This window comes from Flavobacterium aquatile LMG 4008 = ATCC 11947 (assembly GCF_000757385.1).
In the GTDB taxonomy this organism is placed as follows: domain Bacteria; phylum Bacteroidota; class Bacteroidia; order Flavobacteriales; family Flavobacteriaceae; genus Flavobacterium; species Flavobacterium aquatile.
In genome coordinates, this window is sequence record NZ_JRHH01000002.1 from 115,343 (window position 1) to 230,685 (window position 115,343).

116 protein-coding genes and 1 tRNA gene (2 of these 117 running past the window's edge) are annotated in these 115,343 nt (G+C 31.1%); 71 read left to right on the top strand and 46 right to left on the bottom strand.

The window, feature by feature from the left end:
* From LG45_RS03420 to LG45_RS16445, 3 genes are all read right to left on the bottom strand, one after another.
* Window positions 1-1,347: the 5' portion of a LysM peptidoglycan-binding domain-containing protein gene (locus LG45_RS03420; protein ID WP_035124439.1), read on the bottom strand. Its footprint begins 993 nt before the window's first position; 1,347 of the gene's 2,340 nt are visible here — the first part of the coding sequence; its start codon is at window positions 1,345-1,347; its stop codon lies beyond the left edge, outside the window.
* A gap of 101 nt (window positions 1,348-1,448) precedes the next feature.
* Window positions 1,449-2,636: a phosphoglycerate kinase gene (locus LG45_RS03425; RefSeq protein WP_035124447.1), complete on the bottom strand. Its 1,188-nt coding sequence runs from the start codon at window positions 2,634-2,636 to the stop codon at window positions 1,449-1,451.
* A 70-nt stretch (window positions 2,637-2,706) separates the two neighbouring features.
* Complete coding sequence (locus LG45_RS16445) at window positions 2,707-2,880, bottom strand: hypothetical protein (protein ID WP_165570788.1); 174 nt, start codon at window positions 2,878-2,880, stop codon at window positions 2,707-2,709.
* A 211-nt stretch (window positions 2,881-3,091) separates the two neighbouring features.
* Here LG45_RS16445 and LG45_RS03430 point away from each other — a divergent pair, with 211 nt between their 5' ends.
* The 4 genes from LG45_RS03430 to LG45_RS03445 all read left to right on the top strand — a co-directional run bounded on the left by LG45_RS03430 (window position 3,092) and on the right by LG45_RS03445 (window position 5,300).
* Window positions 3,092-4,240, top strand: coding sequence for a DNA polymerase III subunit (locus tag LG45_RS03430; RefSeq protein WP_035124450.1), 1,149 nt, complete (start codon window positions 3,092-3,094; stop codon window positions 4,238-4,240).
* 83 nt (window positions 4,241-4,323) lie between these two features.
* On the top strand, window positions 4,324-4,707 hold the full coding sequence (locus LG45_RS03435; RefSeq protein ID WP_035124451.1) for a hypothetical protein: 384 nt from the start codon (window positions 4,324-4,326) through the stop codon (window positions 4,705-4,707).
* A 63-nt stretch (window positions 4,708-4,770) separates the two neighbouring features.
* Window positions 4,771-5,010: a hypothetical protein gene (locus LG45_RS03440; RefSeq protein ID WP_035124452.1), complete on the top strand. Its 240-nt coding sequence runs from the start codon at window positions 4,771-4,773 to the stop codon at window positions 5,008-5,010.
* Complete coding sequence (locus tag LG45_RS03445) at window positions 5,007-5,300, top strand: type II toxin-antitoxin system RelE/ParE family toxin (RefSeq protein ID WP_035124455.1); 294 nt, start codon at window positions 5,007-5,009, stop codon at window positions 5,298-5,300. The genes LG45_RS03440 and LG45_RS03445 overlap by 4 nt, the downstream gene beginning before the upstream one ends.
* Here the strand turns inward: LG45_RS03445 and LG45_RS03450 are convergent.
* The 6 genes from LG45_RS03450 to LG45_RS03480 form a co-directional block, all read right to left on the bottom strand.
* Window positions 5,297-7,570, bottom strand: coding sequence for a helix-turn-helix domain-containing protein (locus LG45_RS03450; protein WP_035124458.1), 2,274 nt, complete (start codon window positions 7,568-7,570; stop codon window positions 5,297-5,299). The two genes, LG45_RS03445 and LG45_RS03450, sit on opposite strands and share 4 nt — an antisense overlap.
* Window positions 7,571-7,692: 122 nt before the next feature.
* Window positions 7,693-8,271 carry an OmpH/Skp family outer membrane protein gene (locus LG45_RS03455; RefSeq protein ID WP_035124460.1) on the bottom strand — a complete coding sequence of 193 codons (579 nt, stop codon included), beginning with the start codon at window positions 8,269-8,271 and terminating at the stop codon, window positions 7,693-7,695.
* A 236-nt stretch (window positions 8,272-8,507) separates the two neighbouring features.
* Window positions 8,508-9,359, bottom strand: a complete 852-nt coding sequence (locus tag LG45_RS03460; protein WP_035124463.1) for a class I SAM-dependent methyltransferase — start codon at window positions 9,357-9,359, stop codon at window positions 8,508-8,510.
* A gap of 130 nt (window positions 9,360-9,489) precedes the next feature.
* Window positions 9,490-11,358, bottom strand: coding sequence for a tRNA uridine-5-carboxymethylaminomethyl(34) synthesis enzyme MnmG (mnmG, locus tag LG45_RS03465; protein ID WP_035124464.1), 1,869 nt, complete (start codon window positions 11,356-11,358; stop codon window positions 9,490-9,492).
* A 207-nt stretch (window positions 11,359-11,565) separates the two neighbouring features.
* On the bottom strand, window positions 11,566-11,985 hold the full coding sequence (gene ybeY, locus LG45_RS03475; protein WP_035124468.1) for an rRNA maturation RNase YbeY: 420 nt from the start codon (window positions 11,983-11,985) through the stop codon (window positions 11,566-11,568).
* Complete coding sequence (locus tag LG45_RS03480; protein WP_035124470.1) at window positions 11,978-15,373, bottom strand: DUF4175 family protein; 3,396 nt, start codon at window positions 15,371-15,373, stop codon at window positions 11,978-11,980. Before LG45_RS03480 ends, ybeY begins: the two co-directional genes overlap by 8 nt.
* Window positions 15,374-15,635: 262 nt before the next feature.
* On the opposite strand from LG45_RS03480, the gene gltX reads away from it, so the two are divergent.
* Complete coding sequence (gltX, locus tag LG45_RS03485) at window positions 15,636-17,141, top strand: glutamate--tRNA ligase (protein WP_035124472.1); 1,506 nt, start codon at window positions 15,636-15,638, stop codon at window positions 17,139-17,141.
* Window positions 17,142-17,202: 61 nt separating this feature from the next.
* On the opposite strand, the gene LG45_RS03490 is transcribed toward gltX, so the two are convergent.
* Window positions 17,203-17,862 carry a hypothetical protein gene (locus tag LG45_RS03490; protein WP_035124474.1) on the bottom strand — a complete coding sequence of 220 codons (660 nt, stop codon included), beginning with the start codon at window positions 17,860-17,862 and terminating at the stop codon, window positions 17,203-17,205.
* Between the two features lie 72 nt (window positions 17,863-17,934).
* Between LG45_RS03490 and LG45_RS03495 the strand changes: the two genes are divergently transcribed.
* Window positions 17,935-18,921 carry an SPFH domain-containing protein gene (locus LG45_RS03495; RefSeq protein WP_035124477.1) on the top strand — a complete coding sequence of 329 codons (987 nt, stop codon included), beginning with the start codon at window positions 17,935-17,937 and terminating at the stop codon, window positions 18,919-18,921.
* A gap of 28 nt (window positions 18,922-18,949) precedes the next feature.
* Here the strand turns inward: LG45_RS03495 and LG45_RS03500 are convergent, their stop codons facing one another.
* From LG45_RS03500 to LG45_RS03530, 6 genes are all read right to left on the bottom strand, one after another.
* Window positions 18,950-19,204, bottom strand: coding sequence for a DUF6327 family protein (locus LG45_RS03500; RefSeq protein ID WP_035124479.1), 255 nt, complete (start codon window positions 19,202-19,204; stop codon window positions 18,950-18,952).
* Between the two features lie 3 nt (window positions 19,205-19,207).
* The gene (locus tag LG45_RS03505; protein ID WP_035124481.1) at window positions 19,208-19,558 is read right to left on the bottom strand and encodes a hypothetical protein; all 351 of its coding nucleotides are present in this window, start codon (window positions 19,556-19,558) and stop codon (window positions 19,208-19,210) included.
* Entirely contained in the window at window positions 19,558-19,887 is a 330-nt protein-coding gene (locus LG45_RS03510; RefSeq protein WP_035124482.1) for a YtxH domain-containing protein, read from the bottom strand. The genes LG45_RS03505 and LG45_RS03510 overlap by 1 nt, the downstream gene beginning before the upstream one ends.
* 286 nt (window positions 19,888-20,173) lie before the next feature.
* Complete coding sequence (locus tag LG45_RS03515) at window positions 20,174-20,812, bottom strand: hypothetical protein (RefSeq protein ID WP_035124484.1); 639 nt, start codon at window positions 20,810-20,812, stop codon at window positions 20,174-20,176.
* Window positions 20,813-20,831: 19 nt separating this feature from the next.
* Window positions 20,832-21,422 carry a hypothetical protein gene (locus tag LG45_RS03520; RefSeq protein WP_035124486.1) on the bottom strand — a complete coding sequence of 197 codons (591 nt, stop codon included), beginning with the start codon at window positions 21,420-21,422 and terminating at the stop codon, window positions 20,832-20,834.
* 223 nt (window positions 21,423-21,645) lie between these two features.
* Window positions 21,646-23,331, bottom strand: coding sequence for a glutamine--tRNA ligase/YqeY domain fusion protein (locus LG45_RS03530; RefSeq protein ID WP_035124490.1), 1,686 nt, complete (start codon window positions 23,329-23,331; stop codon window positions 21,646-21,648).
* 116 nt (window positions 23,332-23,447) lie between these two features.
* Between LG45_RS03530 and folB the strand changes: the two genes are divergently transcribed.
* Together folB and LG45_RS16450 are read left to right on the top strand one after the other, a co-directional pair.
* Window positions 23,448-23,807, top strand: a complete 360-nt coding sequence (gene folB, locus LG45_RS03535) for a dihydroneopterin aldolase (RefSeq protein ID WP_035124492.1) — start codon at window positions 23,448-23,450, stop codon at window positions 23,805-23,807.
* 105 nt (window positions 23,808-23,912) lie between these two features.
* A tRNA-Cys gene (locus tag LG45_RS16450) sits at window positions 23,913-23,983 on the top strand.
* Between the two features lie 256 nt (window positions 23,984-24,239).
* On the opposite strand, the gene LG45_RS03540 is transcribed toward LG45_RS16450, so the two are convergent.
* The 4 genes from LG45_RS03540 to rnr form a co-directional block, all read right to left on the bottom strand.
* On the bottom strand, window positions 24,240-24,893 hold the full coding sequence (locus LG45_RS03540; protein ID WP_081932028.1) for a GldM family protein: 654 nt from the start codon (window positions 24,891-24,893) through the stop codon (window positions 24,240-24,242).
* A 6-nt stretch (window positions 24,894-24,899) separates the two neighbouring features.
* The gene (locus tag LG45_RS03545; RefSeq protein ID WP_035124495.1) at window positions 24,900-25,586 is read right to left on the bottom strand and encodes a LysE family translocator; all 687 of its coding nucleotides are present in this window, start codon (window positions 25,584-25,586) and stop codon (window positions 24,900-24,902) included.
* Between the two features lie 89 nt (window positions 25,587-25,675).
* Window positions 25,676-26,344 carry a head GIN domain-containing protein gene (locus LG45_RS03550; protein WP_035124496.1) on the bottom strand — a complete coding sequence of 223 codons (669 nt, stop codon included), beginning with the start codon at window positions 26,342-26,344 and terminating at the stop codon, window positions 25,676-25,678.
* A 2-nt stretch (window positions 26,345-26,346) separates the two neighbouring features.
* Window positions 26,347-28,527 (bottom strand): ribonuclease R, encoded by a 2,181-nt coding sequence (gene rnr / locus LG45_RS03555; protein ID WP_035124498.1) that lies wholly within the window; start codon window positions 28,525-28,527, stop codon window positions 26,347-26,349.
* A gap of 109 nt (window positions 28,528-28,636) precedes the next feature.
* Here rnr and LG45_RS03560 point away from each other — a divergent pair, with 109 nt between their 5' ends.
* The 4 genes from LG45_RS03560 (at window position 28,637) to LG45_RS03575 (ending at window position 32,800) form a co-directional block, all read left to right on the top strand.
* Window positions 28,637-28,870, top strand: a complete 234-nt coding sequence (locus LG45_RS03560) for a hypothetical protein (protein ID WP_035124501.1) — start codon at window positions 28,637-28,639, stop codon at window positions 28,868-28,870.
* A 691-nt stretch (window positions 28,871-29,561) separates the two neighbouring features.
* Complete coding sequence (gene rpiB, locus LG45_RS03565; protein WP_035124502.1) at window positions 29,562-29,993, top strand: ribose 5-phosphate isomerase B; 432 nt, start codon at window positions 29,562-29,564, stop codon at window positions 29,991-29,993.
* Window positions 29,994-30,338 carry a hypothetical protein gene (locus LG45_RS03570; protein ID WP_035124504.1) on the top strand — a complete coding sequence of 115 codons (345 nt, stop codon included), beginning with the start codon at window positions 29,994-29,996 and terminating at the stop codon, window positions 30,336-30,338.
* Window positions 30,339-30,673: 335 nt separating this feature from the next.
* Window positions 30,674-32,800, top strand: coding sequence for a Tex family protein (locus LG45_RS03575; RefSeq protein ID WP_035124506.1), 2,127 nt, complete (start codon window positions 30,674-30,676; stop codon window positions 32,798-32,800).
* 84 nt (window positions 32,801-32,884) lie between these two features.
* Here LG45_RS03575 and LG45_RS03580 read toward each other — a convergent pair whose 3' ends face one another.
* Window positions 32,885-33,064, bottom strand: a complete 180-nt coding sequence (locus tag LG45_RS03580) for a Sec-independent protein translocase subunit TatA/TatB (protein ID WP_035124507.1) — start codon at window positions 33,062-33,064, stop codon at window positions 32,885-32,887.
* Window positions 33,065-33,234: 170 nt separating this feature from the next.
* On the opposite strand from LG45_RS03580, the gene LG45_RS03585 reads away from it, so the two are divergent.
* The 23 genes from LG45_RS03585 (at window position 33,235) to LG45_RS03695 (ending at window position 57,359) form a co-directional block, all read left to right on the top strand.
* Window positions 33,235-33,738: a hypothetical protein gene (locus LG45_RS03585; protein WP_035124510.1), complete on the top strand. Its 504-nt coding sequence runs from the start codon at window positions 33,235-33,237 to the stop codon at window positions 33,736-33,738.
* 47 nt (window positions 33,739-33,785) lie between these two features.
* Complete coding sequence (locus LG45_RS03590; protein WP_035124512.1) at window positions 33,786-35,264, top strand: GH3 auxin-responsive promoter family protein; 1,479 nt, start codon at window positions 33,786-33,788, stop codon at window positions 35,262-35,264.
* Window positions 35,265-35,387: 123 nt separating this feature from the next.
* Window positions 35,388-36,263, top strand: coding sequence for a carboxypeptidase-like regulatory domain-containing protein (locus LG45_RS03595; protein WP_035124513.1), 876 nt, complete (start codon window positions 35,388-35,390; stop codon window positions 36,261-36,263).
* Between the two features lie 42 nt (window positions 36,264-36,305).
* Complete coding sequence (locus LG45_RS03600) at window positions 36,306-37,997, top strand: DUF6909 family protein (protein ID WP_035124515.1); 1,692 nt, start codon at window positions 36,306-36,308, stop codon at window positions 37,995-37,997.
* Window positions 37,998-38,006: 9 nt separating this feature from the next.
* Window positions 38,007-38,993, top strand: a complete 987-nt coding sequence (locus LG45_RS03605) for a hypothetical protein (RefSeq protein WP_035124517.1) — start codon at window positions 38,007-38,009, stop codon at window positions 38,991-38,993.
* Window positions 38,993-39,856, top strand: coding sequence for a glucose-1-phosphate thymidylyltransferase RfbA (gene rfbA / locus LG45_RS03610; protein ID WP_035124519.1), 864 nt, complete (start codon window positions 38,993-38,995; stop codon window positions 39,854-39,856). The genes LG45_RS03605 and rfbA overlap by 1 nt, the downstream gene beginning before the upstream one ends.
* A gap of 64 nt (window positions 39,857-39,920) precedes the next feature.
* A complete protein-coding gene (rfbC, locus tag LG45_RS03615; RefSeq protein ID WP_035124520.1) occupies window positions 39,921-40,472 on the top strand; it encodes a dTDP-4-dehydrorhamnose 3,5-epimerase in 552 nt (183 codons plus the stop codon).
* Window positions 40,466-41,320: a dTDP-4-dehydrorhamnose reductase gene (rfbD, locus tag LG45_RS03620; RefSeq protein ID WP_035124522.1), complete on the top strand. Its 855-nt coding sequence runs from the start codon at window positions 40,466-40,468 to the stop codon at window positions 41,318-41,320. Before rfbC ends, rfbD begins: the two co-directional genes overlap by 7 nt.
* Complete coding sequence (locus LG45_RS03625; RefSeq protein WP_035124524.1) at window positions 41,321-42,253, top strand: glycosyltransferase family 2 protein; 933 nt, start codon at window positions 41,321-41,323, stop codon at window positions 42,251-42,253.
* Complete coding sequence (locus LG45_RS15990) at window positions 42,243-42,926, top strand: GNAT family N-acetyltransferase (RefSeq protein ID WP_165570789.1); 684 nt, start codon at window positions 42,243-42,245, stop codon at window positions 42,924-42,926. Before LG45_RS03625 ends, LG45_RS15990 begins: the two co-directional genes overlap by 11 nt.
* Before the next feature lie 11 nt (window positions 42,927-42,937).
* Window positions 42,938-44,092 carry a hypothetical protein gene (locus LG45_RS03635; protein ID WP_035124526.1) on the top strand — a complete coding sequence of 385 codons (1,155 nt, stop codon included), beginning with the start codon at window positions 42,938-42,940 and terminating at the stop codon, window positions 44,090-44,092.
* Complete coding sequence (gene rffA / locus LG45_RS03640; protein WP_035124527.1) at window positions 44,092-45,213, top strand: dTDP-4-amino-4,6-dideoxygalactose transaminase; 1,122 nt, start codon at window positions 44,092-44,094, stop codon at window positions 45,211-45,213. The genes LG45_RS03635 and rffA overlap by 1 nt, the downstream gene beginning before the upstream one ends.
* Window positions 45,213-47,066, top strand: coding sequence for a glycosyltransferase family 39 protein (locus LG45_RS03645; RefSeq protein WP_035124528.1), 1,854 nt, complete (start codon window positions 45,213-45,215; stop codon window positions 47,064-47,066). Before rffA ends, LG45_RS03645 begins: the two co-directional genes overlap by 1 nt.
* 49 nt (window positions 47,067-47,115) lie before the next feature.
* A complete protein-coding gene (locus LG45_RS03650; RefSeq protein ID WP_035124529.1) occupies window positions 47,116-47,682 on the top strand; it encodes a hypothetical protein in 567 nt (188 codons plus the stop codon).
* A gap of 70 nt (window positions 47,683-47,752) precedes the next feature.
* Window positions 47,753-48,277, top strand: coding sequence for a hypothetical protein (locus LG45_RS03655; RefSeq protein WP_035124531.1), 525 nt, complete (start codon window positions 47,753-47,755; stop codon window positions 48,275-48,277).
* 9 nt (window positions 48,278-48,286) lie between these two features.
* Complete coding sequence (locus tag LG45_RS03660) at window positions 48,287-49,534, top strand: oligosaccharide flippase family protein (protein WP_165570790.1); 1,248 nt, start codon at window positions 48,287-48,289, stop codon at window positions 49,532-49,534.
* A complete protein-coding gene (locus LG45_RS03665; RefSeq protein WP_035124534.1) occupies window positions 49,531-50,211 on the top strand; it encodes an acyltransferase in 681 nt (226 codons plus the stop codon). Before LG45_RS03660 ends, LG45_RS03665 begins: the two co-directional genes overlap by 4 nt.
* Window positions 50,208-51,437 (top strand): O-antigen ligase family protein, encoded by a 1,230-nt coding sequence (locus LG45_RS03670; protein WP_081932029.1) that lies wholly within the window; start codon window positions 50,208-50,210, stop codon window positions 51,435-51,437. Before LG45_RS03665 ends, LG45_RS03670 begins: the two co-directional genes overlap by 4 nt.
* Window positions 51,434-52,573 (top strand): glycosyltransferase family 4 protein, encoded by a 1,140-nt coding sequence (locus LG45_RS03675; protein WP_035124540.1) that lies wholly within the window; start codon window positions 51,434-51,436, stop codon window positions 52,571-52,573. The genes LG45_RS03670 and LG45_RS03675 overlap by 4 nt, the downstream gene beginning before the upstream one ends.
* Before the next feature lie 75 nt (window positions 52,574-52,648).
* On the top strand, window positions 52,649-53,752 hold the full coding sequence (locus LG45_RS03680) for a DUF1972 domain-containing protein (protein ID WP_035124542.1): 1,104 nt from the start codon (window positions 52,649-52,651) through the stop codon (window positions 53,750-53,752).
* Window positions 53,697-54,998: an O-antigen ligase family protein gene (locus LG45_RS03685; protein WP_081932030.1), complete on the top strand. Its 1,302-nt coding sequence runs from the start codon at window positions 53,697-53,699 to the stop codon at window positions 54,996-54,998. Before LG45_RS03680 ends, LG45_RS03685 begins: the two co-directional genes overlap by 56 nt.
* 6 nt (window positions 54,999-55,004) lie before the next feature.
* The gene (locus tag LG45_RS03690; RefSeq protein WP_035124544.1) at window positions 55,005-55,988 is read left to right on the top strand and encodes a UDP-glucuronic acid decarboxylase family protein; all 984 of its coding nucleotides are present in this window, start codon (window positions 55,005-55,007) and stop codon (window positions 55,986-55,988) included.
* Between the two features lie 3 nt (window positions 55,989-55,991).
* Window positions 55,992-57,359 (top strand): undecaprenyl-phosphate glucose phosphotransferase, encoded by a 1,368-nt coding sequence (locus tag LG45_RS03695; RefSeq protein WP_035124545.1) that lies wholly within the window; start codon window positions 55,992-55,994, stop codon window positions 57,357-57,359.
* Here the strand turns inward: LG45_RS03695 and LG45_RS03700 are convergent.
* From LG45_RS03700 to LG45_RS03710, 3 genes are read right to left on the bottom strand one after another with little or no spacing between them, the layout of a single operon-like run.
* The gene (locus LG45_RS03700; RefSeq protein ID WP_035124546.1) at window positions 57,356-58,540 is read right to left on the bottom strand and encodes a glycosyltransferase family 4 protein; all 1,185 of its coding nucleotides are present in this window, start codon (window positions 58,538-58,540) and stop codon (window positions 57,356-57,358) included. The two genes, LG45_RS03695 and LG45_RS03700, sit on opposite strands and share 4 nt — an antisense overlap.
* Entirely contained in the window at window positions 58,540-59,625 is a 1,086-nt protein-coding gene (gene wecB / locus LG45_RS03705) for a non-hydrolyzing UDP-N-acetylglucosamine 2-epimerase (RefSeq protein ID WP_035124547.1), read from the bottom strand. Before wecB ends, LG45_RS03700 begins: the two co-directional genes overlap by 1 nt.
* Window position 59,626: 1 nt before the next feature.
* Window positions 59,627-60,940 carry a phenylacetate--CoA ligase family protein gene (locus LG45_RS03710; protein WP_035125343.1) on the bottom strand — a complete coding sequence of 438 codons (1,314 nt, stop codon included), beginning with the start codon at window positions 60,938-60,940 and terminating at the stop codon, window positions 59,627-59,629.
* Between the two features lie 110 nt (window positions 60,941-61,050).
* On the opposite strand from LG45_RS03710, the gene purD reads away from it, so the two are divergent.
* Window positions 61,051-62,325, top strand: coding sequence for a phosphoribosylamine--glycine ligase (gene purD, locus LG45_RS03715; RefSeq protein ID WP_035124550.1), 1,275 nt, complete (start codon window positions 61,051-61,053; stop codon window positions 62,323-62,325).
* Here the strand turns inward: purD and LG45_RS03720 are convergent.
* Window positions 62,317-62,547 (bottom strand): DUF6341 family protein, encoded by a 231-nt coding sequence (locus tag LG45_RS03720; RefSeq protein WP_035124553.1) that lies wholly within the window; start codon window positions 62,545-62,547, stop codon window positions 62,317-62,319. The two genes, purD and LG45_RS03720, sit on opposite strands and share 9 nt — an antisense overlap.
* A 48-nt stretch (window positions 62,548-62,595) precedes the next feature.
* Between LG45_RS03720 and LG45_RS03725 the strand changes: the two genes are divergently transcribed.
* Window positions 62,596-63,525, top strand: coding sequence for a DUF6427 family protein (locus LG45_RS03725; protein WP_035124554.1), 930 nt, complete (start codon window positions 62,596-62,598; stop codon window positions 63,523-63,525).
* Here the strand turns inward: LG45_RS03725 and upp are convergent.
* Window positions 63,520-64,173 carry a uracil phosphoribosyltransferase gene (gene upp / locus LG45_RS03730; RefSeq protein ID WP_035124556.1) on the bottom strand — a complete coding sequence of 218 codons (654 nt, stop codon included), beginning with the start codon at window positions 64,171-64,173 and terminating at the stop codon, window positions 63,520-63,522. The genes LG45_RS03725 and upp overlap by 6 nt on opposite strands.
* Window positions 64,174-64,284: 111 nt before the next feature.
* Here upp and LG45_RS03735 point away from each other — a divergent pair, with 111 nt between their 5' ends.
* Complete coding sequence (locus LG45_RS03735; protein WP_035124558.1) at window positions 64,285-64,890, top strand: DUF4254 domain-containing protein; 606 nt, start codon at window positions 64,285-64,287, stop codon at window positions 64,888-64,890.
* Window positions 64,891-65,024: 134 nt separating this feature from the next.
* Window positions 65,025-66,023 (top strand): glycosyltransferase family 9 protein, encoded by a 999-nt coding sequence (locus tag LG45_RS03740; protein ID WP_052087507.1) that lies wholly within the window; start codon window positions 65,025-65,027, stop codon window positions 66,021-66,023.
* Between the two features lie 8 nt (window positions 66,024-66,031).
* Here the strand turns inward: LG45_RS03740 and LG45_RS03745 are convergent, their stop codons facing one another.
* Window positions 66,032-66,478 (bottom strand): hypothetical protein, encoded by a 447-nt coding sequence (locus LG45_RS03745; RefSeq protein WP_035124560.1) that lies wholly within the window; start codon window positions 66,476-66,478, stop codon window positions 66,032-66,034.
* A 180-nt stretch (window positions 66,479-66,658) separates the two neighbouring features.
* A complete protein-coding gene (locus LG45_RS03750; protein ID WP_035124562.1) occupies window positions 66,659-67,714 on the bottom strand; it encodes a ferredoxin--NADP reductase in 1,056 nt (351 codons plus the stop codon).
* 121 nt (window positions 67,715-67,835) lie between these two features.
* Here LG45_RS03750 and LG45_RS03755 point away from each other — a divergent pair, with 121 nt between their 5' ends.
* The 14 genes from LG45_RS03755 to LG45_RS03820 all read left to right on the top strand — a co-directional run bounded on the left by LG45_RS03755 (window position 67,836) and on the right by LG45_RS03820 (window position 80,287).
* Window positions 67,836-69,305 (top strand): DUF5687 family protein, encoded by a 1,470-nt coding sequence (locus LG45_RS03755; RefSeq protein WP_035124564.1) that lies wholly within the window; start codon window positions 67,836-67,838, stop codon window positions 69,303-69,305.
* A gap of 43 nt (window positions 69,306-69,348) precedes the next feature.
* Window positions 69,349-70,047, top strand: a complete 699-nt coding sequence (locus LG45_RS03760; RefSeq protein ID WP_035124566.1) for an ABC transporter ATP-binding protein — start codon at window positions 69,349-69,351, stop codon at window positions 70,045-70,047.
* 164 nt (window positions 70,048-70,211) lie between these two features.
* Window positions 70,212-73,043, top strand: coding sequence for a type IX secretion system periplasmic lipoprotein PorW/SprE (gene porW / locus LG45_RS03765; protein ID WP_131494637.1), 2,832 nt, complete (start codon window positions 70,212-70,214; stop codon window positions 73,041-73,043).
* Window positions 73,044-73,047: 4 nt separating this feature from the next.
* Window positions 73,048-73,455 carry a bactofilin family protein gene (locus LG45_RS03770; RefSeq protein ID WP_035124567.1) on the top strand — a complete coding sequence of 136 codons (408 nt, stop codon included), beginning with the start codon at window positions 73,048-73,050 and terminating at the stop codon, window positions 73,453-73,455.
* The gene (locus tag LG45_RS03775; protein ID WP_035124568.1) at window positions 73,421-73,651 is read left to right on the top strand and encodes an AtpZ/AtpI family protein; all 231 of its coding nucleotides are present in this window, start codon (window positions 73,421-73,423) and stop codon (window positions 73,649-73,651) included. The genes LG45_RS03770 and LG45_RS03775 overlap by 35 nt, the downstream gene beginning before the upstream one ends.
* Before the next feature lie 6 nt (window positions 73,652-73,657).
* A complete protein-coding gene (locus tag LG45_RS16720; protein ID WP_133063002.1) occupies window positions 73,658-74,053 on the top strand; it encodes a DUF6168 family protein in 396 nt (131 codons plus the stop codon).
* A gap of 118 nt (window positions 74,054-74,171) precedes the next feature.
* Window positions 74,172-75,317, top strand: a complete 1,146-nt coding sequence (gene atpB / locus LG45_RS03785; RefSeq protein WP_035124572.1) for a F0F1 ATP synthase subunit A — start codon at window positions 74,172-74,174, stop codon at window positions 75,315-75,317.
* 60 nt (window positions 75,318-75,377) lie between these two features.
* A complete protein-coding gene (gene atpE / locus LG45_RS03790; protein WP_035124574.1) occupies window positions 75,378-75,566 on the top strand; it encodes an ATP synthase F0 subunit C in 189 nt (62 codons plus the stop codon).
* Window positions 75,567-75,649: 83 nt separating this feature from the next.
* A complete protein-coding gene (locus LG45_RS03795) occupies window positions 75,650-76,150 on the top strand; it encodes a F0F1 ATP synthase subunit B (protein WP_035124575.1) in 501 nt (166 codons plus the stop codon).
* The gene (atpH, locus tag LG45_RS03800) at window positions 76,150-76,683 is read left to right on the top strand and encodes an ATP synthase F1 subunit delta (RefSeq protein ID WP_089046907.1); all 534 of its coding nucleotides are present in this window, start codon (window positions 76,150-76,152) and stop codon (window positions 76,681-76,683) included. Before LG45_RS03795 ends, atpH begins: the two co-directional genes overlap by 1 nt.
* 23 nt (window positions 76,684-76,706) lie before the next feature.
* Window positions 76,707-78,284 (top strand): F0F1 ATP synthase subunit alpha, encoded by a 1,578-nt coding sequence (atpA, locus tag LG45_RS03805; RefSeq protein WP_035124578.1) that lies wholly within the window; start codon window positions 76,707-76,709, stop codon window positions 78,282-78,284.
* Between the two features lie 72 nt (window positions 78,285-78,356).
* Window positions 78,357-79,217, top strand: coding sequence for an ATP synthase F1 subunit gamma (gene atpG, locus LG45_RS03810; RefSeq protein ID WP_035124579.1), 861 nt, complete (start codon window positions 78,357-78,359; stop codon window positions 79,215-79,217).
* Between the two features lie 134 nt (window positions 79,218-79,351).
* A complete protein-coding gene (locus tag LG45_RS03815; RefSeq protein WP_035124580.1) occupies window positions 79,352-79,789 on the top strand; it encodes a GNAT family N-acetyltransferase in 438 nt (145 codons plus the stop codon).
* A 9-nt stretch (window positions 79,790-79,798) separates the two neighbouring features.
* On the top strand, window positions 79,799-80,287 hold the full coding sequence (locus tag LG45_RS03820) for a hypothetical protein (RefSeq protein WP_035124582.1): 489 nt from the start codon (window positions 79,799-79,801) through the stop codon (window positions 80,285-80,287).
* 4 nt (window positions 80,288-80,291) lie between these two features.
* Here LG45_RS03820 and LG45_RS03825 read toward each other — a convergent pair whose 3' ends face one another.
* Window positions 80,292-82,373 (bottom strand): prolyl oligopeptidase family serine peptidase, encoded by a 2,082-nt coding sequence (locus LG45_RS03825; RefSeq protein WP_035124583.1) that lies wholly within the window; start codon window positions 82,371-82,373, stop codon window positions 80,292-80,294.
* 130 nt (window positions 82,374-82,503) lie between these two features.
* Here LG45_RS03825 and LG45_RS03830 point away from each other — a divergent pair, with 130 nt between their 5' ends.
* The 6 genes from LG45_RS03830 to LG45_RS03855 all read left to right on the top strand — a co-directional run bounded on the left by LG45_RS03830 (window position 82,504) and on the right by LG45_RS03855 (window position 88,893).
* The gene (locus LG45_RS03830) at window positions 82,504-83,967 is read left to right on the top strand and encodes a lipopolysaccharide biosynthesis protein (RefSeq protein WP_035124586.1); all 1,464 of its coding nucleotides are present in this window, start codon (window positions 82,504-82,506) and stop codon (window positions 83,965-83,967) included.
* A gap of 3 nt (window positions 83,968-83,970) precedes the next feature.
* A complete protein-coding gene (dut, locus tag LG45_RS03835; protein ID WP_035124587.1) occupies window positions 83,971-84,405 on the top strand; it encodes a dUTP diphosphatase in 435 nt (144 codons plus the stop codon).
* A gap of 96 nt (window positions 84,406-84,501) precedes the next feature.
* Window positions 84,502-85,512 carry a sugar nucleotidyltransferase gene (locus tag LG45_RS03840; RefSeq protein WP_035124588.1) on the top strand — a complete coding sequence of 337 codons (1,011 nt, stop codon included), beginning with the start codon at window positions 84,502-84,504 and terminating at the stop codon, window positions 85,510-85,512.
* Window positions 85,513-85,518: 6 nt separating this feature from the next.
* Window positions 85,519-86,868 carry a tetratricopeptide repeat protein gene (locus tag LG45_RS03845; protein ID WP_035124589.1) on the top strand — a complete coding sequence of 450 codons (1,350 nt, stop codon included), beginning with the start codon at window positions 85,519-85,521 and terminating at the stop codon, window positions 86,866-86,868.
* A gap of 1 nt (window position 86,869) precedes the next feature.
* Window positions 86,870-87,637, top strand: a complete 768-nt coding sequence (gene lolB1, locus LG45_RS03850; protein ID WP_035124590.1) for a lipoprotein insertase outer membrane protein LolB1 — start codon at window positions 86,870-86,872, stop codon at window positions 87,635-87,637.
* Between the two features lie 5 nt (window positions 87,638-87,642).
* On the top strand, window positions 87,643-88,893 hold the full coding sequence (locus LG45_RS03855; protein ID WP_035124592.1) for a murein hydrolase activator EnvC family protein: 1,251 nt from the start codon (window positions 87,643-87,645) through the stop codon (window positions 88,891-88,893).
* Between the two features lie 37 nt (window positions 88,894-88,930).
* Here LG45_RS03855 and LG45_RS03860 read toward each other — a convergent pair whose 3' ends face one another.
* Together LG45_RS03860 and LG45_RS03865 are read right to left on the bottom strand one after the other, a co-directional pair.
* Window positions 88,931-89,440: an acyl-CoA thioesterase gene (locus LG45_RS03860; protein ID WP_035124593.1), complete on the bottom strand. Its 510-nt coding sequence runs from the start codon at window positions 89,438-89,440 to the stop codon at window positions 88,931-88,933.
* Window positions 89,441-89,606: 166 nt separating this feature from the next.
* Complete coding sequence (locus tag LG45_RS03865; RefSeq protein WP_035124594.1) at window positions 89,607-90,560, bottom strand: HU domain-containing protein; 954 nt, start codon at window positions 90,558-90,560, stop codon at window positions 89,607-89,609.
* A 102-nt stretch (window positions 90,561-90,662) separates the two neighbouring features.
* Here LG45_RS03865 and dprA point away from each other — a divergent pair, with 102 nt between their 5' ends.
* Window positions 90,663-91,766 (top strand): DNA-processing protein DprA, encoded by a 1,104-nt coding sequence (dprA, locus tag LG45_RS03870; RefSeq protein WP_035125347.1) that lies wholly within the window; start codon window positions 90,663-90,665, stop codon window positions 91,764-91,766.
* Here dprA and trpS read toward each other — a convergent pair.
* Window positions 91,763-92,734 carry a tryptophan--tRNA ligase gene (gene trpS, locus LG45_RS03875; protein WP_035124596.1) on the bottom strand — a complete coding sequence of 324 codons (972 nt, stop codon included), beginning with the start codon at window positions 92,732-92,734 and terminating at the stop codon, window positions 91,763-91,765. The two genes, dprA and trpS, sit on opposite strands and share 4 nt — an antisense overlap.
* 70 nt (window positions 92,735-92,804) lie before the next feature.
* On the opposite strand from trpS, the gene LG45_RS03880 reads away from it, so the two are divergent.
* Entirely contained in the window at window positions 92,805-93,542 is a 738-nt protein-coding gene (locus LG45_RS03880; protein WP_035124598.1) for a lysophospholipid acyltransferase family protein, read from the top strand.
* Window positions 93,543-93,636: 94 nt separating this feature from the next.
* Here LG45_RS03880 and LG45_RS03885 read toward each other — a convergent pair whose 3' ends face one another.
* The 7 genes from LG45_RS03885 to LG45_RS16455 all read right to left on the bottom strand — a co-directional run bounded on the left by LG45_RS03885 (window position 93,637) and on the right by LG45_RS16455 (window position 98,937).
* Window positions 93,637-95,163: an outer membrane beta-barrel protein gene (locus LG45_RS03885; RefSeq protein WP_035124600.1), complete on the bottom strand. Its 1,527-nt coding sequence runs from the start codon at window positions 95,161-95,163 to the stop codon at window positions 93,637-93,639.
* Complete coding sequence (locus tag LG45_RS03890; RefSeq protein ID WP_035124603.1) at window positions 95,160-95,708, bottom strand: RNA polymerase sigma factor; 549 nt, start codon at window positions 95,706-95,708, stop codon at window positions 95,160-95,162. The genes LG45_RS03885 and LG45_RS03890 overlap by 4 nt, the downstream gene beginning before the upstream one ends.
* Before the next feature lie 20 nt (window positions 95,709-95,728).
* Window positions 95,729-96,142: a hypothetical protein gene (locus tag LG45_RS03895; protein WP_131494638.1), complete on the bottom strand. Its 414-nt coding sequence runs from the start codon at window positions 96,140-96,142 to the stop codon at window positions 95,729-95,731.
* A 92-nt stretch (window positions 96,143-96,234) separates the two neighbouring features.
* Entirely contained in the window at window positions 96,235-97,239 is a 1,005-nt protein-coding gene (recA, locus tag LG45_RS03900; RefSeq protein WP_035125349.1) for a recombinase RecA, read from the bottom strand.
* Window positions 97,240-97,380: 141 nt separating this feature from the next.
* Window positions 97,381-97,941: a DUF6705 family protein gene (locus LG45_RS03905; protein ID WP_035124606.1), complete on the bottom strand. Its 561-nt coding sequence runs from the start codon at window positions 97,939-97,941 to the stop codon at window positions 97,381-97,383.
* 10 nt (window positions 97,942-97,951) lie between these two features.
* Entirely contained in the window at window positions 97,952-98,800 is an 849-nt protein-coding gene (locus LG45_RS03910; RefSeq protein ID WP_035124608.1) for a hypothetical protein, read from the bottom strand.
* A complete protein-coding gene (locus LG45_RS16455; protein WP_165570791.1) occupies window positions 98,782-98,937 on the bottom strand; it encodes a hypothetical protein in 156 nt (51 codons plus the stop codon). Before LG45_RS16455 ends, LG45_RS03910 begins: the two co-directional genes overlap by 19 nt.
* A gap of 371 nt (window positions 98,938-99,308) precedes the next feature.
* Between LG45_RS16455 and LG45_RS03920 the strand changes: the two genes are divergently transcribed.
* From LG45_RS03920 to LG45_RS03930, 3 genes are all read left to right on the top strand, one after another.
* The gene (locus tag LG45_RS03920; protein WP_035124612.1) at window positions 99,309-100,040 is read left to right on the top strand and encodes a lysophospholipid acyltransferase family protein; all 732 of its coding nucleotides are present in this window, start codon (window positions 99,309-99,311) and stop codon (window positions 100,038-100,040) included.
* 50 nt (window positions 100,041-100,090) lie between these two features.
* On the top strand, window positions 100,091-101,080 hold the full coding sequence (locus LG45_RS03925; protein WP_035124614.1) for an acyl-ACP desaturase: 990 nt from the start codon (window positions 100,091-100,093) through the stop codon (window positions 101,078-101,080).
* A gap of 94 nt (window positions 101,081-101,174) precedes the next feature.
* Complete coding sequence (locus LG45_RS03930) at window positions 101,175-101,822, top strand: HD domain-containing protein (RefSeq protein WP_035124617.1); 648 nt, start codon at window positions 101,175-101,177, stop codon at window positions 101,820-101,822.
* 32 nt (window positions 101,823-101,854) lie between these two features.
* Here LG45_RS03930 and LG45_RS03935 read toward each other — a convergent pair whose 3' ends face one another.
* The 7 genes from LG45_RS03935 to LG45_RS03965 form a co-directional block, all read right to left on the bottom strand.
* Window positions 101,855-103,435, bottom strand: a complete 1,581-nt coding sequence (locus LG45_RS03935; protein ID WP_035124619.1) for a hypothetical protein — start codon at window positions 103,433-103,435, stop codon at window positions 101,855-101,857.
* Between the two features lie 32 nt (window positions 103,436-103,467).
* Entirely contained in the window at window positions 103,468-104,250 is a 783-nt protein-coding gene (locus LG45_RS03940) for an enoyl-CoA hydratase/isomerase family protein (RefSeq protein ID WP_035124622.1), read from the bottom strand.
* 129 nt (window positions 104,251-104,379) lie between these two features.
* Window positions 104,380-105,795: a sensor histidine kinase gene (locus LG45_RS03945; RefSeq protein WP_052087474.1), complete on the bottom strand. Its 1,416-nt coding sequence runs from the start codon at window positions 105,793-105,795 to the stop codon at window positions 104,380-104,382.
* A gap of 121 nt (window positions 105,796-105,916) precedes the next feature.
* Window positions 105,917-106,459, bottom strand: a complete 543-nt coding sequence (locus LG45_RS03950; protein ID WP_035124624.1) for a CopD family protein — start codon at window positions 106,457-106,459, stop codon at window positions 105,917-105,919.
* Window positions 106,460-106,488: 29 nt separating this feature from the next.
* The gene (gene hemH / locus LG45_RS03955; protein WP_035124626.1) at window positions 106,489-107,508 is read right to left on the bottom strand and encodes a ferrochelatase; all 1,020 of its coding nucleotides are present in this window, start codon (window positions 107,506-107,508) and stop codon (window positions 106,489-106,491) included.
* A gap of 112 nt (window positions 107,509-107,620) precedes the next feature.
* A complete protein-coding gene (locus LG45_RS03960) occupies window positions 107,621-108,646 on the bottom strand; it encodes a DUF4932 domain-containing protein (RefSeq protein WP_035124628.1) in 1,026 nt (341 codons plus the stop codon).
* Window positions 108,647-108,649: 3 nt separating this feature from the next.
* Entirely contained in the window at window positions 108,650-109,522 is an 873-nt protein-coding gene (locus LG45_RS03965; protein ID WP_035124630.1) for a helix-turn-helix transcriptional regulator, read from the bottom strand.
* 227 nt (window positions 109,523-109,749) lie between these two features.
* Between LG45_RS03965 and hemA the strand changes: the two genes are divergently transcribed.
* From hemA to LG45_RS04000, 7 genes are all read left to right on the top strand, one after another.
* Window positions 109,750-111,009, top strand: a complete 1,260-nt coding sequence (gene hemA / locus LG45_RS03970; RefSeq protein ID WP_035124632.1) for a glutamyl-tRNA reductase — start codon at window positions 109,750-109,752, stop codon at window positions 111,007-111,009.
* 61 nt (window positions 111,010-111,070) lie between these two features.
* Window positions 111,071-111,994, top strand: a complete 924-nt coding sequence (gene hemC / locus LG45_RS03975; RefSeq protein WP_035124635.1) for a hydroxymethylbilane synthase — start codon at window positions 111,071-111,073, stop codon at window positions 111,992-111,994.
* A 49-nt stretch (window positions 111,995-112,043) separates the two neighbouring features.
* A complete protein-coding gene (locus tag LG45_RS03980) occupies window positions 112,044-112,673 on the top strand; it encodes a putative polyvalent protein kinase domain-containing protein (protein ID WP_035124638.1) in 630 nt (209 codons plus the stop codon).
* A complete protein-coding gene (locus tag LG45_RS03985) occupies window positions 112,670-113,341 on the top strand; it encodes a uroporphyrinogen-III synthase (protein ID WP_035124640.1) in 672 nt (223 codons plus the stop codon). The genes LG45_RS03980 and LG45_RS03985 overlap by 4 nt, the downstream gene beginning before the upstream one ends.
* 41 nt (window positions 113,342-113,382) lie before the next feature.
* Entirely contained in the window at window positions 113,383-114,411 is a 1,029-nt protein-coding gene (hemE, locus tag LG45_RS03990; protein WP_035124643.1) for a uroporphyrinogen decarboxylase, read from the top strand.
* Between the two features lie 6 nt (window positions 114,412-114,417).
* The gene (locus LG45_RS03995; RefSeq protein ID WP_035125354.1) at window positions 114,418-114,975 is read left to right on the top strand and encodes a DUF3575 domain-containing protein; all 558 of its coding nucleotides are present in this window, start codon (window positions 114,418-114,420) and stop codon (window positions 114,973-114,975) included.
* Between the two features lie 15 nt (window positions 114,976-114,990).
* On the top strand, window positions 114,991-115,343 hold the 5' portion of the coding sequence (locus tag LG45_RS04000; protein ID WP_035124644.1) for a GNAT family N-acetyltransferase. The gene runs 181 nt beyond the window's last position; only the first 353 of its 534 coding nucleotides appear in the window; it begins with the start codon at window positions 114,991-114,993; its stop codon lies off the right edge, out of view.

Sequence of the window (115,343 nt, forward strand, 5' to 3'; positions counted from 1 at the left end):
TGATATAATTTTTAAATTTCTGCCTAACGGAGCCGAGTTACTTCGCAATCCATTCCAGTTTTTAATATCAGAAACTGATACGTTATACTTATTTGCAATTTTAGATAAATTATCACCTTTCCTTACTTTGTAATATTTAGTTCTTGTAGTTAAATCGCCATCTGATTGCGATGGATTAGAAGGATCGTTTTGTTTTACTGTAGCCAATCTTTCATAAGGACGTTCTCTTTTATTGGCTTCATAATTTACATAAGCGTAGATCTTGTCTTCGTTGGAAGTAAATATTGCGATTTTATCTTTTGGCAATCTCAAGAAGTTTCTTTCTCCAGAAATTGCTGGAATTTCATTTCGTTTGTACGACGGATTGAAGAACTTTAATTCGGCCACTGGAACATCCAACAAATCGGATATTTGTTTGAAAGTCATGTGGTTTTTTACCATTACGGTATCCGTTGCAAAATGATTTGCGATGGCTTTATTTGGTACAATTCCGTGTTCTTTATGGTATTCGAAAATATACATTGTAGCCAAAAATGCTGGTAAATATCCTTGTGTTTCTTTAGGAAGATTTTTTCTAATGTTCCAATAATTTTGTTGTCCGCCCGAACGACGAATGGCTTTGGCAACATTTCCTGGTCCAGAATTATAAGATGCTAAAACCAAATCCCAATCGCCAAAAATTTTGTACATGTTTTCCATATACTGCGATGCTGCTTGACTTGCTTTTAATGGATCGCTTCGTTCATCAACATATGATGAAATATTTAAACCATATTGTTTTCCTGTTTGATACATAAATTGCCACAAACCAGTCGCACCAACCCTCGAAACCGCTAACGGATTTAAAGCTGACTCAACTACTGCAAGATATTTAATTTCTAACGGAATGTTTTTCTTGGCTAATTCTTCTTCAAATATTGGAAAGTAGAATTGAGAAATTCCCATTAAACGTTCGAATCCTTTTTTTCTATTCTTCAAGAAAGATTTGATAACATTCTCTAAACCAATATTGTATTCAATATTAAAAGGCGATTTTTCATCAAGTCTTTTCAGTCGTTCTTTTAATAATTCTGTAGGCAATTCATAATCTACCGTTTTGTCAATATCTACAGTCTTAATGTCTTGAAGCATTGAAGAGTAAATGTCTAGCGATGTCATTTCTTTCATCCAAAGACTATCAATGCACATGGCCATATCGTCATTGACAAAAGTGGCTTTTATAGAATCTAAGTACGAAACTTTTACAACGTTTTTAAGAATTGTATCTTGCTGTGTAGTGGTTTCTTGAGCGAAAAAAGAAGCCGAAGCAAGAATAAGAATCGATGTCAGTTTGTTTTTGATATTCATATTATTTTATTCAACATTTTATTAATCAGCATATTATGCTATTTGCAAACTTACCTATTAATAACGTAAAATTTTGTTTAATTATTGTTAAAGTCTGATTTTTAGTCTAAAATCGCTTGAATTCCAGGTAAAACTTTTCCTTCTAACATTTCTAGCATTGCACCGCCACCAGTAGAAACATAGCTCATTTTATCTTCTAAACCAAATTGTTTTACTGCCGAAACTGAGTCGCCGCCACCAACAAGAGAAAATGCTCCATTTGCTGTTGATTCTGCAATATATTCTCCTAAAGTTATGGTTCCATGAGCAAATTTTTCCATTTCAAAAACGCCTAATGGTCCGTTCCAAAGAATCGTTTTAGAAGCCATAATTACCTCTTTAAAATTTTCTAACGATTTTGGTCCAGCATCCAGTCCTTGCCATCCGTCTGGAATTTCACGAACATCAACGATTTGCGTATCTGCATCATTTGAAAAAGCATTTGCAGCAACAACATCTACTGGAATATGAATGTGAACGCCTTTTTCTTTTGCTTTATGCAAAATTTCGATAGCCAAATCTAGTTTATCGTCTTCACAAATAGAATTTCCAACTTTTCCGCCTAAAGCTTTTATGAAGGTAAAAGTCATTCCGCCACCAATAATCATGTGATCTACTTTGTCTAAAATATTTTCGATTACGGTAATTTTAGAAGAAACTTTAGAACCACCAAGAACGGCAGTTACAGGTTTTACCGAATTATTAAGAACACGATTTAAACTTTCAATTTCTTTAGCTAATAAAGATCCGAAACATTTATTATCTGGAAAAAATTGCGCAATTATTGTTGTAGAAGCATGTGCTCTGTGTGCGGTTCCAAAAGCATCGTTCACGTAAATATCACCTAACGAAGCCAAATCTTTAGAAAATGAAACATCACCGGCTTCTTCTTCTTCATAAAAACGAAGGTTTTCAAGCAGTAAAACTTCTCCTGGTTTCAAGTTGGAAGCTGCATTTTGAGCAATAGTTCCGCGGCAATCTGAAGCAAAAATAACAGGCACTTCAAGTACTTGAGCAACGGTATCAACAATATGTTTTAATGAATATTTATCTTCTTTTCCTTTTGGTCTTCCTAGATGTGACATTAAAATAACGCTTCCACCATCGGCAAGAATTTTATCAATTGTTGGCTTTGCTGCTTCAATTCTGTTGGCATCGGTTACCTTAAAATTTTCATCTAATGGAACATTAAAATCTACTCGTACTAAAGCTTTTTTTGAATTGAAATTGAAGTCGTTTAAAGTTTTCATTAATTTACAGTGTTAATTGATAGTATTCTGCAAATATAACCATTTTGTTTTTCTTAGAAAATGATAAACATCAGGGTTGCTTTTTAGACTTTTGTTGTTCCCTTTCTTCAATTGTTAGTGTTCTAAATCCGTTTTGAGTTGTAATAATTCCGCCAATTTCTATTCCGTGAAATAAACTTGAAAACATATTTTTTCTATGTTTTAAAGATTTAATCGTTCCGTGAAGTAAGACACTTATCAACATTAATATACTGGTTTTTAGTTGGTTTTAAAATTTATCTGAAATTCAAAAATAAAAAAAATATCGATTAAACACTCTTTTCATCGATTAACTGCAAAATAAAATCTAAAAATCAATAATTCCTATAAAAACCACAACTTTATGATAGAATAATCTTACATAAAAATCATGTCGTTTTAAAGGAATAACTACTAAATTCTTATATATTTGTGCTATGCAGTTTTCAGAAATATTAGGACACGAACACATTAAAAATCACTTGGTTAAAAGCGCGAGCCAAGGTAGAATTCCTCATGCACAATTATTTGTTGGTCCAGAAGGAAGCGGTACATTGGCTATGGCAATAGCTTATGCGCAATATATTGTTTGCCAAAATTCTGGAAGTAATAATGAAAACGGAAATGAATCTTGCAATATAAAATTCAACCATTTAGCGCATCCCGATTTGCATTTTGTGTATCCGACTGTAACTACAGAAGATGTAAAATCGAAACCAAAAAGTATTGATTTTCTTCAAGATTGGCGTCAATTTATTACAGAAACTCCATATGGCGGATTATTCGATTGGTTTAAAACACTTGGTGTTAGTAACAAACAAGGCGAAATTCGGGTTGATGATGCACAGGAAATTTTAAAAGCCTTAGCCTTAAAATCATTAGAAGGAAGTTATAAAATTATGATTATTTGGATGGCCGATAAAATGAATATTGCTGCTTCAAATAAACTTTTAAAACTGCTAGAAGAACCAACAGACAAAACGGTTTTTATATTAATTTCTGAAAACGAAGAAGATATAATTCAAACTATTCGTTCGCGATGCCAAGTATTGCATTTCAATGGTTTACCTGAAAATGTAATTACAGAGGCATTGGTTTCACGTGAAAAAATTGATGAAAAATTAGCTTATAAAATTGCCCATCAAGCACAAGGAAATTACAATAAAGCTTTGCATATTTTACATGAAGATAACGACGAATTACCATTTGAAAAATGGTTTGTAGATTGGGTTCGTGCTGCTTTTAGAGCCAAAGGAAACGCTACTGCAATTTTGGATTTAATTTCTTGGAGTGATCAAGTGGCAGGTTTGGGAAGAGAAACGCAAAAGAAGTTTTTGAATTATTGTATAGACATGTTTCGTCAAGCTTTATTGCTTAATTATCAAGCCGAAAAGTTGGTTTATATTGAACCAACAGTTGATAAATTTAAATTAGAAAACTTCGCACCATTTGTAACTGGAAATAATATTACTGAAATTTTCAAAGAAATATCTGACGCTTCTTACCATATTGAACGCAACGGAAATGCGAAAATTATTTTAACCGATTTATCTATTAAACTAACTCGATTAATTCATAAAAAATAAGTTTAATAAGTAATAAAAGAATCATTTTTAATCGCTATCTTTAAGTAACAAACAAAATTTTGTTAATCTAAAAAAACAATGTCATGAACAATACCGCTTCTGTTTTAGTTTTAGTTTTTCTTGCCGTAACTTTTATTATGTCTGCCCACGATAAAATTTTTCATTGGAAGGATAATATGGCTTGGTTGAAACCCCATTTTGAGAAAACTATTTTGAAAAATAGTGTTGCTGTAACTACTGGAATTTTGCTTGTTTTCGAATTAATTGCAGGTATTTTTAGCATTGTTGGAATTCTAGAACTTTACATAAATGGCGGACGAATGTTTGGGTTTTATGGAGCCGTTTTTTCTTGTATTTCTTTACTGCTTATGCTTTTTGGACAACGATTGGCTAAAGATTATGATGGTGCAAGAACGATTGCTATTTATTTTGTGGTTGCAATTTTAGGGGTTTATTGGTTGAGTTAAAATCAATTTCTTTTCAAATTTTATTAAATTATTTTATTAATTTTATAATTATATATTTTAGTTATGAATGTAGAATCGCAACGTAAAAACATAGTTCACAGAATATTAGAGATTGAAAATTCTAAATTACTTTCTCAAATAGAAGAACTTTTAGATAATGATGTTTATACTTATACGACATCTGGCAAAGCTTTGTCTGTGAAAGAATATAGAGAACATTTGGATCACATTATTGTAGCATCCGATTCTGGTGAAAAAGGATATTCTACAAATGAAGCACGAAATAAAATCTCTCGAAAATGAAACCAATTTTTTGGTCAAAAGAATCGATTGTTTCAATTCAAAATATTTATGATTATATAGTTGAAAAAAGCCCTCAAAATGCAGATTTAGTTGTAGATACATTATTTGATTTAGGCGATAAATTAAACATTTTTCCAGAAAAAAATCCAAAAGAACCACTTTATAATCAAGATTCCATCAAATTTTTTCCAAAGTGGAATTTCAAAATTGTTTATAGAATTGAGAAAGATAGAATTTATATTCTTGATGTATTTTCAACATTAAAAAATCCTAAGAATTTTAGAATTTAAACATTCAAACTCGCCTTAAACATTCGTAATTCTTCCCACGAAAAAGCATCTCCAACTTGCTCTTTTAATGGAGTTAATGACTCTTCTTTGTAACCATAAAATAATTTCTGCAACTCTTCAATTTTATCTTCTGGAAGAATCTCATTAATGGTAACCGCTTTATCTTGAATAAGTTTGGTGAAATGAGTCAAAATTGTTGCTTCAGTAAGTTTTCGAATAGTGGCAATTTCTGCTATCGAATTTTTTTCAACCCAAAGTTCATACGTGATTTGTGCTGTTGGTTTTTTGGGTGTTTTTTCCGATTTCTTTTTCTTTGGTTCGTACAAACTTAGGTTTTCTTTGTCTTCAATCAAACTCGCATTATTGCGTTTGTAATCTTCGAAAACGCGTTCAATTTTTCTAGTTTTATAAGATTTTATTTCATCAGAATTTAAGTTTTGCTTGCTGATGGTTTTGTCATCAATTACGATTTCAATTAGCTTTTTGGCTTTCATTAATCGCAAAATGGCGTTTACTTGTAAATCTTCTAAAACCAATAGTTCTTCGTAAAACTGTTTCACCAATTTGATTCGTTTTACTTCTTCAATTTTATATAAAATTTCATAAACAAGAGTATCTAATTTATCGTAAAAATAGTTGTAAGCTGCTTGAATTCTTTCGTTTATAAAATTAAAATCTACCGTTTCATCACGAAATAATTTGTCTAATTGCGACATAAATTTGGATGCTGGGTCAATTAAATTTTCGCAAAAATCCATTTGTTTTGCTGCCCAATTGCTGTGTTTGGATTTGGCAGAAGTGTCCGAATCTAGATAACTGAATTTATGATTGCACCATTCTTGAGCCAATTCTAGCCAATTGAAACTGTTTCTAAGATAATTATGAATATAGTTTTTGGTGTCTTGCTGTAAATAATTGTGTAAAATTTCTGTCGATGCTTTATTGTTGGCATATTCCATAACATCATCGTCGTTAGAAATACCATTCATTTGCAGCGGAGAAAGTAAAATTAAGCCGTTTAACGAGCGTAAACGCGATAAAGCAACATAGGCTTGTCCAGGAAGAAAAACTTGCGAAACATCAAGTGCTGCTTTGTCAAAAGTTAATCCTTGGCTTTTATGAACGGTGATTGCCCAAGCCAATTTTACTGGATAATGTGTGAAAGTTCCTAAAACTTCTTCCTCAATTTCCTTCGTCATCGGATTTACAAAATAGCGGATATTCTGCCATTCGTAACGTTCTACTTCGATTGTTTTATTTTCTTCAGGGAAATGAACTCGAATTTCATCATCTGATAAGGAATGAATTACGCCCATTTTTCCGTTGAAATAATTTTTATCAAATGACAAATCGTTTTTAATAAACATTACTTGTGCACCAATTTTCAACTCCAAATATTCTTCGAGAGGAAAAATTTTATCTGGAAAATCGTCAACAATTCTTGCTTTATATCTCCTTGAATTGCCTTCTAGATCGGCTAGTGATTGAACGTTAATTGTATCGGCTTTATTGTTGTGCGTGGTTAAAGTAATGTAACCTTTATTTTCTTTCAAATCGAAATTTGGTTTAACAAATTGATTCAAAAAAGTAACATTACTTTGAGTTATCTTATTGTTTCTTAGATTATTAAGTATGTCGATGAAACTTTCATCCGTTTGACGGAAAATCTTAGACAATTCAATATATAAAGGTGGATTTTGTAAAATTGCATGCGAATGAAAAAAGAATTTTCCTTTATAATACTTGCGTAAGGTTCTCCATTCTTCGTCACGAATTACTGGTGGAAGTTGCAACAAATCACCAATAAAAAGCACTTGAACACCGCCAAAAGGTAGTTTTTTCTTTCTTACACTTTGCAGCATAAACTCGATGGCATCCAACAAATCAGATCGTAACATACTGACTTCGTCAATGATAAGCAACTCCATGTTTTGGATAACCGCTTTTTTTAAGGCACTCATTCTAAAATGGCGACGAAGCGTATCTTTCGATTCAAATTTTACGCTATCGGTAAACTGTACGTCAACATTATTATCTGGAATAAATCCACCAAAAGGAAGTTGAAACATCGAATGAATAGTAACTCCGCCAGCGTTTAAAGCGGCAATTCCAGTTGGCGCAACCACAACACAATTTTTGTGTGTAGTTTGGATAATTTCTTTAAGTAAAGTTGTTTTTCCAGTTCCTGCCTTTCCAGTTAGAAAAACAGATCGGTTGGTTTGGTTAATGAATTGAAGTACGTATTTTGCTTCGGCAGATATGAATTCCATTGGCTTGTATTTTTAGAAAAACAAAAGTAACTATTTGATTTTAAATTCCAAATAAAAAAAATTCCAAATTCCAAAAGTTGAACTACTTGGAATTTGGAATTTATTTATTGAAGATTAAAAAATTATTTTTTTGCTTCTTCTTTTGTGTCAGCAGGTTTTTCTTCTTTTTTACCTTCAGATTTGTATTTGTCGTTAACTAATTTAATAACATCTTTAGTAACATCATAACTGTCTTTTGCATACAAAATTGTTGCAGCTTCACCAGTTCCTAAAAGGTAATCGTACCCTTTTTCTTTACCGTAATCTTTAAATAATTTTTTGTATTTTTTTACTAACGAATCCATTTCTGTTCCGCTTTCACCTTGCAATTGTTGCATCATTCCTTGTTGAGCATATTGTAATTGTTGCTCTCTTTGTTGCAATTCAGCTCCTTTTTGTTGTGCCCATGCTTGACCATTTGCCATTGCATTTTTCTTGAAATTGGCTGCTTCAGCTTCAAATTTTGCAGCTTCTGCTTTTAATTCTGCGCCCATTTCTTCGGCTTTAGCTTTGTATTTAGCCTCAATGTCTTTAGCTTCTGTACTTTCTTCCATTAATTTTGAAGTATCGATGTAAGCTGTTTTTAATGCTGTTGAAGTTCCTGATTGATTACAAGAAATTAATGATGCTGAAAGTGCAAGTACTGCGATTATTTTTTTCATTCTGTTTTTAGTTTCTATTTATTATTTTGCCAAAAGTATAAAATTTTAATTTGAAATGATAAAAAGTTATAAAATTGGCTTTATTTTAATGGTATAAATGATTGTTATTGGATTAGGATTCGATATAATTAATCTCTATTAAAACCAGCTTCAATAAATGCGGTTTAAGAAACGTTCTTGTTTTTGACAGCTTCTGCTATATTTTGAATGATTTTCATCAAAATTTTGCTTTTATTTTAATTTTTAGCATTTTTTATCACATAAATATGCGAAGAATATTCAGAATTACTAGTTGCTTTTAAATTTGACTTCAATCCGATAAAAAAAGCTTTGATGAAATTCATTTTTCCAGTTTTATATTTTTCAGATAAAAGTGACACATAAAAACTATCAAATTTCATTGGAAGCACTTTCATCAATTCTAATTTTTCTTTAGCAAATAATTTTTGAATCGCGGTTTTAGAAAAATGCCACAAGTGAATTGGAACATCAAATGCTGCCCAGAATTGTCCGTAATGTTTTGCATCAAATGATTTAAAATTTGGAACTGCAATTATTATGGTTCCGTTTGGTTTAATCAATCGTTTCAATTCAGCAATTTGTTCTTCTAGATTTGGAACGTGTTCAAGAACATGCCACATTGTAATAATATCAAACGAATGATTTTCTAATTCTGAAAGGTTTTCTACAAAAGATACACCTTTAGATTTTGCAATATTCTTAGCTTTATCACTTGGTTCAATTCCAATAGTTTGCCATCCATCATTTTTACAAACCGATAAAAAATCGCCAACACCAGCTCCAATATCTAAAATTCTACCTTTTGGTGATTGGGAATTAATTAATTTTAATTTGTTTTTTAAAGCGATTGATTTTACAAATTGATACATTTTTTCGAACAACGATTTGTTTCCATCGGTGTGCGAAATATAATCTACACTTTCGTAATAACTTGGTAATTTATCTAACGATGGTTGAGGATATGTAATTAGCATATCTAAATCTTCATCATAAAGCAACTCAAAAGTTTCTTGAGAAACCGAATAATCTTTTACTTTTAAAAAAGGTTTCGTGTTTTTAATATCCATTATTCTTTTTTTAATTCTGAAACAATTATTTTAAAATTGTCCAGAAATCTCTTTATTTATAGGCGTTAACAAAGTAAGTTTCACGTGGAACAAAACTGATATTAGATGTTAGATTTCAAATAACATATATCTATCTTCCTAAATGAATTAATAATACTGAAACGTCACTTGGTGAAACTCCACTAATTCTTGATGCTTGTGAAATTGTAACTGGTCTAATTTTAGAAAGTTTTTGCTTTGCTTCAATCGACATTGATTTTATTTGTTCGTAATCAAAATCAACTGGAATTTTAAAATTTTCTAAACGAGTTAGTTTTTCAGCGTTGTTTCTTTCTTTGTCAATGTAACCAGAATATTTGACTTGAATTTCTGCTTGTTCTAGAATTTCTCTATCTAAATTATTAGTTTCAGCATATTCTTTTACTTTATCAAACTTCATGAAATCGTCTAATTCTAATTGCGGACGAGAGAAAATCTTAAACATTTTATCTGATTGAACAATTGCAGAACTTCCTTTTTCTTCTAAAACAGGATTTGCTTCTGCCATTGTTAAACTTGTTTCTTTGAAGAAATTCACCATTTTATCGCTTGCTTCAAATTTTTCTTCCATTCTACGAAGACGCTTTTCTGAAGCTAAACCGACAGCAAAACCTTTTGGCGTTAATCTAAAATCGGCATTATCTTGGCGTAAAAGCGTTCTATATTCAGCTCGAGAAGTAAACATTCTGTATGGTTCTTCAGTTCCTTTTGTGATTAAATCATCAATTAAAACACCAATATAAGCTTCATCTCTTTTTAAAATTAATGGTTCTTTTTCATGCACTTTTAAATGTGCATTAATTCCAGCCATTAAACCTTGAGAAGCAGCTTCTTCATAACCTGTTGTTCCATTTATTTGTCCAGCGAAATACAAACCTTCAACTAATTTAGTTTCTAATGTATGTTTTAATTGCGTTGGTGGAAAATAATCGTATTCTATTGCATAACCTGGACGAAAGAATTTCACTTTTTCAAAACCTGCAACCGAACTCAAAGCTTTAAACTGAATGTCTTCTGGAAGTGATGTCGAAAATCCGTTTACATACACTTCACAAGTATCCCAACCTTCAGGCTCAATAAACAATTGATGTCTTTCTTTGTCTGCAAAACGGTTAATTTTATCTTCAATCGATGGACAATATCTTGGTCCGAGTGATTTAATTCTTCCGTTAAACATTGGAGAACGATCAAATCCTTCTCTTAAAATATCGTGTACGTGTAACGACGTGTACGTCATGTGACACAGTTTTTGATGAGATAAAGCCTTAGTTTCGTCAGAATAAGAAAATTTATCTGGACGGATATCACCTGGTTCTTCAATCATTTTAGAATAATCTAACGAACGTCCATCAACTCGTGGTGGCGTTCCAGTTTTCATTCTACCCGATTCGAAACCCGCTTTTACTAAATCTTCTGTAATTCCATAAGCAGCACTTTCGCCTGCTCTTCCTCCGCCAAATTGTTTGTCGCCAATATGAATCAATCCGTTTAGAAAAGTACCATTAGTTAAAACTACAGACTTAGCTTTAATTTCTATTCCTAATGAAGTTCTAATTCCTTCAACTTTTCCATTATTGATAATTAAACCAGAAACCATTTCTTGGTAGAAATCTAGGTTTGGTGTTCGCTCAAGCATTAAACGCCATTCTTCTGCGAAACGCATTCTATCTGATTGAACTCTCGGCGACCACATTGCTGGACCTTTTGATTTGTTGAGCATTTTGAATTGAATGGCTGTTTTATCGGAAACAATTCCCGAATAACCACCAAGCGCATCAATCTCACGGACGATTTGTCCTTTGGCTATTCCGCCCATTGCTGGATTACATGACATTTGTGCTATGTTCTGCAAGCTCATTGTCACCAATAAAGTTTTAGAACCTAGATTTGCCGCAGAAGCTGCTGCTTCGCAACCTGCGTGTCCTGCTCCAACTACTATTACATCGTATGTGTTAAACATTTTTTTAATTGTGAATGGTGAATGGTGAATGGTTAATTTTTCACGCTTCTTATTGTTTGTTCCACGTGGAACGTTTACAAAAATTCAACCAAGATTGTCTTCTAGCCCTGATTGAAGTGGAAAGCTCCCGATTTTTCATCGGGACTTGGAACGGAAAGCAGGAATTACCATTACTGAAAACTCCTAAGCGATTCGCTCCTAAAACTGTTAATGTTCCACGTGAAACATCTTGATTTTCTCGTCTTCTTTTTGGCGCATTAATTGCTCATCTTCCTCCGACTTGTCTTTGAAACCACAGTAATGCAAAATGCCATGAACAAGGACACGTTTTAATTCCTCATCGAATGTTACATTGAAATCTTGAGCGTTTTCACGAACTCTTTCGATAGAAATGAAAATATCGCCGTGTAATTCGTTTCCTACAGAGTAATCGAACGAAATAATGTCGGTTAATGTGTCATGATCGAGATATTGTTCGTTTAAATTGAGCAGATATTCATCGTCACAAAAGATGTAATTGATATCACCTTCCTTTTTATTTTCGGATAAAATTACTTTCGAAAGCCAATTGGATAATTGGTCTTCGTTGGATAATTCAAATTCGGTTTCGTAATTAAAACTAATCATTTTTCTTGAAATATTCTTGAACCTTTTGGTTGAAATTTTGGTGCAAAGGTAAGGTTTGTCTATTTAAAATTTCTACACTATTCAAATATTCTTGAAGACGACTTGGCAAAGCATTAGTTGAATTAATGAAATCCTTCTTGTTGGTTTCGGCTTGACGCTTTTTCTCTTGACCTTGTTGCTGAATCGCTTTGTCTAATTTTAGCATTTCATATTTAAGATTTAGCATCTTTTGAAGAACGTCGTTGTTGAAGCCTTTATTGAGTAATTGCTTCTCGATTTGCTTCATTTGCTCAAGTGCATTTTGACCTTGACCACCCAAACCTTGTTTGTTTAATTCGTTTTGTAACGCTTCACGCAATTGTTGTTGCTCTTTGTAAATCTCCATTATTTTTTCGGCATTGCCTTCACCGTCTTCACCATTTTGTCCTTCTTTATTTCCTTGCGAATTTCCGTTACCACCAGAACCTTGTCCGCCTTTTCCATCCTTTCCTTTTCCGTCCTTGCCTTGCTTTTGCCCTTCTTTTCCGCCTTCCTTTTCACCGTCTTTTCCGCTACTTCCTTCTCCAGGTTTTTCACCAGGTTTCATTCCTTTCTTCATTTTTTCACCAAGACCTTCTTGCTTTTTAATAATGTCTGGCAGTTGCATTCCCGAACCCTGACCAGGCGATGGCTTGCCTTTTCCTGAACCAGGCATTGACATTGACATTGCCATTTGCATATTGTTAAGCTTAGTTTCTAGCATGTCTGCCAATTTATTCGTAGAACTTGTAGCAAATTGTTGGTGTGATGTTCCTTTAGATACATTTGCATCGGCTAAAGTTTCAAGAGCTTTATCTACATTGTATTGCACATTCCCAACTTCTCCAGTAACGTCTTCGGCAATCTTAGGATTACGTAATGACATTGCAAAAAGACTATCGTCAACATGCTTGAATTGTTGTTTTAGATTTTGTTGAATTTTAAGGTTTTTATTGAATGATGGCGAACCACGTTTTAAACCTTTAAACTGCTTCATAACGTCTTCTTGAGAAAACGAATATGCTAAAAGATTATCAAGAATTTGACGTAACATCGCAATGTCTTCTTCCATTTGTTCTTGCTCACCAGCCTCCATGCTTTCTTGCATTTCTTGACTCATTTGCTTCATTTTTTTGGAAGCACTTTTCTGTTTAGGTTTAGCTCCAGCTTTAGATTGTTTCTTCAATTCATCGGAAGCTTTCTTTAAATCTTCATCGATGCTTTTTTCCTTTGGAGCAGTTTCTGGTAATTCAACTGGTGATTTTAATTCTTCGTTGTCTTTCTTTAACTCGTCCAATTCTTTTTGAATATCATCAAATTCTTTATTGATTTCTTCTTGTTTTTCTGAACTATTTTCTTTTTCGTTTTCAGATAGTTTGTCTTGCTTTTCTGAAAGTTTGTCTAGTTTATCCGCAATTTGTTCGGCCTTTTTTTCGACATAATATTTCTTAGTAAGTTCAACAAGTTGTTCCAAACTTTTGGTTTGATTTTTACTTTGCTGTTTTAACTTATCCATTTTTTCGAACAATTCTTCTTTCTGGATTTTATCATTTAGTTCTTTTAATTCATCTAAAAGCTTTTTGTTCTTTTCGAAATCTTTATCTACTTTTTCAAGACGTTCTTTTAAAAGTTCTTTGACTTCATCTTTTTTATCGGTCTTGAACTTCTCTAAATTGTCTTTCATTTTCTCAGCAAATTCTTTCATCATTTCGTCTTGCTTTTTTTGACGATTGATAAAATCATTTACTTTTTGCTGTTCTTTAAATTCTAGGTTGTCTTTTTCTTTACCCATCTTTTGCAATTTCTCCATTTCATTAAATTGCTTTTCTTGAGTTTTTAAAGATTTTTCTAATGAATTAATGTTGTCGTTTTGTTGCAACATCATTTGATCTTCTTTCTCAACATCGGTTGCTTCACGATGTGAAAAAACAGATGATTTTGTGCTTTTATAATTGTGCAATGCATCATTATCAAAAACTTCGAAATAATAATCGTAGGAAACTCCAACTTGAATTGGCAAATTACTCGGGAAAGCAAAAACGAATTGATCATAAACATCTCTCTTTACGTTAATTGTTCCACGTTTAGCATTGTTAGGATTGTCTTTCGGATAATAAACAATTTGAAGCTTAGAAAGTCCGTAATCGTCTGAAACTTGGCCTAAAACATAATTTTTAGCAATTTTTAAGCTATCTGGTGCATTTCCTACAGAGATTGTTGGAAATTGATCTTTGATAACTGAGATTTGATAGTTTAGTTTTTCGTAATTCTGAACTTTACTATTTGAAGTAAGAATTTGATAATCTGTATTTTGACTGATATTCTTGGTCAATAAAAACTGATTGTCTTGCTTAGTGAATGAATATTTTGCCGCATCGCTTGCCCAATCAACTTTTTGAGTTGCTAGCGTATTCATTTTCCACGTTATTCTTGTTCCTTCTGGAATAACGGCGTTTCCTGTTCCTTTAATTATTTCAGATTTTTTGTTCAAATAACCCGGAAAACTCAAAATCATTTCGAAATTAGCAATTGATGGAACTGTAATTACTGAAAGTTCAAAATCATTAGACGAAACTTCGTTGGCTTCAAAATGAAATTCAAGATTTTCTTTTGGTTTCGGAATAACAAATTGAAATTCTCCAGCTTTGTTGCTTTCCATAAAATAACTTTCATCACCAATAAAAATCATCGCATTTTCAGGTACAATTTTTCCGACGGTTTTCACTTTTAGAAGAAAGTCTTTGTTTTGTTCGGTTTGTAAATTGGAATTCAAAATTTGAAATTCAAATGGCGCTGGTGGCAAAAATTGGTCTTTATAATTTACAACACGATTAAAACTTTGAGATATAATATCACTTTGACCTGATATCATAAAAAACAAAAAGAACAAAATTGGGATAATTGCTAATGGCAAATATTTTTTATTGCTTCCGAAATTTATGGCGTTCCCAAAAGGAATTGGTTGCAATGTATTTGCTTTTTGATCAATTGATGCCAAAAGTAATTCTGATTTATTTTGGTCTTGTGATAACTGAAGAAAATTAGTAAGCTTGTCGCCTACTTCGCTAAAATGACTTCCGATGATTTTTGAGGCATCGTCAAAATTAATTCCTTTTTGAAGTTTGAATAATTTGAATAACGGAAACAAAATAAATCGTAGCAACAAGAAAAGTTCCACGGCGATGAACGTCCAAAATAGAACTGTTCTGGCTGTTGGTTTTAACCAAAGAAAATATTCTACAAAAAGTGTAAAAAGAAAATACAGTAATCCCAATCCTACAAAGAAAATTGTTCCACGTAGTAATTCGTTGGTGTAAAACTTCTTAATAAACTGTTCGAGTTTACTGTAAATTATGTTTTGATTGTCCAAAATTGTTGATACTTTGTTTATAACCGATAAAAATACAAATTTATACTTACGATAAAAGTTAAATCTTTACTAAAGACAAAGTCAACTTCAAAAGTCAACTTCAAAAGTCAACTTCAAAAGTCAATTATTAAAGATTCGAATAACTTTAAAAAATGATAAAATTTAAGAGACAACTATTTACGTTTTTGAAATTGATTTTTGAAATTGAAATTGATTTTTGAAATTGTATCTTTGCACATTGAATTAATTTTATACAAAAAAAATGTCTAAACAAGTTCGTGTGCGTTTTGCACCAAGTCCGACCGGACCTTTACATATTGGCGGTGTTCGTACTGCTTTATTTAATTATTTATTTGCTAAAAAACATGGCGGCGTTTTCTATTTAAGAATTGAAGACACCGATCAAAATAGATTTGTTCCTGGTGCAGAAGAATACATCATGGAAGCATTGGAATGGTTAGGAATTGCACCAAGTGAAACAGTTGGAAGGAACGAAAAATTTGGACCTTATCGACAATCTGAAAGAAAAGATTTGTACAAACAATATGCCGATCAATTGATTACTTATGGAAATGCGTATTATGCATTTGATACACCGGAAGCTTTGGATAATTTAAGAAAAGAATATGAAGCCGAAGGTAAAACATTTATTTACAACTGGAGTAATCGTGAAAAATTGGATACTTCATTAGTAATTTCTAAAGAAGAAACCGATAAAAGAATTGCTGCTGGTGAACATTATGTAGTCCGATTTAAAACTCCGGTTGATGAAACTTTACATTTGCAGGATATTATTCGTGGCGATATAAAATTTGAAACCAATTTATTAGACGATAAAGTTTTATTCAAATCGGACGGAATGCCAACTTATCATTTAGCGAATATTGTTGATGATCATTTAATGGAAACTTCGCATGTAATTCGCGGTGAAGAATGGTTGCCAAGTATGCCGTTACACGTTTTGCTCTACAGAAGTTTTGGTTGGGATGCACCAGAATTTGCACATTTACCATTAATTTTGAAACCAATTGGAAACGGAAAATTATCGAAACGTGATGGCGATAAAATGGGATTTCCAGTATTTCCTTTAGAATGGAAAACCGAAGAAGGAATTTCATCAGGCTACAGAGAAAACGGATTTTTTCCAGAAGCTGTAGTTAACTTTTTGGCATTATTAGGATGGAATGACGGAACAGATCAAGAATTATTTTCGTTAGAAGAATTGGCAGAAAAATTTGATTTAAATAGAGTTCACAAAGCTGGAGCAAAATTTGATCCTGAGAAAAATAAATGGTTTAATCATCAATATTTACAAAAGCAAAGTGATGAAGATTTAGCGAAAGCCTTTGCTCCTATTGTTTATGAAAAAGGAATTGATGTAGATTATACAACGTTAGTTAGAATAGTTTCTTCCATAAAAGAACGCGCTAATTTTGTATCCGATTTCTGGGAATTAGCAGATTATTTCTTTGTTGCTCCAACTTCTTATGATGAAAAAGCTGCTAAGAATTGGAAAGAAGAAACGCCAAATTTAATGCAACAATTAATCTCAGTGTTAGAAAATGTGGGTGAATTTACATCATTAAACATCGAAACAATTGTAAAAGATTGGATGACTAAAAACGAAATTGGTATGGGAAAAGTGATGCAACCTTTTCGATTGAGTTTGGTTGGTGCTTTAAAAGGACCACATCTTTTTGATATTGTAGAATTGATTGGAAAAGAAGAAACCATCAAGCGATTGGAAAAAGCGATTGCTAGTTTATAGAAAAAGAATGATTTTACCGCAAATTAACAATTTATAATAATTTGCGAATTTGCGGTTATTTTTACAAATTAAACAATACTTGAGCGCTTACCGTTCCTAAGTTTCCTTTAAAATCATCGCCGCCGTTTAATGTTTTTAAACTGCTTTCTTTGTTTAAATTATTTAAAATATTGTTCACTCCATATTGGTAAAAAACAACTGCTCTTACTATTCTATTACCAGCAGAAACCCCAAAATATAAGTTCCCGTTGATCTTTGTTACATCAACAATTTGCTTTGCCTGTAAAAGTGTTCCGTTGATGATATTGGTTTCGTCTGATTCTTGTACACTCATTTTTCCGTTTACTTGTAAAACTGGTCCGAAATCTAAAGAAACATGATCTTTTACTACATTATAACTTAGTAATAATCGCACTTGAGCTCCAGAAACACTGAATTCGGTATCTTTTTTAGCCAAAGAAGTAGAAGTCGTTTCCAATGAAAACGTGTTGTAGAAAAATTGCATTCCGAAAATCATACTAAAATCATTGTAGTAATTTCCTCTTACAGAAAGTCCGCCAGCAAAACCAATTCCAGGTTTAGAATCGAAATTGGATGTAAATAAATTAGATTGTGAAATTCCGCCAGAGATACCAATTCTATTTCCGTCTCTATTACCATATTGTGCAAAAATTGCATTGGTGAAAACGGAAAAAACGGCCACTAAAAAATATTTATTCATTATGTAAATTAATTTGTAACAAACATAAGTTATTCTCGTATAATTACCGTATTAACAACTTAATTATTCCACATGAACCCATTTATTATTGTTTTGATAGTCTTCGGATTATTTATTTTATTTGCTTCGTTCTTTACTGTTAAGCAACAAACGGCTGTTGTAATAGAACGATTTGGTAAATTTACAAGTATTAGAAATTCGGGATTGCAACTTAAAATTCCTATCATTGATAGAGTTGCAGGAAGAGTAAATCTGCGTATTCAACAACTTGATGTATTGATTGAAACCAAAACTAAAGATAACGTGTTTATCAAAATGAAAGTTTCGGTTCAGTTTAAAGTGATTCAAGACAAGGTTTATGAAGCGTTTTATAAATTAGAATACCCGCATGATCAAATTACAGCCTATGTATTTGACGTTGTTCGTGCTGAAGTTCCTAAATTAATTTTAGATGATGTATTTGTTAGAAAAGACGATATTGCAATTGCGGTAAAACGTGAATTGAACGAAGCAATGACCACTTATGGATATGATATTATCAATACTTTAGTTACCGATATCGATCCAGATATTCAAGTGAAAAATGCGATGAATAGAATTAATGCTGCCGATAGAGAGAAAACGGCTGCAGAATTTGAAAGTGAAGCACAAAGAATTAGAATTGTTGCTAAAGCAAAAGCTGAAGCTGAAAGTAAAAAACTTCAAGGTCAAGGTATTGCAGATCAACGTAGAGAAATTGCTCGTGGATTGGTTGAAAGTGTTGAAGTATTAAATTCGGTTGGAATTAACTCACAAGAAGCATCAGCTTTAATTGTAGTTACGCAACATTATGATACTTTACAGGCGATTGGTGCCGATACTAATTCGAATTTAATTTTGTTACCAAATTCGCCACAAGCCGGAAGCGACATGTTGAATAATATGGTGGCAAGTTTTTCTGCAAGTAACCAAATTGGAGAAACGATGAAAAATCAACCAAAACGTCCAAAGAAAAAAATTGATAACACTTCTGCCGATTATAATCCATCGGATACAAGTAATCCGACAGACGAAGTATAAATGTATTTTTATTACAAAAAAAAGAGGCTTAATCGCCTCTTTTTCTGTTTATATACCAATTGAAAACATACGGAATAAGTAGCTTTAAAATCGTTCCATACGTTCCAGAAAATACTTTTTGATACAAATTTCCGAGCAAAGAAACCGACTTTGAAGGAAGAATGCTTTCTTTAGTTTTATCGATACTTAAAAGCATTTTTTGGTAATAGATTTCTTTTTCTAATTTTAGAATTTCTAAATCTTGCTCAATTTCAGCATAGGATGAATATTTTTTGGTCTCCATAAATTAGTCGTTAAAAAATATTTCTGAGAATTTTTCTAAAATTGGTCCTTCTACTATTTTATCTTTCACTAAAAATAATAGTAAGGCTAGAACTAAATAAATTCCGGCCACGGCAAGAAATCCCAATGGATAACTATCGAACAAATTACCCAATGCAAATGCTCCGGCTATTGATACAAAAAGCAACACAATAGAAAGACAAATGGTGATAAGTAAAAACTTAAGCATTAATGTGGTTGACTTCATTGCAACTTTAAAACCCCAAAGTTTATAGTAAGCAATACTACTATCTAAATAGGCTTTAGCATTTTCTTGAACTGCGTCAGTGTGTTCTTTTAAATCTTCAAATGCCATTATTTTTGAAGTTTAGCGTTTTGTTTTTTTAATTCGGCCAATTTTTCTTCTAGAAACGTAATTGCTTCTTCGGCTTTATAGCTCGAATTAGAAAGTAAGTCTTCCACAGTTTCTTTAAAATCTGCTTTAGATTTAGAAAATTTGTCTTTCGCTTCTTCTTCTATCGAACTCCATTTATCTTTTGCTTGATCTTTTAAATCATCAAAACCATCTTTTAGTTTTTCTCTAGTTTTTTCACCTTTATCTGGAGCAAATAAAATTCCGATTCCAACTCCAATTGCTGCACCAACTAAAAGTGCCAATGCGCCATTTCCATTTTTACTTGACATAACTTTTGATTTAATTATTTTAAAAGTACAAAAAATATTTCTTTTTAGTGTTAATAAGCCGTTAAAGCAACAAAACTTATTTTAAAGCGATTTATTAAATGATTTTTTTAAAGATGATAAAAGACATTCAGGATTTCTGAAAATGTATAAAAATCAATTTATGAAGGTCAATTTTAATAGTAAAAAATAATGGTAATTCTGATTTTAATAATCAATTACAATAATAGAAAAAACCAACATTTCTGCTGGTTTTTATATGTAAAATCTATTTTGTATAATCAGAAAATTATCTAACCAATTTTCCTCTTTTCAATTGTTCTCCATATTTAGCTTGAAATTCTCTTGCATCGATTTGGAGTTGTGAAACAAGTTCCGAAACATTTGTAGCTTCACTTACACTTCTTCCGTTGTAACTTGTGTAACATTTGTCATCCGAAATATAAAGAACCGCATCAAGATTAGGAACATGAACAATTCGTAAACCTTTAAAATCACTTGCTTTTACCGTTCTTGGAAGCTGATTTAATTCGGATGTATATTGTTGATTTACAAATTCAACGGCCTTGGTTTCTCTACCATTTGAAGCGACAGAAACAGTTGTAACAACAGTACTTCCTTTAGTTAACGGAACCACAAATCGTTCGTTTCTAGTAGAAATAGATCCTAAATTTTGAGCTTGACTACTCAATAAACTATTGAAATTTGCAGTGAATTCTTCAATTGGATTTCCAGTTTCTGTTCCGTCAAGATCGCTAGCGTTTAAGCCAAAATTAAAATCTTTATTATCGGATAATATTCGTAAAAAGTCAGCCTTTCCCTTAGTTGCTGCTTCTCTAATGCTTCCGTTTGAAGTGGTTGGCTGTGCAAAAACTGACACTGAAATCATCACTAAAAACAAACTTACGTATTTTGATAAATTTTTCATTTTTATGTATTTTTAAAAGTTATTTTTTACTTATTTTATGCCATGTTGCCCAGTGTGTGCTTGTTCCTGAAGGATTTACATACTCTTCGTAAGTAATTAATCGTTCTTGACCGTTACATGGTGACCATGGATCATTTAGTACTACATAATTTGTGCCATTTACTGATACATAACCTTTTACAACTACAACATGACCAACAACGCCTTCGGTTCCATAAGCATAACCAAGTACATCTTTGCTACAGTAAATGCTTTTTTTCAATTCGTCCCAACTTAAAGCCGAAGTAGTTTCTGTGAATTTTAATCCAGCGAAATCTAATTCTAACCAACCTGGCGAATTACAATCGTTTGTCTTTCTACAGCTAGAATCGGTTGGTTCGTCGTCACAACAATTTGTTTTTCCAAATCTATGATTGGCTAAATCACATTGCGATACAATTATGCCTTCGTTTTGTGCTATCATTTGCGTGGTCGCAGCCCAACACCACTTGTCGGTTTGCTGCGGATGAAGTGTGTTGTTTACGCTTCCAATAAGTCCTGGTTTGCAACAACTTTGTGTTAAAAAAAGTACTGCAATGACACCAAGGATACTACATAATCTTGTTTTCATAATGGTTTTGTTTTTAAGTTTTCCTTACTCTTTTGGGGCTTTTCAGGTTTCGCCTTGAACAAAGCAAAATTCAGTCATTTAGAAAAACTGAGGTAGAGGAAAAACCCTATTTTATCATAAGGGTAAAAACCCTATTTTTTGGGGTAACTTATTTAAAAATAAGACATTATGAAATAAAAAAACCTGCAATAATGCAGGTTTTAAAAGTATTGTGAGTATAAAATTATTCTTTATTTTCCACTTTTGCCCACGTATCTCTTAGTCCAACGGTTTTGTTAAAAACCAATTTTTCGGCAGATGAATCTTTATCAACACAATAATAACCTAAACGTTGAAATTGAAATCTGTCACCATCTTTTGCAGAAGCTAAACTTGGTTCAAGATAACCTGTAATTACTTCTAATGAATTTGGATTGATGTATTCTTTAAAATCTACTTCTTTATCTCCATCAGGATTTTCGTGAGTAAAAAGGCGGTCATACAAACGAACTTCAGCTTCAATAGCGTGTTTAATTGAAACCCAATGAATCGTTCCTTTTACTTTTCTTTGTGACGCTTCTGTTCCGCTTCCGCTTCTAGAATCTTCGTCATAAGTACAATGAATTTCTGTAATAGTTCCATCAGGATCTTTTACAACACTTTCACCTTTAATTATATATCCATTTTTAAGACGAACTTCTGTTCCTAATGTTAATCTGAAGAATTTCTTATTGGCTTCTTCTTGAAAATCTTCTCTTTCTATATATAATTCTCTAGAAAAAGGCACTTCTCTAAATCCTAAACTTGCGTCTTCCTGACTATTTTCTGCTTCTAATAATTCCTCTTTCCCTTCTGGATAATTGGTAATTATTAATTTCACAGGATTTAAAACTGCCATAACTCTTGGCGCAGATTTGTTTAAATCTTCACGAACACAAAATTCTAAAAGCGAAACATCAATTAAATTAGTACGTTTTGCAATTCCTATTGTGTTAGCAAAATTTCTTATTGATGCTGGCGTATAACCACGTCTTCTCATTCCAGAAATCGTACTCATTCTAGGATCATCCCAAGAACTAACATGTTTATCTTGAACCAATTGCAGTAATTTTCTTTTAGAAACTACAGTATGCGAAAGGTTTCTACGAGCAAATTCCCTTTGTTTAGGACGCGTTTTATTAGTGTCATAAATTTGATCTAAAAACCAATCGTATAATTCTCTGTGAGGTAAAAATTCGAGTGTACAAAACGAATGCGAAATTTGTTCTAAATAATCGCTTTCACCGTGAGCCCAATCATACATTGGATAAATACACCATTTATCACCAGTTCTATGATGATGTGAGTGCAAAATTCGATACATAATCGGATCACGCATCAACATATTATTGGCACCCATACTTATTTTAGCACGAAGAATATGAGTTCCGTTTGGAAATTCTCCGTTTTTCATTCGTTCAAATAAATCTAAATTCTCTTCAACCGATCTATTTCTGAACGGTGAATCAGTTCCTGGAGTTGTTGGAGTACCTTTTTGAATAGCCATTTCTTCAGACGATTGACTGTCAACATAGGCTTTCCCTTTTTTAATAAATTCAACAGCCCAATCGTATAATTGTTGAAAATAATCAGAAGCATAACATTCTGTATCCCATTTATAACCAAGCCATTGTACATCTTTTTTAATTGCATCAACAAATTCCTGTTCTTCCTTTGCCGGATTGGTATCATCAAAACGCAAATTCACTGGCGCTTGATAATCAATTCCTAATCCAAAATTTAAACAAATTGCACTAGCATGACCAACGTGTAAATACCCATTAGGTTCTGGCGGAAAACGAAAACGAAGCTTATCTTGTGATAATCCGTTTTTTAAATCTTCTTCTATGATTTGCTCAATAAAATTTAAAGACTTCTCTTCTGTTGACATAATTATTTTGTAATTTTAGCAAAGATAAAAAAGTTTACAGTTTTCGGTTTACAGTTTACAGTTTTCTTTTAGAAACTTGTTACTGAGACTGAAAACTGAGACTGAAAACTATAAAAATGGGAACCATCAAATTACAAAATATCAGGACTTTTTCGTTTCACGGATGTCTTGAAGAAGAAGCCAAAATAGGATCTGATTATCGTGTTGATCTAGAAATTAAAACTGATTTACGAAAATCTGCAGTGTCAGATGACTTGAAAGATACGGTTGATTACGTGCTTTTAAACAGAGTTGTTGAAGAAGAAATGGCTATTCGCTCTAAATTATTGGAACATGTAGCACAAAGAATCATAACAAGAATCTTTAAAGAAGTTCCTTCTGTGTCTAGAATTTTACTTGGTGTTTCTAAACTAAATCCTCCTATTGGAGGTGATGTTGAAGCGGTTACCATTGAAATGGAAGAGTACAGGAATTGAAAATAATTACGAATTAAAAATTACGAATTACGAATTTTTAAAAATTGTTAATTATCAATTGCTAATTATCAATTGTTTTATATATTTGCAGTCCAATAAATAATTGGCGTCGTGGCCGAGCGGCTAGGCTGGGCTCTGCAAAAGCTCCTACTCCGGTTCGAATCCGGACGATGCCTCAGAAACCTTCAAGGAAACTTGGAGGTTTTTTTGTTTTAAATTTTTAGAAAAAATTAATTAAAATTATGTTCGAATCTGGACGATGCCTCAGAAACCTTCAAGGAAACTTGGAGGTTTTTTTAATTTTTAAATTTTTAGAAAAAATTAATTAAAGTGATGTTCGAATCCGGATGATGACTTCATAAAAACACATACAATCGAGAGGATTTTTTTGTTTTAAATTTTTAGAAAAAATTAATTAAAGTTGTATTTGCATTATAAAATTTTAATAACGATTGGCTTCAATTTTAATGCTGAAATTCCACAGTGAATTTGAGTTTCGATATCATAAATAGTGATTTCATCATTTATTCTAGAATATTGATTTATTATTTTAAATGCGTTGCTGTCTATTCTATTTCCTAAAACTTCTATTTCCTTTCTATCAGCAATTTTTATTTTGAATTTTCTAATACTTATAAAATCTTGCTGTAAATTTTTATCTTCAAATTTTACTCGCAAAACAGCTTGATCAAGTTTACTCTTTTGTAATCTAATGTAACTATCATCATTATAGTTTAACGTAGCAACCAAATTTCCAAGACTTTTAATTTTAAAAAGATGCTTTTCTATTTTCTTTTTATTGTTTTTTAAAACAATATCAACAGTAATAATTGCTTCTAAACCACTTCCAGCATTGAGATTGTATATGTTTTTAGACATCAAAGATAATCCTTCTCCAGATGCCTTAAAAGATTTGCAATTTGGTACTTCTATTGATAAACTATTTGGTATTCCTCTGTAAACTATTTTTGAATCTTTATCTACAATAATGTCTTTATCAGTATGTTTTATAACCGAAATAGTGTCATTTTGTCCATAAAATGACATCGAAATAATAAGGAAAAATATACTTATTAAATATTTCATTTGAAATCAATTCTTAAACTGCTCAAACTTCTCTTTAAGCATTTCTTTTTCTTTTGGGAAGAAACCTTGAGCGATTAAAAAGCTACCAAAAATCATTAAGATGATACTGATAACTCGTTTAATTTTATAAATATTGTGCTGCGTCATTCTAGATTTTAACTGTTTGGCAACTAGAATTTTAATAATATCAACAGCGAAATAAGTTATGATTATAGAAGCAATAAAAAGGATAATTCTATTGGTTTCCATGTTTAATTTCGGACCAAAAACAATGATGATTCCCATCCAAAAAGCCAAAACTCCAATGTTGATAAAATTTAGAAAAAAACCTTTGAAAAATAATCCTAAATAATTGTTTTTCTGAATGTTATCATCTTCAAGTTCTTCTTCTAATTGTTTTCTATAACTCTTTTTTTCTTTTACATAAGAAACTGCTCCGTAAACTAACATGATTGCACCACCAAAGATGAATAATCCTGGATCGTCTTTGAGTTTTTCAAGTATTTGATTGGTAGAAAAATAAGCAATTAAGATAAAGACAAAATCGGCAAAAACTACTCCGAAATCAAATACCATTGCCGCTCGAAATCCTTTAGTAATACTGGTTTCAAGTAATACAAAAAACACTGGACCAACAGTAAAAGCTAGTAAAATTCCCCAAGGTAAGGCAGATAGAATGTCGTTAAAAAACAAGTGATTAGTAATTAGTGATTAGTAAATAGAAATTTGAATATATAACAAAAATAAAAAAACTAATCACTAATCACTAATTACTTTTCACTTTAATCATTTCCTTCTTTAATTGTTCCGCCAGCTACAATTTTTTGATTGATTTGTTTTGGTTTACCAAAGATTCTAATATCACCACCAGCACGAACTTTAGCATCTACTAAATCGGTTGCGTAAATATCGGCATCGCCACCAGCATTTGCAGTAATAACGGTTTGATTTGTAATAAGTTTCTCGGCTTCATAAATTCCGCCAGAGTTTACAATAACTTCTTGGTTTTTAGCTTTACCAGAAATTTTAACTGTTGAACCATTTGCAGTTCTAAGCGTTAATCTATCCACATTTACTTTGATTTTTATTTCCGATCCTTCTTTGGCAATTATATCAAAAGTCGTTGCTTCAAAAGTTTCATCTGATGCAATTCTTGAACCTTCATTGGCTTCTACAGCATCAATATTTTTGTAATATACTGTAGCCGAAACATTATCTCCAGAAAGCATTTTTGTTAATCGCATTCTGATTTTTAATTCGCCATTTTTATTTACAATTTCAACATCATCCGATCCTGAACCATCAACAACTACTTTATTTTCATCTGAAGCAATTAAAATCACATCAATTTTATCAAATGACGTAACTTTATTAAAATCACCAACTTCTTTTTCTTTTTGTGCAAAGGTTAATGAACTGATAAATAATAAACTATAAACTAACTTTTTCATAACTATTCGTTTTTTCTAATAAATGTAAAATCCAATTGTTTTTTCACTAAATCGGCGTTCTTTACTTTAACGTAAACTTCGTCGCCTAATTGTAATAAACTCTTAGAAATTTCACCTACAAGTGCATATTGTTTTTCGTCAAAGGTGTAATAATCGTCTTTTATTTCACGAATTCTACACATTCCTTCGCATTTATTAGAAACAATTTCTACATAAATTCCCCATTCTGTAACTCCAGAAATTACGCCCAAAAACTCTTCGTCTTTGTGATCTTGCATGTATTTAATTTGCATGTATTTTATAGAATCACGCTCGGCATTTGTCGCAAGACTTTCCATGTTAGACGAATGTTCGCACTTTTCTTCATACACTTCTGCAGAAACCGATTTTCCGCCATCCAAATAATATTGAAGTAAACGATGTACCATAACATCAGGATAACGTCTAATTGGTGATGTAAAATGGCTGTAATAATCGAATGCTAATCCGTAGTGACCAATATTCTCTGTAGAATATTTGGCCTTACTCATAGTTCGAATTGCTAACGTATCAATTAAATTTTGTTCTTTCTTTCCGTTAACGTCTGACATTAATTGGTTTAACGATTTAGAAATGTCTTTTTTATCACGTAAATCGATTTTGTAACCAAATTTAGAAATCAACGCTTGCATTGCAAAAAGTTTGTCTTCATTCGGTTCATCGTGAATTCTATACACGAATGTTTTCTTTTGTTTTCCGATGTATTCTGCAACTTTTCTATTAGCAAGAAGCATGAATTCTTCTATCAAATGATTGGCATCTTTGGACACTTTGAAATAAACACCTTCTGGTTCGCCATCTTCTGTTAGATTGAATTTTACTTCTACTTTATCAAATGATATTGCGCCTTCACTCATTCTTTTTCTACGAAGAATTTTAGCTAATTCGTCTAATTTTAAAGTTGCTTCTGTAATTTCATCTGATGCTTTATATTCTTTTCCAGAAAGTGAAATTTCTGCTGGAATTGTAGCCGCTTTAGTTTCAATAATTACTTGCGCTTCTTCATACGAAAATCGTTGATCAGAATTGATAACTGTTCTTCCAAACCACTGATTGATTACTGTTGCTTTATGATCTATTTCGAAAATCGCAGAAAACGTATATTTTTCTTCATTCGGACGCAATGAACAAGCAAAATTCGATAAAACTTCGGGCAACATTGGTACAACTCTATCTACCAAATAAACCGAAGTTCCACGATTGTAAGCTTCTTCATCTAGAATGGTTCCTTCTTGCAAATAATGCGAAACATCGGCAATGTGAATTCCAATTTCGTAATTTCCATTTTCTAATTTTTTGAACGATAAAGCATCATCAAAATCTTTAGCATCTTTTGGATCAATCGTGTATGTCAAAGTATCGCGCATGTCACGACGTTTTGCAATTTCTTCAGGATGAATTGCGGTATCTAGTTTTTGAGCAAAAACTTCAACTTCAACTGGGAAATCATATGGCAAACCATATTCTGCTAAAATCGCATGAATTTCAGTATCATGTTCACCAGGTTTTCCTAAAACATTGATTACCGAACCAAATGGTGAATCGGCTTTCTTAGGCCAATCTTCAATTCGAACTACAACAACATCACCTTGTTCAGCTCCATTGTATTTGTCTTTTGGAATAAAAATATCGGTATACATTTTAGCATTGGCAGTAGTAACAAAAGCAAAATTCTTTTGAATGTCTATAACTCCAACGAATTCTGTTTTACTTCTTTCTAAAACTTCAATTACTTCACCTTCAGGTTTTTTACCTTTTCTACGGTTGTAAACATAAACCTTAACTTTATCTTTATCTAAAGCGTGGTTCAAGTTATTGGTAGGAATAAAAACGTCGTCTTCAAATTCGGGACAAATGAAATAAGCAGTTCTTCTTGAAGTCATATCAATCGTTCCTTCGTAGTAATCTTGCGAAATGGCTTTCACTAAATAACTTCCAGGTTCGTTTTCAATAATTACTTTTTGTGCAGCAAGAATTTTTAAATCTTTAATAATTTCGTTTCTACTTTTGGTATCGTTCAATTCAAGAATAGCACATATTTGCTTGTAATTGAATGGTTTATTTGCATTTTGTGATAGTATTTTTAAAATCTTTTCAGAGAATGTTTTCTCTTTTTTTCCAAACTTTTTTGGGAATTTACTCATAATCTTTTTTCTTATAAAGTATAAAATTAGTGAATAGTAATTAGTAAATAGTGATTAGTAATGCTATTTATCTAAAATATAACTTTTGTATCTTTATAAAAAAATTAAAATGACTGAATTTGTAACGATTACAACCTTTAATTTTGCTCATGAAATTATAGTTTTAAAATCGATTTTAGACAATAGAGAAATTGAATATTTCTTTCAAAATGAAAATTTAATTTCAGTTGATCCATTAGCGAGTTTTGCATACGGCGGAATTCATTTAAAAGTTCATCCAAACGATATCGAAGTTGTAAAAGAAATTTTAAACGACTTAAATACTAATCTAGATATTGTATAAAATCCAACTTTGTCATTCCATAGGAATCTTAAATCTATTTTTAAATTTTGAAAGTTGTCAACATATATTAAATACAACAAAAAAATATTTTAAATTTAATTAAATTTTTGATGGTTATTATAGCGTGTTAATTACTACAATAACTTTATTTTTTAAAAGGTATTTTTTTAGTTATACTTTTTTATACCGATTTATTAACATACTTTTAAGAAAGTAAATCGTTCATTTTGAAGTGATTTTTAGAAACAATCAACAGTTGTTAACAAGTGAAAAATTATACTTTTTGTAGATAAGTTTGATTGTTGATTTCTGTTGAAAAAGTAAATTTTTTTATTGATAACTTTTATAAAAATTCATCAAACTAAATTAGGATTTTTAATCTCAATTTTTGATTACAATTAATTTACATACAAGCAAGAAAAACTTCTAAAAAACTATATAAAGTTGTTAACATTCTATGTTAATTTAAGGTTAACTGATTTTCAACACATTACAAAATGCTATTAACAATACAAAAAATTAACATTTAGATTACATAATTACTACTAATTTTCAGGTAATTATAGAAATAATGAAATTTGTGGTTTTTGTTATAATTTGAATATCAAGCACTTAAAATACTTTGAAATAAATAAGATAAAATAGAATGTTTACTTAAATTTGTAACCACAAAACAACACACAAAACAACTATGAAAATATCTATCGGAAATGACCACGCTGGTCCAGATTATAAAAAAGCAATTGTGGATTATTTAGTTTCAAAAGGACATGAAATTTTAAACCACGGAACCAATACTTTTGATAGTGTTGATTATCCCGATTTTGGTCATCCAGTTGCAACCGATGTAACTTCTGGAAAAGCAGAACTAGGAATCGTAATTTGCGGAAGCGGAAACGGAATTGCAATGACAGCTAACAAACATCAAGGTATTAGAGCTGCACTTTGCTGGACGAAAGAAATTTCGGCGCTAGCGCGCCAACATAATAATGCAAATGTGGTAAGTATTCCGGCGCGATTTACGTCTATTCAACAAGCGGTAGAAATTGTAGATACCTTTTTAACTACCGATTTTGAAGGCGGAAGACATGCAACTAGAGTAGATAAAATTGCTTGTAAATAAGTGAATAATATTGAAAAACTAACTGATGATCAGCTTATAAGTTTATTTAGAAATCAAAATATTGATACTGAATTAAAAAAAGCGATTATTCATGAAATTGATAAACGCGATTTAGAACAACTTTCTTTAAATCAGAATGAAATTGATTTAAAGGAAAAGATTACTATTTTGTTTACCAGTTATTTTTTATTTAAAAGACATATAGAAAAATCATCACAATTATTGAGTAAAGGAAATAAAAAAGCATACAAACAGTATTGGAGGTTTTTTATTTATGGAATTGTTTTTTATACAATTTCTTTATTTTTGGTTGCCAAATATATAATTAAACCTCATTTATTTTAAAATTGCTAGACAACTTAAGCCACATCGATCAAACCATTTCTCTTTCAAGAAAAATTACTTTTCTAACTTTTGGAATAGCCACTATTTTAGTATTAATATTCTATCTTTCAGAATTTAATGGGATGATTTATTTTAGCTTGCTATTTACTGTCTTGGCGTTTTTTATAAATACCTATTTTTTCATAAAGTTACTTTTTGCAATCAAAGAAAAATATAAAGTAAAGCAGATTTATCAAACACTTCTGGTAATGTTATTGAACATTCCTGTGGGTTTGTTATATCTTGAAATAGGTTTAAAAATATATTCACATTCCAATCCAATATAAACAATTAAAATGACGAACATTAATTTCATTCAAAGCCAAGTAAACACTACGCCTAAAAACATTGAAGCAACACTAAAACTGCTTTCAGAAGATTGTACTATTCCGTTTATTTCTCGCTATAGAAAAGACCAAACAGGCAATCTTGATGAGGTTCAAATAGAAGCTATTGCCAAACTTTCGAAGCAATTCGATGAAATTGTAAAACGAAAAGAAAGTATCCTAAAAACGATTGAAGAACAAGGACAATTATCTCCTGAATTGAAATCGAAAATTGAAAAAAGTTTCGATTTACAAGAAATTGAAGACTTGTATTTGCCTTACAAAAAGAAGAAAAAAACCAAAGCCGATGTAGCTCGTGAAAACGGATTGGAACCTTTGGCGAAAATAATTATGTCGCAAGGAAATGAAGATATCGATTTTATTTCTTCTAAATATCTTAATAAAAATGTTGCCAACGAAGATGATGCTTTGCAAGGTGCACGAGACATTATCGCCGAATGGATTAATGAAAACATCTACATCAGAAAAAATCTCCGTCGAATTTTTCAACGAAAAGCGGTTGTAACTACCAAAGTTTCAAAAGCCAAAAAAGACGACGAAAACGCTCAAAAATTTTCACAATATTTTGATTGGTCAGAACCAATTTCTAAAGCACCATCGCATAGATTATTAGCCATGTTGCGTGCCGAAGCGGAAGGTTTTGTAAAATTAAATGTAGAAATCGAAAAAGAAGAAGCTATAGATTTTATAGAAGAAAATGTTATAAAAAACAGTCGTTCCGAAGCCAAACCTCATTTGGAATTGGCCATAAAAGACAGTTACAAACGATTATTAGAACCAGCAATTTCCAACGAAACGTTACAAGAAGCTAAAGCCAAAGCAGATAAAACTGCGATTGATGTTTTTGCAAACAATTTAGGTCAGTTATTGCTCGCGCCACCATTAGGTGAAAAAAGAATTTTAGCTATAGATCCAGGTTTTCGAAGTGGTTGCAAAATAGTTTGTTTGGACGAAAAAGGCGATTTATTGTACAACGAAACCATTTATCCACATCAGCCACAGAATGAAAGTGCGATGGCGATGAAAAAAATCCGTTCCATGGTAAATGCTTACAATATTGAAGCAATTTCTATAGGAAATGGAACAGCAAGTAGAGAAACAGAATTCTTCATTAAGAAAATAGCTTTTGACAAACCGATTCAAGTTTTTGTAGTTTCAGAAGCTGGTGCGTCGGTTTATTCGGCTAGTAAAATTGCTCGTGACGAATTTCCAAATTACGATGTAACCGTTCGTGGTTCGGTTTCTATAGGAAGACGACTTTCAGATCCATTGGCAGAATTGGTAAAAATTGACGCAAAATCTATTGGAGTTGGACAATACCAACACGATGTGGATCAAACAAAATTGAAGGAAGAATTGGATTCGGTTGTAGTTCGTTGTGTGAATTCGGTCGGAATTAATATCAATACAGCAAGTAAATCGTTGTTGAGTTATGTGTCTGGAATTGGAGAAAAAATGGCCGAAAATATCGTGGCATTCCGTCAAGAAAATGGCGCATTTGAAGACAGAAAACAATTAAAAAAAGTACCACGTTTAGGCGAAAAAGCCTATCAACAAGCAGCAGCTTTTATCAGAATTAAAGACGGGAAAAATCCGTTAGATAATTCGGCAGTTCATCCAGAAGCTTACGGAATTGTTGAAAAAATGGCAAAAGATTTAGGATTAAAAACCAACGATTTAATTGCCAATAAAGAAAAGATTTCGAAAATAAAATTAGAAGATTACGTTACCAAAGAAATCGGAATATTAACACTGAAAGATATTGTGAAAGAGTTAGAAAAACCAGGATTAGATCCAAGAAAATCGGCTAAGGTTTTCGAATTTGATCCAACAGTAACTTCTATAAAAAATGTTCGAACTGGAATGGTTTTACCCGGCATTGTCAACAACATTACAGCATTTGGTTGCTTTGTTGATATCGGAATTAAAGAAAGTGGTTTAGTTCACATTTCGCAACTCAAAGAAGGATTTGTATCTGATGTAAATGAAGTTGTAAAACTACACCAACACGTTCAAGTAAAAGTGGTGGAAGTGGATGAAGAGCGAAAGCGCATTCAGTTGACGATGATATTGTGATATAAAAAATCCCAAACCATTTGTCATTCTGAACTTGTTTCAGAATCTAGTGGTTTGGGATTTTCAATATTGTGATTTAAAAAACTATTTAGTTTCTTCTTCTTTTTTAGAATCAGCAGGTTGGTCTTCGCCTTTTGCTGCATTTTTGAATTCTTTAACTCCAGAACCTAATCCTTTCATTAATTCAGGAATTTTTTTCCCTCCAAAAAGTAGTAAAATAACAACACCAATAACAATCCATTCAGTTGCTCCCATTCTTCCCATGATATATAGAATTTATGCTTTCGCAGATTTTTAATAAAATTATACTGCAAATGTAAAAATAAAAAACTTCACAATTTATTTTCATCAATTTATTTATAGTTAAACTTCGTTAATTCTTTCGCAAGCAATACAGCAACAAATTTTCTATATTTGTATGATAATAAAAAAAAATGGCACAAAAGCGTCTTAAAAAGCAATTGCTAAAGAAAAAACTCTTCACTAAAAACCGATTGGTAATTCTAAACGAAGACACCTTTGAAGAAGTATTTTCATTAAAACTTACCTTGATGAATGTCTTTGTCTTTGCTACAATTGGAGCGATTTTAATCATTTTTGTCACCACTTTTATCATCGCTTTTACGCCTTTACGCGAATACATTCCGGGTTATACATCAACAAAACTTAAGAAAGATGCTACTGAGTTAGCTCTAAAATCAGATTCGCTAGAATTTGCAATTAAGAAAAATGAAGCCTATCTCGAATCGATTAAAAAGGTATTGAACGGCGATTTACAATATGCCAAAGTCAATAAAGATTCTATTCTAGCCATTTCTGTCGATACTTTACCCGATTTGCAATTAACAGCCACTGAAGCCGAATTGAAATTAAGAAAAGAAGTAGCTGAGGAAGATAAAGAATTGAAAAAAGCTAAAGAATCTAAAAAATCAAAATAAAAACCTTTGCGACTTAGTGTCTTTGTGGCAAAAAAGTGTCTTTTAATATGTCAATAAAATCAATAGCAGCCAAAATATTTGCTAAGAAAATCCACAAAAAAACTTTGCAATGGGCTTCAAAACCTGTTGAAACACAACAAAAAGTTTTTGAAGATTTAATCCGTTTAGCCAAAAATACTCAATTCGGAAAAGACCATAAATTTGATGAAATAAAATCGTTTCAAGATTTTGCAAAGCAAGTTCCCATTCGAGATTATGAAGAACTAAAACCTTATGTTGACAAAGTTGTTAAAGGCGAATCAGATGTTCTTTGGAAAGGAAAACCACTTTATTTTGCTAAAACATCCGGAACAACTTCGGGCGCCAAATATATTCCGCTTACTAAAGAATCCATGCCATTTCACATTCTTGCCGCACGAAATGCCATCTTAAGTTACATTCACGAAACAGGAAACGCCCATTTTGTTGATGGAAAAATGATTTTCTTGCAAGGAAGTCCGATTTTAGAAGAAAAAAACGGAATAAAACTCGGACGATTATCCGGAATTGTAGCGCATTTTGTTCCGAGCTATTTGCAAAAAAACAGAATGCCCAGTTGGGAAACCAATTGTATAGAAGATTGGGAAACCAAAGTAGACGCGATTGTAGAAGAAACCATCAACGAAAATATGTCGGTTATTTCGGGAATTCCGTCATGGGTGCAAATGTATTTCGAAAAACTTCAAGAAAAAGCAAATAAACCTGTTGGCGAACTCTTTAAAAACTTCAATTTATTCATTTACGGCGGTGTTAATTTTGAACCCTACAGAGCCAAATTCGAAAATCTTATTGGTCGAAAAGTAGATTCAATAGAACTTTTCCCAGCTTCCGAAGGATTTTTTGCCTACCAAGATTCGCAGAAAGAAAAAGGAATGTTATTGCTTCTAAACGCTGGAATTTTCTATGAATTTATAAAATCCGAAGAGTTTTTCACTGACAATCCTAAACGTTACACTATTGGCGAAGTCGAGCTAAATGTAAACTACGTTTTAATAATTTCTACCAACGCCGGACTCTGGGCTTACAACATTGGCGATACCATTCAGTTCACCAGTTTACAACCTTATCGCGTCATCGTTTCGGGTAGAATTAAACACTATATTTCGGCTTTTGGCGAGCACGTAATTGGCAAAGAAGTTGAGCACGCCTTGAAAGAAGCAATGGAAAATACTGACATTCGAGTAAACGAATTTACGGTTGCACCACAAATTGCTCCAGAAACCGGTTTGCCGTATCACGAATGGTTCATTGAATTTGAAAACGAACCCAATAATCTCGAAGAATTTGCGTTAACAATCGACGCCGCAATGCGCAAACAAAATGTGTATTACGATGATTTAATCGTTGGAAAAGTATTGCGAACACTAGTAATAACAAAGGTTTCTAAAAACGGATTCCAAGAATACATGAAATCTATTGGGAAATTGGGTGGCCAAAACAAGTTACCAAGATTGTCTAACGATAGAAAAATAGCCGATCAATTATAAAAAGTAGGAGCGAATCGCTTGGGCATTTTCAATAATGGTAATTCCTGCTGCCTTTCCAAAGTCCCAATAAAATTGGGAGCTTTTCCCTTGCATCAGGGCTAAATAGCAAACTATAAACAAGAAATGAGACTAACAATTACTTTTTTACTACTATTCACCAATATACTTTCGGCTCAAATAAAAGGTGTTGTTAAAGACAGCATTTCGGGAAAACCAATTCCGTATGTGAACATTCTTGTTGAGGATGAGAACATTAGAACAACATCAGAAGAAAACGGAGAATTCACCATAAATCCAGCCAATAAAAAGGCTAATTTAATTTTCTCTGCTTTAGGTTTTGAAAAGAAAAAAGTTTCGGTTTCCAATGCTAAAGTTGTTCTTTTAAAAGAGATGAGTTATGAACTTGATGATGTTTTTATATCGAATAGAAAAGACGAAAAACAAATAGAAATTGGTAAAATAGATAAAAGCGAAATCTATCAAGCCTTTGAAAACGGACCAACAATTGACGTGAAATTTTTCCCATATCAAGTTTCCTATAAGAAAACGCAATACTTAAAAAACGTAACCATTTTTGCCGACAGTAGAATAGAAGATGCCACCATAAAACTACATTTTTACAAAGTTGATTCGGATGGTTTTCCAGGTGAAGAACTCATGAATAAAGACATTATTCTCACACTTAAAAATGGAGTTATTAAAAACAAATACAATTTATCTAAATACAATTTAACGTTCCCAAAAACTGGACTTTTCGTTGGATTTGAAAAATTATTAATCCAGAAAAACACGGTTGAGAAAACACAAACTAATGCCAGTTTGAATACCACAAAGAAGTACAATACTTATCTTCCGTATGTGCTTTATGGTCGAGCCGAAAAAGATTTTCTATTCACTTTCACCAAAGGAAAATGGATAAAACAAGATAAAAGAAGTGCAAATTCATCAGAAAAAGCAACAATTGACGAACCTGCAATTAACCTTATCCTAACCAACTAAACTATAAAATCCCTATATTTGCGGGTTAGAAAACAAAATTTAATGAAGGAAATTAAAAACATTTCGCGCTCACGAGCGCAAGAATCGTCGGCAGCTATCGAACGATTGTACATTACCATGAGACATTTATTTAACAGAGGTTTTTATAAACCAATGGGTGTTTCGGGAGAAACTTTAAGAGAAGCATTACTAGAGCTTCGACCAGAAATTTACGGCTCAATAGCCGATGAAAAAGTAGAATTAAACGGATTGCTTTATGTAATAGAAAGGCTTCCGGTTGGCATTGAAGAATGTCGTTACATCAATTTAACTTCCGACGAAGGTTATTCAAAATCACATTTTAAAGCTATTGTTCCGCCAAAACGTAGAAGAAATTGCTACCGAATTGACGAAGAACAAATGAATGTTGAAATCACTCGTGGACGATCAGACATTTACGATATTTTAACGCATTTGACCTTTATTTTTATTGAATCACATAAAATTAAAGACAAGGTTTTAATTGATGAAAACAACAATGAAGTAGTTCGTGATTGGTTAAAAATTGAACAAGCAGCTTTACAACCAAAGAAACTTACCCAAATAGAGAAAGAGCAAGCAATATCTCATGCAGCTAATGTTTTAGGAAGAACATTTGTCGAAATTTTAGATATTTACGACGCTTTTGGAACCACAGAAAAACCCGATCGTTTTCTTCACGTAATTTATTGGTTAGGAAAACTGGCAATAGAAGAAGTGGTTGATAATAATAAAAGAACAATTACGTTTTCTCCTATTTTAAGAGAACGTCTTGGACATCACATTCATGGTGAAATTTGGGCAAATAATATTAAGGAAGTTTTAAAAAACAACGATTTATTAGTTAGACCAATTCATATTATTAGTGCCAACATGCACAGTGTTATGAATTCGATTTTTGCTACTCATGTTTTAAAAACTAAATTCAAAGACAAGTCAGATTTCTTTATATTTGAAGAATTAAGTAAGCAAGGTGCTCATGATGTGAGAGATAAAGTAGAGGAATTTGCCTTGAAACACGGAATGATTTCGTTACCTGACACATCGGGAACCAATATTGACGTTCAAATATTTGATACAGCAAAAATTGATTGGGTAAAATCGGCGTTTCCAAATGCTAAAATTGGCAAAGACAATCCGGTGATTATTGTAATGGATTATGCTTTTGGCGAGCAAGCTTATGAAACCATCGACGAATTATTAAAACCTTATAAAAACGGAAAAGAGAAAACATTAATCAATGTTGAATCGGTTTCTATTATGGGAAAAGCCGGAATTCTAGAAGGAGGAAAAGGCGACATTATGATTCCGAACGCACACATAAATGAAGGAACAGCAGACAATTATTTTTTCGAAAATCAATTAACTGCCGACATGTTTGAAGGAAACGACATACCAGTTTTTGCTGGACCAATGATTACCGTTTTGGGAACATCGCTTCAAAATAAAGATTTATTAAAGTTTTTTCATGAATCTACTTGGAGTGTAATTGGTTTGGAGATGGAAGGTGCTTATTATCAAAAAGCGATACAATCGGCATCGAAAATTAGAAAAAGCATCAATCCAAATGTAAAAGTAAGATACGCTTATTATGCTTCAGATAATCCATTAGAAACAGGAAGTACTTTAGCTTCTGGCGGATTAGGAACAACAGGAGTAAAGCCTACTTACTTGATTACGATTAAAATATTAGAACAAATTTTCAACACAAAATAATACAATTTTATGAGTACAGAATCTCAAAACAATTCAGATAACCAAGAAATTGATTTGTCTCAAATTTCAAAAAAAATAGGAGGATTTTTCGAAGATATTTCGACTTCTATATTTAAAGGAATTTTGTTTCTTAAAAGAAACATTTTAATAATTGGAGGTTTATTTGTTCTTGGTGTAGTTCTTGGTATTTATCTTGATAAGACTTCTAAAAGTTATGATCATCAAGTAATAGTTACACCAAATTTTGGTTCTACTGACTATTTATATTCTAAAATTGAACTTATTAATTCTAAAATTGGAGAGCAAGATACTTTGTTCTTAAAAAATGTTTTAGGATTGAAAGAGCCAAAAAAGTTTAAAAGAATAGCGATTGAGCCAATTAATGATGTCTATAAGTTTATTGAAAATAGAGAACAAAATTTTGAATTCATTAAATTGTTGGCCGAAGATGGCGATATTAAAAAAATTATAACAGAAAAAGTTACCAGTAAGAATTATCCTTTTCATGCTATATCTTTTTCAACTTCTAAATTAGCATCTGAAAAAAATACTGTTGAGCCAATTTTAAAATATTTAAATGATTCTGATTATTATTCAAAAATTCAAAAAGAATATATAAACAATATTAAAGTTAAAATTGTAGAAAACGATTCAATAATTTCTCAAATTAACGGGTTTTTAAATACCCTCTCAAACGAAGGAAATAAATCACAATCCAATGACAATCTTGTGTACATTAATGAAAACACACAACTTAATGATGTAATAAAAACCAAAGAGGAGTTAGTTTCAGAACAAGGTAATCGCAGAATTGAATTAATTAACACGGATAAGATTATTAAACAAATTAGCGTAACCTTAAATGTTAAAAATATTAAATCGATTAATGGAAAACTTAAATTGGTACTTCCTTTTTTATTTTTATTTATATTTATTGGTATAACAATTTTTAGATCTTTCTACAGAAGACAATTAGCTAAATCTAAACTACAATAATGAAAGGAATTATTTTAGCTGGAGGTTCTGGCACTAGATTGCACCCATTAACTTTAGCAGTTAGTAAGCAATTGATGCCTATTTATGATAAACCAATGATTTATTATCCGTTATCTACATTGATGTGGGCAGGAATTAGCGAAATATTAATCATATCAACTCCTCACGATTTACCTTTGTTTAAACAACTTTTGGGTGATGGAAAAAGTTTAGGCTGTAAATTTGAGTATGCTGTTCAGGAAAACCCTAACGGATTGGCTGAAGCATTTATTATTGGTAAAGAATTTGTAGGAAACGATAAAGTAGCTTTAATTCTTGGGGATAACATTTTTTACGGAACAGGTTTAGCCGAGCTTCTACAAACAAATAATAATCCTGATGGTGGAATCATCTATGCCTATCATGTTCATGATCCAGAACGGTATGGAGTAGTTGATTTTGACAAAGAAGGAAAAGTACTTTCCATTGAAGAAAAACCAGAAAATCCAAAATCGAATTATGCGGTACCAGGCATCTATTTTTATGACAACTCAGTTATAGAAATTGCCGCCAATATAAAACCAAGCCATCGAGGTGAACTAGAAATCACCGATGTTAATAAAGAATATCTCAACCGAGGAAATCTTAAAGTTAGTATTTTAGATAGAGGAACAGCTTGGTTAGATACCGGTACTTTTCAGTCTTTAATGCAAGCCGGACAATTTGTTCAAGTTATAGAAGAACGCCAAGGTTTAAAAATTGGTGCTATTGAAGAAGCCGCTTACAAAATGGGTTTCATTAATGAAGAGCAATTAAAATCTTTAGCGACTCCTTTATTAAAAAGCGGTTACGGAGTTCATTTAATGAGTTTGTTAGAAAAGTAAGAAGAAATAACATTGAATAAAGAGCGTAGAATAAAGATTTTTGCTTTAGAAACTGAAACTGAACATGAAATTTATAGAAACCAAACTTAAAGGTTGCTTTATTTTAGAACCAAACATCATAAAAGACGAACGTGGTTATTTTATGGAAAGCTTTAACGAGCAAACTTTTGAAAAAGGTACCAAGCAAAAAATTCATTTTGTTCAAGACAATCAATCCTATTCGTCAATGGGTGTTTTAAGAGGATTACATTATCAAACTGGCAATCATGCTCAAGCCAAATTGGTGCGAGTTTTAAGCGGAGAAGTTCTTGATGTTGCTGTTGATATTCGGCCAGAATCGGATACTTATGGGCAACATATTACTGTTTTACTTTCTGGAGAGAATCAAAAACAATTTTTTGTTCCAAGAGGATTTGCACATGGATTTTTAGTATTAAGTGAAAAAGCAACTTTCTTCTACAAATGCGATAATTTTTATAATAAAGAAAGTGAAGGCGGAATAAAATATGACGATTTAGACTTAAATATTGATTGGCAATTTGATACTGATAAATTGATAATTTCCGAAAAAGATCAATCACTGCCTAATTTTAAATCAGCTAGAAAAGCATGGTAGTTTTAGTCACTGGAGCCAACGGACAATTAGGTCAAGCAATTCAATCTATATCAGATAAGCATCCGAAGATAGATTTTAAATTTTGCACGTCATCTGATTTAGATATTACTTCTAAAGAAAATTGTCAATTGGTTTTTACTAAATTTAAACCTAACTATTGTATAAATGCCGCAGCTTACACAGCTGTTGACAAAGCCGAAAGCGAACCAGATAAAGCACAACTTATAAATATAATTGGTGCTAAAAATTTAGCTGAGGTTTGTAAAGAATTTTCAGCAACATTGCTTCATGTTTCAACCGATTTTGTATTTGACGGAAGTAAAACAACGCCATACCTTGAAACCGATATTCCAAATCCGATAGGCGTTTACGGAAAAACAAAATTAGACGGAGAAAAAGCCATTCAAGAAACATTTGACAATTATTTCATTATAAGAACATCTTGGGTTTATTCGCAATTTGGAAATAACTTCATGAAAACTATGTTACGATTAGCATCAGAAAGAGATAGTTTGTCTGTAGTTTCGGACCAAATAGGAACGCCAACACACGCAGTTGATTTAGCTGAGGTTTTAATTAAGATAATTTCCTCTTGTCATTCTGAACTTGTTTCAGAATCTCACTTCGGAATATACAACTACAGCAACAAAGGACAATGTTCTTGGTATGATTTTGCAAAAAAAATATTTGAAGTAAACAATATTAGTATAAATTTACAACCTATACCAACCACAAGTTTTCCAACTCCAGCTAAAAGACCAGCTTACAGTGTTTTGGATAAATCAAAAATTAAGAATGTTTTTGGATTGGAAATTAATAATTGGGAAGAAAGTTTAAAAAAGAAATAAGTGAATACTAATCCTAAAATATCAATTGTAAGTCCGATTTACAAAGCAGAACACTTTGTAGAAAAGTTGGTTTTTGAAATTCAAAAAGCTATGAATATTCTTGATGTTGACTTTGAAATAATTCTGGTTGACGACAGAAGTAAAGACAATTCTTGGCAAAAAATGAAAGAACAATCTTTAAAAAACCCTTATGTTAAGAGTGTTAGATTGAGCCGAAATTTTGGACAGCATCCAGCAATTATGGCAGGATTAAGCCAAGCCAAAGGCGAATGGATTGTTGTAATGGATTGCGATTTACAAGATCAGCCTAAAGAAATAGTAAAATTATACAACAAAGCTTTAGAAGGTTTTGAAATAGTTCAGGCACGAAGAAAAAATAGAGAAGACAAGTTTTTAAAGAAATTATCGTCTAAAGTTTTTTCAAAAGTATATAGCTATTTTACTGATACAAAGTATGATAATGAAATTGCAAACTTTGGAATTTATCACAAAAAAGTTATTCATTCTATTTTAGACATTTCAGATTCTATTAAATTCTTTCCGCTTTTTGTAGAATTTGTTGGCTATAAATCTACATCAATTATAGTTGAACATGCGCCAAGAGATTCGGGAACAACAAGTTATAGTTTTTCTAAACTAGTTAGCTTAGCGTTTAATACCATTATTTCATTTTCTAACAAACCATTAAAACTGTTTGTAAAGTTTGGAATGATAATTTCTTTTTTATCATTTTGTGTTGGAATCTATTATATTTATCAAGCTATGCATCACGAAATTGAGGTCATAGGATATACTTCTATAATTGTGTCAATATGGTTTTTGTCTGGAGTAATTATCACAACAATTGGAGTTGCCGGAATTTATATTGGTAAAATATTTGATCAGACAAAAAATCGTCCTGTTTATATAATTGATGAAATTCATGGAAATTAAAAAACTAGATTGGGATAGTGACTTTTTTAATATTAAAGTTGGCGAAATTATAAATCCTGATATAGATTTAATAGTTTTGAATGAAGATTTTGATTTAATTTACTCAAAAAGTGATGTTAATAATGAAGTTAGAATAGATGGATTTATAAATTCATTTTTTGAAACTAAAGTTTTATTTACTAAGGAAATTGTTCAAAAAAAAGAGATAAGTAAAAATATATTTTCAATTTCAAAAGTAAATATCGACATAAATTTTCTGTATGATTTAGCTTTTGAAAGCGGAAAAATGAGTCGATTTAATTTAGATAAAAAATTTGGACGAACAAAATTTGAAGAGCTTTATAAAAAATGGATTGACAACTCATTAAATAAACAATTTGCAGACGAAGTATTGGTTTATCAAGAAGATGGTAAAACACTTGGATTTGTCACGTATAAAATATATCATGATTTTGGGACAATTGGTCTAATTGCGGTAGATTCGCTTGTTCAAGGAAAAGGAATTGGAAGTAAATTAATTGATGCAGTAGAGAATCACCTATTAAAAGCATCAATTTATAAACTAAATATTCCAACACAGTTAGAAAATAAGAATGCTTGCAGTTTTTATGAAAAAAAAGATTATAAGATAATAGAAACCACAACAATTAAACATTTTTGGAAAAACATTTAAAAATTTAAAACATGAAATTATTTAATGATAAAATTGGCTATTTTGATGTCATTGTTTTTATAATATTGATTTATTTGTTTTATAATTTCACATTTACAATCCAAACGGATATTCAGCTACATGCTCAATTTATTAAAGATTATGCATACGGAAATAAACCTTTTCAGGTAAATTTTTTGTATTATTTTGCAGTTTATTTTTTAACCTTTTTTTCTTCTAAATCATCTGCATTATTGGTAATGTCTGTTTATGTGCTAACAAGTGCAACCTTTGCTAAATATTATATTGTTAAAAGAATATTTCTGAAAAACATACCCAATGTATCAATTAAAACAGCAACAATTTCATCATTTTTATTGCTTTTTTGTTTTAGTTTACCCGTCTTGTATTTCGTTTTAGATTATTTTTATTTATTAAATTTTCCTCCAAACGTTTGGCACAATTCTACTACAATTTTTGTAATGCCTTTTGTATTATTACTTTTTTGGATTTCAAATAAGCAGCTTGATTCTCCTAGTAAAAATAACCTCTATATCATTTGTTTATTAATTATTCTGAACGCACTTATTAAGCCAAGTTTTTTATTCGTTTACTTGCCTATTTATCCATTGTTATTATTAAAAACATATACTTTTTTCAAAAAAGTTTTTTGGATAAACTTAATTCCAATTTTCATTGCTTGTTTATTAATCTTTGGTGAATATTATTTAATATATTTAGGAAAAAATAATACTCAAGAAAGCTCAGTTACTGTTGATTTCTTTTACTTTTATAAAAACTGGTCTAAAGGATTTAATGTTATTCTAGCCTTATTTATTGCGCTGCTGTCGAGTTTGTTATTTCCAATAATAACAATTATAAAAAACAAACAGTTATTACATAATAAAATGATTCAATTTTCAGCTTTAGCTGTTCTACTTAGCATTATAATTAGTATTTCAGTTAGAGAAACTGGAGTTAGAGAAAATGATGGAAATTTTTTATGGCAAACTTTTATGTGCGTCTTTTTATTGTTCTTTTCATGTCTTTATCAATTAATGATTTTAATAAATAAGTCGAATAATAATTGGAAAAAGTATTTACCCGAATTAATAATTTTTGGAATTCATTTTATTTCTGGTATCGCTTATTTACTAAATATTTTTATAACAAATAATTATTTCTAATGATTCCATTTAATAAACCCTATTTAACAGGAAAAGAAACCGATTATATTACTGATGCTGTAGCATCGGGAAAAATTTCTGGAAACGGAAAGTACACAAAAATGTGTCAAGATTTTTTTGAAAAAAAGTTTGGTTTCAAAAAAACATTACTTACAACATCTTGCACGGATGCGTTGGAAATGGCAGCAATACTGATTAACTTAGAAGAAGGTGATGAGGTAATTATGCCATCATATACTTTTGTTTCAACATCAAATGCCTTTGTTTTACGTGGTGCAAAAATAGTTTTTGCCGATAGTTTGCCCAATCATCCAAACATGGATTGCAGTAAGTTGGAGTCTTTAATTACACCAAATACAAAAGCAATCGTTCCAGTTCATTACGCAGGCGTATCGTGTGATATGGATGTAATTATGGAATTAGCAAAAGCACACAATTTATTTGTAGTAGAAGATGCCGCGCAAGCCATAGATAGTTATTATACAGGAAAAGACGGAATTAAAAAAGCATTAGGTTCAATAGGTCATTTAGCCGCATTTTCTTTTCATGAAACCAAAAATATTATTTCTGGCGAAGGAGGAATGTTAGCTATAAACGACGAACAATTTATAGATCGTGCCGAAATTATTTGGGAAAAAGGAACGAATCGTTCTGCTTTTTTTAGAGGTGAAGTTGATAAATATGGTTGGGTTGATATTGGAAGTTCTTTTTTACCATCAGAAATAATAGCTGCTTTTTTATGGGCACAATTGGAAAACTTAGAAAAAATACAATCAGTTAGAAAATCACATTGGGAAAACTATAAAATACAATTAGAAAATTGGGCTAAATCAAATGAAATTGAACTACCTCTAATTCCAAACTATGCAACCAATAATGGTCACATGTTTTTTATAAAATGTAAAAATGTAGAACAACGCACTCAAATAATTAATAAATTAAAAGAGAAAAATACACATCCTGTTTTTCATTACATAAGTTTACATTCAAGTCCATATTACAGCGATAAGCATGACGGTAGAATATTGCCAAACACAGATAATTTTACAGATACATTGTTAAGACTTCCATTGTTTTATGAGTTAGATGTACAAACAGTAATTAATCAAATTGTAGAATAATGGATAAAGTTTTAAATTTTATTAAAGAAAACAAATTTTTAGTAGTTATACTTTTAGTTGCAACAATTTTAAGGTTTTACAAAATAAATCTTCAAAGTCTGTGGATGGATGAAATCTACACCATGAATGTTTCAAATCCTGCTAATTCATACGGAACAATTATAACAGAGGTTAATAATAGAGAAGGATTTCCTTATTTTTATTTTCTACTTTTAAAAACTTTGTATACGGTTTTTGGTTATTCACCAATTGTTTCCAGAGGATTATCGGCAGTTTTAGGCGTTTTAAGTGTTTATATAATTGCTAGGCTGGGCGAAAAAATGTTTAGTAAACAAGCAGGAATTTTTGCAGCATTAATTCTGGCATTTAGTGAATACGCAATATATATATCCCAAGATGCAAGGCCTTACACGTTTTATCTTTTTTGTATATTGTTAACGTATTATTATTTAATAAAATACTTAAAAGATGTAAGCAAGACAAATGCAATTAAATATGGACTCTCATTAGGTTTACTATTAAATGTGAATTTTTTTGCTGCAATAAACGTAGTTTCTCAAGGGTTTTTGTTAGTATTATTTTGTTTTATTTTAGATGCAGAAAAAAGAAAAACATTTATAAAATATACACTCTTAACCATCATCATCACATTTATACTTTTTACGCCCAACATTTATAAATTAGTGTTATTATCAAGAATTGAATCTTTTTGGATACCAGCGCCAACAACAGAAACAATTTCTTTAATTTTAAAAGAATTTTTAGGAAATTCAGAAATTACTCTCTTTCTGTTTTTATCAATTTTTATATTTTTCATGATTACAATTTTTAATACTAATAAATTAGAAAAAACTAAAGATATATTTAATGATAAAAAAACGTTTAGCTTTTTAATATTAGCAAGCTGGACTTTCTTGTATTTTATTGTTATTTTTTTAAAATCGTACACACAAACCTCCTTGTTTTTAGCAAGATATTTAACAAGTTTATTTCCAGCCATAATTTTAATATTTGGAATTGGATTGGCGATGATAAAAAACAATGCTATTAAAACTACTTTTGCTTCAATTTTAGTAATATTTATTTTTTTCAATCATACTATTGTAAGAGGTTATTATAGAGGACCAAATAAAACTCAATTCAGAGAAGCGTCTCAATTAATAATTGATAAGAATAAAAACAATGAAACAGTTTATACAAGTCTAAAATATTGGTTTGATTATTACTTAAACAATAACAATGTTAAATTTAATGTTGTTGAAAAACCAAATTTAGAAACCATAATAAATGAAATGATTGCCAATCCTTCAACAACTAAACCTTTTTGGTACACGGATGCGCACGGAAGACCATTTCAATTATCAGAAAACGCACAGCAATTTGTAAATAGTAATTTCTACATAGACGAAAATTTTGATGGTTTCGACGCATGGACCAAACATTTTATTCTTTTAAAAGATGTAAAAAAAGATGTAGATGTATCTAAATTTGGAACATTAAAAGATTTTAACGGAACACCATTTAAATTTAATTTAGAAGTTTTTGAAAACACAAATTACGTTTTGACTGCTTCTGGATGGGCATATTTTGATGAACAAGATGCAACAGAAAGTAAAATAGATTTAGTTTTAATAAAAGATGGCGTTGCAATTAAAATACCTTCTCAAAAAGTTAATAGACCTGACGTAACCAGTTATTTTAAAAGTTCATTTAACTTATCAAATTCAGGGTTTACAGCGTCCTTTAATTTAAAGGACTTGCCTAGTGGAAACTATAGACTAGGTATTTTGATAGTGGATAAAACAACTAATAAATCAGGTCTAAATTTGACAGATAAAACAATTATAAAATAATTAACAAAATATAATAAAAATATTATAGATTTGCAAAAAAAACAAAAAAATGAAATTTAAAATAGCAACAATTATAGTACTTGCATTATGTCTATTTTCATGTAAAAAAGAAATAGATGGTCAAGAGAAGAAAAGTGAAGAAGTAACAAATGTAGCTAAAGACGACCTTTTCCGAGTTGGTTTTAACTTAATAGTTAAAAAAGACGATAATATGCATTTATACTACACTATTGATGGAAGTATTAATTTTGAAGAAGAAAATTCTGTTTGGATGCCTGTAAAAGGAAGTGATAAACCACAAGATGTAGTTTTTGTTTTACCAGAAGGAATTATTCCTTCTTTGGTAAGAATTGATTTAGGTTTTGGTAAAAATGAAACTCAATCAGACATAGATTTAAAATCTTTTGAATTATCTTATATGGGTAAAAACGAAGTTGTATCTGGACAAGAAATGTTCAAGTATTTTACACCTTTTGAAGGATATACCGATATTGAACCAGGAACTACAATTCTTAAAAGACATAAAAAAGATCAAGCTTCTGGACCAATATTATATCCACAAACTATTTTATCAGAAAAAATCAATAAAGTTACTTCTGGAGGAAGTCCTGAATAGTAATAATTAAGTTTAAAATTTAAAACTACAAATAAAGATTTATCTTTGTTTGTAGTTTTTATTTTTATACATGAAAAAGTTTATAACAACTCTATATTTATCTGCATCATTTTTTTTAATTAGTTGCAATAAAGACCCCAAAACCAATGTGTTAGTAGTAGATATAGATGCTGTAATCCAAACAACAGATTCTATAAATACGTATTATACAACCAATAATTCAATCGAATTTAATGATCCGCAATCTTTTTGGACAAAAGTAAAAGGAAGTAAAAAAAACCAAAAAATTCAAATTACTTTTCCAGATTCAATCCAACCCAATCAAATTCGTCTCGATTTTGGTAGAAATATAAAACAACCAGAAATTATTGTTAATGAGATGAAATTCTCATACAAGAAAAAAAGCTTTGATGCTAAAGGCGAAGAAGTTTATTTTTTATTTAGAGTTGATGAATCAAACACTACAGTCAATAAACTAACAGGGAGTTTAAAAAGGAAAGAAAAAACCCAAATTGTTGGACCTTCACTATATCCAAATGGTGATAAATTATATAAAAAATTAAATCAGTTATATTCTGAAAAACTTCACAAATAAATGGTGCAATTGCTTAAGAAAATAGTATTCCACCAGCAATTCCAAAAACTAGGTATCTATGGTTTTGGACAAGCTTTTAATTTAGTAACGCCTTTGCTAGTTGTTCCATACATTGTATCGGTTTGCGGCGAAGAAAATTTTGGTAAAACCGCTGTTGGAATGGCGATTGCTTTCTTCTTAATTGTATTTGTAGATTTTGGATCTGATATAATTGGTGTTAGAGAAGTTGCTGTAAATAGAGATAATCCCAAAGCTCTAAATAAAATTTTCACAACAACTTACGCAGTAAAAGCCATTATTTTAATCGTTGTTTTAGTGGTTACAAGCATTATTTTTCTGTCTTTTTCCTATTTTCTTTCAGAATACAAAATGTTCTTTCTAGGACTATTAGTATTACTCGGACAATTCATAAATCCAACTTGGTTTTTGCAAGGAATTGAAAACGTAAAGTGGATAACGATTTTAAATGTAATTTCAAAAACCATTTATCTTGCCGGAATTTTCTTTACTGTAAAACACGAACACGATTATATTTACATCAATATGTGGTGGGGAATTGGCATGATAATTTCAAACTTTGTAATGTTTATTTTAGTAGTAAAGAAACATCAGTTTTCCTTTCTAACGGTAAATAAATCTGAAGTTGTAAATCATATAAAAAATGATTTTTCTATGTTTTCTTCACAAATATTTGTTTCATTACAATTGTACGCTCCAGTAGTTTTAATAAGTTATTTTGGAAGCAATTTAATGGCAGGACAGTATAGAATTGTTGAACAAATTATAGTAATTTTTAAAACTTATATCTTTTTATTTTTTAATTATGTTTTCCCAAAAGTGTGCTTTTTAGTAGAATTTGATTATGAAAAAGGGATTAAAAATTGGATTATTTATAACGGTGCTAATTTGTTTTTTATAACAATTGCAATGATTGTTTTACACATTTTCTCCTATGAAACAGTCTCCTTTTTTAATCCAACCAACAGATATATATTAAGTAACTTATTGCAAGTTGCAGTTTTTATACCATTAATTTTAGCCGTTTCAATTCCGTTAAAGCAATTAATTTTAGCTTTAAATCATAAACTTTATTATGTAAGATTAACTTCGATTATGGTGATTTTGAATTTAGTTTCAATAATTATTTTACTGCCACAACTTCAAGTATATGGCGTTTTTTATTCTTTAATAGCAACAGATTTAATTATTATTATTTTTTATCTTTACAAACTAAAGAAAACCAAAAAGCTTTTATGATTAAGAATTTATTTCAAAAGTTATTAAATAAGTCTGGAAAAAGCTATGTTGTAGATTCTAGGATCCCTCAAAAACTTATAATTTATATTCTCATAAGAAGAATGATAATGGTTGTAAGAGGTTTTCTTAAAACAGGTAAAAAAGTCTTTATTGGAAATAACACAAGAATTCTAAATTCAGGAAATATCCATTTTGGAAAAAGCGTTACTATTGATAAACATTGTTTAATTGACGGATTCTCTTCAGAAAAAATAATCTTTGGTGATTGTGTAAAAATAGGTGCTTTTTCAACTTTAAGTTCTACAAGTCATATGTCAAAATATGGAAGAGGTCTTAAGATGGGAGACAACTCTGCGGTAGGTCAATTTACTGAGTTTGGCGCTGCTGGAGGAATAGAAATTGGTAATGATGTAATCATGGGTTCTTACATAAGTTTTCATTCAGAAAACCATAATTTTACTGACTTGTCCAAACTTATAAGAGAGCAAGGCGTTACTTCTAAAGGAATAAAATTAGGAAATAACATTTGGGTTGGTGCTAAAGTCACCTTTCTTGACGGCTGCGTTGTTGGCGACAATTCTGTAGTTGCTGCTGGTGCAGTTGTTAATGGTATCTATCCAGAAAATTCAATAATTGGTGGCGTTCCTGCCAAAGTATTAAAATCTACATTAGAATGAAAATACGAATTAATAAAGCTAACATAAATCAACTACTTTTTATTATTTGTGTAATTGTTCCCTTTTTTAATATATATGAACTTTCGTTTGTGGTATGGATGACAGCTGTTGTATTAACAATAAAAAACAACTATTCACTAGAATTTGTAAAGTACATTAGTATTTTTATTGTAATTTTTTTACTGGCAGTCATCGTTGGTCTGAGTTATGATTATAGTTTGTATTTCACAATAAGAGACATAACTTATCTATTAAAACCCATCTCAGGATTACTTTTAGGATATCAATTGTTTCATAAAAGTATAAAAAATCCCTTCCAATTTGTTGTTTATGCAGGAATTTCAATTGCTCTTTATCACTTAATATTGGTTGGTTATGGATTTGTGTTTCAAAATATTAGAAACATGAGAGATATTAGGTTTTATGGAGGTTACTTTAATGATTTTGAAATATATACTTTGGTTTTATTAGTGTTTAGAGATAAATTCAATTTAGAATTTTCTAGAAGAAAAAGTATAGTTTTTCTAACCATTCTTGCCGTTTCGAGCTTCTTTTATTTAGCAAGAACCAATTTCCTTCAATTTATTATTTTGATAATGGCCATTAAAGGAGTTTTTGTTTTAACTAAAAAATCACTTACCATAATTACAATTGTAATTGCGTTAACAATTGCCGGATATGCCTCAATTTATTATTACAATCCAGTTAGAAATGGAAAAGGGATTGACGAATTTTTATATAAAATTAAAATGGCTCCTGCCGAAGCATTTAGTACTAAAATAAACAGAAACGATTGGAAACAATTTAACGATAACTATAGATCTTATGAAAACATAAGAACCGTCCAGCAATTATCATACAACTCAACTTTGCTTTTTGGAGAAGGAATAGGATCTCAAGTAGATTTAAAACAAAAAGTTTATCTTGGTGATATGGAATTAAGACATATTTCAATACTACATAATGGTTTTATGACTGTACTATTAAAAACAGGATTGTTAGGATTGTTTATCTATTTGTATTCTATAATTTTCTTTTTTAAACGAAATACTTATTCTAATCCTAATCTTGTAAACATTCATTATCTTTTTATTGGAACTGGAGTTTTTCTTATCTTATCAAATTGGGTTTTTATGGGTTTTTATAATCTAATTGATACAAAATCGTTGTTAATAGGATTTTTATTTGCCTACAAATACAATTTAATAAAATCGGCTCAACAATGAAAAACATTCTTTTCATACATCAATCTGCAGAACTTTATGGGTCAGATAAAACCTTGCTGTTATTATTAAAACATCTAGACAAAGCAAATTTTAATTCAGTAGTAATTTTACCTAATGACGGACCATTAAAAACCGAATTAGAAAAAGAAAATATTAAAGTTGTCATTGCTCCAGTATTGAAATTGTACCGAAAAATGTTTTCACCAGGAAACATTTTAAAGTTTTTTGTAGATATAAAAGAGGCATTCAAAGCTTTGGATATATTGAATAAAGAATATAAATTCGATTTAATATATTCTAATACTTTAGCTGTTTTATTAGGAATGATTTATTCCCGAAAAAGACAAATTAAACATATTTGGCATGTTCACGAAATTATTGTTCATCCTAAAATTATAGCGTCAACGTTTCCAAAATTGTTGAATAAGTATGCTGATTTGATTATTTGTAATTCCTACTCAACTATGAAAAATCTAACAGATAGAACTAAAATGTTAGAGCATAAATCAGTTGTAATTTACAATGGGATTGAATCAACTATGTATAATGAAATTGAATCTAAAGAGGATTTTGGTTTTGCCTCTCAAGATTTACTTCTCACTTTAGTAGGACGAATTAGCAGATTAAAAGGGCATAAATGGTTGTTATCTACTTTCATAAATGAATTATCAAAAAATTTAGAGGTGCAGCTATTGTTTGTAGGTTCGCCTGTAGAAAACCAAGAATATTATTTAGAAGAAATAGAAGAAATAATTTTAGATAATAAATTAAGTAATAGAGTAAAAATCATTCCTTTTACTAAAGATTTATCAAAAATTTGGTCAATAACAGATATTGCCATAATGCCATCAACAGAAGCAGAATCTTTTGGTCTAGTTGCTGTAGAAGCTATGCTTGCAAAAAAACCGGTTATCGGTTCTAATCATGGCGGATTAACAGAAATTATTGTAAATAATGAAACGGGCTTTTTAGTAGAACCAAATAATGAAACCAAATTAGCCGAAGCCATTTCTAAACTAATTGAAAATCCAGAGTTGAGAAAACAATTTGGAGAAAACGGATATCAACGTGCAATAAACGAATTTTCTGTTGCTACTTATGTCAATAAATTTGAAAAGCTTCTTTTAGAGTTATAATTACTCTCACTTTTTTAAATTCATTTGTTAAATTATTTATAAAAAATGTACTTTTGCAATCGATAACACCATTGCATGAAAATAGCCATATTAGGAACAAGAGGAATACCCAATTATTACGGAGGTTTTGAGCAATTTGCAGAGTTTTTCTCGGTTTATCTTGTAGAAAAAGGGCATGAAGTTTATTGCTACAATTCACACAATCATAAGTTTCAAGAAAAGACATTTCATGGTGTAAATATAATTCATCAGCATGATCCCGAATATAAATACGGCACTTTTGGACAGTTTATTTATGACTATAATTGCATAATGGATTCTCGCAAAAGAGATTTTGATATCATTCTTCAATTAGGTTATACTAGTAATTCGGTTTGGTATTTTCTTTTACCTAAAAAATCAATTATTGTAACCAATATGGACGGCTTAGAGTGGAAGCGAACAAAGTATTCTAAGCCAGTACAACAGTTTCTAAAATTTGCCGAGAGATTAGCAGCAATTTCAAGTGACTATTTAATTTCTGATTCATTAGGAATTGAAAAATTTCTAAAAGAAAAATACAATAAAGAATCAACCTATATAGCTTACGGCGCGCATCCATTTAATAATCCAACTGAAGAAATTCTAAAACAGTACGGCGTTCAAAAAGAAAACTTCAACATGATTATGGCTCGTTTCGAACCAGAAAATAATTTAGACATGGTTCTTGAAGGGGTAAGTATTTCTAGTGATAAAACTCCCATTCTTGTAATAGGAAAACACGATACAAAGTATGGTGAATACTTAAAAAATAAATATAAGAACTTCAATAATATTAACTTCTTAGGCGGAATTTATAATTTAGAACATCTTAACAATTTGCGCTATTTTTCTAAACTCTATTTTCACGGTCATTCTGTTGGTGGAACTAATCCTTCACTATTAGAAGCCATGGCATCACAAGCGTTAGTTATAGCACACAACAACGATTTTAACAAGGGAATTCTAAAAGAAAACAGCTATTACTTTTGTAATCCAGAAGAAGTAAAGAATATTTTAGAAACTATAAAAAAAAGTGATAACTTGCCAATGGTTCAAAACAACTATCAAGCAATAATTAAAGATTTCAATTGGGATAAAATTAATGGGCAATATTTACAATTACTTGATGACTGCTTGGCAAGAGGAAAGAAAAAATAATCTATTTATTTTACTCGCAGCTTTAGTTTTAGTTACCATACCGTTACCATATATTTTCAATAGTATTGCAGTTGGAGTATTTGTATTATCAACAATTTTCAGTTCTAGAAATTATAAATTCAGCTTTCAAAAAATCTTAATTTATCCTATTGCACTCTATTTTTTAATGGCATTATCTATTGTTTGGACAATAGATTTTAAAATAACTTTTGAAGCACTTTCTAAAGAATTACCTCTCTTATTAATTCCATTTTGCTTTTTTATAATTCAATTTAGCAATTCAGAAAAACTTAAAATTCTTAGTTATTTTAGTCATGCCATTTTCGGATTCTGTATTTTTTATCTCATTAAAGCAATTGTAAGATATTTTCTTACAAATGATGTATCCGTTTTTTTCTATCATGAATTAGTAACATTAGACCTAAATGCAATTCACGTTTCAGTTTATTGTGTGGTAAGCCTTTTTTATTTTTTAGTAAAAATCAATAAGAGCACATTTGATAAAGTTGCTATTGTTATTTTAACTTCGGTTACAATCTTACTTTCTTCCAAAAATATTATTATAACTTTTATTATATTGTTGTTGATTTATGCATTTTTCAATAGAAAAAACACTATTAAAAAAAATTATATTTATCTATTTTTAATACTTTTTATTGCCACTTCAATATTTTTTTTCAGTAAAATTAAAGAGCGCTTTGAAATTGAAATTCAATCTACTGCAACAGAAAAAACTATCAACAATTCCATGTCAGATAAGGGACCAGTTTATAATGTCACCATAAATGATGCTTGGAATAAAGATAGATTTCGCCACAACGATTATTTTTCGGGGACAGCTTTACGAGTATATCAAATTAGAATTTTTAAAGAGTTACTACACGAGGAGAATATTTTTTTTACAGGTTTCGGATTAAATGCATCTCGGGAAAAAATAAAAGAAAAAAGAATTGAACATAATTTGTATCCTGGTTATGAAAGATTTAATTTTCACAATCAATACGTACAAAATTTTGCCGATTTAGGAGTGTTTGGATTTATACTTTTGATAATAATTGTCCTCTTAACATTAAAAACAGCAATTAAAAACAAAGATTTTATACATTTTTCTTTTGCAGTTCTAATGATAAGTTTATTTTTGACAGAGTCATTTTTATGGAGACAACGAGGTGTAGTATTTTTCACCATGTTATATTGTCTTTTAAACACCAACATGATAGCTTCAAAATTTAAAAAAGAAATTTAAAAACATATGAAAAGAATTTTAATTACCGGTGCTGCTGGTTTTTTAGGATCGCATCTTTGTGATCGTTTCATTGCCGAAGGATATTATGTTATTGGAATGGACAACCTTATTACCGGAGATTTAAAAAACATTGAACATCTTTTCAAACATAAAGATTTTGAATTCTATCATCACGATGTTACTAAATTTGTTCACGTTCCCGGAAATCTAGATTATATTCTTCACTTTGCCTCGCCTGCAAGTCCAATAGATTATTTAAAAATTCCAATTCAAACACTTAAAGTTGGTTCATTAGGAACGCATAATCTTTTAGGTTTGGCACGTGTAAAAAAAGCTAGAATTCTAATAGCATCAACATCTGAAGTTTATGGAGATCCATTAGTTCATCCTCAAACCGAAGATTATTATGGAAACGTAAACACCATCGGACCACGAGGTGTTTATGATGAGGCAAAACGCTTTCAAGAATCAATAACAATGGCATATCATACCTTTCATGGTGTTGAAACAAGAATTGTTAGAATTTTCAATACTTATGGTCCAAGAATGCGACTAAACGATGGTCGTGTAATTCCTGCATTTATTGGGCAAGCACTTCGCGGAGAAGATTTAACTATTTTCGGAGATGGAATGCAAACACGCTCTTTTTGTTATGTGACCGATCAAGTGGAAGGAATTTTTAGATTATTACATTCTGATTACGCATATCCTGTAAATATTGGAAATCCAGACGAAATTACCATCAAAGATTTTGCAGAAGAAATAATTAAACTAACCGGTACAAACCAAAAAGTAGTTTATCATCCGCTACCTATAAATGATCCTTTACAACGTCAACCAGATACTACAAAAGCAAAAGAATTGTTAGGTTGGGAAGCAAAAGTGAAACGAGATGAAGGCATGAAATTAACTTATGCTTATTTTAAATCATTGTCTTTAGAAGAACTTTTAAAAGAGGAGCATAAAGATTTTAAAGGTTATATTCATTAATTTATGGTTGCTCAACAAACAGGTAGATATTCTAAATATATAAGGCCAATAAGCGTCTCTCTTGATGTTTTGGTTATAACTATTTTGAGTTTATTTTTCTTTAGAGAATTAAATTTGAATATGGTTTATTATATTTTATATCAAACGTTTGTGTGGTTTTTTATTGCTTTCATAGTACGGTTCTACGACGTATATAGGTTTACAACTCCAGTAGAAATCATTTCCAAATTGGTTCGTCAAGCTGCTTTGTTTTTATTAGTAGTGATCGCTTTCTTTCCTTTTGCAAAAACGGCAATTTTTAGTGGAAAAGCTATTGCAATATTCATGTCTTGTAGTTTTGTGATTATTATTTTATTCAAATATTTTTTATTTTACTATTTAAAAAGATATAGAATTATCACTCAAAATAATTTTAGAAGCGCTATAATTATTGGTTATACTCCAGAAGCATTAAGACTTAAAGAAGTGTTCGAAAGTAGAAAAGATTATGGATATAGGTTTGAAGGTTATTTTTCGGATAAAAAACAAAATGCTGAAATTAAAGGTAAAGTAGATGACCTAAAAGAATTTGTTTTAGAAAAGAATATCGATGAAATTTATTGTTCATTAAATGAAATATCTAACGAGAAACTAAAAGAATTAGTAGAATTTGCTGACGATAATAAAAAACAAATTAAATTCATTCCCGATTCTAAAGAGATTTTTTCCAAGAATTTAAAAATTGATTATTATGAGTTATTTCCAGTATTATCACTCCAAAAAACCCAACTTCATAATCCAACCATAAAAGGAATTAAACGAGGTTTTGATATTTTATTTTCATTATTAGTCATCATTTTTATTCTTTCATGGATGATGCCATTAATTGCTATTTTAATTAAACTTGAATCCAAAGGTCCAATTTTCTTTAAACAAGGAAGACCAGGTTTGGATGAAAACGAATTTTATTGTTACAAGTTTCGTTCCATGCATGTTAACGGAACTACAGAAAAAGAAGCTTCTAGAAACGACCCAAGAGTTACCAAAATGGGACGTTTTATGCGCAAAACAAGCCTTGACGAATTACCACAATTCTTCAATGTTTTAATCGGTGATATGTCTGTAGTTGGTCCAAGACCACATTTATGGTCGCAAAATAAATCGTATGCTAGTAAAATTAAAAAATACATGGTGCGTCACTATGTAAAACCCGGTATAACTGGATTGGCGCAAGTAAAAGGTTATCGTGGCGAGATTGAAACCGATGATGATATGATAAACCGCGTAAAATTTGACGTTTTTTATATAGAAAATTGGTCAATAATTATGGATATTAAAATTATAATTCAAACGGTTATTAATATTTTTAAAGGTGAAGAAAAGGCCTATTAAAAAACATCTTTTTTCATTAAATACTGAATTTGATTATCTAAGCTGAACCTATTTTTACTTTCGTCAAATATTCTTTTTTTCATTTCAAATAAATCTGATTTACTCAATTTTGAAATTAATTGTAATTGAAAATTCAAATCAGAATAGCTTTCAACAGAAGCAACCCAGCCCAGATAATTTTCTAAAACGATAGTTTCTCCTTCACCACCGCCAAAATACAATATTGGAAATCCAAGCGAACCATATTCAAAAATTTTAGAAGGAACCGAACCATAAATTCGAACTTTTAGCGGAACTATTGCAATATCAAAAGTTTTCAATTTTTCGTGTAAATCATTTCGTTCCATCATACCATGGAAGAAAATATTTTTGCCCTTTTCTGATGAAAATAAAGTTTCTATTTGATTTTTTTCGGCACCATCACCAAAGAGATGTAGTTCAATATTTAAGTTATCTAAAGTTATTTTTTCACACAATTCTAAAACTCCTTGAGCAATTCCTAAAAGCCCAGCATAAAATATTTTTATAGGCTGATTCTCTTCAAATATTAAATCAAAATTTTCAACTTTATGATCTGGAAAATTCCGATATAAAAAACATTTTTTTTCAGGAAAGAACGATTTTACATGTGATATAATTTCATTCGATTGGCCAATAATTAAAGTGGCATTTTTATAGTTAAATCGTTCTAAAAATAAGGAGAATTTATGAGAAAGAGAGTTTTTCTTCAAAGCTTTTAATTCAATTGCAGCCATCGGCCAAAGATCTGAAATGTTGAGAATTATTTTTTTATTTTTCAGCGAAAGCACAAAAACCGAAATAAACGAAAGTAATAATGGTGGCGATTGAACGACCACTTTTTCAGGAGTTTTTTTAAACAATAAATAAAAAAACAAGCTCAACGAAAATGACAAAACCGAAATAATTCTAACAACCAAATTTTTACTTACGCTTGGGTAAATCCAAAGTCGTTTTACCGTAATATTATCCCGATTTTCAGTAACCGAAAATTTTCCTTTATACTCAGGAAACAATTCACCTTTAGGATAATTTCCTAACGGACAAATTACAGAAACCTTATAATTATTTTGATGTAATTTCAATGCCAACTGCTCAATTCTATTGGCAGCAGCTCCTTTTTCTGGCGGATAGTAATTCGATATGATTAAAATTTCTTTCATTATTTTGAAAGTAAAATATCAACAATTCGTTCGGATGCTTTTCCATCCCAAAGTTCAGGAACTCCTCTTTTAGATAAACCATTTTCTAGAAATTTTGTAAACTCTAAAGTCAAATTTTCTATGGAAATTCCAACTAAATTATTAGTGCCAATTTCAATAGTTTCTGGTCTTTCAGTTGTGGTTCGCATTGTAAAACACGGAATTCCTAAAACTGTTGTTTCTTCAGAAATCCCACCAGAATCGGTAATCACTGCAAAGCTATTTTTTATCAAATACATAAAATTCAAGTAACCTTGTGGCTCAACAAACAAAATGTTTTTCAAATGTAAATTAGTTTCTCCTAAAATAGCTTTAGTTCTTGGATGAATTGGAAAAATTATCTTTTTATCGCCAACCATTTTATCGATGCCTTCCAACAATCTGATTAACGATTTTTCTTCGTCAACATTCGATGGTCGATGTAAAGTTAAAATGATATAATTTCCAGTTTCTAATTCAAATTCATCCCAAAAACTTGGAGCAGAAATTCGATTCAAGTTTTGATATAAGGTATCAATCATCACATTTCCAACAAAATGAACATTTGCTGAATCAACACCATTTTTCAATAAATTTTCTGATGCTGATGTTGATGTTGTAAAGAAATAATCGGTAATACTATCGGTTACAATTCTATTAATTTCTTCAGGCATGGTCATATCGCCTGAGCGAATCCCGGCTTCAACGTGAGCCACTTTAATATTCATTTTCTTGGTTACAATCGCACAAGCCATAGTCGAATTGACATCGCCAACAACCAATACCAAATCACACGGATTTTGAGTTAATTCTTTTTCAAAAGCAACCATAATGGCACCAGTTTGCTCAGCTTGCGAACCACTTTTTACTTCTAAATTTGCATTTGGATGCGGAATATTCAACTCCTCAAAAAAAGTATCGCTGAGGTTTTTATCATAATGCTGACCTGTGTGAACTAATCTAAAAGATAGATTTTCCTCTTCAATTTGTCGCTTTTCAATCGCCTTAATGATTGGTGCGATTTTTATGAAATTAGGTCTTGCGCCTGCAATTATGGTTATTTTCATTTTATTTTATTAATGAAACAAACTGCTTCAATTTTCCGCTTTTACTTCGTTGTAATTTTTCTTTTCTAGTGAATGTAAACGTCAAACCACTTTCTAAATAAGTTGTAATTGCTTTTTCAATAGTTAGAATTTGACTTTCGGTTAATGCTTTTTCACTTACGTATTCTACTTCAAAAGTATCGATTTTTGTTTGTTTAATCACAAATTCTTTTACATTTCCGTCGTCTTCAATAATGCTTTTGGTTACGTAGTAAAAAGTCAATCCAGGTGCTTTTTTTCCGCTTGGAAGAATGGCAATATCGTTAGTTCGTCCAATTAACTTTTTCAGAATTGGTTTTTTGAACGTGCTTTTTTCATCAAGAATTCCTACATCACCAATGTCATATCTAATAAACGGATGTGCTTTGTTATACAACGACGTAATCACAATTCGACCTTCTTTCCCATAAGGTAAAACAGTATTATTTTCGTCTAAAATTTCTACAAATAACGTTTCCGAATTTACTTGCCATTCATCATCTGGATTTTGAAAAGCTATTAAATCTAATTCGGAAGCGCCGTATTCATTGATAATTGGAACTCCAAATTGTTTTTCCATCAACATTTTATCTTCTTCAAATAGCATTTCAGATGTGACAACGCAACATTTTAACGTTGGACAAACCGAGTTTAAAATAATGTTTTTCTTTTGAAGAAATTTAGCAAATAAAACGATAGAAGAAGTATAACCATTTATGTAATCGAATTTTTTATCTTGAAATTTCAGCAACACTTTTTCAAGAACTTCATCCGATAAATCAAAAATGGTGAAGCGATAACTGTTCTTAAAAAAATCTTTTAATCGTTCTTTTTTATTTCCAATAAAATCAAGAGGAATTCCGTAAAAACGTGCTTGAAAAGACGAATTAAAATCAATTCCAAACCATCCAAATCGATTGATAATATTTGCCCAAGTTAAGGCATGACAAAACTTATCTTTCGCAAAAATAAAAGGATCACCACTCGAACCTGAAGTTTTATTTACGTAAACACTTTTAATTGTATATCCTTTTGAAAGTCTTTCTGATAAAGGTTTCTGAAAATCTTTTTTGGTCATTATTGGAAGTTCAATCCAATTTTCTATTTCAGATTTTCCAACAAATTCTTGATATGATTTAGTGTTTTTTAAATGATAATCAACAATTTCCTTTCGTTTTAATTGAACATATTCTTCATAATCAGCATCAGAAATGGCTTGAATTTTCTCAAATTCGGACGTTGCTTCCTTCATTGGAAAACCATTTAGTTTGAGCGATAAATTGAAAAGGTGGAGCACAAAAAATCTATTTTGTTCAAAAATACTAAAAACAAAAACTTTTCTACCAATTAGCTTTAAATTCTTTTGAAAACAAACTATTTTTGCAAAACAACATAACAACACACAAAATGACAATTTTACTACTTGGTTCTGGAGGAAGAGAACATGCTCTTGCATGGAAAATGTTACAATCTAACAAATGTTCTAAACTTTTTGTAGCTCCAGGAAACGCTGGAACATCACAAATTGCAACAAATGTTTCTTTAGATATTTTAGATTTTGATGCCATAAAAACATTTGCTTTATCTGAGAAAGTTGACATGGTTGTTGTTGGCCCAGAAGATCCATTGGTTCACGGGATTTATAATTTTTTCAAAAATGACTCAGTTTTGAATCATATTCCTGTTATTGGTCCGTCAAAAGTTGGAGCGCAATTGGAAGGAAGCAAAGAATTTGCTAAAGAGTTTCTTATCAAACATAAAATTCCAACTGCAGCTTACGATAGTTTTACAAAAGAGACAGTCGAGAAAGGATGTTATTTTCTGGAAACTTTACAACCGCCATACGTTTTAAAAGCGGATGGTTTGGCTGCTGGAAAAGGGGTTTTGATTATTCAAGATTTAGAAGAAGCCAAAACTGAATTGCGAAATATGTTGGTTCATGAAAAGTTTGGATCGGCAAGTGCAAAAGTGGTAATTGAGGAATTCCTTGACGGAATTGAATTAAGTTGTTTTGTATTAACCGACGGAAAAAATTACAAAATTCTTCCAACAGCGAAAGATTATAAACGAATTGGCGAAGGCGATACTGGTTTAAACACCGGTGGAATGGGAGCAGTTTCTCCGGTTCCATTTGCAGATGCCGTTTTGTTGGAAAAAATTGAAACTCGAATTGTTAAACCAACAATCGCTGGTTTGCAAAGTGACGGTATTGAATATAAAGGATTCGTTTTCATAGGATTGATAAACGTAAAAGGTGAACCAATTGTTATTGAATATAATGTGAGGATGGGCGATCCAGAAACCGAAGTTGTTATTCCGAGATTAAAATCGGATTTGGTGGAACTTTTTCAAGCCGTTGGAAATCAAACTTTGGATCAAGTTTCATTAGAAATTGACGAAAGAAGCGCCACAACAATAATGGTAGTTTCTGGCGGATATCCTGAAGATTACGGAAAAGGTTTTGAAATTACAGGATTAGAAAACATTGAAGATTCTATTGCTTTTCATGCAGGAACTACATTAAAAGACGGAAAAATTGTAACCAATGGTGGCCGAGTTATAGCAGTTACGTCATTTGGCGAAAGCTTTCAAGAAGCCATAAAAAAATCTTACCAAAACATAGATAAACTAAATTTTGATAAGATGTATTTTAGAAAAGATATCGGTTTCGACTTATTTTAAGAACGAATGTGCCGTTGTATCTTGGTTTTCTGTTCCAGCTTCGTCAAATTTACGTAGTTGTTTAATCCAGTAAATCATGTAGTAAGCGCAAATTCCCATTAGAATCCAACTTACAATATTGGCAAGAAACCAACTGTCTAACTCTAATGCACGTAACCAATCTAGTGGTTTAAAAAGAAAATCAACAAAAAGTGATTGTATTGCTTCAAAAAATGCTTTCATCTTTAAATAGATATTATATTTACATCCACAAAAGTATAAAATATCCGCATGATAACAAGTGTTTTTAAAAAATCTACACCAATTAATTATTCTTTCATTGGAATAATGATGATTTTATTCTTTTTTGTGTATCAATTTCAGGACACAAAATGGACAAATTCACTATGGCAAATAGGAGAAAAAGTAGGATTGTTGTTGATTTTATTTGCTTCTGTTTTTTTATCGAATTTTATTGTAAAAAAGAACGGATTGACTAAAGACAGTGCCTTCACAATACTTTTTTACTTTTTATTTTTATTGTTTTTTCCAAAAGTTTTAGACAATTATAATTTGATTTTAGCCAATTTTTTTATTCTATTGTCTATGCGAAGATTGGTTTCTTTGCAAACATTAAAAGCACCAAAAGAAAAAATATTTGATGCTGCCTTATGGATTTTTGTAGCAAGTTTATTTCACTTTTGGGCAATTCTGTTTATTTTTTTGGTTTATATTTCTATAATTTTTCACGTTTCAAGAGATTACAGAAACTGGTTAATTCCTTTTGTATCGCTTTTTTTAGCATCAATTGTTTTTGTTCTTTATGCTTTACTATTTGATAAATCGGCAATAAACACCTATTTATCATCTGATGGAATTGACTATGCAATTGATTATTTTACAAATGATTATCAAAATATTGCCTTCTCAATTTATGTGGTTTTTTTATTGTTTTTTACCTTACCTTCGGTTTTTTCATTAACAAATAAGCCATTAAATCTTCAAGCTTCTTACAAAAAAATTCTATTTGCAGTAGTAATTTCAGTTGCAATTTTTGTCCTATCTACCAATAAAAGCAATGAGGTTTTAGTATTTACTTTTCTACCAATGTCAATTATGGCTACCAATATGATTGAGTATTTACAAAATAAAATTCAGCAAGAAATTATTTTGTTTGTATCAATTGCTGCTGCATTATTTTGCTTTTTTACGCAGTTATAATTTACTTCCGTAAGCTAAATCTCCAGCATCACCAAGACCTGGAATAATGTAGTTTTTTTCGTTTAGTTTTTCGTCAAGTGCAGCAACCCAAAGATGACAGTTATTAGGAAGATGTTTTTCTAAATAAGCAATTCCTTCTGGTGCAGCAATTACAACTGCAATATGAATTTCTTTTGGCGTTTCTTCTGTCATTAACTTGTTAAACACAGCAACAATCGATTGACCAGTTGCCAACATCGGATCAATTAAAATTAAATTTTTATTTTCAAATGATGGAGCAGCTTGATATTCAACCAAAATATCAAAATAATCATCGTTGTTTGGATGATGACGATAAGCAGAAACAAATCCATTTTCGGCATTGTCAAAAATAGTCATAAATCCTGTATGCAATGCTAAGCCAGCGCGAAGAATGGAGCATAAAACCACATTGTCTGCAACTGTTGTTGTATGTTTTATTCCAAGAGGAGTTTGTACTTCAATAGATTTATATTCTAAAGTTTTACTCAATTCGTAAGCCATAATTTCACCAATACGCTCAATATTTTTTCTAAAACGCATGCTGTCTTTTTGAATAATCACATCGCGAATTTCAGCCAAAAAATGATTGAGTATACTATTATTTTCAGAGATATAATGAATATGCATTTTTAGTAAATTTTGAATTAAAGGCAAGTGATTTAAAGCTTTAAACTTTTTTAAAGCTTTAAACTATTTTCAAAAGTATAAAAACTATATTTGTAAAAAAATTATAATAGTATGTTTTCAAAATTTGCCTATTCTATATTTGAACAAAGCATTAAGGATTATCACGTTTACAACAATGTAAACCAACCAATTAATAATCCATATCCGAAAGACAAAATTGAACATTTATTGTATTTTAAAAATTGGATAGATACCATTCAATGGCATTACGAAGACATTATTCGTGATCCAAATATTGATCCTGTTGCAGCATTAACTTTGAAAAGAAAAATCGATGCTTCCAACCAAGAACGTACCGATATGGTAGAATATATTGACAGTTATTTTCTTCAAAAATATGCTCATGTTGATGTAAAATCTTCTGCAAAAATCAATTCAGAATCTCCAGCTTGGACTTTGGATAGATTGTCAATTTTGGCGTTAAAAATTTATCACATGAACGAAGAGGCAACTCGTACAGAAGCTTCTCAAGAACACAGAGATAAATGTCAAGAAAAATTGAACGTTCTGTTAGAACAAAGAACCGATTTATCAACTGCCATCGACGATTTATTATCTGATATTGAAAATGGAGATAAATTTATGAAAGTGTACAAACAGATGAAAATGTACAACGACGACGATTTGAATCCAATTTTGTATCAAAATAAAAAATAAATAGTACGTTTCAAGCCATTAAGGTATTAAGAAAAATTAGGAGCAAACTTAATTAAACTTAATACCTTTATGGTTTTAAAAATCATCATTTGCCAAAAAAAATTCAACATATAGCAGTAATACGATTGTCAGCAATGGGTGATGTTGCCATGACAGTTCCTGTTATTAAAGCTTTTGTAGAGCAAAATGAAGGTGTGAAAATTACGATTGTTTCAATTCCGTTTTACAAACCATTTTTTGAAGGAATTAAAAATGTGAGTTTCTTTGAAGTTGATGTAAAAAAGCGTCATAAAGGTTTTTGGGGATTATTAAAATTGTTTCCCGATTTAAAAAAGCTAAACATTGATGCAGTTGCCGATTTACATAATGTGTTGCGTTCTAAATTTATTAGAAAATTATTTGCTCTAAACGGAAAGCAAGTTGCGTTTACAGATAAAGGGAGAAAAGAAAAAGCCGCATTAACAAGTCTCGAAAATAAAGAGTTCAAACAATTAAAATCGATGTTTGAACGCCATATAGAAACCTTCAATAAACTAGGATTTTCTATAGATTTATCACATCCAAATTTCCCTGAAAAAGCTATTTTATCAAATGATATTTTGAAAATTTCTGGTGAAAAAGGCAACTTAAAATGGATTGGAATTGCTCCTTTTGCTCAATATGAAAGCAAAGTTTATCCGCACGATTTAATGCAAAAAGTAATCGACGAATTAGCATTAAATAACAACAATAAAATCTTCCTATTTGGTGGTGGAAAAAAGGAAATTGAAATCTTAAATCAGTTTTCAAATGGCAAACAAAATGTAATTGTAGTAGCTGGAAAAATAAATTTACAACAAGAACTACAACTCATTTCCAATCTTGATGTAATGCTTTCTATGGATTCTGGAAACGCGCACATAGCAGCAATGTTAGGAATAAAAGTCATTACACTTTGGGGTGCAACACATCCGTTTGCTGGATTTTCACCGTTTAATCAACCTTTAGAAAATTGCTTGGTTTCTGATAGAAATAAATATCCATTACTTCCAACTTCGGTTTATGGAAATAAAACTGTTGAAGGTTACGAAGAGGTGATGAGAAGTATTTCGGTGGAAAGTGTTGTGGAGAAGATAAATTTGACGCTTTTTTAAAATTAGATTCAATCCACTTCATTTCTTTCCCACTCTATTAGTCTGTTGAAAATTAAGATAGAAGTTGAATAAAAAAGCATCGACATTCCAAAAAAACCACTCGATAAAATGGAACTTGATATATCAGTTTCTTTAAAGGTTTTCGAAAAGAAAATTATTGCCGAAAAAAAACTTATTCCTAATATTCCTAAAATCCAATTTGGCGCTTTTTCAAAAAATGGAATTAAAGGAATTCCTGAATTTAAAAATTGATTATTATCATATTCATAATCATTTATGACAGAATTGTTTTTTGCATAAAAAATTGAAGAACCACTAGAAATAAAAACACCGATAAACACAATCCAAAGTAATGGAATTATTTTTACCAGGTCAATTTCAAATAAGTTCAATAAAACAATTAAAGTAGAAATAGACCAGCCAATTAAAGAAAAGAAATATAATTTTTGTTTCATTTATGTTGATATAATTTACAGCTCACAAATAAATTTTTATTATCAAGACAAATCTCTAAGATTTAGCTTTTCAAATTTTGAAACCATTTTACAAATCTGCGAATCTGGAGCAGAAATTAACGGATTAATTAAAACACAATCTATTCAACTGAACACTGAAATCTGAACACAGCCAACTGACTAAACATCATCAAAATCAACAAATATTTCACTACTTGTTGGATGCGCTTGACAAGTTAAAATCAATCCGCTTTCGACTTCTTTATCTGTCAAAATAGAGTTCTTTTTCATTTCGGCTGTACCTTTTGAAATTCGTGCTAAGCAACTGCTGCAAATTCCGCCTTGGCAAGAATAAGGCGCATCGATGCCTTGTTTTAAAGCAGCTTCCAATAAAGTTTGCTTCTGACTCATTTCAAATGTTGCTTCGTCACCATCAACTAAAACCGTGATTTTTGTATGACCATTTTCTGAAGTTGCAATTTCTTTTTCTGCCGAAGTTGATGTTGAAAATAATTCAAATTTGATATTTTTCTCAGCAACATTGTGTTCTTTTAAAACATCAGAAACCAAATTAATCATTTCTTCTGGACCGCATAAATAGAATTTAGAAAACTCTTTTTCCTTGTGTTTGTTGTTCAGTACAAAATTCACATTGGCTTTATCAATTCTGCCAAAAAGTTCATTCTCAACTTTTATTTGAGTATAAGCATAATGCACAAAAAAACGTCCTACATATTGCAATTGCAAATCATGTAATTCTTGATGAAATATCGTTTCGTCGTTATTTTTATTTCCATAAACTAATACAAAAGTGCTGTCTTTTTCGTTATGTAAAACCGATTTTAGAATGGACATCACCGGTGTAATTCCGCTTCCAGCAACAAAAGCTGCGTAGTTTCTTTGTCTTCCAACTTGTGGTTCAAATGTAAATTTACCTTCGGGTTGACCAACTTCAATTATGTCACCAACTTTCAAATTTTCATTAGCAAACTTGGAGAAATTTCCGTTTTTAACCGATTTAATTGCTATTCGAAGTTCACCACTTTCTGGCGAAGAACAAATTGAATAAGCTCGACGAATTTCTTGTCCGTCAAGCGTCAGTTTTAAGTTAATGTATTGACCTGCAGTAAATTGATAAGCAGATTGTAATTCGGCTGGAACATTAAAAACAACAGAAACCGCGCTTGCCGTTTCACGTTTTACTTCTTTGACTTGTAATTTATAAAAAGCTGACATTGTGATAATTTTTTTACAAAGATAATAAATCGCAAGTGTTTACTTCGTATTGAAAGTTTGAAATATTTGTAACAATTATCTACATTTATAAACTAATTAACAAACCAATAAATAAGTAACTATGTTCAAACATTTTATTATGCTCGAATGGAAAGCATTTCTCCGCTCGGCTTCTTTAGGAACTAATATTGCCATGAAAATCTTTATGGGATTTTTTGCAGTTTATTTCATGGTGATTTTTATTGCTGCCGGAGTGGGCGCTTTTTACATCTTAAAAGAAGAAGGATATGAACCACTGGCAACCGTAAATAAATTTATGATTTATTATTTATTTGCCGATTTGTTAATTAGGTATTTTCTTCAAAAAATGCCAGTTTTAAATATTAAACCATTACTTACTTTACCTATTAAAAGAAACACGATTGTTCATTTCACACTTGGGAAAACCGCTTTGTCGTTCTTCAATTGGTCGCATGCACTTTTCTTTATTCCGTTTTCAATTGTTCTATTATTAAATGGTTACAATACTATCAATGTGGTTTTGTGGCATTTAGGAATGATGTCATTATTTTATTTAAACAATTTTATAAATGTATTAATCAATAATAAAAACAGTGTTTTCTACTCGGTTATAGCTGTTGTTGGAGGTTTTGGTTTGGCGCATTATTATGAATTATTTGATGTTACAACTTATACTCAACCGTTTTTTCAAGCGATGTACGAAACCTTTTTTGTGTTTTTAATTCCGATGATTTTGGTAGCTGCGACGTATTATTTTGCTTTTAATTATTTCAAAAGTAATTTAAATTTAGACGAAGGTTTGGCAACCAAAAGTGATATCGCAAAGACACAAAATTTCACTTTCTTAGACCAATTTGGAACTTTAGGAACATTCTTAAAAAATGACATTCGATTATTATTACGAAATAAACGTTCTAAAACTACCTTGATAATGAGTTTCTTATTCATTTTTTACGGATTGCTGTTTTTCACCAATTCGATAGAAGCTTATCAAAGTCCGATGTTTCAAATTTTTGCTGGAATTTTTGTTTCAGGAGGATTTCTTTTCACATTTGGACAATTTGTACCGAGTTGGGATAGTGCCTATTATCAATTAATGATGAGTCAAAACATTCAATACCGAGAATACATCAGTTCTAAATGGTGGTTGATGGTTATTGGAACTTTAATTTCAACTATTCTAGCATCATTTTATCTGTTTTTCGGACTTCATACTTATTTATTAATAGTTTGTGGTGCGATTTTCAACATTGGTGTAAACTCACATTTGGTGATGCTTGGCGGAGCATTTGTAAAAACTCCAATCGATTTAACAACCGGGAAAGGAGCATTTGGCGATAAGCAAGCATTCAATTTTAAAACGATGTTAATTGCCATTCCAAAAATGCTCTTTCCAATGGCACTTTACGCAATTGGAAATTATTTTTTCTCGCAAAATATCGGATTATTGTTTGTAGCTCTCGCCGGAATCATAGGATTTGCCTTTAGAAATTATGTTTTCAATCAAATTGAAAAAATCTACAAAAGAGAAAAATACGCAACAATCGCTGCTTACAAACAAAAAAACTAGTTTTAGACTAATTACTATTCACTAATCACTAATTACTACAATAATGATACAAGTAAACAATCTTTCAAAAACATATAACAACGGAGTTAAAGTATTAAACATCACTAATCTTGATATTCCAAAAGGACAAAGCTTCGGATTAGTAGGAAATAACGGCGCTGGAAAAACAACTTTTTTCAGTTTGTTATTAGATTTAATTCAGCCTTCAACAGGATTTATAAAAAACAATTCCATTCAAGTAAATTTAAGTGAAGCCTGGAAACCATTCACTGCTGCTTTTATTGACGAAAGTTTCCTTATCGGATATTTAACAGCCGAAGAATATTTCTATTTTATCGGAGATTTACGCAATCAAAACAAAGCCGATGTTGATGCGCTTTTAGCAAAACACGAAGAATTTTTTAACGGAGAAATTTTGAAGAGTAAAAAATACTTGCGTGATTTATCTAAAGGAAACATGAAAAAAGTAGGAATCATTGCGGCTTTAATAGGAAATCCAGAAGTGGTAATTTTTGACGAACCATTTGCCAATTTAGATCCAACAACGGTAAATCGATTGAAGAAAATAATCAAAGAATTATCTGAAAATCCAGAGGTTACGGTTTTAGTTTCTTCTCACGATTTAGTTCACACCGTTGAGGTTTGCAATAGAATTGTAGCTTTAAACAAAGGTGAAATTGTAAAAGATATTGAAACATCGCCAGAAACATTGAAAGAATTAGAAGCATTTTTTGCTGTATAATTTTTTAAATTTGATAAATAAATCCGCAAGACTTTTAAGTTTTTTGCGGATTTCTTTTTTAAAAAAACTTACAATTTATTTTCACGTATCAAAAAGAAACGTATTTTTACCAGTTAGTTATACTAAAATTAACCTTTTAGAGTTAATTATTAAAACGTTTTACATTGAAAACCAATACATTTAAATACGCAGTAATTACTGGATTATTAATTTTTTTTGCAGCATGTTCTACAAAAAGAAACACTTTTTTATCTAGAAATTCTCATGCTTTAAGTACCAAATATAACATTCTTTATAATGGCGGAATTGCTTTAGATAAAGGAGTTTCTGACTTAAAATCGCAATACAAAGATAATTTTTGGGAATTGTTACCTATTGAAAGAATGCAAATTTCAGAAGATGTTTTAGCTCCAAATGAGACTAAAAACAAAGACTTCGAACGCGCCGAAACCAAAGCTACCAAAGCAATTCAAAAACACTCCATGAATATTGATGGTGGAGAAAAAAATCCGCAAATGGATGAAGCGCACTTAATGCTAGGTAAATCACGTTATTATGATCAGCGATTTGTTCCTGCATTGGAAGCTTTCAATTATGTTTTGTACAAATATCCAAAAAGTGACAAGATTTATGAGGTAAAAATTTGGAGAGAAAAGACCAACATGCGTATGGATAATGATGCCATCGCGGTTACAAACCTTCGTAAATTATTAAAAGAAATTAAATTTAAAGATCAAATTTTTGCTGATGCAAATGCAACTTTGGCGCAAGCATTTTTAAATTTAAAATTAACCGATAGCGCGATTGCTAAAATTAAAATTGCCAAAGAATTTACAAAACAAAACGAAGAAGTAGCGCGTTACCATTTTATTCTGGGTCAAATTTATGAAAGTCAAAATCATAAGGATAGTGCATTTGCATCTTATCAAGAGGTTATTGACATGAAAAGAAAATCGCCAAGACAATATGTAATTCAAGCACATGCACGACAAGCCCAACAGTTTGATTACGAAAAAGGCGACACTTTAGCATTTGTTAAAAAATATAAAGATTTATTAGAAGACAGAGAAAACAGACCATTTTTAGATGTTTTAAATCATCAAATGGGATTGTTTTATGATAAAAATAAAAACTACAATAAAGCTAGTAAATTCTATAATTCTTCTCTAAAAGCTAAATCATCGGATGATTATTTAATTGCTTCCAATTATAGAAACTTAGCTGAAATAAATTTCACAACTGCAAAATATGTGACCGCTGGAAAATATTATGACAGCACGATGGTTTATTTAAATGATAGAACACGTGAGTTCAAGTTGATTTCTAAGAAAAGAGAAAATCTTGAAGATGTAATTAAATTTGAAGGAATTGCACAACGCAACGATAGCATTTTAAAAGTAGCTTCACTTTCTTCAACAGACAAAGCCATCTATTATCAAAAGTATATTGATAATTTAAAAAAAGAAGATGAAAAGCAACGAATTTTATTAGAGAAAAAACAACGTGCTGAGGAAAATGCTTCTGGAGGAAAAACAGACGATGTAGCATCTGCTGGTATGGCTCAAAAAGCATCCAAAACAGATAATTCGGCTCCAGTTACAAATGGCACACCGTCAAAACCAGGAGATTTCTATTTTTATAATCCTGCAACAGTATCTTTTGGTAAAATTGAATTTGCTAAAAAATGGGGAAAAAGAGCTTTTGGTCCAAATTGGAGATTAGGTTCTTCACAAGACAAAAATAGTTCAGATGAAGTAGCGGACGAACAAACAGACGAAAAAGAAAAAGTTGTAGACGAAAGATATACTACCGATTTTTATATTAGTAAAATTCCAACTTCGCAAGTAGCTTTAGACAGTTTAGCCAAAGAAAGAAACTTTGCTTATTATCAGCTTGGTGTAATTTATAAAGAGAAATTTAAAGAATATAAACGTGCTGCCGACAAACTTGAAACACTCTTAAATAATAATCCGGAAGAGCGATTAGTGTTGCCGTCAATGTATAATTTGTATAAAATTTATGAAATCATTGATCCAGCAAAAGCGGCAGCAATGAAAACCAGAATTACATCAAATTATCCAAATTCTCGTTATGCTCAGATTTTAAATAATAATTCGGTAAGTTTGGAATTAGGTTCGCCAGAAGTGGTGTACACAAATCTATATAAAGAATACGAATCTGGAAGTTACAGAGAAGCTTTGAGTAAAACCGAGTTGGCAATTATTCAATTTACAGGTGATGAAATGTTGCCAAAATTAGAATTATTAAAAGCGAATTTAGTTGGTAAATTATATGGTTTAAAAGATTATAAAAAGGCATTGAACTATGTAGCATTATCGTATCCTAATAGTCAAGAAGGTAAAGAAACTGAAGCATTTATTTCTTCTAAAATCCCAATGTTAGAATCATTATATTTCAATGATTTAACACCAACTTCATGGAAAATTGTATTTGAACCAGCAAATAGTTTAGACGATAAAAGCACAAAACCACTTTTAGATAAACTAAATAAATTTGCTAAAGAACGAACAATAGAAACACTTACAGTTTCAACAGATATTTATTCAATCGATAGAAACTTAATTGTTATTCACGGAATAAAATCGGAAGAAAGTGCCAAAGGAATAGCGCAAGTTTTAAAAGAATTTAAAGAGTATAAAATTGAAGATAAGTCAATAGTAATTTCAACGGAAAATTATAGAATAGTTCAAATTTATAAAAATTTGGATGAGTATGTTTCTGGAGACGGACCAACATTTGTTCTAAAAACAAAACCAGCAATTGAATTACCAAAACCAGATGTTGTAAAACAAAAGCCAGAAAAAATAAAAAGAGAAGAAATAAACACGATTCAAAATGACGTGCCTGGCGGAAAAATGGATGGAGGAAGAAATCAACAACAAAACCCTCCTTCAAAAGGAAATAGTAATACAAACAACACGCCTCAGAATATGATGCCACCAACACCAACTTCAACTCCGCCAAGAAAACCATAATACTATGTTTGAAAAAAAGCCAAAATCATATACAGACCTTTTAGGAAAAACCAATAGAATTGTAGAAGGAACAATCATTCAAGGCGATATTACTTCTTCGGCCGATTTTAGATTGGATGGACATTTAATTGGTAATTTTCAATCGAAAGGTAAAATTGTAATTGGCCCAGCAGGAAGTGTAAAAGGAAATATCATTTGTAAAAATTGTGATATTGAAGGGAAATTTGAAGGAAAGATTTTGGTTTTAGAAATTCTAAATTTAAAAGCGAAATCTATAATTCATGGTGAAGTAGAATGTGGCAAACTTGCCGTAGAACCAGGAGCGGAATTCACAGCAACTTGCGTAATGAAACCCAATGTAAAAAGCTTATCACCCAATGGAGGACAACAATCAGAAGAAAAAACAGCGTAACAAATGGTTGTCGTTAATAAACATCCCAATCCAAATGGGTGCAATAATTTTTGTGTTTGCCTTTGTTGGAAAATGGCTCGATGACAAATACCCGAATCCAGAAGATGTTTACACCAAATCTATAACGTTATTAGGTGTTTTTTTAGCCTTATATAATGTTTACAGACAAGTAAAAGACATTGGAAACAATCAATAATATCGAATGAAACTTCAAATTTTTAAAACCGTAATCCTTACTTTATTAATTGCGGTTGTACTTTTTTTTGGCAATAAATTAATTTTACAAACTGAATCATTCAGCCAAAATTTCGAGGTATTCAGTTATTCCTTAGAAACTATTTATGCCCTATTTTGTGCGTTTTCTGTTATAATTTTAATAACATTAATGATTGTAAATTCCAGAAATAAAGACATTGTAGGAATGACCTTTTTATTAATAACAAGCATAAAAGCAGGAGTTTTATTCTTTATTTTCTCTGACATAATAGGGTCAAGCAATAAAAACACAGTTGAAAGAATTAATTTTTTTGTAGTATTTATTCTTTTTTTGACAATAGAGACGTTAATAACCATAAGATTATTAAATAAAAAACAATAATCAATCATTAAATCTGCAAATTCAATTAAAAAATAGTTTTATTCTACTTGGAATAGTAATAAAAAATGTACCTTTGCACCAAATTTTAGAAACCTTAAAATTTAAGTAAAATAAAGTTATGGTGATTTCAAAAAAACCACTCCATTTTATCGCAGCACTTTTAGTAGCATTTATGCCATTAGTTTCAAGTGCAAATCCTTCAAATGATTCAACAGCTGTTGAGGCTCATGCTGTTGCAAAAACAGAAGAAGCTTCTCATGAAGGAGTACATGCGGAACCAAAAGATGAAAAAGCGAAAATAAAAGAATTTATCAATCATCACCTTTTAGATTCTCATAGTTTCTATTTCAATGCTGATGAAGAATCTGGAAAACATTTTGGATTTTCGTTACCTATAATTTTATGGGATAATGGATTTCAGTTTTTCTCGTCTTCTAAATTCCATAACGGAGAAGAAGTTGCAGAACATAATGGAAATTTTTATGTACTTCACCATGAAAAAATCTACAAAACCGATGCTTCTGGTAAACTAAATGAAGAACACGGTCATCCTACAAACGTTAGACCATTAGACTTCTCAATAACTAAAAGTGTTTTGGGAATATTATTAATTGCATTATTAATGTTTTTAGTATTTACAAGCTTAGCGAAGTCTTATGCAAAAAACGGTGGAATTGCTAAAGGTATTGGAAGAATATTTGAACCTATAGTTTTATATGTTCGTGATGATATTGCAATACCAAATATTGGAGAAAAAAAATATAAAAAATATATGAGTTATTTGTTAACTATATTCTTTTTTATTTTATTCTTGAATATTTTAGGATTAACACCATTTGGATTTAATGTTACTGGTAATTTTACAATTACAGCATCTTTAGCAATCCTTACTTATTTAATAACAACTTTTACTGCTAATAAAAATTATTGGGGACATATTTTTTGGATGCCAGGCGTACCAACTCCAATGAAATTTATTCTAGCACCAATAGAATTATTAGGAACTATCATTAAACCATTCTCATTAATGATTCGTTTGTATGCAAATATGGTTGCAGGACACGTTGTTTTAATGAGTATTATTGGATTAATGTTTATCTTTAAAAGCTGGATCGGAAGTTCATTGTCATTTGGATTAGCATTTGCTTTGTCAATTTTAGAAATATTAGTTGCTTTTTTACAAGCTTATATTTTTACAATGTTATCGGCTCTTTATTTCGGAGCAGGAAACGAAGAACATCATCACGAAGACGCACACCATTAATGGCTTAAGGCTTGTGCCTTTAGCTTCAAAAAAGAATGTTTAATTTTTAATATATATATTATGCAAATTCCAGAAATTGTAGGAGCAGGATTAATTGTAATCGGAGCAGGTTTAGGTATTGGTAAAATTGGTGGTTCAGCAATGGACGCTATTGCTCGTCAGCCAGAAGCTTCAGGAAAAATCCAAACAGCTATGCTTATTGCTGCTGCACTTATTGAAGGTATTGGTTTCGCGGCGTTATTCGCGTAATTAAAACAAACAAAACAATAGTTATAACGGTTGGTTGTAACTATTGTTTATTTTATTTATTAAAAAATTAATTTTAAGATAGTATGGAAAAGTTAATAAACGATTTTTCATTTGGATTATTTATCTGGCAAGTAGTAATATTTGTTGGATTGATTCTATTGTTAAAAAAATTCGCTTGGAAACCAATTCTTGACGCAGTAAACGAAAGAGAAGAAGGAATCAAAAATGCATTACTTTCTGCAGAAAATGCTAAAAAAGAAATGCAAAATCTTAAATCAGATAATGAAAAATTATTAGCTGAAGCAAGAGCAGAACGTGACGCTTTAATGAAAGAAGCTCGTGAAATCAAAGATAAAATGATTAACGATGCTAAAGTTGAAGCTCAAGCAACTGGAGAAAAAATGATTGAACAAGCGAAAGCAGCAATCACTAGCGAAAAAAATGCAGCTATGGCAGAATTGAAAAACCAAGTTTCTTCATTGTCATTAGAAATTGCAGAAAAAGTATTAAGAGACGAATTATCTAACAAAGAAGCTCAAACTAAATTAGTTGAGAAAATGTTAGGTGACGCTAAATTAAACTAATCATTATGTCTAGAGCAGCGATTAGATATGCAAAAGCAATATTAGACATTGCACAAACTTCAGGTAATGCTGATGCAGTTAATAATGACATGACGTCTATTGTTAACGCTATCACTAGCAGTCCAGAGTTGAAAGACTTTTTAACCAGTCCAGTTATTAGAATTGATGTTAAAAAATCGGCTTTGTCAGAAGTATTTTCAAACGTACAAAAAGAAACAAATAGCTTATTTCATTTGTTATTTGAAAACAAAAGATTCGAAATTTTAGAATCAATAGCTATTCAATACAATAGATTATTTGACGAAAGTAACGGAATTGAAGTTGCAAAAGTAACTACAGCTTTCCCAATTACTCCAGAATTAGAAACTAAAGTATTGGCTAAAATAGCAGAGTTTTCTAACAAGAAAATAACTATAGAAAATATAGTAGATCCATCAATTATTGGAGGATTTATTTTAAGAGTTGGCGATAAGCAGTACAATGCTTCTGTAGCTAGTAAATTAAGTGAATTAAAAAGAGAGTTTAGTAATTAGAATTCCATTAAAGATATATCAAAATGGCGGAAATTAAACCAGCTGAAATTTCAGCAATATTAAAAAAACAATTATCAGGTTTTGAATCTGGTGCATCGTTAGAAGAAGTTGGAACAGTACTTCAAGTAGGTGATGGTATTGCTCGTGTTTACGGGTTATCAAATGCTCAATATGGTGAGTTAGTACAATTCGACAACGGATTGGAAGCTATCGTATTGAACTTAGAAGAAGACAACGTAGGTGTTGTACTTTTAGGTCCATCTACAGGAATTAGAGAAGGTTCTACAGTAAAACGTACACAACGTATCGCTTCTTTAAAAGTTGGTGAGCAAATCGTAGGTCGTGTTGTAAACACACTTGGTGAACCAATCGATGGTAAAGGACCAATCGGTGGCGAACTTTATGAAATGCCATTAGAAAGAAAAGCTCCTGGAGTTATCTTTCGTCAACCAGTAACAGAACCATTACAAACTGGTATCAAAGCAGTAGATGCAATGATTCCTGTTGGTCGTGGACAACGTGAGTTGGTTATTGGTGACCGTCAAACTGGTAAATCAACAGTTTGTATTGACACTATCTTAAATCAAAAAGAATTTTATGATGCAGGGAAACCAGTATTTTGTATCTATGTAGCAATTGGGCAAAAAGCTTCAACTGTTGCTGGAATCGCAAAAATGCTAGAAGAAAAAGGAGCAATGGCTTATACAGTAATTGTAGCAGCTAACGCATCTGACCCAGCACCAATGCAAGTATATGCACCAATGGCCGGAGCTGCAATCGGAGAATATTTCCGTGATTCAGGACGTCCAGCATTAATCGTTTATGATGATTTATCTAAGCAAGCAGTAGCTTACCGTGAGGTATCTCTTTTATTAAGAAGACCTCCAGGTCGTGAGGCTTATCCTGGTGACGTTTTCTACTTACACTCTCGTTTATTAGAAAGAGCTTGTAAAGTAATTGCTGATGATGATATTGCTAAAGACATGAACGACTTACCAGATACTTTAAAAGGTATCGTAAAAGGTGGTGGATCATTAACTGCTTTACCAATTATCGAAACTCAAGCAGGTGACGTTTCTGCATACATTCCAACTAACGTAATTTCGATTACAGATGGACAAATTTTCCTTGATGGAGATTTATTCAACTCTGGAGTTCGTCCTGCAATTAACGTAGGTATTTCGGTATCTCGTGTTGGAGGTAATGCTCAAATTAAATCGATGAAAAAAGTAGCTGGAACATTAAAATTAGACCAAGCTCAATTCCGTGAATTAGAAGCTTTCGCCAAATTTGGTTCTGATCTTGATGCTGTAACTTTAAACGTTATTGAAAAAGGAAAAAGAAACGTTGAAATCTTAAAACAAGGTTTAAACGATCCTTATACAGTTGAAGATCAAGTAGCTATAATCTACGCTGGTTCTAAAAACTTATTAAGAAATGTTCCTGTTAATAAAGTAAAAGAATTCGAAAAAGATTTTATCGAATACTTAAACAACAAACACAGAGATACTCTTGATGCTTTAAAAGCTGGAAAATTAGACGATAACATTACAGACGTTATTGAAAGAGCAGCTAAAGAATTATCAGCAAAATATAATTAATATAAGTGAATAGTGAATAGTGATTAGTGAAGAGCTAATTACTATTTACTTATTACTAATTACTAGAAAACAATGGCAAATTTAAAGGAAATCCGTAATAGAATTACTTCCGTTTCATCAACGATGCAGATTACTTCTGCGATGAAAATGGTTTCTGCTGCAAAGTTGAAAAAAGCACAAGATGCAATTACAGCAATGCGACCTTATGCCGAAAAATTAACGGAATTATTACAAAGTTTAAGTTCAACTCTTGATGGTGAAGTAGGCGGAAGCTTTACAACACAACGTGAAGTTAACAGAGTTTTAATCGTTGCAGTAACTTCTAATAGAGGTTTGTGTGGCGCTTTTAATTCTAATGTTATTAAACAAGCTAAACTTATTGCCGATTCTTATGCCGGAAAGCAAGTTGATATTTTTGCAATTGGTAAAAAAGGAAACGATGCTTTGTCTAAAACAAATAAAATCGCAGGAAACAAAAGTGAAGTTTTTGACAACTTAACGTTTGATAATGTTGCCGAAATTGCTCAAATCTTAACCGATAAATTTACTTCTGGTGAGTACGACAAGATTCAAATTGTTTACAATCAGTTTAAAAATGCAGCTACGCAAATCGTTCAAACTGAACAATTCTTGCCATTAGCTCCAATTAAATCTGACAAACCTGTTTCTACAGGCGATTATATTTTTGAACCATCAAAAGAAGAAATCGTTTTAACATTAATTCCAAAATCGTTAAAGACACAATTGTATAAAGCAATTCGTGATTCATTTGCTTCAGAACACGGAGCGCGTATGACTGCAATGCACAAAGCAACAGACAACGCAACTGAGTTAAGAAACCAATTGAAATTAACATACAATAAAGCTCGTCAAGCTGCAATTACTAACGAAATCCTTGAAATCGTTGGTGGAGCGGAAGCTTTGAAAGGATAAGAAAATTTTTTTATAATTTTTTCAAATTTCAAAAGCGAAGCTTTAAAAGGTTAAAATTATTATTTCAAAATATATAAAAGAGTCAACAGTAGTTGACTCTTTTTTGTTATTTTTATATCAGATAAAATGCAGAAATGAAATTACAAGTTTTAACTACAGTTGATGAAATCCTCTCACAAATAGAGATGATTAAGTTTCTTTATCCAAATATGACAAAAGAAAGATACGAAAGTTTCTTGTCAGATATGATTCCAAAAAATTACAAACAAGTAGCGGTTTTCAGCGAAGATAAATGTATTGGATTGACTGGCTTTTGGTTTGGCACCAAATTATGGACTGGCAAATATCTAGAAATTGACAATTTTATTGTTCATCCAGACTATCGAAAAAACGGAATTGGAAAACTTCTAACGAATTTTATAGACGAAAAGGCCAAAGAATTAAATTGTACTTGCGTCGTTCTTGATGCTTTCACCGGAAATTTTGATGCTCATCGATTTTATTATAATCAAGGTTATGTTCCTCGAGGTTTTCATTTTATAAAAACTATCGATGAAAAAGGATATTCTTAAAATAAACAAATGAATAAAATAAAAACAGCACTGTTTTTTTTAATTATCGGATTAACCTCTTGCTCTTCACAGCAAGAAGTTAAAACCAATTTGCCATGGAAAATAGAATCGGTTTATTTTCAAAAATGGATTGGTGGACAAGAAAAAACCGGTAGCGGAATTAATTTCTATCTAAAATTTAGCGAAACATTTTCACCCAATTTTCATCTTAAAAAAGTATATTTCCGAAATCAGGTAGCCAATTTTACAAAAGAAAATGAAACTACATTTGTCGCAAGATTTTATCAAAAATCAACAAATTCTGACATAATTTTAGATGGGAAAACATCTAACGAATACGGAAACAATCCTCCAGAAATTATAAAATCTAAATTTGATCTCAAGGATAATGAAGCCATTTTAGAATTTGAACAAGACAATAAAACCCAATTTTATAAAATAAATTCGGTTAAAGAGAAAGAACTTCTCGCTTATCCATCCGCACGACCTAAAAATTAGTTTTTTATTTATTCAAATAATATAACAGAAATCCGTAAAATTCGGCGCTTTCATTTATTCGACTTTCGTAGGTTGATATTTTGCCGTAATGTCCAGAATTCCCTAAAGTTTTAAGAAAAATAGGATTCTTTTGCGCCGTTCTATTTTGTAATGCAGCAGCAAATTTATACGAATTAAATGGCGGAACTCTATCGTCATTTTCTCCTGTAATTAGTAAAGTTGTTGGGTAATTAATGTCTTCTTTCACTTTGTGGAATGGAGAATAGCTCAATAAATTAGTAAAGTCTACTTTGTTTTCTGGATTTCCAAATTCGTCTAAATGGTATTTTCCAACCGAATAATCAGAGAAAGTAAGCATATCAAAAACACCCACTTTTGGTATTGCAACTTTATACAATTCAGGACGTTGTGTCATGGCAACACCAACAACCAATCCGCCATAAGAACCACCAGTTATTGCTAATTTATCTGGCGAAGTATACTTCTCTTTTATTAAAAATTCTGAAGCATCTATAAAATCATTAAACGAATTCATTTTCTTTAATCCCATTGCATCTCTATGCCATTTTAAACCTTTTTCACCGCCACCACGAATTTCGGCAAAAGCATAAACACCACCTTTTTCTAGAAAATATAACAAACCAGTATCATAACTTGGTCCAGAAACTGATCCAAAACCACCATAGGCTTTAAGAAGCGTCGGGTTTTTACCATCTAAAATCAAGTCTTTTTTATGAATAATAGTAATTGGAATATCTTTGTTATCTCTACTTAAAAAAGTAATTTTCTTGGTAACAAAATGATTTAGAGGAAATAATGTCGGCAATGGTCTAATGTAATCATTGAAAAATTGACGAACTTCTCCAGTTTCGAGATTTAATTTAAAATTTTGAGCCGAAATTACATGCGAAAAGAATGTTACAAATAAGTCTTTAGTGTCCGAATCATAAAAACGAACGGAATAATCCATGCTTTCTGGCGCATCAAATTTTCTTATAAAAGTTCCGTTAGAATCATAAACTCTTAAATAATATTTATCGACCGTTTTATATTTGCAAATAATGTAATTGTCATAAAAATAAGTGTCAACTAATAGGTTATTGTATATTTGAGGAATCACACTTTTTACATCCGATTTATTGGAAAGATCAAAACAGCGCACTTCACCCCAATCGTATTCTTTTGTAGAAAAATAGAATTTATTATTATGATAATCTAGAAATTTTAAGCCAGTTGTATCATCTTCAAAGACAACTTGTTTTTTAAAATTTTCATCATCCAAATTTATATAGTAGATGCTTTTTTTAAGTTCGTCTTTGCTGTCTTCAGTGATGAAAAGCTTTGAAGTTGTAGTAAAAAAACTAATTGTGCTTTCTTTTTCCGAAACATCATACACCAATTTATCGTCTTCTTGATTGGTTCCAATAACATGATAATACAGCTGATAAGTAGAATCTTTAGCCATCACATTTTTATTAGAATTCTTCTTGTAAAAAACGCCTCTATCTTGATTCCAAGCAATATTTGAAAATTTAGAATCTTTAATAATGTCCTTTAAAACTTCTCGTTTATCTATGTTTGAAAAACGAATCTCACCGCGATCACTTCCGTCTAAATGAATATTGTATGCAATTAATGTAGCATTTTTTGAAGGATAAAATCCGCCTAAATAAGCATTCGCATCTTTATAAATTTTAAAAGGGTTTACAATTTCAATTGGCGTATCACTTAACCTTTTTCTATAATTTAATGCTGCTGGAAGATTTTTATCTTGTCTGTAAACCGAGTAATAGTATTTTCCTTTTTTTACAGGTAAACTATTGGTTGATAAAAAATCGTATTCTTTAATTTTGGATGCTATTTTACTAACATTGATTTCATCTAATGCCTGGTTAGTAGCACTATTTTGAGCATTCACCCAACTTGTTACTTCGTCAGATTTTAAGTTTTGCAGCCATGAATAATCATCTTGTATTTTTAAATCATGTTTTTCTAAAGTGGAGGAAACTTTTTTAGTCACAGGAACATTTTGAGCAAAATAAGAAGAAGAGAACAAACAAAAAAACAATAAAAAGTAAATTTTCATGGGTTGGAATATTTCTACAAATATATAATTAACGGCAATAAATGATTCTGCTTTGATACATTTCTAAGCAAATTTTTTATTGCATCAATTTTATAGCTATTTTTGTTTCCTATTTAATAAAAATCCCACTTTGAGTTTATATAAAAATCTTTTTAAACAAACACTTATTTATGGTTTAGCAACGGTTTTGCCGCGTATGTTGAGTTTCCTTTTGGTGATGGTACATACAGACAAACTTGTAAAAAAGGATTATGGAGAAACTACGATACTTTTGGCATACATGGTATTCTTCAATGTGATTTTGTCATACGGAATGGAAACTGCATTTTTCCGTTTTTATAATTCAGAAGAGAATAAAAAAGGTGTCATTCAAACTTCTACGATTTCTGTTTTTTGGACATCAATTGGGTTTTTATTTATTTCATTATTTTTAAGAAAAATTCTCTCTAGCTGGATAAATGTCGATGTAGAATACGTAACCTATGCTATTTGGATTTTAGTTTTAGATGCATTGGTTATTATTCCTTTTTCCAAATTAAGAGCGGAACAAAGACCAATTGTATACGCTGTTATAAAAATTGGAAATGTAGTTATTAACATGGCATTAAACGTGTTCTTTCTATTGTTTTTACCAGAAATTGCACAAAATAATCCAGATTCTTTTCTTGCCACTTTATACTTTGAGAACTTTCAAATTGGCTATATTTTCATGGCAAATTTAATTGCGAGCTTAGCAACTTTTGTGGTGCTTTCGCCAAATTATTTTCGATTAAAATGGAAGTTAGATGTTGCACTTTGGAAAAGGATGATGCTTTATGGGTTTCCAATTTTAATTGCTGGAATTGCCTTTGCAGTAAATGAACATTTAGATAAAATAATTTTGGCATATCTATTACCAGAAAATATAGGTAAATCTGAAGTTGGAGCGTATGCAGCTTGTTACAAACTAGGATTATTTATGGTTTTATTTGCAACCGCTTTTCGTTTAGGAATTGAACCTTTTTTCTTCAGTCATGCAAAAAATGAAAACGCCAAACAAACCTACGCTACAATAACCAAGTTTTTTGTAATTTTTGGCTCACTAATACTTTTAAGCGTAATTGTTTTTGCAGATTTATTAAAGCAAATAATGATTAAAGACGAATCCTATTGGGAAGCCATGAAAGTAGTTCCTTTAATAATATTAGCAAACTTCTTTCTAGGAATTTACAACAATCTTTCAGTTTGGTACAAGTTAACAGATAAAACAAAAATTGGTGCTTACATATCAATTGTTGGTGCAGTTTTCACATTACTATTAAACTATCTTCTTATCCCAAAATACAGTTATATGGGTTCGGCAATTGGTACAATTGCAGCTTACGGAAGCATGATGATAATATCTTATGTTCTTGGAAATAAATACTATCCAATTCCATATGACATGAAAAAAATAGGTGGATATTTAGGTATTTCAATTTTATTTTCAATTCTATCATTCTATTTCTTCAGAGAAAATTATTTGGTTGGAATTCCATTAATACTGATATTTACCTATTTCATCTACTACAACGAAAAGGAAACCTTATTAAAAATTATTAAAAGAAAAGCCTAATTTATGACTATAAAAATCATCAATAAATCAGCTCACGAATTACCAAATTACGAAACCATTGCCTCAGCTGGAATGGATTTACGTGCCAATATAACAGAACCAATTACGTTAAAATCGTTAGAAAGAACCATTGTAAAAACTGGACTTTTCATAGAATTACCAATTGGTTACGAAGCACAAGTTCGACCAAGAAGCGGATTAGCTGCTAAAAAAGGAATCACCGTTTTAAATTCTCCAGGAACGGTAGATGCCGATTATCGAGGTGAAATTGGAGTAATTTTAGTAAATTTATCCAATGAAGATTTTATTATAGAAAATGGCGAAAGAATTGCGCAGCTAATCATAGCTAAACACGAACGTGCCGAATGGATTGAAGTTCAAGAATTATCAGAAACTTCAAGAGGTGAAGGCGGATTTGGAAGTACAGGAGTGAAATAGTGAGTAAAGTTCAGTAGAATTTAACAGATAAAAACTTAAATAAATCTTTGTGCACTTTGTGACAACTTTGTGCCTTTGTGGTAAAAAATAATAAATATGAAAATAATAGTTCCAATGGCAGGACGTGGTTCAAGATTGCGTCCACACACCTTAACAATTCCAAAACCATTAATTCCAGTTGCTGGAAAACCAATTGTTCACCGTTTGGTAGAAGATATCGCTGGCGTTTTAAATCAACCAATTGAAGAGGTGGCTTTCATCATTCATGAAAGTTTTGGTAAAAAAGTCGAAGACGATTTAATTGCAATTGCACAAAAATTAGGTGCAAAAGGAACAATATATTATCAAAATGAAGCGTTAGGTACAGGACACGCTATTATGTGTGCCAAAGATTCTTTAGCTGGTTCGGCGGTTATTGCTTATGCAGATACTTTAATTCGTGCCGATTTTGATTTAGATACAACAGCAGATAGCGTAATTTGGGTAAAACAAGTAGATCAACCCGAAGCTTTCGGAGTTGTAAATTTGAATGCAAATGGAGAAATAATTGAATTGGTAGAAAAACCAAAAGAGTTTGTCTCAGATTTGGCTGTCATCGGAATTTACTATTTTAAAGATGTCGCTGTTCTTAAAAATGAATTGCAATCGGTTCTTGATAACAACATTATTCATGGTGGCGAATATCAAATTAATGACGGAATTAAACAAATGATGGCAAAAGGCATGAAATTTGTACCAGGTAAAGTTGACGAATGGATGGATTGCGGAAATAAAGACGTTACCGTTGAAACCAACTCAAGAATGTTAGGGTTTTTACATAATGACGGCGAAAATTTAGTTTCTGCAGATGTGAAATTAGAAAATTCAACTATCATTCCACCTTGTTATATTGGTGAAGATGTTTATTTAATCAATGCAACAGTTGGACCAAATGTTTCGTTAGGAAAAGGGTGTCACGTTATTGATAGTACAATTAAAAACAGTTTAGTTCAAACACATTCTAATATTAAAAATGCCACATTAGACAATGCGATGATAGGAAATCACGCTACTTTTGATGGTAATTTTACAAATATCAGCATTGGAGATTATTCCGTTTTAGAATAAATATAGATGAAAAAAATTATTGTTTTCGGTTTTCTTTTCGGGATGTTTTTCATTCCCAATACTCTTTTGGCTCAAGCAGAACCAGAGGATATTGCTTCTATAAATAATGATTTCGAGAATTATTTCTACGAATCATTGAAGCAAAAAGGAATCGAAAATTATGATAAAGCAGTTGAAGCATTAGAAAAATGTAAAGACATTCAGCCAGAAAATGGCATCGTTTATTTTGAATTAGGAAAGAATTATTTGTCTCAAAAAAAGTATAAAGATGCCTACGATAATTTTGAAAAAGCAACAAAAATCGATCCTAAAAACCGTTGGGCTTGGGTAGGAATGTACGACGTTTGTTATGAAACGCGCGATTTTAATCAAGCTATAATTATTGTTGAAACATTGGTCGAATTTAAAGTCGACTATAAAGAAGATTTGACTTCGTTATACATGGAAACGCAACAATTTGATAAGGCGTTAACGTTGATAAATGACCTGAATGAAACCGTTGGAAAAACAGAAAAAAGAGAATTATACAAAGCTAGAATTCTTCAAGATGCCAAATACCAAGGTTCGGAAAAAGCAGATTTAATTGCGAAAATCAAAAAGAATCCAAAAGACGAAGCCAATTATGTTGCGTTAATTTTCATGTATTCACAAAGCAATCAAGAAGAAAAAGCTTTGGAAGTTGCTAAGCAATTAGAAAAAGAAATTCCATCTTCTGATTGGGCTCAAGTGAGTTTATTCAAATTTCATTTGAACAATAATGATGGCGATAAAACGGTTAAAGCAATGAACATTGTTTTGGCAAGCGATAAAATCGACAAAAAAATCAAACACAGAATATTGAATGAATTTCTAATTTTTTCTAAAAATAATCCGCAGTACGATAAAGATTTAGAAAAAGCTATTGGTTATTTTGATAACGATAAAGAAGTGCGCGTTGCCAAAGAAATAGGGAAGTTTTATCAAGCTAAAAAAGAGTGGAGCAAAGCCATAAAATATTACGAAATGCATTTAAAATCGGCAGCCGATGATATGGAAACGATTATTTTATTGTCTCAGGCTTACGCCGAAAATGTTCAGTTTGATATTTTAGCAAAATTTTCTGAGGAACAAATGCAGCTATTTCCAACACAACCGCAATTATATTATTACAACGGATTGGCTAATAATCAATTAAAAAATTATAAAAAAGCCAAAGACGCATTAGAATCTGGAATCGATTTTATAGTTGATGATATCGCATTAGAAACTAATTTTAATATTCAATTGGGTGAAGCATTCAAAGGATTGGGCGATGCAAAAATGAAAGAAATGTATTTTACAAAAGCAAACGAATTGCTAAAAAAACAGAAGAAATAAAATGAAAAAGATAGTAAGTTTATTAGCAATAATTTTGATGATTTCCTGTAAGTCGAAAGCCGTTTTGGCCGAAAGCGTAGCAACAGAAATTATAAACTCCGATAAAATAATAGAAAGCCATTACAACAATAAATTCGACTTTTCTACATTATATATAAAAGCAGGAGCAAGATATGAAGATGATAAAAACACGCAAAACGTAACTGCTGAAATTAAAATTAAGAAAGATGAAAAGATTCTAGTAAGCATACGATTTCTCGGAATAACAATGGCAAAAGCATTGATCACGCCGCAATCGGTTCAGTATTACGAGAAATTAAATGGCAACTATTTTGAAGGCGATTATGCTTCATTAAGTCAGTGGCTTGGAACCGATTTAGATTTTAATAAAGTTCAAAATTTACTCATCGGACAAGCTTTAGATAATTTGAATAACTCAAAATACACGGCATCAATCGTAGATAAAATGTACAAATTGGAAGAGGTTAAAAATTCCAATACAAAAAAAACGAACTATTTTGAAGCTGAGAATTTCTTGTTAAAAAAGCAAGAAATTGAACAACCTGAACAAGATAGAAAATTGCAAATAAGTTATCCCGAATACCAAAAACTATCCGATAAGATAGTACCTTTGAAATTTGCTATTGAAGCCAATCAGAAAAAAGGGAAAACAAACATAGATATCGATTACAAAACCATTACTTTCAACGAAGATTTTTCTTTTCCATACAGCGTACCCGATGGATATGAAAGAATTTACATCAAATAACGAATATGCAAAAAGCAGTATTTACATTTTTTTTAGTTTTACTTACTTCATTATCATGGAGTCAACAAACGCAGGAAGAACTTGAGCAACGTAAAGCTAAAATCCAAGCAGAAATTCGCGAGAAAGAGATGATGCTACAAGATGTTAGAAAACAAGAGAAATCAGTAAGTAAATTGTTGACTATCCAAAAAGAAAAAATTGGCTTGAAGCAAAAACTAATTACCACAACAGCCAAGCAAACTAAGCTGTTGAGTAATGATATTTACATTAATCAAGTTGAAATTAACAAACTTAAAAAAGACTTAATTGTACTTAAAGAAGACTATGCAGAAATGATTGTAAAGTCATACAAAAGTCGTTCTACACAAAGTCGAGCCATGTTTTTATTGTCTTCAGAAAATTTTTTACAAGCCTACAAAAGATTGCAATACATGAAGCAATATTCTAATTATAGAAAAATGCAAGGCGAAGAAATTAAGGCTAAAACAATACGATTAGACGATAATGTTAAAAGATTATCAGGTCAAAAAACAGAGAAAGAAAAGCTACTTGCCGATCAAGAAAAGCAAAGACAAGACCTTGAAAAAGAAAAAGCCGATCAAGAAAAAATCGCTAAAAGTTTAAATAAAAGTAAAAAGCAAATTACTGCCGAGATTAAAGCGAAACAGCAAGAAAGTAAACGTATTGATGCTCAAATTAAAAAATTAATTCGTGAAGCCATTGCCGAAGCCAACAGAAAAGCGGCAGCCGAAAGAGCTAAGGCCAATCCTAAAACAACCACTGCTGCAGAAACTAAAAAAATCGAATCATCAGATAAAATTATTTTAACTCCAGAAGGAAAAATTATATCAGATAATTTTAGAGCCAATAAAGGAAATTTACCTTGGCCAGTAGAAAAAGGAGCAATTACTTTGGGTTATGGAGATCAAGCACATCCTGTTTATAAATCCTTGGTAGTTCATAATAGTGGTGTCGAAATCACTACAGAAAATGGTTCTAATGCACGTGCCGTTTTTGGTGGTGAAGTAACTAAAGTAATTAAAATATCACCTTTAAATATCGCCGTTTTTATTAGACATGGAGATTATTTTACGGTTTATCAAAATCTAAGTTCTGTGAGCGTAAGCGTTGGAGATAAAGTTGCGATCAAACAAAGCTTAGGAAAAATCAGAACCAATGCCGATGGGAAAACGATCCTCAAGTTCATGGTTTCTCAAAATACAACTTACAATAATCCAGCAACTTGGCTGAATTAAAAAAATAAAAAGTCCGCAATTAGCGGACTTTTTTGTATTACATAAACAATGCTTTCAATTCGGTTGCATCATGCGGATTCATTTTTCCGGCAAGAACCAAACTCAGTTGTTTTCTTCGCAAAGCAGCATCATATCTAGATTTTTCTTCCTCAGTTTCTGGAACCAATTGCGGAACTTCAACCGGATTTCCTGTTTCATTCACAGCTACAAAAGTATAAATTGCCTCATTAGCCTTCATTTTAGTTCCCGATTCGCGGTCTTCAATCCAAACATCTAGAAAAATTTCCATCGATGTAGAAAACGCTCTAGAAATCTTAGCCTCAATAGTAACAACACTTCCCAAAGGAATAGAACGATTAAAAGCCACATGATTTACAGATGCTGTAACCACAATTCTTCTCGAATGACGTCGTGCAGCAATACTCGCAGCTCTATCCATTCGTGCCAATAATTCGCCACCAAAAAGATTGTTCAACGGATTGGTTTCGCTTGGCAACACTAAATCGGTAAGTATCGTTAACGAATCTATAGGATGTTTTGGAGTCATAATTTTTTTTGCAAAGGTATTTAATTTTGATAAAAATAAGTGGAATTATTTGAAGCTATTCCTGCTATCCATTACAATCTTTTCTTTTTTAAAGGAAAAAAGAAAAGGATTTTCATTACTATCAGGGCTAAAAAAAAGTCCCGAGATTAATCGGAACTTTCTGTTTTTATAAATCGTCTATTAAAAGCCAAGTATCAGGATTGATTGAATTTTTAATCCTATTCATTTCCTTTTGAGCTTCGGCATAATTAGAAAAACTTCCGTAAAGAACAGGATGCATTCCATGTTTGTTAGGAGCAATGCGTTTGGCTTTATATCCTTTTTTTACAAGATTTTTATACATTTTTTCAGCATTTTGTTCTCTTGTAAAAACTCCAGCTACAATATGATAAGGTAATTTATCGCTTTTCACCGTTAGCGTAACCGACGGAATTGGATTTGCAATAAAGAACGTTGCTTCTTGAATTTTTTGATTCACTTGATTTTGAACTTTCGTTTGAACCGCAACCGTTTCTTGCTGAATTTTATTTTGATAAAACTCATTTCCAAAGAATCCACCAGCGCTAATTAATCCTGCGCCCAAAACAAAAATTGCTGCATATTTCATATAATTGCGCGAACTTCTTGGTTCTGCAATAAACTCAATTGGAGCTTTTTCTTCTTCTATTTTTTGAGTTTCAACTACATAATTATAAACTTCACGCTTAATTGCAGGTGAAACGTACGATGTTAACCCGAAAGAATCGGTTAGATAATTCAATTGATCAAATGGAACAAAAACTAAATTTTTCTCTGTATTCAAAGATAATTCTCCAACATTTTTGATGCTAATTGCGCCAAAATCTTGAAGCTTATTTTTCCAAGATAGAACTTGGTTTTCTATTGCAGAAACAGCAACTTCATAACTCATTTTCTCGGATTGAGCAATATGATTTGCCAACAAACCATCGTTGTTTTTTAAGTACGAATTAAACGATACCAACTTTTTAGGCGGATAAAACGAATGCGAACTTTCATGCAATTGCGCCGATTGGATTTCGGTTAAAAAAGCACCAAATCCTGGAACAGTTACACATTGGTAACGATACAATAATTGTGATATGTATTGGTCAATCTTCATAAATACAAATTTAATTATTTAATGCATATCGCAAAATTTTATCAACAAACTTTGTTAACAATTTTAAAAATCTTTCTTACTTTTGAAAACCAATTATTTACAATGAACGATACAGAATTATTACATTTATTAGCCTTATTAAAAGTAGATGGTGTTGGCGATATTGTTGCCAAAAAACTACTAAATCACTTTACAACTGCCGAAAACATTTTTAAAGCCAAAGCCAATCAACTCGAATCTATTGATGGAATTGGTCGGGTTTTAATTAAAAATCTAAAGGATAAATTGGTATTTAATTTGGCGGAAGCCGAGCTGAAATTTATAAAAGAGAACGATATCAATTGTCTTTTTTATCAAGACGAAAAGTATCCTGATCGATTGAAACATTGTATCGACGGACCAATTTTATTATTTACATCGGGTACTATTGATTTTAAAAACAGAAAAGTAATTAGCATTGTTGGAACACGCGAAATAACTTCTTACGGAACCGAATTCTGCAAAAAATTCATCGAAGATTTAGCGCCATTAAACCCAATAATCGTTAGTGGTTTTGCTTATGGTGTTGATATTGTTGCTCATAAAGTAGCGATGGATTTAGGTTTGCAAACTATTGGTGTTGTAGCTCACGGACTGAATCAAGTGTATCCAAAAGTCCACAAAAAATATGTTGCCAAAATGGAACAAAACGGTGGTTTCATGACCGAATTTTGGAGTAATTCCAATCCCGAAAAAGAAAATTTTGTAAAACGAAACAGAATCGTTGCCGGAATTAGTGAAGCTACAATTGTTATTGAAAGTGCCGAAAAAGGAGGTTCATTAATTACAGCCAATTTAGCCAATGATTACAACCGAGATGTTTTTGCCGTTCCTGGAAGAACATCCGATAGATTTAGTCAAGGTTGTAATAATTTGATAAAAACTCAAAAGGCACATTTACTAACTTCGGCAGCCGATTTAATTTATATTTTAAATTGGGAGTTGAAACAAGATGAAACTAAAGTAATTCAAAAGCAATTGTTTGTTTCTTTAGAAAACGACGAACAAAAAATCTACGATTACCTCCAAAAAAACGGAAAGCAACTACTTGATGTAATTGCTCTCGATTGTGATTTTCCGGTGTTTAGAATTTCTTCTATTTTATTGAATATGGAATTGAAAGGCGTTGTAAGACCATTGCCTGGAAAATTGTTTGAAGCGGTTTAATCAAACCCCAATTTCACTCTAACTCTTCCTAAAACTTCATTTGCAATTACATGTGCTTTTTGCGCACCTTGTTTTAATAATGCGTCAACTTCTTCAAGATTGTTGATGTAGTAGTTGTATTTTTCTCTTTCGGTTTTAAATTTTTCGCAGATTAGTTCAAACAAAGCTTGTTTGGCGTGACCGTAACCATAGTTTCCACCAAGATAATTTTGTCTCATTGATGCAATTTGCTCTTCATTTGCTAATAATTTATAGATAGCAAATATTTTGCACGTATCTGGATTTTTAGGCTCTTCAAGTGGTGTGCTATCGCTTTCTATAGACATTACTTGTTTGCGCAAGGCTTTGTCATCAAGGAAAATATTGATGATATTGCCGCGAGATTTACTCATTTTTCCGCCATCGGTTCCAGGAACATACATGGTCTCTTCTTGTACTTTTCCTTCTGGAATTACAAAAGTTTCACCCATTTGATGATTGAAACGCGAAGCTACATCACGAGTAATTTCTATATGTTGCATTTGATCTTTTCCTACAGGAACAAAATTAGCATCATACAATAAAATATCGGCAGCCATCAGCATTGGATAAGTAAATAGTCCGGCGTTTACATCTTCTAATCTATCGGCTTTATCCTTGAAAGAATGGGCTAATGTTAATCGTTGAAACGGAAAAAAGCAACTTAAATACCAAGATAATTCGACAGTTTGTGGCACGTCACTTTGTCTGTAGAAAGTAACTTTATTGATATCTAAACCACATGCAAGCCAAGCTGCAGCAGTGCTGTATGTGTTGTTACGAAGTGTTTCACCGTCTTTTATTTGAGTAATCGAATGTAAATCGGCGATAAATAAAAACGACTGATTTTCTGGATTGTTCGATAATTCAATTGCAGGTATAATTGCACCTAGAAGATTTCCTAAATGTGGTGTACCTGTGCTTTGAACTCCTGTAAGTATTTTTGCCATTCTAAAATTATTTACCGCAAAGTTAAACCTTTGTATTAAAATTCACATACTATTGTTTATTTTTGACGCTATGAGAATACTAAAAATTATTTTTTGGGTGCTTTGGCGCATTTGGTTTTACATATTGATGGGCGCAATCATTATAATTATGTTTCCGTTTTTAGTGATTTCTATCTTGAGAGAAGAATGGTATCCCTACTTTTTTATCATGGCTAGAATTTGGGCAAAAGGAATATTAATTGGAATGGGATTTCGCTACAAAGTAGAACGTGAGCAAGAGCTTGAGGATAAAAAAAGTTATATGCTTGTTGCTAATCACACATCGATGTTAGACATTATGTTGATGTTGGCCATTGTAAAAAATCCGTTTGTGTTTGTTGGAAAAAAGGAGTTGGTGAAGATTCCGTTATTTGGTTTTTTCTACAAACGTACTTGTATTTTGGTGGATAGAAACAGTCCGAAAAGCAGAATGGAAGTATATGAACGCGCACAAAAAAGATTGAAACAAGGATTGAGTATTTGCATTTTTCCAGAAGGTGGCGTTCCAGACGAATCAATAGTTCTTGACGAGTTTAAAGATGGCGCATTTAGATTGGCATCGGAACATCAAATACCAATTGTACCAATGACATTTGCCGATAATAAAAAACGTTTTTCCTATACTTTTATGAGCGGAAGCCCGGGATTGTTGCGAGCCAAAGTGCATTCGTTTATTGAAACCTACGGAAAAGCATTAGACGATAAAAAAGAATTAAAAAATAAAACTAGAGAAATTATACTGACCCAATTACAAAAGTTTAATCCATAAAAAAGAGCGCTTAACTAGGCGCTCTTTTCTGTTATTACTCGGAAGCAATAACACCTTAACTAATTTTAAACTAACTTAACCTAATCTAACCAAATTAAAAAGTAAAAGTAACTCCAGAGTATAACCCAAAAAAGTAAGGTTTAAAATCGCCAGAATCTTTTATAAATGTATTTATCTGATATTTAAAAACAGGTTCAACTCGAGCTTCAAAGTTCTTGAAAAAACCATATTTAAATCCAATTCCTACGTTGGTACTAAAGTGAATATCATTCAAATTATTTGCTTCACCAATATTCATTTCAACGCCTGATGAAATTACAGAAACTTCGTTTTGATTCAAAAGTAATGTACTTACACCACCAATTACATCAATTCCAAATTTTTTATCTACCAGCTTATATGATAATTCTAAAGGAATTTCAAGATATCCAATTTGCTGATTAACAACACTATTAAACTTCTTTACAACATTTCCAGAAGTAGTTAACTCCAATAAGCCACTTGTGGATGAATTTTTGCTCTCAATTTGTATTAACGAACCAGTAGAATTCGGTTTAACATGATCTAATGTTTTTGCATTTACATTTTGAGAAATTAAAACATCATTAGTGTCGTAATTTAACGAAACCGTGTTAATACCAGTTCGTACTTTAATCTTTTTATTTACAGCATAATTTACACCTAAACCATAACTAAAATTGGTTTTGTATGACTTACTGTTATTTTTCAACTCTGAATCTAAAGGCGAACCGTTGGATGTTGAACTAAAATAAATAGGCGCAACATTTGACGATAATTGCCACCTATTTAATTTTGGTTCTTTACTTGTTTTAGTTTCTTTTTCATTTAGCAATTCTTCCATCGCATTAGGTACAACACTAGCAATTGATGTTGAGTCTCTTTTTTTTATTTCGCCTATTTTTAGTTCAGAGTTTGTTTTTTCTGCAATAATTTGTGTATTGTTTAATGATTTATTGGTGTATATGTTTTTATTTGAATTTTTTATTTCTAATTTATTTTCATCTGATTTATTAGCAACAGCTTTGTTATTTTTAGCATTGTTATTTTTGATGTTATTATTTAAGTCAGAATTGTTTTTTGTAATTTTATTTTCATCTGATTTATTAGCAACAGCATTGTTATTTTTGATGTTATTATTTAAGTCAGAATTGTTTTTTGTAATTTTATTTTCATCTGATTTATTAGCAACAGCATTGTTATTTTTAATGTTACTATTTAAGTCAGATTTGTTCTTTGTAATTTTATTTTCATCTGATTTATTAGCAACAGCATTGTTATTTTCTTTTGAGACTACTTGTTCATCATCTATTTTCTTAATTTCATTTAGATTTGAGTTGTTGTTTTTATCAACCTTAACATCGTTTTCAATTACAACACCATCTTGAACTTGATTGTTTTCAAATCCAAAATTATATATGCCTAAACCTATAATAAATGCAGCTGCAATTCCAGAAATTTTCAACCAAAACGGAATAACCTTTCGGTCTTTTTTCTTTCTCAGCCGAAGTTCAATGTTTTCCCAAACGTCTTCTGGAGGATTAACATCAAGATTTCTAAACTTCTCTTGAAAGAGTCGATCTATATTTTTGTTTTCTTTCATTTTACGAAAGGAATTATTTTTTTACCATTGCTAGATTCTATTTTTTCTTTTAAAATTACTCTAGCTCTAGATAAGTTTGACTTAGATGTGCCAACACTTATCTTTAGCATGTCTGCAATTTCTTGATGAGAGTAACCGTCTATAACGTACAAGTTAAAAACCAATCTATATTTATCGGGTAACTCTTGAATAATTTTTAGTAAATAATCCATCGACACACCTTCATCATCGATTTCAACTTCTACCGCTTCATCTTCAATATTTTCATTAACAATATTTAAAAAAGTGTCTTTTCGATATTGTTGTAAAATATAATTTATAACCAACCTTTTTAACCAACCATCAAATGAGCCTTTGAATGAAAACTGACCTATTTTTTCAAATATTATTAAGAAGGCTTCTTGTAAGTTGTCCTGAGCTTCTTCATAGTTGCGTGAATATTTCAAGCATACAGAGAACAATTTAGATGAATATAATCTATAGAGTGCTTCTTGTGCTTTAATATCATTTTTCTTACAGTTATTTATGAGTTGCTCTAAACTCAAACTAGATAGTTTTTAAAAATTTATAATATTTCTACTTCATGAGTTTCATATTGATCTACTCCATTTGCATCTGCACCCAACCAAAACTTAAACGTATAAACTCCTGCTACAGTTGGTTTAAAATCTAATTCAATTTCAAATAAACTTTCGGTATCTGGAAGACAATTTGAATTGTTTAGTCTAACAGCTTGTATTGCTACTGTTCTTGATAGATGATTTTGTGCATCATAAGCCACATTAAAACCATTAAAAATATAGCAATCTGTTGGTCTTCTGTATTTTACTTTAATCTTAGAAATGTTTCCTAATATGTAACTAGATGGCATTTCTACCTGATCAACTGGTAATAGAAAAAAACTTCTATCGGGTTCATCTCCGACTGTGCATGAGTTAAAAGCAAAAATAATGCTTATTAAAAAAATCCACTTTTTCATTATATTTTCATTCATTTATTTGTTAGATGCAAATTTCATAAAAAGGTTGCGTTGTATTGAAAAAAAAATCCCGCTTTAAAACGGGATTTGTATTAAGCATTATTTTCTTTAATTAATGCTTTAATTTTAATTTCAAGCTCATCAGCCAATTCTGGATTGTCTTTTATCAAAGCTTTCACAGCATCTCGACCTTGACCCAATTTGGTATCGCCATAACTAAACCATGAACCAGCTTTTTTTACAATTTCAAATTCTACTGCCAAATCAAGAATTTCTCCAGTTTTAGAAACGCCTTCGCCATACATAATGTCGAATTCGGCAGTTTTAAATGGTGGAGCCACTTTGTTTTTAACCACTTTTACTTTGGTTCTATTTCCAATTACGTTTTCACCATCTTTTATTTGTGATGAACGACGAATGTCTAAACGAACTGATGCATAAAATTTTAAAGCATTTCCTCCAGTTGTAGTTTCTGGATTTCCAAACATTACACCAATTTTCTCTCTCAACTGATTGATAAAGAAAACAGTACAATTAGTTTTGCTAATAGTTCCAGTTAATTTTCTTAAAGCTTGAGACATTAATCGAGCGTGTAATCCCATTTTAGAATCACCCATTTCTCCTTCAATTTCACTTTTCGGAGTCAAAGCAGCAACCGAGTCAATAACTACAATATCAATTGCTCCCGAACGAATTAAATTCTCAGCAATTTCTAATGCTTGCTCACCGTTATCTGGTTGTGAAATGATTAAGTTTTCAATATCAACACCTAGTTTTTCGGCATAATTTCTATCAAATGCGTGTTCTGCATCAATAAACGCAGCAATTCCACCAGCTTTTTGAGCTTCGGCAATCGCGTGTAACGTTAAAGTTGTTTTACCCGACGATTCTGGACCATATATTTCTATAACTCTTCCTCTAGGATATCCATTAACTCCTAGAGCTAAATCTAATCCAAGTGAACCCGATGAAATTGTTTCTACTTCTTCTACGGCTTTATCGCCCATCTTCATTACGGTTCCTTTTCCGTACGTTTTGTCTAATTTGTCAAGCGTTAGTTGTAAGGCTTTTAATTTAGCTTCTTTTTCTGAACTCATTTTTTCTTTCATTTAAATTGCTTGTATTTTTCGTAAAATTAAATATTTTTTTGATGTAAAAGAAGTTTATACAAATGAGTTTTAAACAATTGGTTTTGTTGTTATAAAAAACGCCTTTCTAATTGGAAAGGCGTTTGGAATTTAAGGGACTTTTGTAAATAACATGTTTAAAGGTAGTCTCGGTGGAGCAGGATCTAGTTCTGCCGGTTCAAATGAGGTTGTCCATTGTAGCTGCGGCAAACCTCCAAGAGGTGCTAAAACGTATTGAATATTTAAATAATATTTGTTTAATGGATTAAAGTTGGGTTCACTATACAAAAACTGATATTTATTTACATTTGTTGGCTCATCAAACAAACCTCCGAGCATTCTATTATAATCGTTAATATCTTGTGGTGCATTAGTATCAAATTCTACTATACCATTTTTAGTGTATTTACATCTTATTTCTAAGTTGTCTTTAAAATACCTGCCTCCACAATCTTCATTGTCTCTTTTTAGTATTGTAATCTCTACTTTATCAATGGCTGTTTCATACTTCCATTGCCCAATAAACTTGTTTAAATGACCATTAACATCTTTAAAATATCTGTTATTATATGTTTGAGTAAGAATATGTGAAAGTCTATCTTCTATAGGTGTTATTATTTGTGCATTAATTTTAAAAGAAATTAAAATTAACACTATGATTATTTTTTTCATGATTTTAATATTAAAGTTTTACCCAATTAGTTATAGTTGTTCCACTAGAATTAAATGTAGCTTGATAGATACTTAAACCCATATTTTCTCCATTCACCGTATTAGTATTGATGAAGTTTATAAATGCCTGTAAAGCAGCTGCTTCACCTTCTTGTTCGAGAGCTTTAAGAACTGTTTTATCATACTTATCTTCAAACTGTTGTTGCAATTCACTTTTTGTATCTGGGTTATTATCAGGATCCATAGTGTTTATTGCTGCTAAAGCTTTGGCTGTATCAGTAATTCTAATGGCAAAGGTACCCAATCTTGTTACAATTATAGAGGTGTTATTGGGGTTGTTATTGAACCTATAGGCGGCCAAAGATAGAGATATAACATCAGTATCTGATGGAATAGGGTTCGTTGGTTTTAGCGTTGTTCCAACATAATACAAATTTTGGTGCATGTTTATGTTTACTGTATGTTGTAGCGTAAAATCATAAAATCTAGTATCCGTTTTTCGAGAAACGCCTCCAATAGTATCATTAAGTGGGCCATTTGGGTTTATCATTATACCTTCCTCTTTTGTTTGTGTTGCAAGTTTAGCTCTATAATTATTAATTTTTTGTTTTATTAATAATTTAGAAGATAATTTTAAAAGCTCTTTTACGTGGTTTATTCCCTCAACATCTTCAAGATTTGGGATAGTGATGACTGGATTATCATCATTTCCTGGGTTTCCACCACCACCACCACCGCTACCATCGCCACATGGTATAACTTCAAGTACTGAAATCCAAGCTAAGAAGTCGTAGGTGCATTCTTCAAGATTACCAATACCATGTAAGCCAGACGGACACACTAAATTGTCCTTACACATACTTCTTCGGCAACAACTCTATTTAAATATTCTCCAGAAACCTCTGGATTAATTTCAGATTGTTGCGTTAGTTTAATATCTTCAATCCATTGCTCTAAATTTGTTGAATGTTTTGTTGAATGTTTTTGATTTTTCAAAAATGAACATTATTTTCCATCTATTTACCGGTATAAATACGTGTTTTTAAAATTAAAGTCACTGTTTTTAACGAAAACCTTATTTGGTAATGCAATAGTAGTAATAAATAACACTTTTGTACTTATAACAAATGTTTTATTAGTTATTTATAAAGCTAAAGTAGTAATAGCAGTAAGTAAAGTAGTAATAACCAATGGTAAAGTAGTAATCACCAATGGTAAAGTAGTAATAAATAAAGGTAAAGTAGTAAGACGTAAGGTTTTTGATTGTTTTTAGCTTTTTTATCAATTATTCTTCAACTTCTAAAATAGAGATTAACAATTCCATCCAAAATATATTTCTTACTTTAGCCAACAAATTTTTTACAGTCATGGAAAAGCTAATTTCTTATCCAATTTCGGTTATTTATTATTTATGTTTCGGATTGTGTTTAGTGGTTTTTCATCCTATTCAGTGGATTTGTTTCAACGTTTTTGGATACCAAGCACATAAAAAAAGTGTAGATTATCTTAATTTTTGTTTGGTAAAATGCACCAATCTAATTGGAACTTGGTTTCAGTTTAGAAACATCAATAAAATTCCAAAAGGCGCTCCAATAATTTTTGTTGCCAATCATCAAAGTATGTATGATATTATTGGTATAATTTGGTATTTAAGAAAATTTCATCCAAAATTTGTAAGCAAGAAAGAATTAGGAACCGGAATTCCAAGTGTTTCATACAATTTAAGACATGGTGGTTCCGTTTTAATAGATAGAAAAGACCCAAAACAAGCGATTCCAACAATTAAAGGTTTAGCAGAATATATTGAAACATACAAACGATCGGCAGTAATTTTTCCTGAAGGAACGAGAAGTAAAGACGGAAAACCAAAAGAATTCGCACAAAGCGGACTAAAAATTCTTTGTAAATACGCTCCATCTGCTTATGTTGTGCCAATTTCTATAAATAATTCATGGAAAATGGTTAAATTTGGAGCTTTTCCAATGGGTTTAGGTAATCGATTGGAATTTATAATTCACGATCCAATTGCTGTAAGCGATTTTTCATTTGAAGAAATAATGCAAAAAACCGAAAAAGCTGTTGTACAATCATTAAAATAATAATCAGATTTTATTTTGTCTCAAATCTAAAATCTACAATAAACTTTATAATGTCAATAAAAAACATGCGTCTGGAAGTGATGCAATTTTTAGAAAACAAAGTCGATGATTTTGTCGATCAATTTTTAATACCAGTAGAAACAATTTGGCAACCGTCAGACTTTTTACCAGATGCACAAAGTGAAAACTTCTTTGAAGAAGTAAAAGAATTACAAGAAATTGCAAAAGATTTGCCTTATGATTTTTGGGTAGCAATGGTTGGTGATACTATTACCGAAGAAGCACTTCCTACTTATGAGTCATGGCTTATGGAGGTAGAAGGTGTTGACAATGAAGGAAGAAACGGTTGGTCTAGATGGGTGCGCCAATGGACAAGTGAAGAAAATCGTCATGGTGATTTGCTTAATAAATATTTGTATTTATCGGGTCGCGTTAACATGCGTGAAGTAGAAATTACAACGCAACATTTAATTGCTGATGGTTTTGATATTGGAACTGGTAAAGATCCTTATAAGAACTTTGTTTACACTAGTTTTCAAGAACTTGCAACCTATATTTCTCACAATAGAGTTTCGCAATTGGCTAAAGATTATGGTGATAAAAAGCTTTCTAAAGTGTGCAAAATGATTGCAGGCGATGAAATGCGTCATCATCATGCTTATAGCGAATTTGTAACTCAAATTTTCAAAGTAGATCCGAGCGAAATGATGCTTGCTTTTCAATACATGATGAAGCAAAAAATTACAATGCCTGCTCATTTTTTAAGAGAATCTGGTCAGTCAATTGGAACAGCTTTCGAACAATTTTCTAATTCTGCACAAAAGTTAGGTGTTTACACAGCTAATGATTATGTAGATATTATGCAAAAATTAATTGACAAATGGCAAATTGATAAAATCACTAGTCTAACAGATGAAGCCGAAAAAGCGCGTGATTACTTAATGAAATTACCGGGTAGAATGGCGAGAATTTCAGAGCGATTGGTTTTGCCAGAAGAAAATCATATTTTTAAATGGGTTCAACCGGCTTTGATTAAATAAAGAATTTAAAATCTCAATACATAAAATTCCAACTTCTTTGTCATTCTGAACTTGTTTCGGAATCTAAGAATTTGGAATTTTTTATAAAAATAAGATGAGTAATTTAATAGACAACACCATTCTTTTTGTAAAGGAAAAATTAAAAGATGCCGAAGCTGGTCACGATTGGTTTCACATGCAACGCGTTTATAAAAATGCATTGCTAATTGCCGATGGCGAAAAATGTGACTTAGAAGTGGTAAAACTTGGAGCATTACTTCACGACATTGCCGATAGTAAGTTTCATGATGGCGATGAGTCGGTTGGACCAAAAGTGGCTCGTGAATTTCTTGAATCGCAAAAGGCTTCGGAAGAAATTATAGTTCATGTGGTAAACATCATCGAAAATATTTCGTTTAAAGGTGGTAATTTTGAAAAGAAATTTAGTTCAAAAGAATTAGAAATTGTACAAGATGCCGACAGACTCGATGCACTTGGAGCCATTGGAATTGCTCGAACATTTAACTATGGCGGATTTAAAAACCGACCACTTTACAATCCAGATATTGCACCCAATCTTTCTATGACGAAAGAAGAATATAAAAATAGTGAATCGCCAACACTAAATCATTTTTACGAAAAATTACTGTTATTAAAAGACAAAATGAATACCCAAACTGGAAGAAAAATTGCCGAAGAAAGACATCGTTTTATGGAACTTTTTCTATCGCAGTTTTATGCCGAATGGGAAGGAGAGAAATAAAAAAGAGAACCAATTTGGTTCTCTTCTTAGTTTTATAAAGTAATTTTTAGCAACTGTTTTTTCTTGCCTTTTCTGCCAATAAAAATTACTGAATTTCCAGTTAATGCACCATCAGAAACCATAAATGGAACTTCGTTGTCTTTATCATCTAAAATTTCTTTGTAATCAAAATCACCATTAGGATTGATTCTAATTACATTTAAATTTGATTTTTTTGTGCTTGCTTGACCAAATTGAATTCGGTCATTTTTTAATTTCTTAACTTTTTCACCTGTATTTATAAAGAAATAAGTATCGTTATCTTTTAATGTTGAGGTATAAGAAATGTACGATTCATCACCAGTTGTAGCTTGACGTTTATTGATGTTTCTAGCCCAAACAATATCGCCAGATGCGTTAATTTTTGCGCTTACAATATCATCATAATGATAGATAGTTTGAGTACGTCCGCCACCATTCATACCGTTTGAGATATAAGTAGTTGTTATGTAAAACTCTTCAGCATTAAAAACAATATCGTTGCTTGGCGTTATTAAAATTTTTCTAAACGACAAGAATTTCAATTCTTTATCTTTGTCTTTTCCGTATTTATCAATTATAAACTGTTCTGTAAACGGATTAAATTTGGACTTTTTAATGGCCAAAGTTGTTGGGTCTAATTCGAAATAACTAATCCCTTTGTAACGATTATCTTTTCTGTCAGAATAAAATCCGATGCAAGTAATTCTACCTTCAAAAATTATAGTTTTTAATGAGCTAGAAAAATGTTCTTCAGTATCAAAAACCTGAGTTTTTTCGCTGTCTTTTGTAATTCGAGTTAGTTCAAATTGGTATTTTCCGCCTTCTTTTTTCTTCTTTTTTTCGTCGGTGTAAACCTTGCCTAAAATATAAAGTGTGTTTCCGTCTTTAGAAACATCTATATTTTCATATGTAAATTTTCTGTCTTTAATTTCTCTTTTAAAAGTATGGTCGATCTTTTTATTAAGTGATTTATCAAACAAAAATAATTTATGCGTTTCTGCAGTTTTATCTTTGATATCAATTGTAATTGCAAATGCTGTTCTATCCTCATTGATAATCATATTAGCTCCGGCATCGCCATCATAATTTCTTGCACCGCTGCCAATTCCCATAAAACTTACTATTGGTCCTCTTTGAATTTCTTCAGAATTCACTCTAAATAATTCTTGAGAAGTAAAATTAAAATCATTTATATTTGATGATAATGCGCTGCATATAAAAACTTTATCCGTTTTGTTGTAAGCATAATCAATCAATCTAATGTTGTCGCCGTCAAGAATTATCCCAAGAATAGTTCCTACACTTTTTTTATCCGCTTTTTTTTGAACTCTTTCATATTCATATTCTTTAATGAGTTTCATGTTAGAATCATAATGTTCAAAATAATATCCTGAACCTGATGAAAAAACGCCACCTTGATACGATCTTACTATTAAAATTCCGTCTTTTCCATCATCTTCGACTAGAACAACACTTGAGTATTTGTACTCGTCTTTAAAAACTTCACTTTTTACGAGTGTTGTTGGAATTTCTTGAGAACTTGCATTAAACGAGAACAATCCTAGGGTTAGGAATAGAATAATTTTTTTCATTAATTGGTTTTGGGTTGGTTAGTTTGGTATGATTATTTTCCAGAAAAACTGGCTTTTCTTTTTTCTAAAAATGCGGTGGTTCCTTCTTTAAAATCTTCGGTTCCAAAACATTTTCCAAACGATTTTATTTCGGTTTTGTAGCCATCAACTCCATCTTTAAAGTTTGCGTTTACGGCTTTAATTGCTTGACCAATTGCAACTGGAGAATTACGCATTATCTTAGAAGCTATGCCTTTTACAAATTCTAAAAGTTCGGTTTGTGGTACTACATGGTTTACTAATCCGTAGGTTTTTGCAGTTTCGGCATCAATCATTCCAGCAGTCATAATCATCTCCATCGCGCGACCTTTTCCTACTAACTGTGGTAAACGTTGTGTTCCTCCATAACCTGGAATTACTCCAAGTGATACTTCGGGTAAACCCATTTTAGCATTGTCTGAAGCTACTCTAAAATGACACGCCATTGCTAGTTCTAATCCGCCGCCAAGTGCAAATCCGTTTACGGCTGCAATTACAGGAGTTCTTAAGTTTTCTACAAAATCGAACAATAATTCTTGTCCTTGTTGTGCCAATTGTGCGCCTTCTTCTACAGTGAAATGAGCAAATTCTGAAATATCTGCGCCAGCAACAAATGCTTTTTCGCCTTCGCCAGTGATAATGATAACTTTGGTTTCTGCATCGGCATCTAAATTTTCAAAAGCTGTGTGCAATTCTTGAATGGTTGCAACATTTAGCGCATTTAATTTTGATGGACGATTGATTGTAATTTGTCCGATTCCGTTTTCTGAAGTAACGAGTATGTTTTCGAAGTTCATATTTTGTTGTATAAAGTTTATTATTTAGCCCTGATTGAAAGGAAAAACTCCCGATTTTTATCGGGATTTTGGGATGAAAGCAGGAAAAAGGATTGCTAAAATGCCCAAGCCATTCGCTTCTAATTATTTTTATTTTTCAATTTTAGGAAGTGAAACTGTGAATGTTGTTCCTTTTCCAAATTCAGTTTCAAATGTAATAGTTCCTTTGTAATTTTCAATGATGTTTTTGATAATTCCTAAGCCTAAACCCATTCCGCTATTTTTGGTGGTGAATTTTGGTTCGAATATGCGTTCGATATTTTCCTGTTCGATTCCAATTCCGTTGTCTTTTACAGTAATATTTACGTTATTTTTAACTTGTTTTACTTCAACTAAAATGGACTTTTCAACTTGATTTTCTGGAATCGCTTGAATCGCGTTTTTCACCAAATTGGTAATAATTCGAATCAATTGCGTTCGATCCATGATGGTGATAATTTCTTTTTCATCACTCTTGAACTGTATGTATTCTTCGTTAAAAATATCTAACGAAAACTCTACAACTTCAACCACATTCAGAGTTTCGTTTTGTTGCGCTGGCATGGAAGCAAAATTAGAAAACGCCGATGCAACCGAAGTCATGGTATCTATTTGCTGAATTAAAGTTTTAGTATAATCGTTTAGTTTTTGTTTCAAATCGGGATCTTCGGGATTGAATTTTCTTTCGAAACTTTGAACGGTCAATCGCATTGGTGTTAGTGGATTTTTAATTTCGTGCGCTACTTGTTTGGCCATTTCGCGCCAAGCTTGTTCACGTTCACTTTGTGCCAACATCGTTGCACTTTCTTCCAGTTTATCGACCATGGCATTGTAGGCTTTTATCAAAGAGTTGATTTCCTTGCTGTTGGCTTCAATGAGAATTTTTTCGTTCTTTTGGTTCAAACTGGTTTCGTTGATTTTATCTGAAATAGTTTTTAATGTTTGTGTTATATAAGAAGATAGAAAATAGGCCAAAGCGAAGGCAATAATCAGCATAAAAAAGTAAACCTGACTCAATCGAATTAAGAATTCTTGAATTTCATTTTCATAAAAACTGTCGTCTTCAATGTAAGGCAAATTTAAAATTCCGAGTGGTTTGAATTTGTCGTCTTTTATTTGACTGAAGGAAGAACGGTTTTTAATTCCGTCCACACTTTTAATGTCAACATATCTTTTTTCTATAGACGATTGCACTAATTTGATAATGTATTTTGGAACCGGAGGCGAAATGGTATCGACAGAAAAAGTGGCTTTGGAAGATTTTAAAAGAATTCCGTTTAAGCTGTAAATGTTGATTTCAATTTTATGTATATCCGATAATTCATGAATTTTATCTTTAAAAATGAGCGGAAGATTTTTCTCTGTTAACGGATAAGTAGTATTTGATAAAATGTAGTTGATGTGTTCTTTTACGGCGTCTTCCTTTCGTTCCAGTCGTTCTTGATGATAGTTTTTGGCTTCGTTTTTAAACTGAATTAACGAAATGGACGCCATTAAAATCGAGGCAATTAATATCAATACAATCATCGATAGGAAAATCCTAATTCGGAGTGAAAGCATAGACATTTTGAAGTTGTTCATTTGATAGTGATTAGTGAATAGTGATTAGTGAATAGTAGGATGCTAATTACTATTTACTAATAACTAATTACTTCTTTTCTCGTAATCGTTTATAAAATTTAAATCCCAACATGATTATAATTGAAAATAAAAAGATTCCAATTACACCATAAATCCAGTTGAAAGCATTTTTTAAAATTACTAAAAAAACAACTGCAAATAAAATAATTGTGGCACCTTCATTCCAAAGTCGCATAAAATTAGACGAATAGTTGAATTTATCGTTTTGCAATTGCTTATAAATTTGATGGCATTTCAAATGATACAAATAGAGAACAAAAACAAAGCCAAGTTTGACGTGCATCCATGGCATTTGCAGCCAAGCCTTTCCTAAATCGGTGAAAAACAACATCCAAAACGCAAAAATACTAGCTAAAACTGCACTTGGCCAAGTAATAATAAACCAAAGACGGTACGTCATTATTTTGTATTGAGTCAGTAAAATTTCTCTTTCGGGCGAAGGTTTTTGATTGGCTTCTATTTGATACACAAACAACCGAACAATGTAAAACAAACCTGCAAACCAAGTGATTACAAAAATTAAGTGTAGTGATTTTAAGTATTCGTACATATCAAAAGCTATTTACTAATCACTATTTACTAATTACTTCTCTTAAAATCCCCAATCCAGTTCGCCACAACACCACACCATTCCTCTTCGTCATTCATACATGGAACCGCCATAAATTCTTCGCCACCATGATGTAAAAATTGTTCGTTGGCTTCCATGGCAATTTCTTCTAACGTTTCTAAACAATCAGCAACAAACGCTGGAGTTACAACGGCTAATTTCTTAATTCCTTGTTCGGGCATTTTGTTGATTTCAACATCGGTGTATGGTGTTAACCATTTATCACCTGCTAAACGAGATTGGAACGTTTGACTGTATTTTCCTTCTGGAATTCCTAATAATTTTACAACTTGTTTTGTTGTTTCATAACATTGATGACGGTAGCAAAATTCGTGTGCTGGCGAAGGCGTATTACAACATGAACCGTCAATAGCACAATGTGATTTGGTAACATCGGTTTTACGGATATGACGTTTCGGAATTCCGTGATACGAAAACAATAAATGATCGTAATCAAATCCTTCCAAATGTTTTTTGATTGAATTCGCTAATGCCTGAATATAATCGGGTTTATTGTAAAATGCTGGAACATTGGTAAAAGTCATTTCAGGAAAAAACTTCTGACGCAATTCTTCTGCCAAAACCACAATTGTAGTTGTAGAAGCCATAGCATGTTGTGGATATAAAGGCATCAACATTACTTCGGTTACGCCTTTGTCTTTCAACTCTTGCAAACCTTTTTGAATGGTCATCGTTCCATAACGCATTGCCAAAGCGACAGGAATATCAACCAATTTCTGAACTTTTTGATGCATTTTTTTCGAAAGTACAATTAAAGGCGAACCTTCGCTGGTCCAAATTCGAGCATAAGCTTCTGCCGATTTTTTTGGTCGCGTTTGTAAAATGATACCTCGAACTAATAATGCACGCAATAAAAACGGAACGTCAATTACGTATTTGTCCATTAAAAATTCATCTAAATACGGCTTAACATCTTTGGCTGTTGGACTTTCTGGAGAACCTAAATTTACAAGTAATACACCTTTCATAGTAAAATTTAATTTTTTGTAAAAGTAAATTATTCTTACTTTTTACATTTATGTTTATGTTTTTTTTATCGATTGTTTGATATACGAAATTTATTGGGTTATGTTTTCGGGTTTATTTTAAATTTTCCAAAAACAAAATAAGCTCAGGATAAAAATCATTGAATGAAATATAATTTGGATTTCCCTCTAATTTTTCGGTTATAAATTGATGTAAATCTTTAAAATGTAAATATCCTTTTGATTGATTTTCAATTTCATATTCTTCCCTTTCAATACCATATTTTTTCCCTAATATTTTTGCAACACAAACTCGTACTAACATTTCGTCTAATTCATCTTTCCATCTGTTCTCAGGTAGAACTTTACCATTTGGTTTGGTTAAGAATTTATTTTTAATGCTATTAAGGCGATTATAATTTGAAGAAATAAAATCTGAAACAAATAAATGGGAACATTCATGAATGACTACGTTAAAAGCTGGTACAAATTTTATACTTTCTTCATTTGCTGAATTTGGATTTTCAGAAGAAAGATAAGCAAGTTTAAATTGCCTACAGTTCTTGTATTCTTTAATCTCGATTGAATTACTTGTATGATTGTTTAGTAAATCAATGTAAATTATAAATTTATCGTTTGTTTCTGTCTTGAAGAACTTTTTTGTTTCTTTTAAAACATCACTTCTATTAATAGTGTCTAAAGCAAATAGTGCTGTTTCTTTATATAGTTTTTGATGTTTTTTGATGAACTTCGAAACGTTACAATCTTTATAAAATGAGTTTAAATGAGCAATAAAATCCTCTATTTTTGAACTTTTAATATAATCACCTTGATAAGGAAATTTGAGTTTAAATGGATATTTTTCTGTTAAATAAAGCCCTATAGTTGAAACATTTGGCGCATCCCATTGATCTAAATTTCTATACCAATTTAAAGATTTATGATTTTTGTATGGTTTAAAATACGCATCAAAATCTTTTAAATAAACTGATGGAGTTGGTTTTATATCTAAAGAATCTCTACCAATTGCCATGGCATAAAAAATAGAAACTGCTTCAATACGATTGTCAACTTTAACTTCAACTTGTGCAAATGATAAATTGGTTAAGAAAACAAAAAGCAACAAAAATAAATTCTTCATACTTTACACATTAGTATTTATCGACATCAAATATTTTTTTGGCGTCGTTGCAAATTTTTTCTTGAAGGCAGCAATAAAATGACTTCCTGTACTATAACCAATTTTTAGTCCAACTTCATTTACATTATACGAACCAGAATCTAATAATTGTCGGGCATAATCCATTTTATAATCAAATAGAAATCCGTACACCGTGTCACCATAAATTTGTTTGAAACCCATTTTTAGTTTTTTCAAACTCAGTCCAACTTGCTCCGAAAGTTCTTCCAATCCTGGTGGTTCAGCCATATTTGCAATGATAATTTCTTTGGCTTTTTTAATCTTCATGACATTATCTTCGTCAATTAAAAACGGACATTGCTCAGCATTTGGATCTTCTGAACGGTTGAAATACAAACTCAATAATTCATATCCTTTACCTTTATAGTATAGATTTTTTATAGAAGGATTTAAGTTATAATGGAACAATTGACTTAGTACAATTGCCATTGACGGACTAATATCGCCTTCTTTGTAGTATTTTTTATCTTTATTTTCTTCACTTAAGAACGGAATATGATCAGCTTCGTTAGAAAACAATCCATGAAACTTCTGAATGGAAATTATCATAGAAATTATCCAAGAATTCGGAGCTAATTCTAAATTTAATGGCAATTCTTTTTGCGGATTGTAGAATAATAATGACTTTTCATCTTTCAATTCTAAGGCATAATTCCCCTCATTAAAGACAAATTTTGCTTTTCCTTTAATGCCAAAATGAAATTGAATAAGCCCTTGATTTACGTGTCTTTTTACGTGAAAACTTTCATTTCCATCATTTTGAAAACGAATTAAAATAAAATCATTTTCAATTTTTATTTCTTCTTGAGAACCCATAGCGATGTTTTTCCGTATATACTTTCGAAATTCTGTTACATTCTTATTTAGAATTATTCTACATAAGAAATTTGTTAGAACTTGATTTCACTACAAATTTATAATAAATAACGCTAAAAAGTCGAATTTGGTTTAAAAATTCTCAGAGCGATACAAAAAGTCCTTCTAGCGTTGTTTTTATGAAATGTATAGTAATAATTTTGTTGAACTTTTTAGAAAAGTAGAATATGGAAAATTTTAATATGTCGAAACACACTTCTTTTTACGCATTAGGTTTAAGTTACAAAAAAGCAGACGCAGCAATTAGAGGTAAATTTAGTTTAGACAACCAAGCAAAGGCAACTTTGTTAATACAAGCCGAAGCCGAAGGAATTGAAGCACTTATAGTGACATCAACTTGCAATAGAACCGAAATCTATGGTTTTGCGCAACATCCATATCAACTAATAAAATTACTTTGTGAAAACAGTAAAGGTAGCGTTGAAGAATTTCAAGAAGTTGCCTATATCTACAAAAATCAAGAAGCAATCAATCACATGTTTCGTGTTGGAACTGGTTTAGACAGTCAAATCCTTGGAGATTTTGAAATTATAAGTCAGATTAAAACGGCTTTTAACGAAAGTAAATCTAACGGAATGGTAAATTCTTTCCTTGAAAGATTAGTGAATTCGGTTATTCAAGCAAGCAAAAAAATTAAAACCGATACCGATATATCTTCTGGAGCAACTTCGGTTTCATTTGCATCAGTTCAATACATCATAAAAAATGTAGCAGATATTTCTAATAAAAACATTTTACTTTTCGGAACAGGAAAAATAGGTAGAAATACTTGTGAGAATCTTGTAAAACACACTAAACACGATCATATTACTTTAATAAATCGTACTAAAGATAAAGCAGAAAAACTAGCTCAAAAATTGGATTTAATTGTTAAAGATTACGCCGATTTACAACTCGAACTTCAAAAAGCAGACGTTGTAGTTGTTGCAACTGGAGCACAAAATCCTACTATTGATAAAGCCATTTTAAATCTGAAAAAACCTTTATTGATTTTAGATTTATCAATTCCGAAAAATGTTCACGAAAATGTAAAAGAAGTAGAAGGTGTAACATTGATTCACCTAGATCATTTGTCTCAAATGACCGACGAAACTTTAGAAAATCGTAAGTTGCATATTCCTGCTGCCGAAGCTATTATTGAAGATATAAAAGAAGAATTTTCGGCTTGGACAAAAAACAGAAAGTTCGCACCAACAATTCAAGCGTTAAAAGAAAAATTAAATTCTATTAAAGACGGCGAATTGAATTTTCAACGCAAAAAATTATCTAATTTTGACGAACAACAAGCCGAATTAATAAGCAACAGAATCATTCAAAAAATTACCAATCACTTTGTAAACCATTTAAAAGATGGCGAATCGATGGATGAAGGAATTGAATGGATTGAAAAAGTATTTCAGTTAGAACAAGAGAAATCATTTTTTTAAAATCTTTTGCTTCAAAACAATAATAACCTTCGAGACTTAGCGTCTTTGTGGCAAAAAAGAAATGGAAAAAACAATACGTATTGGAACTCGTGATAGTGAATTAGCACTTTGGCAAGCACACACGGTTCAAAAACAATTAAACGATTTAGGTTACAAAACCGAAATTATAGCCGTAAAATCACAAGGTGACATCCTTCTAGATAAACCTCTTTACGAACTCGGAATTACCGGAATTTTCACAAAAACTTTAGATATTGCCATGATAAATGGTCAAGTTGACATTGCAGTGCATTCCATGAAAGATGTGCCAACTGCTTTGCCTATTGGAATTGTGCAAGCTGCCGTTTTGGAAAGAGCCAATACTTTAGATATTTTAGTTCACAAAGGAAACACTGATTTTCTAGAAACAGAAGCTACAATTGCCACCGGAAGTTTGAGACGTCAAGCCATGTGGTGGAACAAATATCCAAACCATAAAGTGGTCGATTTACGCGGAAATGTAAACACAAGAATGCAAAAACTACAGGATAATGATTGGAGTGGAGCCGTTTTTGCAGCCGCAGGTTTAGAACGAATAAACTTAAAACCAGACAACTACATCAATCTCGATTGGATGATTCCTGCACCAGCACAAGGTGCGATGCTTGTTGTTGCAATGGCAGAAGACGAATTTACGTTAGATGCATTGTCACAACTCAATCACATCGAAACCGAAATTTGTACTTACATAGAAAGACAATTTCTAAAAACACTCGAAGGCGGATGTACTGCGCCAATTGGAGCAATCGCAACCTATAATGAAAAGGAAGACACTATCAATTTTAAAGGCGTTTTGTTATCCATTGACGGGCAACAAAAACTAGAAATCGATAAAAATGTAGATATTTCTGAATGGAAAAAACTAGGATTCAATGCTGCTCAAGAAATTTTAAACAATGGCGGAAGTGAATTGATGGCGGAAATAAAGAAACAATTAAAGAAATAGTGTGTTTATTTATGATAAATTCAATTTGTAAAAAAAGCATTATATTTGTATGGATATAAAAATCGTAAAAGATGAACTACAAAATATCATTCAAGGAGAGAGCGGAACTAGCGAAAGAACTCTTATCCAAACAATTGCCAGTTACCTTAGAGCAAGCCAAACAGCAAGCTCAATGGTTAAAAACGATAAGTACTACAAACAAGAAGAAACAAAGAGCATAATAGAATATTGTAATCAGAATAATCTTTGGACCGATGATAAAGTAAATTTTGATTTATTTATTTCTGAAGGTGCAGAACAAAAAGTTTATATAAAAAATGAAAAAACAGTATATAAACTTAACGACTCAATTTACTATTCCTCTTGGCATGATTATTTCACAAATTTATTGCTAAATAATTATTTTTTTCCTGAAACTTCATACACACTAGTTGGTTTTTGTCTTGTTGATGAAATTCTATTTGCTTTAGTTGAACAGCCTTTTGTAAAAGCAAATCAACCAACAGATTTAAGTAAAGTTAAAGAATTTATGATTGCTAACGGTTTTGAAAACACTAGAAATCACGATTATTATCATTCTGAATTAGGAATAATTCTTGAAGATTTACATGATGAAAATGTACTAACACAAGATGGTATTTTATATTTTATTGATACCGTTTTTTATATTAAACAATGACAAAACAAATCAACATACTATCCACCAAAAAGCTTTTGCCAAATCAAAAGCAACAGTTAGTAGACGCCAACTTTACAGTTCTTGAAGAAGATTTTATCGAAACTACTATCAAGAATTTTGAATTATCTAAAGTAAATAACAACCTAATTTTTACAAGCCAAAACGCCGTTCAAAGTATTTTACAACATCCAAAATGTGAAGATTTAAAAAGCAAAGATGTTTTTTCTATCGGAATGAAAACCAAAGATTTATTAACCGAAAACGGATTTAATGTTGTTGCTTACACAGGTTACGCAGCAGATTTGGCCGAAATAATATCCTTGATTTATTCAGAAGAATCATTCACTTTTTTCAGTGGAAATTTACGCCGTGATGTATTACCAAATACATTAAAAGAAAACGAGATTACTTTCAACGAAATAGAAGTATACGAAACCAAAATAACATCAAAAAAAATAACAAAAAAACTAGACGGGATTTTATTTTTTAGTCCATCAGCAGTAGAAAGTTATTTTAAAATGAACACCATAAAAGACGAAACTTGTTTTTGCATTGGCGAAACCACTGCAGAAGCTTTAGAAAATAAAAAAGTAAAAACCATAGTAATTGCAGACAAACCATCGGTAGAAAATGTGATTGCAGAAGTAGTAGAATATTATAATAATTAAACTTTGTGCCATAGTGCCTAGTGGTAAAAAAATATAAAAAAATGATCAAGAACGACCTATTTTTAAGAGCATTAAACAATGAAACCGTAGAACGTCCGCCAGTTTGGATGATGCGTCAAGCAGGAAGATATTTACCAGAATTCAGAGCTTTGCGTGACAAATACGATTTCTTCACACGTTGTGAAACTCCAGAATTAGCAGCAGAAATCACAGTGCAACCTATTAGAATTGTAAAACCAGATGCTGCAATTTTATTTTCAGATATTTTGGTAGTTCCAAGAGCAATGGGAATTCACGTGGAGTTGAAAGACAATTTGGGACCAATTATTCCAAATCCAATTCGCACAATGGAACAAGTTAACCAAGTAATTGTACCAGATGTTAATGAAACTTTAGGTTATGTTTTTGATGCTATCAAATTAACCAAAGAAATGTTGAACGATGAGGTTCCATTAATTGGTTTTGCAGGTTCACCTTGGACAATTTTTTGCTACTGCGTTGAAGGAAAAGGATCAAAAAGTTTCGATACGGCTAAAGGATTTTGTTTCTCAAATCCAGTTGCTGCTCATACATTATTGCAAAAAATTACTGATACAACGATTCTATATTTGAAAGAAAAAGTAAAATCGGGTGTAAATGCAGTTCAGATTTTCGATTCTTGGGGCGGAATGTTATCGCCAGTAGATTATCAAGAATTTTCATGGAAATACATCAACCAAATCGTTGAAGCACTTTCAGAAGATACCAAAGTAATTGTTTTCGGAAAAGGATGTTGGTTTGCTCTTAATGAAATGGCACAATCTAAAGCATCAGCACTTGGTGTAGATTGGACTTGTTCGGCAAGAAATGCTCGTTATTTAACAGGCGGAAAAATCACATTACAAGGAAATTTCGATCCATCAAGATTATTATCTCCAATTCCAACCATCAAAAAAATGGTGCACGAAATGATAGATGAATTCGGAAAAGACAATTACATCGTAAATCTTGGGCATGGAATTTTACCAAATATTCCAGTAGATCATGCTAAAGCTTTTATCGAAGCAGTTAAAGAATATTCACCTAGATAGTTGACAATGAATGCGAAATCTTTGTTTTTAGTAGCCTCTTTTTTCTTATTTAGTGTGATGTATTCGCAAACTAGTTTAAAGTTTAATACTGTAACAGCTTTAATAGGAATACCAAACATTGGTTTAGAAACAAATTTATCTAAAAAATTTACTTTTCAAGTAGATGCCACAGCTTCACTTTGGAAATCAATAAATAACGCTCCGTTTAAGTTATTTATTTTAATTCCAGAAGTTAGATATTATCCTAAAGAGGCAACCAAAGGTTTTTTTGTTGGAACGCACATTGGTGGAGCTTCCTACGAATTTCAAAAATGGAACTATATTAACACTAATTATTATCAAAAAGGATATAGTGTTTTATATGGCGTAACATTAGGTTATCAATTTGAGGTTTCGTCTAAATTGAATTTAGAGGTTTTTGCTGGTGGCGGCTATAATCAAGGTTTTTACAAAGGTTATATTTTAAGCACAGGCGAACGTTATGATCTAGCAAAAGATTACAATAAAAGTGGCGAATTAATACCTTATCGAGCAGGATTAATGTTGGTTTATAAATTAAAGTAAGTGATTTAACTTAAAATGGTATCGAGTAATTATATTATCAATCTTTTAAACACAACCGATGCCGAACAATTGCATCAGTTTATAATTGATAATAGTGAACGATTAAAACGCTATTTTCCAGTAACACTTTCAAGTAATAACACGTTAGAAAAATCGATTGAATATATTGCCATTAAAAATAAAGAGATTGAAGATAGAACCAATTTCACTTACGCCATTCGAGATAAAAACAATCAACAAATTGCAGGTTTAATAATCCTTAAAAAAGTAGATTGGGATAAAAAACAAGGAGAATTTGCCTATTGTATTGGTTCACAATTTGAACGACAAGGATTGACATCATTTGCAGTAAAAGAAATGACTAAATT

What these genes read in the sequence shown, in the direction of transcription:
- LG45_RS03425 (WP_035124447.1), bottom strand. Translation starts at nt 2,636, where the DNA reads ATGAAAACTTTAAACGACTTCAATTTCAATTCAAAAAAAGCTTTAGTA.
- LG45_RS16445 (WP_165570788.1), bottom strand. Translation starts at nt 2,880, where the DNA reads ATGTTGATAAGTGTCTTACTTCACGGAACGATTAAATCTTTAAAACAT.
- LG45_RS03430 (WP_035124450.1), top strand. Translation starts at nt 3,092, where the DNA reads ATGCAGTTTTCAGAAATATTAGGACACGAACACATTAAAAATCACTTG.
- LG45_RS03435 (WP_035124451.1), top strand. Translation starts at nt 4,324, where the DNA reads ATGAACAATACCGCTTCTGTTTTAGTTTTAGTTTTTCTTGCCGTAACT.
- LG45_RS03440 (WP_035124452.1), top strand. Translation starts at nt 4,771, where the DNA reads ATGAATGTAGAATCGCAACGTAAAAACATAGTTCACAGAATATTAGAG.
- LG45_RS03445 (WP_035124455.1), top strand. Translation starts at nt 5,007, where the DNA reads ATGAAACCAATTTTTTGGTCAAAAGAATCGATTGTTTCAATTCAAAAT.
- LG45_RS03450 (WP_035124458.1), bottom strand. Translation starts at nt 7,570, where the DNA reads ATGGAATTCATATCTGCCGAAGCAAAATACGTACTTCAATTCATTAAC.
- LG45_RS03455 (WP_035124460.1), bottom strand. Translation starts at nt 8,271, where the DNA reads ATGAAAAAAATAATCGCAGTACTTGCACTTTCAGCATCATTAATTTCT.
- LG45_RS03460 (WP_035124463.1), bottom strand. Translation starts at nt 9,359, where the DNA reads ATGGATATTAAAAACACGAAACCTTTTTTAAAAGTAAAAGATTATTCG.
- mnmG (WP_035124464.1), bottom strand. Translation starts at nt 11,358, where the DNA reads ATGTTTAACACATACGATGTAATAGTAGTTGGAGCAGGACACGCAGGT.
- ybeY (WP_035124468.1), bottom strand. Translation starts at nt 11,985, where the DNA reads ATGATTAGTTTTAATTACGAAACCGAATTTGAATTATCCAACGAAGAC.
- gltX (WP_035124472.1), top strand. Translation starts at nt 15,636, where the DNA reads ATGTCTAAACAAGTTCGTGTGCGTTTTGCACCAAGTCCGACCGGACCT.
- LG45_RS03490 (WP_035124474.1), bottom strand. Translation starts at nt 17,862, where the DNA reads ATGAATAAATATTTTTTAGTGGCCGTTTTTTCCGTTTTCACCAATGCA.
- LG45_RS03495 (WP_035124477.1), top strand. Translation starts at nt 17,935, where the DNA reads ATGAACCCATTTATTATTGTTTTGATAGTCTTCGGATTATTTATTTTA.
- LG45_RS03500 (WP_035124479.1), bottom strand. Translation starts at nt 19,204, where the DNA reads ATGGAGACCAAAAAATATTCATCCTATGCTGAAATTGAGCAAGATTTA.
- LG45_RS03505 (WP_035124481.1), bottom strand. Translation starts at nt 19,558, where the DNA reads ATGGCATTTGAAGATTTAAAAGAACACACTGACGCAGTTCAAGAAAAT.
- LG45_RS03510 (WP_035124482.1), bottom strand. Translation starts at nt 19,887, where the DNA reads ATGTCAAGTAAAAATGGAAATGGCGCATTGGCACTTTTAGTTGGTGCA.
- LG45_RS03515 (WP_035124484.1), bottom strand. Translation starts at nt 20,812, where the DNA reads ATGAAAAATTTATCAAAATACGTAAGTTTGTTTTTAGTGATGATTTCA.
- LG45_RS03520 (WP_035124486.1), bottom strand. Translation starts at nt 21,422, where the DNA reads ATGAAAACAAGATTATGTAGTATCCTTGGTGTCATTGCAGTACTTTTT.
- LG45_RS03530 (WP_035124490.1), bottom strand. Translation starts at nt 23,331, where the DNA reads ATGTCAACAGAAGAGAAGTCTTTAAATTTTATTGAGCAAATCATAGAA.
- folB (WP_035124492.1), top strand. Translation starts at nt 23,448, where the DNA reads ATGGGAACCATCAAATTACAAAATATCAGGACTTTTTCGTTTCACGGA.
- LG45_RS03540 (WP_081932028.1), bottom strand. Translation starts at nt 24,893, where the DNA reads ATGAAATATTTAATAAGTATATTTTTCCTTATTATTTCGATGTCATTT.
- LG45_RS03550 (WP_035124496.1), bottom strand. Translation starts at nt 26,344, where the DNA reads ATGAAAAAGTTAGTTTATAGTTTATTATTTATCAGTTCATTAACCTTT.
- rnr (WP_035124498.1), bottom strand. Translation starts at nt 28,527, where the DNA reads ATGAGTAAATTCCCAAAAAAGTTTGGAAAAAAAGAGAAAACATTCTCT.
- LG45_RS03560 (WP_035124501.1), top strand. Translation starts at nt 28,637, where the DNA reads ATGACTGAATTTGTAACGATTACAACCTTTAATTTTGCTCATGAAATT.
- rpiB (WP_035124502.1), top strand. Translation starts at nt 29,562, where the DNA reads ATGAAAATATCTATCGGAAATGACCACGCTGGTCCAGATTATAAAAAA.
- LG45_RS03575 (WP_035124506.1), top strand. Translation starts at nt 30,674, where the DNA reads ATGACGAACATTAATTTCATTCAAAGCCAAGTAAACACTACGCCTAAA.
- LG45_RS03580 (WP_035124507.1), bottom strand. Translation starts at nt 33,064, where the DNA reads ATGGGAAGAATGGGAGCAACTGAATGGATTGTTATTGGTGTTGTTATT.
- LG45_RS03585 (WP_035124510.1), top strand. Translation starts at nt 33,235, where the DNA reads ATGGCACAAAAGCGTCTTAAAAAGCAATTGCTAAAGAAAAAACTCTTC.
- LG45_RS03590 (WP_035124512.1), top strand. Translation starts at nt 33,786, where the DNA reads ATGTCAATAAAATCAATAGCAGCCAAAATATTTGCTAAGAAAATCCAC.
- LG45_RS03595 (WP_035124513.1), top strand. Translation starts at nt 35,388, where the DNA reads ATGAGACTAACAATTACTTTTTTACTACTATTCACCAATATACTTTCG.
- LG45_RS03600 (WP_035124515.1), top strand. Translation starts at nt 36,306, where the DNA reads ATGAAGGAAATTAAAAACATTTCGCGCTCACGAGCGCAAGAATCGTCG.
- LG45_RS03605 (WP_035124517.1), top strand. Translation starts at nt 38,007, where the DNA reads ATGAGTACAGAATCTCAAAACAATTCAGATAACCAAGAAATTGATTTG.
- rfbA (WP_035124519.1), top strand. Translation starts at nt 38,993, where the DNA reads ATGAAAGGAATTATTTTAGCTGGAGGTTCTGGCACTAGATTGCACCCA.
- rfbC (WP_035124520.1), top strand. Translation starts at nt 39,921, where the DNA reads ATGAAATTTATAGAAACCAAACTTAAAGGTTGCTTTATTTTAGAACCA.
- rfbD (WP_035124522.1), top strand. Translation starts at nt 40,466, where the DNA reads ATGGTAGTTTTAGTCACTGGAGCCAACGGACAATTAGGTCAAGCAATT.
- LG45_RS15990 (WP_165570789.1), top strand. Translation starts at nt 42,243, where the DNA reads ATGGAAATTAAAAAACTAGATTGGGATAGTGACTTTTTTAATATTAAA.
- LG45_RS03635 (WP_035124526.1), top strand. Translation starts at nt 42,938, where the DNA reads ATGAAATTATTTAATGATAAAATTGGCTATTTTGATGTCATTGTTTTT.
- rffA (WP_035124527.1), top strand. Translation starts at nt 44,092, where the DNA reads ATGATTCCATTTAATAAACCCTATTTAACAGGAAAAGAAACCGATTAT.
- LG45_RS03645 (WP_035124528.1), top strand. Translation starts at nt 45,213, where the DNA reads ATGGATAAAGTTTTAAATTTTATTAAAGAAAACAAATTTTTAGTAGTT.
- LG45_RS03650 (WP_035124529.1), top strand. Translation starts at nt 47,116, where the DNA reads ATGAAATTTAAAATAGCAACAATTATAGTACTTGCATTATGTCTATTT.
- LG45_RS03655 (WP_035124531.1), top strand. Translation starts at nt 47,753, where the DNA reads ATGAAAAAGTTTATAACAACTCTATATTTATCTGCATCATTTTTTTTA.
- LG45_RS03665 (WP_035124534.1), top strand. Translation starts at nt 49,531, where the DNA reads ATGATTAAGAATTTATTTCAAAAGTTATTAAATAAGTCTGGAAAAAGC.
- LG45_RS03670 (WP_081932029.1), top strand. Translation starts at nt 50,208, where the DNA reads ATGAAAATACGAATTAATAAAGCTAACATAAATCAACTACTTTTTATT.
- LG45_RS03675 (WP_035124540.1), top strand. Translation starts at nt 51,434, where the DNA reads ATGAAAAACATTCTTTTCATACATCAATCTGCAGAACTTTATGGGTCA.
- LG45_RS03680 (WP_035124542.1), top strand. Translation starts at nt 52,649, where the DNA reads ATGAAAATAGCCATATTAGGAACAAGAGGAATACCCAATTATTACGGA.
- LG45_RS03685 (WP_081932030.1), top strand. Translation starts at nt 53,697, where the DNA reads ATGGGCAATATTTACAATTACTTGATGACTGCTTGGCAAGAGGAAAGA.
- LG45_RS03690 (WP_035124544.1), top strand. Translation starts at nt 55,005, where the DNA reads ATGAAAAGAATTTTAATTACCGGTGCTGCTGGTTTTTTAGGATCGCAT.
- LG45_RS03695 (WP_035124545.1), top strand. Translation starts at nt 55,992, where the DNA reads ATGGTTGCTCAACAAACAGGTAGATATTCTAAATATATAAGGCCAATA.
- LG45_RS03700 (WP_035124546.1), bottom strand. Translation starts at nt 58,540, where the DNA reads ATGAAAGAAATTTTAATCATATCGAATTACTATCCGCCAGAAAAAGGA.
- wecB (WP_035124547.1), bottom strand. Translation starts at nt 59,625, where the DNA reads ATGAAAATAACCATAATTGCAGGCGCAAGACCTAATTTCATAAAAATC.
- purD (WP_035124550.1), top strand. Translation starts at nt 61,051, where the DNA reads ATGACAATTTTACTACTTGGTTCTGGAGGAAGAGAACATGCTCTTGCA.
- LG45_RS03720 (WP_035124553.1), bottom strand. Translation starts at nt 62,547, where the DNA reads ATGAAAGCATTTTTTGAAGCAATACAATCACTTTTTGTTGATTTTCTT.
- LG45_RS03725 (WP_035124554.1), top strand. Translation starts at nt 62,596, where the DNA reads ATGATAACAAGTGTTTTTAAAAAATCTACACCAATTAATTATTCTTTC.
- upp (WP_035124556.1), bottom strand. Translation starts at nt 64,173, where the DNA reads ATGCATATTCATTATATCTCTGAAAATAATAGTATACTCAATCATTTT.
- LG45_RS03735 (WP_035124558.1), top strand. Translation starts at nt 64,285, where the DNA reads ATGTTTTCAAAATTTGCCTATTCTATATTTGAACAAAGCATTAAGGAT.
- LG45_RS03740 (WP_052087507.1), top strand. Translation starts at nt 65,025, where the DNA reads ATGGGTGATGTTGCCATGACAGTTCCTGTTATTAAAGCTTTTGTAGAG.
- LG45_RS03745 (WP_035124560.1), bottom strand. Translation starts at nt 66,478, where the DNA reads ATGAAACAAAAATTATATTTCTTTTCTTTAATTGGCTGGTCTATTTCT.
- LG45_RS03750 (WP_035124562.1), bottom strand. Translation starts at nt 67,714, where the DNA reads ATGTCAGCTTTTTATAAATTACAAGTCAAAGAAGTAAAACGTGAAACG.
- LG45_RS03755 (WP_035124564.1), top strand. Translation starts at nt 67,836, where the DNA reads ATGTTCAAACATTTTATTATGCTCGAATGGAAAGCATTTCTCCGCTCG.
- LG45_RS03760 (WP_035124566.1), top strand. Translation starts at nt 69,349, where the DNA reads ATGATACAAGTAAACAATCTTTCAAAAACATATAACAACGGAGTTAAA.
- LG45_RS03770 (WP_035124567.1), top strand. Translation starts at nt 73,048, where the DNA reads ATGTTTGAAAAAAAGCCAAAATCATATACAGACCTTTTAGGAAAAACC.
- LG45_RS03775 (WP_035124568.1), top strand. Translation starts at nt 73,421, where the DNA reads ATGGAGGACAACAATCAGAAGAAAAAACAGCGTAACAAATGGTTGTCG.
- LG45_RS16720 (WP_133063002.1), top strand. Translation starts at nt 73,658, where the DNA reads ATGAAACTTCAAATTTTTAAAACCGTAATCCTTACTTTATTAATTGCG.
- atpB (WP_035124572.1), top strand. Translation starts at nt 74,172, where the DNA reads ATGGTGATTTCAAAAAAACCACTCCATTTTATCGCAGCACTTTTAGTA.
- atpE (WP_035124574.1), top strand. Translation starts at nt 75,378, where the DNA reads ATGCAAATTCCAGAAATTGTAGGAGCAGGATTAATTGTAATCGGAGCA.
- LG45_RS03795 (WP_035124575.1), top strand. Translation starts at nt 75,650, where the DNA reads ATGGAAAAGTTAATAAACGATTTTTCATTTGGATTATTTATCTGGCAA.
- atpA (WP_035124578.1), top strand. Translation starts at nt 76,707, where the DNA reads ATGGCGGAAATTAAACCAGCTGAAATTTCAGCAATATTAAAAAAACAA.
- atpG (WP_035124579.1), top strand. Translation starts at nt 78,357, where the DNA reads ATGGCAAATTTAAAGGAAATCCGTAATAGAATTACTTCCGTTTCATCA.
- LG45_RS03815 (WP_035124580.1), top strand. Translation starts at nt 79,352, where the DNA reads ATGAAATTACAAGTTTTAACTACAGTTGATGAAATCCTCTCACAAATA.
- LG45_RS03820 (WP_035124582.1), top strand. Translation starts at nt 79,799, where the DNA reads ATGAATAAAATAAAAACAGCACTGTTTTTTTTAATTATCGGATTAACC.
- LG45_RS03825 (WP_035124583.1), bottom strand. Translation starts at nt 82,373, where the DNA reads ATGAAAATTTACTTTTTATTGTTTTTTTGTTTGTTCTCTTCTTCTTAT.
- dut (WP_035124587.1), top strand. Translation starts at nt 83,971, where the DNA reads ATGACTATAAAAATCATCAATAAATCAGCTCACGAATTACCAAATTAC.
- LG45_RS03840 (WP_035124588.1), top strand. Translation starts at nt 84,502, where the DNA reads ATGAAAATAATAGTTCCAATGGCAGGACGTGGTTCAAGATTGCGTCCA.
- LG45_RS03845 (WP_035124589.1), top strand. Translation starts at nt 85,519, where the DNA reads ATGAAAAAAATTATTGTTTTCGGTTTTCTTTTCGGGATGTTTTTCATT.
- lolB1 (WP_035124590.1), top strand. Translation starts at nt 86,870, where the DNA reads ATGAAAAAGATAGTAAGTTTATTAGCAATAATTTTGATGATTTCCTGT.
- LG45_RS03855 (WP_035124592.1), top strand. Translation starts at nt 87,643, where the DNA reads ATGCAAAAAGCAGTATTTACATTTTTTTTAGTTTTACTTACTTCATTA.
- LG45_RS03860 (WP_035124593.1), bottom strand. Translation starts at nt 89,440, where the DNA reads ATGACTCCAAAACATCCTATAGATTCGTTAACGATACTTACCGATTTA.
- LG45_RS03865 (WP_035124594.1), bottom strand. Translation starts at nt 90,560, where the DNA reads ATGAAGATTGACCAATACATATCACAATTATTGTATCGTTACCAATGT.
- dprA (WP_035125347.1), top strand. Translation starts at nt 90,663, where the DNA reads ATGAACGATACAGAATTATTACATTTATTAGCCTTATTAAAAGTAGAT.
- trpS (WP_035124596.1), bottom strand. Translation starts at nt 92,734, where the DNA reads ATGGCAAAAATACTTACAGGAGTTCAAAGCACAGGTACACCACATTTA.
- LG45_RS03880 (WP_035124598.1), top strand. Translation starts at nt 92,805, where the DNA reads ATGAGAATACTAAAAATTATTTTTTGGGTGCTTTGGCGCATTTGGTTT.
- LG45_RS03885 (WP_035124600.1), bottom strand. Translation starts at nt 95,163, where the DNA reads ATGAAAGAAAACAAAAATATAGATCGACTCTTTCAAGAGAAGTTTAGA.
- LG45_RS03895 (WP_131494638.1), bottom strand. Translation starts at nt 96,142, where the DNA reads ATGAAAAAGTGGATTTTTTTAATAAGCATTATTTTTGCTTTTAACTCA.
- recA (WP_035125349.1), bottom strand. Translation starts at nt 97,239, where the DNA reads ATGAGTTCAGAAAAAGAAGCTAAATTAAAAGCCTTACAACTAACGCTT.
- LG45_RS03905 (WP_035124606.1), bottom strand. Translation starts at nt 97,941, where the DNA reads ATGAAAAAAATAATCATAGTGTTAATTTTAATTTCTTTTAAAATTAAT.
- LG45_RS03910 (WP_035124608.1), bottom strand. Translation starts at nt 98,800, where the DNA reads ATGTGTAAGGACAATTTAGTGTGTCCGTCTGGCTTACATGGTATTGGT.
- LG45_RS03920 (WP_035124612.1), top strand. Translation starts at nt 99,309, where the DNA reads ATGGAAAAGCTAATTTCTTATCCAATTTCGGTTATTTATTATTTATGT.
- LG45_RS03925 (WP_035124614.1), top strand. Translation starts at nt 100,091, where the DNA reads ATGTCAATAAAAAACATGCGTCTGGAAGTGATGCAATTTTTAGAAAAC.
- LG45_RS03930 (WP_035124617.1), top strand. Translation starts at nt 101,175, where the DNA reads ATGAGTAATTTAATAGACAACACCATTCTTTTTGTAAAGGAAAAATTA.
- LG45_RS03935 (WP_035124619.1), bottom strand. Translation starts at nt 103,435, where the DNA reads ATGAAAAAAATTATTCTATTCCTAACCCTAGGATTGTTCTCGTTTAAT.
- LG45_RS03940 (WP_035124622.1), bottom strand. Translation starts at nt 104,250, where the DNA reads ATGAACTTCGAAAACATACTCGTTACTTCAGAAAACGGAATCGGACAA.
- LG45_RS03945 (WP_052087474.1), bottom strand. Translation starts at nt 105,795, where the DNA reads ATGATTGTATTGATATTAATTGCCTCGATTTTAATGGCGTCCATTTCG.
- LG45_RS03950 (WP_035124624.1), bottom strand. Translation starts at nt 106,459, where the DNA reads ATGTACGAATACTTAAAATCACTACACTTAATTTTTGTAATCACTTGG.
- hemH (WP_035124626.1), bottom strand. Translation starts at nt 107,508, where the DNA reads ATGAAAGGTGTATTACTTGTAAATTTAGGTTCTCCAGAAAGTCCAACA.
- LG45_RS03960 (WP_035124628.1), bottom strand. Translation starts at nt 108,646, where the DNA reads ATGAAGAATTTATTTTTGTTGCTTTTTGTTTTCTTAACCAATTTATCA.
- LG45_RS03965 (WP_035124630.1), bottom strand. Translation starts at nt 109,522, where the DNA reads ATGGGTTCTCAAGAAGAAATAAAAATTGAAAATGATTTTATTTTAATT.
- hemA (WP_035124632.1), top strand. Translation starts at nt 109,750, where the DNA reads ATGGAAAATTTTAATATGTCGAAACACACTTCTTTTTACGCATTAGGT.
- hemC (WP_035124635.1), top strand. Translation starts at nt 111,071, where the DNA reads ATGGAAAAAACAATACGTATTGGAACTCGTGATAGTGAATTAGCACTT.
- LG45_RS03980 (WP_035124638.1), top strand. Translation starts at nt 112,044, where the DNA reads ATGGATATAAAAATCGTAAAAGATGAACTACAAAATATCATTCAAGGA.
- LG45_RS03985 (WP_035124640.1), top strand. Translation starts at nt 112,670, where the DNA reads ATGACAAAACAAATCAACATACTATCCACCAAAAAGCTTTTGCCAAAT.
- hemE (WP_035124643.1), top strand. Translation starts at nt 113,383, where the DNA reads ATGATCAAGAACGACCTATTTTTAAGAGCATTAAACAATGAAACCGTA.
- LG45_RS03995 (WP_035125354.1), top strand. Translation starts at nt 114,418, where the DNA reads ATGAATGCGAAATCTTTGTTTTTAGTAGCCTCTTTTTTCTTATTTAGT.